This is a genomic window from Burkholderia lata, assembly GCF_902499025.1.
Lineage (GTDB): Bacteria > Pseudomonadota > Gammaproteobacteria > Burkholderiales > Burkholderiaceae > Burkholderia > Burkholderia lata_C.
Map to the genome: position 1 here is coordinate 54,118 of NZ_CABVPW010000023.1, position 89,479 is coordinate 143,596.

At 63.8% G+C, this 89,479-nt stretch carries 81 protein-coding genes and 10 pseudogenes (1 of these 91 cut by a window edge); 33 read left to right on the top strand and 58 right to left on the bottom strand.

Annotated features, from left to right (window positions below):
* From BDI24065_RS22815 to BDI24065_RS22830, 4 genes are all read right to left on the bottom strand, one after another.
* On the bottom strand, nt 1–142 hold the beginning of the coding sequence (locus BDI24065_RS22815; RefSeq protein WP_174949896.1) for an Hsp20/alpha crystallin family protein. It extends 293 nt beyond the left edge of the window; only the first 142 of its 435 coding nucleotides appear in the window; the start codon lies at nt 140–142; its stop codon lies off the left edge, out of view.
* A gap of 182 nt (nt 143–324) precedes the next feature.
* The gene (locus BDI24065_RS22820; RefSeq protein ID WP_098553584.1) at nt 325–600 is read right to left on the bottom strand and encodes a DUF1488 domain-containing protein; all 276 of its coding nucleotides are present in this window, start codon (nt 598–600) and stop codon (nt 325–327) included.
* 51 nt (nt 601–651) lie between these two features.
* On the bottom strand, nt 652–1,125 hold the full coding sequence (locus tag BDI24065_RS22825; RefSeq protein ID WP_174949897.1) for a universal stress protein: 474 nt from the start codon (nt 1,123–1,125) through the stop codon (nt 652–654).
* 200 nt (nt 1,126–1,325) lie between these two features.
* The gene (locus BDI24065_RS22830) at nt 1,326–1,979 is read right to left on the bottom strand and encodes a response regulator (protein WP_175033158.1); all 654 of its coding nucleotides are present in this window, start codon (nt 1,977–1,979) and stop codon (nt 1,326–1,328) included.
* 336 nt (nt 1,980–2,315) lie between these two features.
* Between BDI24065_RS22830 and BDI24065_RS22835 the strand changes: the two genes are divergently transcribed.
* Complete coding sequence (locus tag BDI24065_RS22835) at nt 2,316–2,495, top strand: hypothetical protein (RefSeq protein ID WP_098553581.1); 180 nt, start codon at nt 2,316–2,318, stop codon at nt 2,493–2,495.
* A gap of 120 nt (nt 2,496–2,615) precedes the next feature.
* Here the strand turns inward: BDI24065_RS22835 and BDI24065_RS22840 are convergent, their stop codons facing one another.
* Entirely contained in the window at nt 2,616–3,335 is a 720-nt protein-coding gene (locus tag BDI24065_RS22840; RefSeq protein WP_174980295.1) for a Bax inhibitor-1/YccA family protein, read from the bottom strand.
* Nucleotides 3,336–3,435: 100 nt separating this feature from the next.
* Nucleotides 3,436–3,582: a hypothetical protein gene (locus BDI24065_RS22845; RefSeq protein WP_174980296.1), complete on the bottom strand. Its 147-nt coding sequence runs from the start codon at nt 3,580–3,582 to the stop codon at nt 3,436–3,438.
* A gap of 120 nt (nt 3,583–3,702) precedes the next feature.
* On the opposite strand from BDI24065_RS22845, the gene BDI24065_RS22850 reads away from it, so the two are divergent.
* Nucleotides 3,703–5,334, top strand: coding sequence for an oleate hydratase (locus BDI24065_RS22850; protein WP_175033159.1), 1,632 nt, complete (start codon nt 3,703–3,705; stop codon nt 5,332–5,334).
* Nucleotides 5,335–5,438: 104 nt separating this feature from the next.
* Here BDI24065_RS22850 and BDI24065_RS22855 read toward each other — a convergent pair whose 3' ends face one another.
* Both BDI24065_RS22855 and BDI24065_RS22860 read right to left on the bottom strand, forming a co-directional pair.
* On the bottom strand, nt 5,439–5,789 hold the full coding sequence (locus tag BDI24065_RS22855; RefSeq protein WP_175033160.1) for a chaperone modulator CbpM: 351 nt from the start codon (nt 5,787–5,789) through the stop codon (nt 5,439–5,441).
* Nucleotides 5,790–5,795: 6 nt separating this feature from the next.
* On the bottom strand, nt 5,796–6,716 hold the full coding sequence (locus tag BDI24065_RS22860) for a DnaJ C-terminal domain-containing protein (RefSeq protein ID WP_174949903.1): 921 nt from the start codon (nt 6,714–6,716) through the stop codon (nt 5,796–5,798).
* Nucleotides 6,717–6,974: 258 nt separating this feature from the next.
* Between BDI24065_RS22860 and BDI24065_RS22865 the strand changes: the two genes are divergently transcribed.
* The 4 genes from BDI24065_RS22865 to BDI24065_RS22880 all read left to right on the top strand — a co-directional run bounded on the left by BDI24065_RS22865 (nt 6,975) and on the right by BDI24065_RS22880 (nt 12,678).
* Nucleotides 6,975–8,708 carry an ABC transporter permease gene (locus BDI24065_RS22865; protein WP_175033161.1) on the top strand — a complete coding sequence of 578 codons (1,734 nt, stop codon included), beginning with the start codon at nt 6,975–6,977 and terminating at the stop codon, nt 8,706–8,708.
* 8 nt (nt 8,709–8,716) lie between these two features.
* Entirely contained in the window at nt 8,717–10,057 is a 1,341-nt protein-coding gene (locus tag BDI24065_RS22870; protein ID WP_175033162.1) for an ABC transporter ATP-binding protein, read from the top strand.
* 58 nt (nt 10,058–10,115) lie between these two features.
* A complete protein-coding gene (locus BDI24065_RS22875; protein WP_368040789.1) occupies nt 10,116–10,751 on the top strand; it encodes a VIT1/CCC1 transporter family protein in 636 nt (211 codons plus the stop codon).
* A 136-nt stretch (nt 10,752–10,887) separates the two neighbouring features.
* The gene (locus BDI24065_RS22880; RefSeq protein ID WP_175033164.1) at nt 10,888–12,678 is read left to right on the top strand and encodes an adenosylcobalamin-dependent ribonucleoside-diphosphate reductase; all 1,791 of its coding nucleotides are present in this window, start codon (nt 10,888–10,890) and stop codon (nt 12,676–12,678) included.
* A 66-nt stretch (nt 12,679–12,744) separates the two neighbouring features.
* Here BDI24065_RS22880 and BDI24065_RS22885 read toward each other — a convergent pair whose 3' ends face one another.
* Nucleotides 12,745–13,254, bottom strand: coding sequence for a BCAM0308 family protein (locus BDI24065_RS22885; protein ID WP_174980302.1), 510 nt, complete (start codon nt 13,252–13,254; stop codon nt 12,745–12,747).
* 485 nt (nt 13,255–13,739) lie between these two features.
* Here BDI24065_RS22885 and BDI24065_RS22890 point away from each other — a divergent pair, with 485 nt between their 5' ends.
* Together BDI24065_RS22890 and BDI24065_RS22895 are read left to right on the top strand one after the other, a co-directional pair.
* Nucleotides 13,740–15,461, top strand: coding sequence for an AAA family ATPase (locus tag BDI24065_RS22890; RefSeq protein ID WP_175033165.1), 1,722 nt, complete (start codon nt 13,740–13,742; stop codon nt 15,459–15,461).
* Between the two features lie 171 nt (nt 15,462–15,632).
* Nucleotides 15,633–17,354 carry a SulP family inorganic anion transporter gene (locus BDI24065_RS22895; RefSeq protein ID WP_175033166.1) on the top strand — a complete coding sequence of 574 codons (1,722 nt, stop codon included), beginning with the start codon at nt 15,633–15,635 and terminating at the stop codon, nt 17,352–17,354.
* A 31-nt stretch (nt 17,355–17,385) separates the two neighbouring features.
* Here the strand turns inward: BDI24065_RS22895 and BDI24065_RS22900 are convergent, their stop codons facing one another.
* Together BDI24065_RS22900 and BDI24065_RS22905 are read right to left on the bottom strand one after the other, a co-directional pair.
* Nucleotides 17,386–18,171: an ABC transporter permease gene (locus BDI24065_RS22900; protein ID WP_175033167.1), complete on the bottom strand. Its 786-nt coding sequence runs from the start codon at nt 18,169–18,171 to the stop codon at nt 17,386–17,388.
* Nucleotides 18,128–18,928, bottom strand: coding sequence for an ATP-binding cassette domain-containing protein (locus BDI24065_RS22905; protein ID WP_175033168.1), 801 nt, complete (start codon nt 18,926–18,928; stop codon nt 18,128–18,130). Before BDI24065_RS22905 ends, BDI24065_RS22900 begins: the two co-directional genes overlap by 44 nt.
* A gap of 272 nt (nt 18,929–19,200) precedes the next feature.
* On the opposite strand from BDI24065_RS22905, the gene BDI24065_RS22910 reads away from it, so the two are divergent.
* Nucleotides 19,201–21,606, top strand: a complete 2,406-nt coding sequence (locus BDI24065_RS22910) for a phosphoketolase family protein (protein ID WP_175033169.1) — start codon at nt 19,201–19,203, stop codon at nt 21,604–21,606.
* Between the two features lie 64 nt (nt 21,607–21,670).
* Here BDI24065_RS22910 and BDI24065_RS22915 read toward each other — a convergent pair whose 3' ends face one another.
* Nucleotides 21,671–22,114 carry a hypothetical protein gene (locus BDI24065_RS22915; RefSeq protein WP_306668240.1) on the bottom strand — a complete coding sequence of 148 codons (444 nt, stop codon included), beginning with the start codon at nt 22,112–22,114 and terminating at the stop codon, nt 21,671–21,673.
* A gap of 427 nt (nt 22,115–22,541) precedes the next feature.
* Here BDI24065_RS22915 and BDI24065_RS22920 point away from each other — a divergent pair, with 427 nt between their 5' ends.
* Nucleotides 22,542–23,324, top strand: a complete 783-nt coding sequence (locus tag BDI24065_RS22920) for a helix-turn-helix domain-containing protein (RefSeq protein ID WP_174980305.1) — start codon at nt 22,542–22,544, stop codon at nt 23,322–23,324.
* A gap of 83 nt (nt 23,325–23,407) precedes the next feature.
* Here the strand turns inward: BDI24065_RS22920 and BDI24065_RS22925 are convergent, their stop codons facing one another.
* Nucleotides 23,408–23,632, bottom strand: coding sequence for a DUF3562 domain-containing protein (locus tag BDI24065_RS22925; RefSeq protein WP_098553576.1), 225 nt, complete (start codon nt 23,630–23,632; stop codon nt 23,408–23,410).
* Nucleotides 23,633–23,863: 231 nt separating this feature from the next.
* Between BDI24065_RS22925 and BDI24065_RS22930 the strand changes: the two genes are divergently transcribed.
* Entirely contained in the window at nt 23,864–24,208 is a 345-nt protein-coding gene (locus tag BDI24065_RS22930) for a c-type cytochrome (protein ID WP_438820028.1), read from the top strand.
* A 55-nt stretch (nt 24,209–24,263) separates the two neighbouring features.
* Nucleotides 24,264–24,638, top strand: coding sequence for a DUF3564 domain-containing protein (locus tag BDI24065_RS22935; RefSeq protein ID WP_174980306.1), 375 nt, complete (start codon nt 24,264–24,266; stop codon nt 24,636–24,638).
* Nucleotides 24,639–24,725: 87 nt separating this feature from the next.
* Here BDI24065_RS22935 and BDI24065_RS22940 read toward each other — a convergent pair whose 3' ends face one another.
* The 12 genes and pseudogenes from BDI24065_RS22940 to atpD form a co-directional block, all read right to left on the bottom strand.
* Nucleotides 24,726–25,037 carry a hypothetical protein gene (locus BDI24065_RS22940; RefSeq protein ID WP_174980565.1) on the bottom strand — a complete coding sequence of 104 codons (312 nt, stop codon included), beginning with the start codon at nt 25,035–25,037 and terminating at the stop codon, nt 24,726–24,728.
* Between the two features lie 404 nt (nt 25,038–25,441).
* Entirely contained in the window at nt 25,442–25,654 is a 213-nt protein-coding gene (locus BDI24065_RS22945) for a DUF2964 family protein (RefSeq protein WP_098553572.1), read from the bottom strand.
* A gap of 381 nt (nt 25,655–26,035) precedes the next feature.
* On the bottom strand, nt 26,036–27,076 hold the full coding sequence (locus BDI24065_RS22950; RefSeq protein ID WP_174980307.1) for a zinc-dependent alcohol dehydrogenase family protein: 1,041 nt from the start codon (nt 27,074–27,076) through the stop codon (nt 26,036–26,038).
* Between the two features lie 162 nt (nt 27,077–27,238).
* Nucleotides 27,239–28,078: a F0F1 ATP synthase subunit gamma gene (locus tag BDI24065_RS22955; protein WP_175033170.1), complete on the bottom strand. Its 840-nt coding sequence runs from the start codon at nt 28,076–28,078 to the stop codon at nt 27,239–27,241.
* Nucleotides 28,078–29,622: pseudogene (locus BDI24065_RS22960) on the bottom strand (F0F1 ATP synthase subunit alpha); the annotation flags it as partial. The pseudogene BDI24065_RS22960 and the gene BDI24065_RS22955, both read right to left, overlap by 1 nt.
* Complete coding sequence (locus tag BDI24065_RS22965) at nt 29,594–30,349, bottom strand: F0F1 ATP synthase subunit delta (RefSeq protein WP_174980309.1); 756 nt, start codon at nt 30,347–30,349, stop codon at nt 29,594–29,596. The pseudogene BDI24065_RS22960 and the gene BDI24065_RS22965, both read right to left, overlap by 29 nt.
* 12 nt (nt 30,350–30,361) lie before the next feature.
* A complete protein-coding gene (locus tag BDI24065_RS22970; protein WP_098553567.1) occupies nt 30,362–30,610 on the bottom strand; it encodes a F0F1 ATP synthase subunit C in 249 nt (82 codons plus the stop codon).
* Nucleotides 30,607–31,305, bottom strand: a complete 699-nt coding sequence (locus BDI24065_RS22975; protein WP_098553566.1) for a F0F1 ATP synthase subunit A — start codon at nt 31,303–31,305, stop codon at nt 30,607–30,609. Before BDI24065_RS22975 ends, BDI24065_RS22970 begins: the two co-directional genes overlap by 4 nt.
* On the bottom strand, nt 31,302–31,640 hold the full coding sequence (locus BDI24065_RS22980; protein ID WP_438820029.1) for an N-ATPase subunit AtpR: 339 nt from the start codon (nt 31,638–31,640) through the stop codon (nt 31,302–31,304). The genes BDI24065_RS22975 and BDI24065_RS22980 overlap by 4 nt, the downstream gene beginning before the upstream one ends.
* Nucleotides 31,609–31,929 carry an AtpZ/AtpI family protein gene (locus BDI24065_RS22985; RefSeq protein ID WP_098553564.1) on the bottom strand — a complete coding sequence of 107 codons (321 nt, stop codon included), beginning with the start codon at nt 31,927–31,929 and terminating at the stop codon, nt 31,609–31,611. Before BDI24065_RS22985 ends, BDI24065_RS22980 begins: the two co-directional genes overlap by 32 nt.
* A complete protein-coding gene (locus tag BDI24065_RS22990; protein ID WP_254608007.1) occupies nt 31,926–32,390 on the bottom strand; it encodes a F0F1 ATP synthase subunit epsilon in 465 nt (154 codons plus the stop codon). Before BDI24065_RS22990 ends, BDI24065_RS22985 begins: the two co-directional genes overlap by 4 nt.
* Nucleotides 32,371–33,837: a F0F1 ATP synthase subunit beta gene (gene atpD / locus BDI24065_RS22995; protein ID WP_254608034.1), complete on the bottom strand. Its 1,467-nt coding sequence runs from the start codon at nt 33,835–33,837 to the stop codon at nt 32,371–32,373. The genes BDI24065_RS22990 and atpD overlap by 20 nt, the downstream gene beginning before the upstream one ends.
* A 383-nt stretch (nt 33,838–34,220) precedes the next feature.
* Here atpD and BDI24065_RS23000 point away from each other — a divergent pair, with 383 nt between their 5' ends.
* Genes BDI24065_RS23000 through fabI form a run of 4 tightly spaced genes read left to right on the top strand, consistent with a single transcriptional unit; the run spans nt 34,221 to nt 39,390 of the window.
* Nucleotides 34,221–36,020, top strand: coding sequence for a PHA/PHB synthase family protein (locus BDI24065_RS23000; RefSeq protein ID WP_174980310.1), 1,800 nt, complete (start codon nt 34,221–34,223; stop codon nt 36,018–36,020).
* Nucleotides 36,021–36,029: 9 nt separating this feature from the next.
* Complete coding sequence (locus BDI24065_RS23005; protein ID WP_174980311.1) at nt 36,030–37,433, top strand: bifunctional enoyl-CoA hydratase/phosphate acetyltransferase; 1,404 nt, start codon at nt 36,030–36,032, stop codon at nt 37,431–37,433.
* Complete coding sequence (locus BDI24065_RS23010) at nt 37,430–38,620, top strand: acetate/propionate family kinase (RefSeq protein WP_174980312.1); 1,191 nt, start codon at nt 37,430–37,432, stop codon at nt 38,618–38,620. Before BDI24065_RS23005 ends, BDI24065_RS23010 begins: the two co-directional genes overlap by 4 nt.
* Nucleotides 38,621–38,628: 8 nt before the next feature.
* Complete coding sequence (gene fabI, locus BDI24065_RS23015; protein WP_217481832.1) at nt 38,629–39,390, top strand: enoyl-ACP reductase FabI; 762 nt, start codon at nt 38,629–38,631, stop codon at nt 39,388–39,390.
* A gap of 222 nt (nt 39,391–39,612) precedes the next feature.
* Here the strand turns inward: fabI and BDI24065_RS23020 are convergent.
* From BDI24065_RS23020 to BDI24065_RS23040, 5 genes and pseudogenes are all read right to left on the bottom strand, one after another.
* A pseudogene (locus BDI24065_RS23020) lies at nt 39,613–39,744 on the bottom strand (transposase); the annotation flags it as partial.
* Nucleotides 39,745–39,826: 82 nt separating this feature from the next.
* Complete coding sequence (locus BDI24065_RS23025; protein ID WP_175033130.1) at nt 39,827–40,288, bottom strand: hypothetical protein; 462 nt, start codon at nt 40,286–40,288, stop codon at nt 39,827–39,829.
* 668 nt (nt 40,289–40,956) lie between these two features.
* A complete protein-coding gene (locus BDI24065_RS23030) occupies nt 40,957–41,277 on the bottom strand; it encodes a DUF4148 domain-containing protein (protein ID WP_175033171.1) in 321 nt (106 codons plus the stop codon).
* A 255-nt stretch (nt 41,278–41,532) separates the two neighbouring features.
* Nucleotides 41,533–42,882, bottom strand: coding sequence for an ATP-binding protein (locus tag BDI24065_RS23035; protein ID WP_175033209.1), 1,350 nt, complete (start codon nt 42,880–42,882; stop codon nt 41,533–41,535).
* Nucleotides 42,882–43,544 carry a response regulator gene (locus tag BDI24065_RS23040; RefSeq protein ID WP_175033172.1) on the bottom strand — a complete coding sequence of 221 codons (663 nt, stop codon included), beginning with the start codon at nt 43,542–43,544 and terminating at the stop codon, nt 42,882–42,884. The genes BDI24065_RS23035 and BDI24065_RS23040 overlap by 1 nt, the downstream gene beginning before the upstream one ends.
* A gap of 165 nt (nt 43,545–43,709) precedes the next feature.
* Between BDI24065_RS23040 and BDI24065_RS23045 the strand changes: the two genes are divergently transcribed.
* The 5 genes from BDI24065_RS23045 (at nt 43,710) to petA (ending at nt 48,155) form a co-directional block, all read left to right on the top strand.
* On the top strand, nt 43,710–44,084 hold the full coding sequence (locus BDI24065_RS23045; protein WP_175033173.1) for a cytochrome b562: 375 nt from the start codon (nt 43,710–43,712) through the stop codon (nt 44,082–44,084).
* 44 nt (nt 44,085–44,128) lie between these two features.
* Entirely contained in the window at nt 44,129–44,695 is a 567-nt protein-coding gene (locus tag BDI24065_RS23050) for a cytochrome b (protein WP_175033174.1), read from the top strand.
* Between the two features lie 785 nt (nt 44,696–45,480).
* Entirely contained in the window at nt 45,481–46,947 is a 1,467-nt protein-coding gene (locus BDI24065_RS23055) for a PDZ domain-containing protein (protein WP_254609834.1), read from the top strand.
* Between the two features lie 51 nt (nt 46,948–46,998).
* Nucleotides 46,999–47,433, top strand: a complete 435-nt coding sequence (locus BDI24065_RS23060; protein WP_175033175.1) for a carboxypeptidase-like regulatory domain-containing protein — start codon at nt 46,999–47,001, stop codon at nt 47,431–47,433.
* Nucleotides 47,434–47,528: 95 nt separating this feature from the next.
* On the top strand, nt 47,529–48,155 hold the full coding sequence (gene petA / locus BDI24065_RS23065; RefSeq protein WP_175033176.1) for a ubiquinol-cytochrome c reductase iron-sulfur subunit: 627 nt from the start codon (nt 47,529–47,531) through the stop codon (nt 48,153–48,155).
* Between the two features lie 68 nt (nt 48,156–48,223).
* Here petA and BDI24065_RS23070 read toward each other — a convergent pair.
* Together BDI24065_RS23070 and BDI24065_RS23075 are read right to left on the bottom strand one after the other, a co-directional pair.
* A pseudogene (locus BDI24065_RS23070) lies at nt 48,224–49,543 on the bottom strand (chloride channel protein).
* 58 nt (nt 49,544–49,601) lie between these two features.
* Nucleotides 49,602–50,789: an MFS transporter gene (locus BDI24065_RS23075; RefSeq protein ID WP_368040790.1), complete on the bottom strand. Its 1,188-nt coding sequence runs from the start codon at nt 50,787–50,789 to the stop codon at nt 49,602–49,604.
* 405 nt (nt 50,790–51,194) lie between these two features.
* On the opposite strand from BDI24065_RS23075, the gene pal reads away from it, so the two are divergent.
* Nucleotides 51,195–51,698 (top strand): peptidoglycan-associated lipoprotein Pal, encoded by a 504-nt coding sequence (gene pal, locus BDI24065_RS23080; protein ID WP_175033177.1) that lies wholly within the window; start codon nt 51,195–51,197, stop codon nt 51,696–51,698.
* 71 nt (nt 51,699–51,769) lie between these two features.
* Here pal and BDI24065_RS23085 read toward each other — a convergent pair whose 3' ends face one another.
* From BDI24065_RS23085 to BDI24065_RS23100, 4 genes are all read right to left on the bottom strand, one after another.
* Nucleotides 51,770–52,024, bottom strand: a complete 255-nt coding sequence (locus tag BDI24065_RS23085) for a hypothetical protein (protein WP_175033178.1) — start codon at nt 52,022–52,024, stop codon at nt 51,770–51,772.
* 127 nt (nt 52,025–52,151) lie between these two features.
* Nucleotides 52,152–53,753, bottom strand: a complete 1,602-nt coding sequence (locus BDI24065_RS23090) for an APC family permease (protein ID WP_175033179.1) — start codon at nt 53,751–53,753, stop codon at nt 52,152–52,154.
* Between the two features lie 133 nt (nt 53,754–53,886).
* Nucleotides 53,887–54,312: a MarR family winged helix-turn-helix transcriptional regulator gene (locus BDI24065_RS23095; protein WP_175033180.1), complete on the bottom strand. Its 426-nt coding sequence runs from the start codon at nt 54,310–54,312 to the stop codon at nt 53,887–53,889.
* 895 nt (nt 54,313–55,207) lie between these two features.
* Nucleotides 55,208–56,686 carry a sensor domain-containing diguanylate cyclase gene (locus BDI24065_RS23100; protein WP_175033181.1) on the bottom strand — a complete coding sequence of 493 codons (1,479 nt, stop codon included), beginning with the start codon at nt 56,684–56,686 and terminating at the stop codon, nt 55,208–55,210.
* 467 nt (nt 56,687–57,153) lie between these two features.
* Here BDI24065_RS23100 and BDI24065_RS23110 point away from each other — a divergent pair, with 467 nt between their 5' ends.
* The 3 genes and pseudogenes from BDI24065_RS23110 to BDI24065_RS23120 form a co-directional block, all read left to right on the top strand.
* Nucleotides 57,154–57,774, top strand: a complete 621-nt coding sequence (locus BDI24065_RS23110; RefSeq protein ID WP_175033182.1) for a hemerythrin domain-containing protein — start codon at nt 57,154–57,156, stop codon at nt 57,772–57,774.
* An 81-nt stretch (nt 57,775–57,855) separates the two neighbouring features.
* The gene (locus BDI24065_RS23115) at nt 57,856–58,203 is read left to right on the top strand and encodes a hypothetical protein (protein ID WP_175033183.1); all 348 of its coding nucleotides are present in this window, start codon (nt 57,856–57,858) and stop codon (nt 58,201–58,203) included.
* A gap of 120 nt (nt 58,204–58,323) precedes the next feature.
* Nucleotides 58,324–59,219, top strand: a pseudogene (locus tag BDI24065_RS23120) (IS3 family transposase); the annotation flags it as partial.
* 7 nt (nt 59,220–59,226) lie between these two features.
* Here the strand turns inward: BDI24065_RS23120 and BDI24065_RS23125 are convergent.
* Nucleotides 59,227–60,044 (bottom strand): IS5 family transposase gene (locus BDI24065_RS23125; RefSeq protein ID WP_175033184.1). Its coding sequence is split into 2 segments (ribosomal slippage): nt 59,227–59,696 and nt 59,696–60,044, totalling 819 coding nucleotides; the frame shifts between segments, so codons are not numbered across the junction.
* 96 nt (nt 60,045–60,140) lie between these two features.
* Here BDI24065_RS23125 and BDI24065_RS23130 point away from each other — a divergent pair.
* Nucleotides 60,141–60,308, top strand: a pseudogene (locus BDI24065_RS23130) (IS3 family transposase); the annotation flags it as partial.
* A gap of 972 nt (nt 60,309–61,280) precedes the next feature.
* Here the strand turns inward: BDI24065_RS23130 and BDI24065_RS23135 are convergent.
* Nucleotides 61,281–61,754 (bottom strand): annotated as a pseudogene (locus BDI24065_RS23135) (type VI secretion system Vgr family protein); the annotation flags it as partial.
* A gap of 802 nt (nt 61,755–62,556) precedes the next feature.
* Here BDI24065_RS23135 and BDI24065_RS23140 point away from each other — a divergent pair.
* Nucleotides 62,557–62,808 (top strand): annotated as a pseudogene (locus tag BDI24065_RS23140) (IS3 family transposase); the annotation flags it as partial.
* 67 nt (nt 62,809–62,875) lie between these two features.
* Here BDI24065_RS23140 and BDI24065_RS23145 read toward each other — a convergent pair.
* The 10 genes and pseudogenes from BDI24065_RS23145 to BDI24065_RS23190 form a co-directional block, all read right to left on the bottom strand.
* A complete protein-coding gene (locus BDI24065_RS23145; protein WP_254609837.1) occupies nt 62,876–63,430 on the bottom strand; it encodes a c-type cytochrome in 555 nt (184 codons plus the stop codon).
* A 117-nt stretch (nt 63,431–63,547) separates the two neighbouring features.
* Nucleotides 63,548–64,621 (bottom strand): annotated as a pseudogene (locus BDI24065_RS23150) (cytochrome C); the annotation flags it as partial.
* A gap of 33 nt (nt 64,622–64,654) precedes the next feature.
* Nucleotides 64,655–66,187 carry an IS66 family transposase gene (gene tnpC / locus BDI24065_RS23155; protein WP_175033186.1) on the bottom strand — a complete coding sequence of 511 codons (1,533 nt, stop codon included), beginning with the start codon at nt 66,185–66,187 and terminating at the stop codon, nt 64,655–64,657.
* Nucleotides 66,188–66,253: 66 nt separating this feature from the next.
* Entirely contained in the window at nt 66,254–66,589 is a 336-nt protein-coding gene (tnpB, locus tag BDI24065_RS23160; RefSeq protein ID WP_175033187.1) for an IS66 family insertion sequence element accessory protein TnpB, read from the bottom strand.
* On the bottom strand, nt 66,586–66,972 hold the full coding sequence (gene tnpA / locus BDI24065_RS23165; RefSeq protein ID WP_175033188.1) for an IS66-like element accessory protein TnpA: 387 nt from the start codon (nt 66,970–66,972) through the stop codon (nt 66,586–66,588). The genes tnpB and tnpA overlap by 4 nt, the downstream gene beginning before the upstream one ends.
* Nucleotides 66,973–67,035: 63 nt before the next feature.
* Nucleotides 67,036–67,320: a hypothetical protein gene (locus BDI24065_RS23170; RefSeq protein ID WP_438820030.1), complete on the bottom strand. Its 285-nt coding sequence runs from the start codon at nt 67,318–67,320 to the stop codon at nt 67,036–67,038.
* Between the two features lie 254 nt (nt 67,321–67,574).
* Nucleotides 67,575–68,666 carry an IS630 family transposase gene (locus tag BDI24065_RS23175; protein ID WP_175033189.1) on the bottom strand — a complete coding sequence of 364 codons (1,092 nt, stop codon included), beginning with the start codon at nt 68,664–68,666 and terminating at the stop codon, nt 67,575–67,577.
* Between the two features lie 120 nt (nt 68,667–68,786).
* Nucleotides 68,787–69,371: a Spy/CpxP family protein refolding chaperone gene (locus tag BDI24065_RS23180; protein WP_175033190.1), complete on the bottom strand. Its 585-nt coding sequence runs from the start codon at nt 69,369–69,371 to the stop codon at nt 68,787–68,789.
* 82 nt (nt 69,372–69,453) lie between these two features.
* Entirely contained in the window at nt 69,454–70,323 is an 870-nt protein-coding gene (locus BDI24065_RS23185; protein ID WP_175033212.1) for an ADP-polyphosphate phosphotransferase, read from the bottom strand.
* Nucleotides 70,324–70,395: 72 nt separating this feature from the next.
* Nucleotides 70,396–72,768: an HAD-IC family P-type ATPase gene (locus tag BDI24065_RS23190; RefSeq protein WP_175033191.1), complete on the bottom strand. Its 2,373-nt coding sequence runs from the start codon at nt 72,766–72,768 to the stop codon at nt 70,396–70,398.
* Between the two features lie 298 nt (nt 72,769–73,066).
* Here BDI24065_RS23190 and BDI24065_RS23195 point away from each other — a divergent pair, with 298 nt between their 5' ends.
* From BDI24065_RS23195 to BDI24065_RS41525, 4 genes are all read left to right on the top strand, one after another.
* Complete coding sequence (locus BDI24065_RS23195) at nt 73,067–73,261, top strand: hypothetical protein (RefSeq protein WP_175033192.1); 195 nt, start codon at nt 73,067–73,069, stop codon at nt 73,259–73,261.
* Nucleotides 73,262–73,640: 379 nt separating this feature from the next.
* On the top strand, nt 73,641–74,363 hold the full coding sequence (locus BDI24065_RS23200; protein ID WP_217481830.1) for a carboxypeptidase-like regulatory domain-containing protein: 723 nt from the start codon (nt 73,641–73,643) through the stop codon (nt 74,361–74,363).
* Between the two features lie 428 nt (nt 74,364–74,791).
* Entirely contained in the window at nt 74,792–75,187 is a 396-nt protein-coding gene (locus BDI24065_RS23205) for a DUF302 domain-containing protein (RefSeq protein ID WP_175033194.1), read from the top strand.
* Between the two features lie 441 nt (nt 75,188–75,628).
* Nucleotides 75,629–75,781: a DUF2061 domain-containing protein gene (locus tag BDI24065_RS41525; RefSeq protein WP_368040791.1), complete on the top strand. Its 153-nt coding sequence runs from the start codon at nt 75,629–75,631 to the stop codon at nt 75,779–75,781.
* Between the two features lie 576 nt (nt 75,782–76,357).
* On the opposite strand, the gene pstS is transcribed toward BDI24065_RS41525, so the two are convergent.
* The 4 genes and pseudogenes from pstS to BDI24065_RS23230 form a co-directional block, all read right to left on the bottom strand.
* The gene (pstS, locus tag BDI24065_RS23215; protein WP_175033213.1) at nt 76,358–77,362 is read right to left on the bottom strand and encodes a phosphate ABC transporter substrate-binding protein PstS; all 1,005 of its coding nucleotides are present in this window, start codon (nt 77,360–77,362) and stop codon (nt 76,358–76,360) included.
* Nucleotides 77,245–78,424, bottom strand: a pseudogene (locus tag BDI24065_RS23220) (IS3 family transposase). The gene pstS and the pseudogene BDI24065_RS23220 overlap by 118 nt, the downstream one beginning before the upstream one ends.
* Before the next feature lie 68 nt (nt 78,425–78,492).
* Nucleotides 78,493–78,651: pseudogene (locus tag BDI24065_RS23225) on the bottom strand (phosphate ABC transporter substrate-binding protein PstS); the annotation flags it as partial.
* A gap of 300 nt (nt 78,652–78,951) precedes the next feature.
* Nucleotides 78,952–80,430, bottom strand: a complete 1,479-nt coding sequence (locus tag BDI24065_RS23230; protein ID WP_175033196.1) for a sensor domain-containing diguanylate cyclase — start codon at nt 80,428–80,430, stop codon at nt 78,952–78,954.
* 652 nt (nt 80,431–81,082) lie between these two features.
* On the opposite strand from BDI24065_RS23230, the gene BDI24065_RS23235 reads away from it, so the two are divergent.
* Together BDI24065_RS23235 and BDI24065_RS23240 are read left to right on the top strand one after the other, a co-directional pair.
* Complete coding sequence (locus BDI24065_RS23235) at nt 81,083–82,342, top strand: MFS transporter (RefSeq protein WP_175033197.1); 1,260 nt, start codon at nt 81,083–81,085, stop codon at nt 82,340–82,342.
* Between the two features lie 252 nt (nt 82,343–82,594).
* Nucleotides 82,595–84,487: an SAM-dependent methyltransferase gene (locus tag BDI24065_RS23240; protein WP_175033198.1), complete on the top strand. Its 1,893-nt coding sequence runs from the start codon at nt 82,595–82,597 to the stop codon at nt 84,485–84,487.
* Between the two features lie 1,793 nt (nt 84,488–86,280).
* On the opposite strand, the gene BDI24065_RS23245 is transcribed toward BDI24065_RS23240, so the two are convergent.
* From BDI24065_RS23245 to BDI24065_RS23270, 6 genes are all read right to left on the bottom strand, one after another.
* On the bottom strand, nt 86,281–86,484 hold the full coding sequence (locus BDI24065_RS23245) for a hypothetical protein (protein ID WP_175033199.1): 204 nt from the start codon (nt 86,482–86,484) through the stop codon (nt 86,281–86,283).
* A gap of 243 nt (nt 86,485–86,727) precedes the next feature.
* Nucleotides 86,728–87,024, bottom strand: coding sequence for an H-NS histone family protein (locus BDI24065_RS23250; protein ID WP_175033200.1), 297 nt, complete (start codon nt 87,022–87,024; stop codon nt 86,728–86,730).
* A gap of 346 nt (nt 87,025–87,370) precedes the next feature.
* Nucleotides 87,371–87,718 (bottom strand): hypothetical protein, encoded by a 348-nt coding sequence (locus BDI24065_RS23255; protein ID WP_175033201.1) that lies wholly within the window; start codon nt 87,716–87,718, stop codon nt 87,371–87,373.
* 122 nt (nt 87,719–87,840) lie between these two features.
* A complete protein-coding gene (locus BDI24065_RS23260; RefSeq protein WP_175033202.1) occupies nt 87,841–88,170 on the bottom strand; it encodes a hypothetical protein in 330 nt (109 codons plus the stop codon).
* 113 nt (nt 88,171–88,283) lie between these two features.
* Nucleotides 88,284–88,544 (bottom strand): hypothetical protein, encoded by a 261-nt coding sequence (locus tag BDI24065_RS23265; RefSeq protein WP_175033203.1) that lies wholly within the window; start codon nt 88,542–88,544, stop codon nt 88,284–88,286.
* 219 nt (nt 88,545–88,763) lie between these two features.
* Nucleotides 88,764–89,099 carry a hypothetical protein gene (locus BDI24065_RS23270; protein WP_175033204.1) on the bottom strand — a complete coding sequence of 112 codons (336 nt, stop codon included), beginning with the start codon at nt 89,097–89,099 and terminating at the stop codon, nt 88,764–88,766.
* Nucleotides 89,100–89,479: the final 380 nt, after the last annotated feature.

Genomic DNA, 89,479 nt, shown 5'->3' on the forward strand with positions numbered 1-89,479 from the left:
CGCTTTCCGTGACGTCGATCTTCATCGACGCGAGATTGGGTTCGTCCGTCATCGCCATGCCTCGCAGTGGCCTGAACAGCCCCTGGAACAGGTCGGAGACAGGGTCGACGGAAAACGGATCGTAGTGAATCAGATTGCTCATGATGTGCACTCCTCGAACGGTTGAATCGACCCGGCGCGTTCGTCCCGACGGTGCCGGACCGGAAGGCGGGACGCGCCGCCGCGGCACATGCGTGTCGCGCGAGGAACGAACCGTCCTGTCTGGCATCCAGCGTAGACGTGCCGGCCGGCTGCGGCTTGATACGTGTCAACGGCGCGCGGTGGTCAGGTGCAGAACCGGAAAAATCCGCTGTGGAGCAGGATCGGCCGGCCGCCGACTTCCTCGAGCATGCGGCGCGCCGCGCATTCGATGGCGGGGCGATTGCACGAGAACGCGGCCACGAGATCCGGCTCGCGAGGCGACGCGGCGCGGAAATGGTCTTCCAGTGCCTCGGCCGTGATCACGCATTGCACGCGCCGACCTTCGATGAGCGCTGAAAAGGCCAGCGCGGGCTCCATCCCGGAATACGCCGGTGGTTCGGCGGGAAACGAGATATCCATGACGGTCTCCTGACGGGATGGCGCCCCGATCGACGCTTGCACGGTGGGGTGTCAGGCGGCCGCAACGACTGCCCGCGCCGCGTCGTCGCCGCGCACGAGCAGTACCGGGCAGCTCGCCGCGCGCAGGAAGCGTTCCGCGACACTGCCGAGCACCATGCGCCGGATCCCGCGCCGCCCATGCGTGCCGAGTACGGCCAGATCGATCGCATGTTCGGCGACATAGCGCTGCAGGCGCTCCGCGACATCCTGACCGAGCTCCGTTTCGGCGATTTCCGTATCGCCGTTCACGCCCGCGCGCGCGATCGTCCGCTCGGCTTCTCGCAGCACGGCTACACCGTCACGTCTGACTTCCTCGATCAAGGCATTCGGATCGATTCGTCCGGCGTAACTGAGCAAAATGGATTTGTCGACGACGAAAACGGCAAACAGACGGGCTCCGTATAACCTGGCCATCTTCAGGCCTTCGTCAAGCGCTTGGCTGGACGAAGCACTACCGTCTACGGCGACCATGATATTCGTGTACATACGGACCTCGCGGGATGGACAGGCGTACAGGCGACGTTTGGACTTGCCTTCATCATCACCGCTCGTCGAGATCGGACGTTGACCGAAATCAACCGTGCGAAATGTCCGGCATCGCGCCGGATTTCGATGCGGAAACCGCACGACAGGATCTGCCGTGCGATTTCGCACACGGGTGGCGTTTCACCCATCGCAGCGATCGACTACCCGAGAATATTGTCGCCAAGGTCCAGCAACTGATGACGTAGCGCAAAGCGAATCATGTCCGATTCATTGGTCAGATCCAGTTTTTCCATAATGCGCGACTTGTACGTGCTGACCGTTTTGATGCTGATACTCAGGCACCCGGCCATCTGCGAGATCGATTGTCCGGAGGCCAAACCAACCAGGACCTCGAACTCCCGCTCAGTCAGACGATGATGCGCGAGCGTTCCGCTGTCGCCGTTAGCGACTTGCGCCAACAGATCACCCACCATCGTGCTCACGTATACCCCGCCATCGGCAAGCTTTCGAACCGCGTCGATCAGGTCCGACCGCGAGCAAGTCTTGGAAAGAAATCCCGAAGCCCCTGCCCGGAACGCACGCACCGCATGGGTCTGTTCGGAATGCGCGGTCAGAACGAGCACCCGGACGTCCTGGTGCTCCTTCTTGATTTGCCTGATAAGGTCGACTCCGTGAATGCCGGACATCATCCATCCGAGCGACAGCACGCGCGGCTTCAAAGCGCGCACGAGTTCGAGTGTGCCGGCCCCGTCCGTCGCTTCGCCGGCGACATCGAAGCCGTCGACCGCTTCGAGGACGTTGCGCACCCCTGCCCGCATGACGGCATGCGCGTCGGAAATCACCACTTTGATCATGACAAACACCCATCCATTCGGCAGGTGAACGAACCCGCAATGACCTGCGATTCACAGGCACCGGTTTGTTTGAAAGCATGGGGTCGTAAAGGCGTGTCGTCTGCACGCTGACGTACAAAGTGCGGCGGCCTGGGCGGATCGCCACGGCGCGCGCGCTTCCGGGCGAGACACGGTCCGTTCAAACCCGGTGCCGAATGTCGAGCGATACCTCGAAGTTGCGCCCCCTTGATCCAGATCAGCACGCAACGCAGGCCCGTGCCGATGCTGTTCATACGGCGTCAACGGTGTTCCAGTCTGCCGTACGACGTCATCCATACACACGCCAAAGGAGTCGCCATGCGCGCCGAACGGATAAAGGAGATGTGGGCCGAATTCGATGACCTTGCTTCGAAAAGCGAAAACGAGGATGTTCAATTTCTGATCCGGGCGATCAAGCTGCATGCTGAGCTGATGAATGCCCGACTCGGCGCGCTCGAGGCGTTGGGCAGCGTCAACGTTCAAACCAGACCGACATGATGTGCGGCCGGTAGCGGACGGCCGGGCCAGGTTCATCACGGCCCGGCCCCTGTTTGCTCCAGCGATGATCCTGCCGGGGTTTGCCGCACGGGGCTCCCCGCCCCGATCCCCGGCGCTCGCCTAGCTGCGGCGGTTGCCGAAGAGCCGCATCAGCATCAGGAACAGGTTGAGAAAGTCGAGATAGAGCGCAAGCGCGCCCATGATCGCCTTCTTGCCGGCGATCTCGTCCGCTTCGCCCGCGATGTAGATACGCTTGATGCGTTGCGTGTCGTACGCGGTGAGTCCCGTGAACACGAGCACGCCGATCACGGAAACGACGAACTGCAGCGCCGACGAAACCAGGAAGAGATTCACGAACCCCGCGATGATGATGCCGATCAGCCCCATGAACAGAAAGGAGCCGAAGCGCGAGAGATCGGCCCGTGTCGTGTAGCCATAGAGGCTCGTTGCGCCGAACGTGGCCGCGCTGATGAAGAACACGCGCGCAATGCTCTCGCCCGTATACACGAGGAAGATGCCGGAAAGCGAGAGCCCGACCAGCGCGGCGTAGGCCCAGAAACTGATCTGCGCCGCGCCGAAGCTGATGTGCTCGATGCGGAAGCTCAGCAACATGACCAGCGCCAGCGGTGCGAGCAGCACCACCCAGAAGAGGGGCGTTCCGGCGATCGACCGGTAAAACCCGGTTGACGCGCCGAGGTACGCAACAGCGCCCGTCAGCGCCAGGCCCCCGGCCATATAGTTGTAGATGCGCCGCACATACTGCCGAAGGCCGACGTCGTCGTCGCCCGATACGCGCTGCGACTCTTCTGGTCGCGCCCCCTGTCGAAAGTCGTTTCCCATGATCGATTCTCCTCGGATCGCATTCGTGGCGGCCGCGCTTCGTCGTGGCCGTTCCCGTGATCAATCTCGCCCCTCGGGTCACCGGGCACCTTGACGCACATCAAGCCCATCCGGCGCCGCACCCGCTCCGCAGGGCCTCGCGCGCATCCGAATTGCAGCGCACGAAGCCGCGGATCTGCTTGAGTTGCGTCAAGCCGCGCGCGATACGCACCGGCATGGCCTGCCGCATCCGGATCGGTTGACGCATCTCAATCGCCGCGCCCGGAACGCGGATATCGTGGCGCGAGCGCTCGCCAATGACGGCAGCGCGATCCGGCGTCCCCGGACGTCGACAGCGGTTTCACCCAATCTGAACAGGGGCATTTCCATGCAACGCAGCACACGGGATTCGGATCGAGCCGCCCGCCGACGCGCGGCCGGCATCGATCGGGACAACAGCCGGTTCTATCTGGTGGGCGGCGGCATCGCATCGCTGGCGGCGGCGGCCTTTCTGATCCGGGACGGCGACGTACGCGGCTGCAATATCACGATCATCGAAGCGCTCGATCGCCTCGGCGGCAGCCTGGACGGCGCGGGTTCGGCCGACGAGGGCTACGTGATCCGGGGCGGCCGCATGCTCGAAAGCAAGTACCTCTGCACCTACGATCTGTTTTCGTCGATCCCGACGCTCGACAAGCGCGGTTCCGTCACCCGCGAAATCCTCGACTGGAACGAGACCATGCGGACCGCGTCGAAGTCGCGCCTGGTGCGCGACGGCCGACGGGTGAACAAGCCGCCCTTCGGGCTCGACGAAGGGCACATCGTCGCGCTGGAGCGCCTGTCGATCGAGCCGGAAAGCATGCTCGGAAACAGCCGGATCTCCGATCACTTCAACGCCGGTTTCTTCACGACGAATTTCTGGCTGATGTGGTGCACGACCTTCGCGTTCCAGCCCTGGCACAGCGCGGTCGAATTCAGGCGTTACCTGCTCCGGTTCGCGCACATGGTGTCCGGATTCAACCAGCTCCAGGGCATCATGCGCACGGTCTACAACCAGTACGATTCGCTGGTCAGGCCGCTCGAGAAATGGCTCGACGAGCGCGGCGTGCGGTTCGAGTCGAATACCCGCGTGACCGATCTCGTGTTGAGCCGCACCGAGGGCGACACCCGCGTCGAGGAAATCGTCTGCGAGCGCGACGGCGCCACCACCCGAATCGCGGTGCGCGAAGGCGATTGCGCGATCGTCACGCTGGGCTCCATGACGGAAGGATCGAGCCTCGGCGGCATGGACCGCCCCGCGACGCTCAATGGCCGGGCCGACGCCGGCGCATGGGCGCTGTGGGAGAAGATCGCCGCAGGACGGCCGGCGTTCGGCCGCCCGGCCGCGTTCGCCGATCACATCGACGAATCCAAATGGCTGTCGTTCACGGCCACGCTGCGCGAGCCCGCCCTGCTCCAGCGGATTCGCGACCTGACCGGCAATGTGCCCGGCGAAGGCGGCCTGATCACCTTCGCGGAATCGAACTGGCTGATGTCGATCGTCGTGCCGCATCAGCCGCATTTCCTCGGCCAGCCCGAGGACGTCAGCGTGTTGTGGGGATACGGGCTGTTCGTCGACGCGCCCGGCAACTTCGTCGAGAAGCCGATGGCGGCCTGCACGGGGCGCGAGATCATGACCGAATTGCTCGGACATCTGCGACTCGCCGAGCAGGCTGACGACCTCCTCGCCGGGCTTACCTGCATCCCGTGCATGATGCCGTTCATCACGAGCCAGTTCCTGGCGCGCCAGGACGGCGACCGGCCGCAGGTGACGCCGGAAGGCACGGCCAATCTTGCTTTCGTCGGGCAGTTCTGCGAGTTGCCGGACGACGTCGTGTTTACCGTCGAATACTCGATCCGCAGCGCGCAGACGGCCGTTGCGGCACTGCTCGATCTCGACCGCCGGCCGCCCCCGGTCTACAAGGGACAGCACGACCCGCGGGTGCTGTATCGGGCATTCACGACGCTGCACGATGCCTGAGCGCGGCATGCAGGACGGCGAGCGCGGCGCTCACGATCTGCCCGCGCGACGCGCACCGGGCCGATCGGCAAGCGCCCGCGACCGGTTCGCGTCCTTGACTTGAATCAGGCGGGCCCCGCGGGCGGGCCCGATTCCCGATGCGCGGCCGGGGTGGCCCGGGTGACGGCGCGCAGCGCATCGATCTCGTCGAGCAGATCGAGCGCGAGCGCGATGCCGGGCGGGTTGATCATCAGATCCCGGGACAGGCGCTGCGCGATCGCGACACGGCGCAGCACCGCCCCGCTGAAACGCCACTCTCGCGGGCCGGCGCCCATCGGATCGAGGGCGCCCTCGGCAACCCACAGCGTCAGTTCCGCCTCGGACGCGCCGCTGATCCGGCACAGCTCGACGAACGTCAGCTCGACGCGCTCGTCGATGACCTGTCCTTGCAGACAGGCGGTTCTGGTTTCTTTCATGATGCGTCACCCGTAAAAATGCGCGCGCGGGTCGAAATCGAACGACTGGCGCATGGTGTCGTAGGCAGCCTTGCTCCGTTCGCTATCGGCGGGCGGCAGGACAATCTTGAGCTTCACGTACAGGTTGCCGGGCGGATCGCCGGGAATCCCCTTGCCTTTCAATCGCAGCCGTCTTCCGGATGGCGAATTCCCGGGCACGGTCACCGCGACCTCGCCGTCGGGCGTCGGCGTCGTGACCGTTGCGCCGAGTGCCGCTTCCCATGGCGCGACCGGGAGATCGACCGTCACATCCCGGTCGTTCACCTGAAAACGCGGATGGTCGCGAAACGCGATCTCGAGATACAGATCGCCGGGCGCACCGCCACCGTGCCCGACGCCGCCCTGTCCCGCCAACCGGATGTACTGTCCGGCCCGGATGCCTTTCGGGATGGAGACATTCAGCGTCCGCGGCTGCAGCCGCACGTGTCCCTGCGGGTCGATGCCCGGCAGGCTCAGCGAAATGACGCGCTGCGCGCCGCGATACGCGTCTTCCAGATCGACGACGAGCTTTGCATGGTGATCGCGCCCGGCGTTGAGCGGCCCGTCCGGCCTGGCTCGCCCGGCGGCGAAGATCGACGCCAGATAGTCGTCGAAGTCGGGCGGCGCGCCGGCTCCGCTGAATTCGAACCCTTCGTCCCAGTTCGGCTCCGGGCGGAATGCGTCGCCGCCGTGCCATCCGGCGCCGAGCCTGTCGTAGGCGGCCCGCTTCTCGGGGTCCTTCAACACCTCGTAGGCGTGCCCGACTTCCTTGAAATGCGCTTCGGCATCCTGATGCTTGCTGACGTCGGGGTGATATTTGCGCGCGAGCTTGCGATACGCCCGCTTGATGTCGTCCTGCGTCGCGTCGCGCGCCAGGCCCAGCACCTCGTAGTAGTCCTTGTATTCCATGAGAAAGACCTGACGGGAAAAGCGATGGAGCGATGGACTGGCCGGCGCATGCGTCGCCGCAGCCTGGCCGAAGCGGCGCCCCGTGCCGTGAATTCCGGCATGGCGCGGCGCGGGACGGCAGCGCGAAAGCGTCGTTCACGCGCGTTCGCGCCCCCTCCTTCGCAGCGTATTCAGCGATCCGGCAACGGGATTGACCCATGTCAACGGCCCACCGGCAAGCGTGGTCGACGATGTGACGACACGGAACAGGGGAGCCACGTGGAGCACCATGCCGACATCCTGAGCGGCGGACGCTGGTACCCGCGCGCGGCCGACTGGCGCGATCCGCTCGCCGTTCTGCTGGTGCTCGGCCTGGCGGTGCTCGTCGGCGCCGGCGCACGGCAGATGGTCGGGCCGCTCGTGATCGCTCAGCACGCGCCCATCACGCTCGCGCCCGGCGCGTTGCCTGAATACACGCTGCGCACGGTGATGCGCATGCTGGCCGCGCTGTGCGCGTCGCTGTGTTTCACCTTCACCTATGCGACGCTCGCCGCGAAAAGCCGCCGCGCGGAAATGGTGCTGATTCCGCTGCTCGACGTCCTGCAATCCGTGCCGATTCTCGGTTATCTGTCGTTTACGGTGGTGTTTTTCGTGTCGCTGTTTCCCGGCAATGTGCTCGGCGCGGAACTGGCGGCGATATTCGCGATTTTCACGAGCCAGGCATGGAACATGACCTTCAGTTTCTACCAGTCGCTGCGGATGGTGCCGCACGATCTGGACGAAGCGAGCCGCAGCCTGCGGCTGTCGGCATGGCAACGATTCTGGCGGCTCGAAGTGCCGTTCGCGATGCCCGGCCTGATCTGGAACACGATGATGTCGATGTCGGGCGGATGGTTCTTCGTGGTGGCCTCCGAAGCGATTTCGGTCGGCACCCTGCGAATCGCGCTGCCGGGCGTCGGTTCGTATGTCGCGCAGGCGATCGAGCAGCGCGATCTCCGCGCGGTCGGCTATGCGATTCTCGCCATGACCGTCGCAATCGTGCTCTACGACCAGTTGCTGTTTCGGCCGATGGTCGCCTGGGCCGACAAGTTCCGCTTCGAACAGACGGTCAGCCGAAGCGCGCCGCACAGCTGGGTGCTCGATCTGCTGCGGCGCTCCAGCCTGATCCGGCACGCAAGCGCGCCGCTCGGCTCGGTCCTGCAGCGGGCCGCGCACGCGCGCCTCGCGTTGCCGCGGCATGCGCCCGCGCTGCGTCTGTCCTTGTCCCGGCGCACGGGCGACGCGATCTGGCTGGCCTCGTGCGCCGCCGGCCTCGCTTACGTGGTCTCGGCGTTGCTGCGCGTCGCCGTACCGCGCCTGACCTGGGCCGATGTCACCGTCGTCGCGCACGACGGCCTGCTGACCTTGTCGCGGGTCGCCGTGCTGATCGCGATCGCGTCGATCGTCTGGGTGCCGCTCGGGGTGCTGATCGGACTGCGGCCCAGGATGACGGAGCGCGTGCAGCCGATTGCGCAGTTTCTCGCGGCATTCCCCGCCAACCTGTTGTTTCCGGTGGCGGTCTTCCTGATCGTGCGCTTCGGCCTCGCGCCGAGGATCTGGTTGAGCCCGCTCATGATCCTGGGCACGCAGTGGTACATCCTGTTCAACGTGATCGCGGGCGCGACCGCGCTGCCGGACGATCTGCGGGAAGCCGCCGCGAGCTTGCGCCTGCGGCCGCAGGCGTGGTGGCGCAAGGTGATGCTCCCCGGCATTTTTCCCTATTACGTCACGGGTGCGATCACGGCATCGGGCGGCGCGTGGAACGCCAGCATCGTGTCCGAAGTGGTCAGCTGGGGGCCGACCACGCTCGACGGCGGCGGGCTCGGCGCCTATATCGCGCGCATGACCGTTGCGGGCGACTACCTGCGCATCGCACTCGGCATCGCGATGATGTCGATACTGGTGATCGCCACGAACCGCCTGCTGTGGCGTCCGCTCTATGTGTATGCGGAACGCCGCGCCCGACTGGATTGACTCCCGCCATGTCCGAGCTTCCGCCTCCTGCCATTCAGCCCGACGCCGCGCCGGCCATTCGCGAGGCGCCGCCCGTGATCGAACTGAGCGATATCTGCATGTCGTTCGCCAAACCCTCGGGCGCGCCGCTGCCGGTACTGGCCGGCGTCGACCTGACGCTGCGCGAAGGCGAGATTCTCGGCTTGCTGGGGCGGTCGGGGTCCGGTAAATCCACGCTGCTGCGCATCGCGGGCGGTCTCGTCCAGCCCTCGTCCGGCCAGGTCCGTTATCGCGGCGCGCCGCTCGCGGGGCCCGCGGAAGGAATCGGGGTCGTGTTCCAGACGTTCGCGCTCTACCCGTGGCTGACCGTGCTGGACAACGTCGAGCTGGGACTCGATGCGAGCGGCTTGCCGCGCGAGGTCATTCGCCGGCGCGCGTCGTCGGTCATCGAACTGATCGGTCTCGACGGCTTCGAGTCCGCGTTTCCACGCGAACTGTCGGGCGGCATGCGGCAACGCGTCGGGTTTGCGCGTGCGCTCGTCGGCGAACCGGCGCTGCTGTTGATGGACGAGCCGTTCTCGGCGCTCGACGTGCTGACCGCCGACACGCTGCGCATGGATTTCCTGGATCTGTGGGCCGCGCGGCAGTTGCCGACCAAGGCGGTATTGCTCGTCACGCACAACATCGAGGAAGCGGTCCAGATGTGCGACCGCGTGCTCGTGCTGGGCGCGCATCCCGGCCATATCGTCGCCGAACTCCGGATTCCGCTGCCGCATCCGCGCCAGCGTCTCGACAGCCAGTTCCAGGCGCTCGCCAACGAAATCTACGCGATCCTGACCGCGCGGCTGGTCGAATCGCTCGATGCGCAGCGCAAGGGACTGGCCGATTTCACGCAACGGCTGCCGGTGGTGTCGAGCCACCGCATCGACGGCTTCATCGAGACCCTCGCCGCCGGCTCGAGCAACGGCTACGCCGAGCTGTCGAAGATCGCCGGGCCGCTGCTCAAGGTGGACGAACTGCTGCCCGCCGCCGCCGCGCTGCATATCCTGGCGTTCGCGGAACTGCGCGACGGCGCGATACGGCTCACTGCCGCCGGCCGGGTCTATGCGCAGGGACGTGCGGCCGACCGCAAGCGGCTGTTGCGCGAGCATCTCGAACATTTCGTTCCGCTTGCCAGTCACATCCGGGCCGTCCTCGACGAACGGGACGGGCATCGGGCGCCGCGCGAACGTTTCGAGCTCGAACTGGAAGATCGCCTCAACCGGCAGGACGCCGCGGATACGCTGCGAACCGTCATCGACTGGGGCCGCGCGTCGGGGCTCTACACCTACGACGACGCGACCCGCATGTTCGGTGCCGGCGATGAATAGCGCAGGCAGCCCTCGTCATGTCCATCGGACCCATCGGTCGGGCTGGTTACGCGCGGCCGTGCTGGGCGCCAACGACGGCGTGCTGTCGATGGCGAGCCTGATGGTCGGCATGGCGTCGGCGGGGATGGCGCCTCGCACGATGCTCACCGCCGGCATCGCGGGGCTTGCGGCCGGGATGCTGTCGATGAGCGCCGGGGAATACGTGTCGGTCAGCTCGCAGGCGGATGTCGAATCCGCCGATACGGAAATCGAGCGGCGGGCGCTGCAAGCCGATTATGCGCACGAGCAGGACGAGCTGGCCGATATCTACGTCCAGCGCGGTCTCGATGCGGTGCTGGCACGCCAGGTCGCCGAGCAACTGATGGCGCGCGATGCGCTCGCCGCGCACGCGCGCGACGATATCGGCATCTCGAGCGCCATGGCCGCCCGGCCGATCGCCGCGGCGGCCACCTCGCTCGTCAGCTTCGCCGCAGGCGGCGTCGGGCCGCTGCTCGCCGCCGTTCTCGCATCGCCCTCGCGGGCGGTCGCCGTCGTCGTCGCGGTTGCGCTCGCGGTCCTCGCCGCGCTCGGCGCCGCGGCCGCCCGGCTGGGCGGCGCGCAGGTCGCGCGGAGCGTGTTCCGGGTGCTTGCATGGGGCGCGTTGACGATGCTCGGCATGACGTTCGTCGGCCGGCTGCTCGGCGCGGTTCTCTAGCGGCGGCAACCGAAATCCGCACGATTGCGCCATCCGATGCGGCCCCGCGCAGAGAACGGCACGCGGCTTGAGGTCGATCAAGGAACCCGCGGCCACGGTCCGTACAGTGGTGCCGTCACCTCGAAGGACGGCTTCCATGGCTGAGCAACCCCTATGCGATGTGGTCTTCGCCGATCGCTACGCGATGCCTGCCGAAACGTCGCGCCAGCAACTGTTCGACCGCGTGGCGCAGGCCCTGGCGCTCGCCGAGCCGGCCGCCACCCGGGAGCCGGTCGCGCGGCAGTTCGTTCGCAATCTGCGGCATGGGGCGTTCGGCGCGGGCCGCATCATGGCCAATGCGGGCGGGCCGCCGAACCAGACGATGGTGAACTGCTTCGTGTATCCCGTTGCCGCGCCTGCCTCGGCGCCGCACGAGGCCCCCGACCTCGACCGGGCGCTGGACGAGGCTCGCCTGACGCTGTCGATGGGCGGCGGCGTCGGCTACGATTTTTCCGACATCCCGCCGGCGACTGCGCTGCGCGACAGCGGCGCGACGAGCGAGCGCGGCGTGTGCGCAGCCATCGACCGGTTCGATCGCATGTGCTCGGAAGTCGGTGCGACCGGAACGCGGCGTGGTGCGCAGATGGCCGTGCTGCGCTGCGACCACCCTGACCTGCTGGCGTTCGTCGGCGCGAAACGCGGACGCTCGCGCTGGCCTACGTTCAACCTGTCGGTCGCGGTGACCGACGCATTCATGAACGCGGTTGCGGACGATCAGCCGTGGACGCTGCGACACCGGGCGCCGCCACCCGGCGCGAGCGGCAGTCCGCCCGCTGCGCCCGATGGCCGCCAGGACTATGCGACGCTGCCCGCGCGCCGGATCTGGCATGAAATCGTCACCCAGGCGCGCGACAGCGCGGAGCCGGGCCTGCTGTTCATCGACACGATCAATGCGGCGAATCCGTTGCGCTTCCGGGAAACCCTCGCGGCCACCAATCCCTGCGGCGAGCAACCGCTGCCGCCGTATGGCAGCTGCGTGCTCGGCCCGATCGACCTGTCGCGGCTGGTTCGGCATCCGTTCGGTGTGGACGGCGAACCGCGCTTCGATTTCAGCGCGCTGGCAGCCGCCGTGGAGATCCAGGTCCGGCTGCTGGATAACGTGCTGGACCTGACGCACTGGCCGCTCGCCGCCCACGCGCGCGAAGCCCGTGCAACGCGCCGCATCGGCGTGGGCGTGACGGCGCTCGGCGACGCGCTGACCATGATGAAATTGCGCTATGACGCACCCGCCGCGCGCGAACTGGCAGGACGGATCGCCCGCCACATGCGGGATCACGCGTATGCCGCGTCGGCCCGGCTGGCGGGCGAGCGCGGCGCGTATCCCTGCTGCGATCCGGCCGTCCATCTCGACGGGCGCACCGGCGCGCCGCCCTTGCCTGGCGCGGTCCGCGCAGCCATCGAGCGCGCCGGATTGCGCAACAGCCATCTGCTGTCGTTCGCGCCGACCGGCAGCGTCAGCATTGCGTTCGGCGGAAATTGTTCGAACGGCGTCGAACCGGCCTACGACTGGATCTGCCAGCGCAAGGTCCGACTCGGTGACGGCGAAACCCACAGCCTGCGTGCGGAAAACCGCGCGCATCGCCGGTTTCGCGAACTATGCGGCGACCGGACGCCGCTGCCCGACTACTTCACCCGAGCCGTCGACGTTGCGCCGCCGGATCACGTGGCCATGCTCGCCGCGCTTCAACCCTACGTGGATGCGGCGATCTCGAAGACGGTGACGGTCGGCAGCGCCTGCACGCTGTCGCAGATCGATGCGCTGTTCTTCACCGCCTGGCGGTCGAAACTGAAAGGCGTGACCGTGTTCAGGCCCGACGCGTCACTCGACGCGGTGCTCGTGGCCGTCGAGGCGGGAGCCTGCGCGTCGTCGCCTTGCGTCAACTGCTAGCCGAAGGGCGATTGGCGGCCTTGCCGTCCGTCGGCGGCCGGGATGCGCGCGAGGCCGCTGCGGCACTCAGCCGCCAGCGCGCTGCCAGTCGGCGCGCAACAGGCCGTCGCCGTCCCGATAGTGGAGCGTCAAGTGGCCCTGGTGCGCGCGCAGCACGGCCTCGCCAAGCCGGCGCAGCAAATGCGGCCCCGTGGTCCGCACGGTCATCCGGGCCGGCTGTTCGTCGATTTCCATGATGCGTTCGAGCGGATGCTCGTTTTCTTCGCCGGCCGCCTGGCGGCGCAGCAGCGCGACCAGATCGTCGCGATGGCCCGCGAGATACTCGCCCGTCAGCACGAACTCGCCGGCCGGCGCATGGTCGTGGATCCGGCGGCAGGCCGGGCACGTGAGCTGCCGCAATGCATCCGACGACGCGCGCCAGATCCACCGCCCGTCTTCGTAGAGCGCGCCGCATTCGCCGCAGCGCGTCGAGCCCTTGATGCGCGCCGGCGACCGATAGCTGTCCCGCGTATGAGGCCCCGGCTGCTTGTCGCGGCGCATTCCGGGCTTCGCGTTCCGCTCGTTCGATCTGTTCATGGTGGTATCCGGCTGGTGTTCGGTGCACATCGCGCGGAGGGCGCGACGCGGCGAACGGAAGCGCGATCGATTCGCCTGCCTCCGTTCCGCCCGTGCCGGTTCTCCGGCGGCGTGCTCTTCGGGCGCGGCGCGAGCGCCGGCCCCCATCGTGGCGCACGAACATCGCGCCCTTCTGTCGTCGAGCATCGCCGCATCCGACGCGTACGCCTTGACGCGGATCAATGCCGCGGTGGTTTCCGGGACGCGCGACGTCGGAACACTGTCTCCCGGTCACGCGATGGGCGGCGATTGACGCAGGTCATGGCCGATCGGTCCGTGATTGCGTTGAATGAAGCCGAGTCCGGGCGCGGGCCCGGCGCATGCGTGCCTTGCTCACGGACACGCGCGGAACCGGCCGCGAGCCCAAACCGGGGCCGCAGCCGCAGCCGCGTCCGGCAGCCGGACGCCCGCCATGCGCGATTCATTGACGGATCCCAGGGGAAATCATGTCGCTTGCCGTGCTCCGCCGCCGTCCCGGCCCGCTGCGAAAACAGAACCAGTCGCGGGCCGCCCGCCGCCACGCGCGGCGGCTCGACGCGGCGCTGCGGCGCGCGTCCGCCTACCCGCACCCCGCCGGCCGGATCGAACGAATCGAGACACACCTCTCCGTGGTCTACCTGGCCGGACGTTTCGCCTACAAGCGGCTCAAGCCGCTCGACCTGGGCTTTGCCGACCTCAGACCCCTCGCCGCCCGGCGCCGCAGTTGCGACGCCGAGCTGATCCTGAACCGGCCGCTGGCGCGCGAACTCTATCTGGCCGTCATGCCGCTCGAACGCACGCGGCGCGGTTGCCGGCTTGCCGGCTGCGCTACGCGCGCGGCGGCGGCCATCGACTATCTCGTGAAGATGCGCCGTTTCGACCAGGCCGCGCTGTTTTCCCACCTGCTGGCGGCGGGCGCGCTCACGAACGCGGATATCGACCGCGTCGCGGCCCGGCTTGCGCGCTTTCATGCGCGCGCCGGCAAGGACGTGCCGTCCGCCGCGTTCGGCAGCGCCGCCTTGCTGCGCGCGCAACTCGACACCGTGCTCGCGTCGCTCGCGGTCGAGCCCATGGCCCTGCCGGCCGCGCTGCAGGACAGCTACCGGCACAGCTGCATGGCGCTGTCTCCTCATCTCGACACGCGCCGGGCGGACGGCTTCGTGCGCGCCTGCCACGGCGACCTGCACCTCGGCAATCTGGTCCGCCGGGGCACCGACGTGTTGATGTTCGACTGCATCGAATTCAGCGACGCCCTCCGCTGGATCGACGTCGTCAACGACCTTGCGTTCCTGGCGATGGATCTGTGCGCGCACGGCCGCGCCGATCTCGCCCATCGCCTGCTCAATCGCTGGCTGGAGGCGACGGGCGATTTCGCCGGCCTCGCGGCGCTGCCGCTGTACGTCGGCTATCGCGCGCTGGTGCGCGCGCAGGTGGCCGTGTTGCGCGCCGGCTCGGGCGGCCCGCGACGCACGCCGGCGCAAAACGACGATCTGCGCGCGGCCAGACGTTACATCGCGCTCGCCGCGCGCGTCGCACACCGGCCGCCGCCGTATCTGCTGCTGTGCCACGGCGCGTCCGGCACCGGCAAATCCGTCGCAAGCCGCGCGCTGGCCGATCTGATCGGCGCGGTCCGAGTGTCGAGCGACAGCGAGCGCAAACGCACGCAGCCGCTCGCCCCCGTCGAGCGCGGCGCACTGCCCGACAGCGCCTATACGGCGCGCGCGATCGACGCCCAATACGATCGGCTGCGCGCGATCGCGGAAACCACGCTGCGGGCCGGCTACCCGACGATCGTCGACGCCACCTTCCTGGCCCGCGCCCGCCGTGCGCGCTTCGTCGCGTTGGCCGAGGCGCTTGGCGTCCCCGTGTTCATCCTCGATTTCCGCGCCAGCCGGACCTGCATGGCCGAACGCGTCAACCGCCGCTGGCTGGCGGGAAACGACGCGTCCGATGCCGGGCCCGCGGTGCTGGACGCGCAGTGGCGCGACGCCGAGCCGTTGACGCCGGACGAAACAGCGATCTCGCTTCCCTTCGATACGGAGGTGCCGATCGATCGGTTCCGGTCGGCCGGGTACTGGCGGCCGCTGCTGGCCGCGTTGCGCGCGGAGCGGAGGCGCACCGCCGTGGATGCGGCGCGGCGTCCGCGCGTCGGTTCGTTTCCGGGGACGGCGCCGGCCTGCCCCGATTGATCTGAGTCAATGACGGCCGGTGTTCCGCTGACACGATGAAGCTACGCGTCACGCGGCATCGCGGCCGCAGTCAGGAGCGTGCACGATGCATCCGTCCAGCCCGGAATCCCCGTTCGATCCGGCCGCCGCACGCGACGGCCGGCCCTCGCTCGCGGGGCGCGCAGCCTAGCCATGTCAACCGCCCGCTTGCGGCTGCCGGCCGTCTGGCTGCGCTGGGTGCCGGGCGTCGCGATGTTGCGCACCTACCAGCGCGGCTGGCTCCCGCGAGACCTGCTTGCCGGCGTGGTGCTGACCGCGGTGCTCGTGCCGATCGGCATGAGCTATGCGCAAGCGTCCGGGCTCCCCGTGATCGCGGGGCTCTACGCAACGATCGCGGCCCTCGTCGGCTACGCGATATTCGGGCCGAGCCGCATTCTCGTCCTCGGTCCCGATTCCGCGCTGGCCGCGCTGATCGCAGGCGCAATCGTGCCGCTCGCTCACGGAGATGCCGGACGCGCGCTGGCGCTCGCCGCCCTGCTCGCGATCATGTCCGGCGCCTTGTGCACGCTCGCCGGCGTGTTGAAACTGGGCTTCGTGACCGATCTGTTGTCGCGGCCCATCCAGTACGGCTATCTGAACGGCATCGCGGTCACGCTCGCCGTCGGCCAGGTGCCGGGTCTGCTGGGATTTTCCGCGTCAGGCGCCACCTTTGCCGACGCGGCGTCGAATATCGTGCGCGGCGTGCTCGCGGGCCGGGTCGACAGCACATCGTTCACGCTCGGCGCCGGCTGCATCGCTTGCCTGATGCTGATGCGGCGGTACGCGCCGCGCTGGCCCGGCGTGCTCGTGGCCGTGATCGCCACGACCCTGGCGGGCAGGTGGCTGCAACATGCGCCCGGCGCGCGCGTCGCGGTCGTCGGCATGTTGCCCGGCGGCGCACCATGGCCGCGGATTCCGCGGGTACCGCTCGCCGATATCGGCCGCCTCGCGCCCGGCGCGATCGCGATCGCCCTGGTGTCGGTCGCCGACATCAGCGTGTTGTCGCGCGCCTTTTCCGCCAGCAACGGGGACGACACCGACCGCAACCAGGAACTGGTCGCGCTCGGCATCGCGAACCTGCTGGCGGGACTGCTGCGCGGCTGCGCGGTCAGCAGCAGTTCGTCGCGCACGCCGGTGGCGCTCGCCGCAGGCGCCCGCACGCAGCTGACCAATCTCGCGGCCGCGGCCTGCATTGCGCTGCTCCTCGTGCTGCCCGCGATGCTCAGCCATGTGCCCAGCGCCGCGCTGGCCGCCGTGGTGATCTTCTCCGCGGCGGGGATCATCGACGTACGCAGCATGGCTCGGCTGTTCCGGATGCGCCGCGGAGAGTTCGCGATCTCCCTGTTTTGCTTTGCCGGCGTCGTGCTGCTTGGCGTGGTGCCAGGCATCCTGCTGGCCGTCGTGCTGTCGCTGCTGTCGTTCGTGTGGCGCGCCTGGCATCCGTACGACGCGGTGCTCGGACGGATTGCCGGCATGCGCGGCTATCACGACATTTCGCGACATCCGGGCGCGCGGCAGTCTCCCGGCGTCTTGGTGTTCAGGTGGGATGCGCCGCTGTTCTACGCGAACGCCGGGATTTTCTGCGACCACGTGCGCACGGCGATCGCGCGGGCCGAAGCGCCGGTCGAGTGCGTCACGATCGCCGCGGAACCCATCACCGACATCGACGTGACGGCGGCCGACACGCTGGTCGCGCTGCGCCATGAATTGCGGGTGCGTCGCATCGCGCTCCAGATCGCCGAAATGAAAGGGCCGGTCAAGGATCGGCTGCGCGCCTACGGGCTGTACGAGATCTTTGGCGCCGCCTCGTTTTTCCCCACGGTGACCGATGCGGTCGACCATTACGCCCGGCAGCGGCGCCCGCCCGTCCCATGACGGCGGGCAGCCGGGCCTGCCGGCCGCGCGGCTATTGCGCGATGTGCGGGTACATCCTCGCGCTGATCGCGACCAGCGCGGCCAGCGTCGCGAGCAGGGTGCGCAGCGCGTCGACCTGGTAGGTCAGCGGATTCAGGTGGGAAATCACTTGCAACGCGCGGGGCATCATGGCGGTCGGATAGATCGCGTTGCTCGCGAAGAACAGCGGCATGGTCAGCAGCTGCCCGACCCCCATGAAGCGCTCGCGCGTCTTGACCAGGCACGCGATGATCAGCGAAAAACTGGAAAACACCGCGGCGCCGAGCACGACGAACAGCACGAGCCCCGCCCACGCTTGCGGGCCGGTATTGAGCCGGACACCCAGCAGCGCGGCGAGCGCGATCACCACGGCGGCCTGCACCAGCGCGCGCACGCCGCCGCCGAGGGCCTTGCCCAGCACGAGCGCCGCGCGCGGCGTCGGGCTGGCGAGGAATTTGTGGACGATGCCGAGATCCTTCTCCCAGATCACCGAGATGCCGTTGAAGATCGCGATGAACAACACGCTTTGCGCGAGGATGCCCGGCGTGATGAAGTCGAGGTAAGGCAAGCCGCCCGTCTCGATCAGTCGGGCGCGACTCATCACCTGGCCGAAGATCAGCAACCACAGCGCGGGCTGGACGGCGCGCGTCGCGAGTTCCGTCGGGTCGTGCCGGAGCTTGCGGACCTCCATGTCCGCAATCGCGAGCGTCTTGGCTGCGAAGCGGACGACGGCCGGGCGCGCGGCCGGCCTGGGCTCAACCGAGCCGGCGAGTGGTGACGCGGGTTTGGGAGGTTTCATCGTAGGCCCCTTGCGAGGACGTATCGCCATTCGTGTAGCGCTCGAATACATCCTCGAAAGTCGCGCCGGAACCCAGCGCGCGCGTCAGGTCGTCCGGCGCGCCGAGCGCGGCGATCCGGCCTCGATTCATGATCGCGACGCGATCGCACAGACGTTCCGCTTCCTCGAGATAGTGCGTCGTCAGGAGAATCGCGCTGCCCTGCGTCGACTGCAGCCGCTCGACCTGCTCCCACACCGACAGCCGCGCGACGGGATCGAGCCCGACCGTCGGCTCGTCGAGAAACAGCACGCGGGGGCGATGCAGCGTGGATTGCGCGATTTCAAGCCGGCGGATCATGCCGCCCGAATACGTCTTCACCAGCCGGTCGCGCGCATCGGTCAGCTCCATCAGCGCCAATGCGGCGCGGATGCGCTCGCCGCGCGCGGCGAGCGGAATGTCGTACAGCTTCGCGAACACCAGCAGGTTCTCGTAGCCGGTCAGGTCGCCGTCGGCCGACAGCGCCTGCGGCACGTAGCCGATGATCCCGCGGACCGCCGCGGCGGCGCGGACGATGTCGAATCCCCCGACCGTCGCCGTGCCCGCGCTGGGCGGCAGCAAGGTCGTGAGCATCTTGATGACGGTCGATTTGCCGGCGCCGTTGCGACCCAGGAGCCCGAAAACCTCGCCCGCCGCGATCGAGAGCGTCAATCCGTCCACGGCGACCACGTCGCCGAAGCGCCGCGAAAGCGCCTGGGTCTGGATAACGGGTTCGGACATGATGGCTCCGGATCGGGACGATGCGCGCGCAAGATTGTCGGTCGGGGTGCAAGGCGCGCGCGGGCCCGATGGCATCAAGGTAACGACGCGGCCGGCGCACGCCATTGACATGGCTCAATCGGCGATGTCGCCGGCGGATGCGCCGGCCGGGCGTTGCGCCGGCTTGATGACGATCAAGCGCCGCGGGGCCGCTCGCCGTACGGTGGATGCTGGGCGATTCGCCGCGAATCGCACTGTCTGCCATGCCGCACGGCCACTTTCAGGAGCGTTGCATGACCCAAGCCGACCAAACCTCCCCCGCCCCGCTTTCCGACGCGCTGCTGCATCGCATGAACGCGTGGTGGCGGGCCGCCAACTATCTGTCGGTCGGGCAGATCTACCTGCTCGACAATCCGCTCCTTCGCGAGCCGCTGCAGATCGCGCACGTCAAGCCTCGCCTGCTCGGCCATTGGGGCACGACGCCGGGGCTGAACTTCATCTACGTCCATCTGAACCGCGCGATCAACGCGCGCGATCTCGACGTGCTGTTCATCGCCGGCCCGGGCCACGGCGGCCCCGGCGTGCTCGCCAACGCCTGGCTCGAAGGGGTGTACAGCGACATCTATCCGAACGTGCCGCAAAACGCCGAGGGCATGGCCGCGCTGTTCCGCCAGTTCAGCTTCCCCGGCGGCGTGCCGAGCCACGTCGCGCCGCAGACGCCGGGCTCCATTCACGAAGGCGGTGAACTCGGCTACTCGCTGTCGCATGCATTCGGCGCGGCCTTCGATCACCCCAGGCTGATCGTCGCCTGCGTCGTGGGCGACGGCGAGGCGGAAACCGGGCCGCTCGCCACCGCCTGGCATTCGAACAAGTTCCTCGATCCGGCCTCGGACGGCGCAGTGCTGCCCATCCTGCATCTGAACGGCTACAAGATCGCCAGTCCGTCGATCCTCAGCCGCATCGGGCAGGACGAACTGGAGAGCCTGCTGACCGGCTATGGCTATCGGCCGCTGTTCGTCTCAGGCGACGAGCCGATGGCCACGCACCAGCGCATGGCGGTCGCGCTCGACGACGCGCTGGACGACATTCGCGGCATCCAGGCGCGGGCGCGCAGCGCAGGCAACCTCGCCCGCCCTCGCTGGCCGATGATCGTGCTGCACACACCCAAGGGCTGGACTGGCCCGAAGCGCGTCGACGGCCTGAAAACGGAGGGCCACTTCCGTTCGCATCAGGTGCCGATCGCCGACCTGAAGCAACCGGAGCACCTGCACTTGCTGGAAACCTGGCTGAACAGCTATCGCCCCGACGAACTGTTCGACGCGCACGGGCGTCCGTGCGAGGCGATCCGGTCGCTGGCGCCGGACGGATCGCGCAGGATGAGCGCGAATCCGGTGGCGAACGGCGGCGGCGAAGCGCGCGAGTTGCGGATGCCGGATTTCACCCGCCACGCGGTGGCGGTGCCCGCGCCCGGGCAGGTCGACGCACAGGCCACGTGCGTGATGGGCGGCTTCCTGCGCGACGTGATGTCCGCGAATCTAGCCGACCGGACGTTTCGAGTGTTCGGCCCGGACGAAACGGAATCCAACCGCTTGTCGGCGCTGTTCGACGTCACCGCGCGCACCTGGATGGCCGCGACCGATCCGGACGACGTCCAGCTCGCGCCCGACGGCCGGGTCATGGAGATGCTCAGCGAGCATACCTGCCAAGGCTGGCTCGAAGGCTATCTGCTGACCGGGCGGCACGGGCTGATGTCGTGCTACGAAGCGTTCATCCATATCGTGGATTCGATGTTCAACCAGCATGCGAAATGGTTGAAGGCGTGCCGGGAAATCCGCTGGCGGCGGCCGCTGCCGTCGCTCAACTACCTGCTGACCTCGCACGTCTGGCGGCAGGACCACAACGGCTTCAGCCACCAGGATCCGGGTTTCATCGATTTCGCGGTCAACAAGAAGGCCGACACGGTGCGCGTCTACCTGCCGCCGGACGCGAACACGCTGCTGGTCGTCACCGATCACGCACTACGCACCTGGAACCGGATCAACGTGATCGTCGCCGGCAAGCAGCCGGCACCGCAATGGCTCGACCTGGATGCCGCGATCCGGCATTGCAGCGCCGGCGCGGGCATCTGGGAGTGGGCGGGAAACGACGGCGACGATGAACCGGATGTCGTGATGGCTTGCGCGGGCGACGTGCCGACGCTCGAGACGCTCGCCGCCGTCGACCTGCTGCGCATCCATCTGCCGGCGTTGCGCGTCCGGGTCGTCAACGTCGTCGACCTGATGACGCTGGAGCCTACCGACGTCCATCCGCACGGGTTGAGCGACGCGGATTTCGACGCGATGTTCACGACGAACCGGCCGGTGATCTTCGCGCATCACAGCTACCCCGCCCTGATTCACCGGCTGACCTATCGCCGCGCGAATCACGCGAATTTCCATGTGCACGGTTTCATCGAGGAAGGGACGACCACGACGCCGTTCGACATGACGGTCCTCAACCGGGTCGACCGGTTCCATCTGTGCGAGGCCGTGCTCGATCACGTGGGCGAACACGTGCAGCCGGGCGCGCATTTCAGGCAATACCTGCGCGACAGGCTGGTCGAGCATCGACGCCATGTGGACCGGTACGGCGACGACCTGCCGGAAATCCGCGACTGGCGCTGGCACGCGACGCCGGGTAGCCGGAACCCGATGCCGTGAGCCGCTCGTATTCGCCGGGGGACGGACGGCCACGGCCTGGCGCCGCTCGCGCCCCCCGGCCGCGCTACCCGGGCGAGACGCCCGCCGGTTGCGGGCCGGACAACGGGTCGGCGAACGACCGGAAGCCGCCCTCGATCTCGAGGATCTGCGCCGCGCACACGTCGTATCGCCAGCCGGGGCCGCCGTCGCTGCTGTACATGCCCTTGCACATCCCCTTGATCCGGATCAGCCAGCCTCCTTCGCTCAACGCCACGCGCGACGCCCAGAGGTACACGTTGCCGGCCAGGTGCGACGGGGCCGTTTCGATCACCTCAGCGTCGGACCGCGTGATGCGGGTGGACGAACGGTTTTCGACGTAGCGCCGGGTGAGCTGCCACGCGCGGTCGCATGCCGCTTGCGTCGCACACGGCAACGACGCCGTCTGCCGCAACGTGAGCAGCTGCGTTTCGCTTTGCCTGAACCTGGCCATGCGCTCGTCGCTGGCGCATGCGCCCAGCATCAACAGCATGCCCATCGCCAACCATCCCTGTTTCATCGCCGACACCCCATCCGGTCGCGGGTTTCACGCGCCACCCGCAAGCGCCCCGGGTTCGACTGTATTGCCGTGCCGACCGGCGCGCTTGACACATGTCAACGCATCGCGGGGGGCTGCCCGAGCGCATCGCAGGCATCGCGCCGCGCCTCCACGCACCGCCAACGAAGGTTTTCGCCGGCCGCGGCCGGTGTCAGCATCCTCCTACAGCCGTTCTCCAAACCCTACGTGACTTTCCATCCCTGCCGATTTCGGTCCGGCCGCGCGCGAACCATACTGCTTTACATGGATGCCCGAGCGCCGCTCGTGCCGCCGCCAGTCTTGCCCGTCGATTGCGCCGCACGGTTCCGCATCCCGCGGCGGCGCCGTCGCGCTGACGAAATCGAGTCACCAGGAGCAGATCATGCTGACTGCCCAACCCCACGAAACTGCCTACCCCGCCGTCGCGCATGCGATGACGATCGCGCTTCATCCCGTCGATCGGGACGAGCGGGTGAAGCGCCCCGGCGCGCGCTGTTCGACGTGCCCGGTCCGTTCGGCGTGCATGCCGGCGGAACTCGACGCGGCCGACCTGGCCGTCCTCGACGAGGTGGTCTGCACGACCCGCTCGGTCAAGCGGGGCGAGTCGCTGTTCCGCGCGCACGATACGTTCCAGAGTCTCTATGCGGTCCACACCGGCTCGTTCAAGACGATCGTCATGCATCGCGACGGCCAGGAGCAAGTGACCGGATTCCAGATCGCCGGGGAAACGCTCGGTCTCGACGGCGTGTGCGGCGGGCGTCACAACTGCGACGCGATCGCGCTGGAGGACAGCACGGTCTGCATCATCCCGTTCGGCCAGCTGGAGAAGGTTTGCGCCAAGGTGAGGTCGATGCAGCACCACCTCCACAAGATGATGAGCGGCGAGATCGTGCGCGAATCGAGCCTGATGATGCTGCTGGGCACGATGTCCGCGGAACAGCGCGTCGCGGAGTTCCTGCTGAACCTGTCCGAACGCTTCAGGGCGCGCGGTTATTCGTCGGCCGATTTCAACCTGCGCATGACGCGCGAGGAAATCGGCTGCTATCTCGGGATCAAGCTCGAAACGGTCAGCCGGATGCTGTCGAAATTCCAGCGCGACGGCCTGATCGACCCGCACGGCAAGCAGATTCATATCATCGATCTGGCCAGGCTCGCCCGCGTCTGAGCGCGGGCCGCCCGCGCCGGGTCCGGCGGCCAGGTATCCCGCAGGCTCGAACCGGTTCCGTCGAATACCCTCGCGCGCATCGCCTATCCTCCCGGTTCCGGCCGCCCCGGATGCCCGCCTGCAGCATCCAGCGACCGCATGCGCCGGCTCAGGCGACGAATCGCGAATATCCGCAGGTAATCATGCACGCGGGCATCTTTCGTCAGCGCCGCGATTTCGTCGTCGAGCATCCGCCGCAACGCGTCGTCCGGAATCGACAGGTCGCGCGCCAAGGCCGCCAACGAGGCGAACAACCGATCCTGGTTCATCACCGCCCTCCTGCAAGGACACCGCCTTCATCCGAGGTCGTCCTGGCTGAATCCATTGAAACGCGCGGCAGCGCCACCGCGCTTGACATGCGTCAACGCGCCGCGGATCGATGCGCGGCCCGGGCCGCGGATCCAGCCGGCCGGCGAGCGCGTGGCGGCGTTTGACTTGCATCAATCGCCGGCGCGGAGCCGCGCATAGACTGGGTCGAACTACTTGCCGGACACCGCGCGATGACAACCGCTCCAATGACACGCCTGCCGGGATACCTGCTCGCCCTCGCATGGCTCGCGGGCGGGACGGCGTCCGCCCAGGTGCGGGAGCCCGCCGCGCTCATCGATCAGCAGCATTGCATGTTCTGCCACACCTCGGACATGCCGTTCCTCGCACCGTCGTTTCACGAGATCGCGGATCGGTATCGGGACACGCCGCATGCCGAAGACATCCTCGCGAACAAGCTGAGACTGGGCGGCCGCGCGCACTGGAGCGACACCGCGATGCCGCTGCCCGCCGAGCGCGGCGGCGCGCTGTCCTCCGAGGACGCGCATACGCTGATTCGCTGGGTCATGAGCCAGTAAAAGCGTCGGCCGCCGGTGACGGCGGCCGCCCTCCTTCGTCGATTCGGAGCCCATCGTGCGAATCACCCTGCATCTCGATACTTTCGCCTGCGACAACCCTTCGGCCTATGCCATTCTCTGGATCGACACGGCCATGCGTCGCTGGTCGCGCGAAGGTCATGCGGGGATGGACCTGCCGGTGTGGGGCACGCTCGTCCGCGAAGGCGGCGCCACCCTGATGACGGGCCCCGACGACGCCGGCGCCCTGTGCTGGCTCGACGATTTCGATCTCGACGCGCCGTCCGGGCCGTTCGAAGGCCAGGCCGGCATCGCACGCTGGCTGCGCGATGCCCGGCAGGCGCCCGTACCGGGCGCATGGCGGGTGCAGTGTGTCGACGAAACGGCGGAAACGCCGGAGCACGAGATATTCACGGGCGACGAAGAAGCGTAGCCGGACCGGCGGCGCCGGCTGCGCCGCCCCGGTCGCCGCGGCGGATCGACTCGCGCATGGCGAATCGCGTCCGATGCGCGGGACGTGTCAGCTCGGGTTCTCGTGAGTTTCAGCGGCCGCGGTCCCGGCGAGTTGCCGCTCGGCGATGTCGAATGCCCGCTTCAGCGCGTCCATGGGATCCGTGCCCGTCATATGCTGAACGGGACGAAATTCCCCCTTGCGGGTGATCAGATCGAGTCGTACGTCATACCTCGGCTCGCGGGTCGACGCGCCCATGGCCTCGATCGCGAGATGGCAGCCGGCCAGTTGCGTACAGAACGGCTCGAGGCGCATCAGCTGGATGCTCGCTTCCGCCTCCAGCCGAGCCGACCCGGCGAAGCCGAAGTAAGCGATCTGCATCCCGATTCCCATGTTCCGCTCCTGTTGATCGCGCCGATTGACGGCGAGAACCGGTTCATCCGTGTGGTGCGTTCGCCCTACCCGATTCCGTGCCTCCATCTTCCGTGGCGACGGCTCTGCGTCGTTGATGTGAGTCAAGCGACGGACATCGCCACACGCTGTCCGCCAACCGGCGCCGGACTCGTGAAATCGGCGGCGAGCATCCAGCCGGCCGGCGGCGCGGCGGCAACCCGCCGCCGGCTCGTTCAGTTGGAGACGGTGCCGGCATCGGCGATCTGCGCCGGCAACCGCCGCAGGCCCGATCGGTGCGCGGGTCGGACAACCGGATCGTCCGACACACGTTGGGCTCGACCCGCACGAACGTCGGGGCGGCTTCGGCCGGGGTGCCATCAGGCATCCTCCCGTTACAGGCGATCGCGCCGGACCCGCACGGTGCGCGCGATCGTCGGCTGCCGCATCGCGATCCATCCCGCGACGCCCGCACAACAGGACAGCGTGCCCACATAAAGCGCCCAGCCGTCGTGGACCAGCATGGCGTGCACCGTTGCGATGAGCCCGGCTTGCGACGCGAAGATCGCGACGTTGGCAAAACACTGGCGAAACACGTTGGGAAACATGCCGCTCTCCTGGAAAGGGATGACGACTGCGACGTTTCAGGCATCGGCATCGATAGCCCGGGTGACGAAAATCGTCGGCACCGGACAGTCGGCCACGCGCGGCAACCGCATGGCCACGCTGCCCGGCACCGCGCGCCGGATGCCGGATGCCGTGCCGGCCTGCGGGACGGCAGGTCGGACCCTGCACCTGCCCGCGCTGCCTGCCGCACGAAACCATCGAACGCGGCGAACGCAGCCATGCCTTCATCTTCGAAGCTTCGGAATCCGCAGCGTTGACTTTTATCAAGCGCGGGCACGGTTCCGACCGTCCCTCAAAAAACCACGGCGCCGCCCGGATTGCCCGGCGGCGCCGTCGACGACGCGCAGCGTCCCCCGTTCGCGCTAGGCGACTTCGATGATGACTTTCAATGCATGGGTATCGGCCGCGCGCGAGAACGTGTCATAGGCGCTCGTCACGTCGTCGAGCGTGAAGCGATGCGTGATCAGTTGCTTCGGGTCCAGGCGTCCGGCCCCCACCGTCCTCATCAGCATCGGCGTGCTCGACGTGTCGACCAGCCGGGTCGTGATCGCGATGTTGCGATCCCATAGCTTCTCGAGGTGCAGATCCGCCTTGACGCCATGCACGCCGACGTTCGCGACGACGCCGCCCGGCGCGACGATCGCCGTGCACAGCTCGAACGTCGCCGGGATGCCGACCGCCTCGATCGCGCAGTCGACGCCGATCCCGTCGGTCAGTTTCAGGATGTCGCCGGCCGGGTCGCCCGCGCGCCCGTCGATGCAGTCGGTTGCGCCGAACCGGCGCGCAACCTCCAGCCGGTTCCGGTCGGGATCGACCATGATGATCCGCGCGGGCGTGTAGAACTGCGCGGTCAGCAACGCCGCGAGCCCGATCGGCCCCGCGCCGACGATCGCGACCGTGCTGCCCGGCTGCACCTTGCCGTTCAGCACGCCGCATTCGAATCCGGTCGGCAGGATGTCGGACAGCATCACGAGCGCCTCCTCGTCCGCCCCCGGGGGAATCCGGTAGAGACTGGTCTGCGCGTGCGGAATGCGCACGTATTGCGCCTGCGTGCCGTCGATCCGATTTCCGAGAATCCAGCCGCCTGTCGCGCAATGCGAGTAGAGCCCGCGCCGGCAATATTCGCACTGGCCGCATGACGAGATGCACGAGATCAGCACCCGGTCGCCGACCGTCAGCGACGTCACCGCGCTGCCGACCTGCTCGACGATGCCGACGCCCTCGTGACCGAGCACGCGACCCGGTTCGCACGACGGCACGTCGCCTTTCAGGATATGCAGGTCGGTGCCGCAGATGGTCGTGCGCGTCACCTTGACGATCGCATCCGTGGCCGCGGCCAGTTCCGGCATCGGCCGCTCGTCGAGCGATTTGCGGCCGGGGCCGTGATACACCAGGGCTTTCATGGTCTTGCCTCCGTTGACGGGACGAGGTCCCTTGCAGTGCCACTCTAGGGAGTCGCCCGCCATCGGCGCTTGACCTGCGTCAAGCACGCTCGGGCACACCCCGGCGGCGTTCCGCCACGCAGCCGGTGGCGTGCTGGCGCGGGGCGCGATCGGCCATCCCGGTCACGGATCGATACCCGCCGCCAGTTCGAGGATGTCGGCCGTGATTTCATCCTGGCGCGCGAGCCGGCAGATTTGCAGCAATTCGGCGAGCTTGTGTTCGATATTGGCGCGCGCGGCGATCATGGCCCGCGTGCGCGCTTCGTTTTCCGCCGCGAACGCCAGCATCGTCGCCTCGCACAGTTCGACGAAGACATACGCCTGCGCCAGCTCCGCCAGCACCCGGCCGGGCGGCAAGCTCAGCAACGGCGGCTGCGAGCGCGGCGCGGCGTCGAAGCGGCTGTAGTCGAACGGCAGCAGCCGATGCTCGACCACGTCGAGCCGTGCGGACCCGGGCATCGCGTGCACGATCGACACGGTTTCGGCGCCGCTGGCGGCGAGATGGGCGAACAGCGCGTCGGTCAAGCGGCCCGCGAGGGCGACCACATCGTCCGCGCGCGACGTCATCGGCGCGGTCCAGGCGACCGGCAGCCCGCGCGCCTCGGCAAGCGCGGCGCCGCGCGACCCGATCAGCAGATAGTGGGCCGCCTCCCCGCGGCGGCGGGCCCGATCGAGAATCTGCGCGTTGTACGCCCCGACGAAGCCCTGCTCGCTGCACAGCACGATGACCACCTGCGGTTTCGCGGGCGCTGCGGCCGTGCCGCTCCCCGGACGCGTCGCATCCGCCGACAGAACGGCGCCGATCGCCGCGCCGATGATCGCGGCGCAGGCGCGCACGCCCGGCAAACGGGCCTGCGCGTCATGCGCACGCGCGGCCGCGACGCCGCGCATCGCGCCGATCACGGACTGCAGCTGGCGGGCGGTGTCGGCGCGCGCTTCCGCGGCGCTCAGCTTGTCGCTCATGACGGCACGGCCCCGGATTCCGCCGCGCCGGCCTGGGCCGCCAGCCGCTCGACCTGCTCCCGAACTGTCCGCACCAGCCCGGCGAGCGCGGCCGGATCGTCGAGCAGGGCACCCGGCGGCGCCTGTTGCGCATCGAGCCAGGCCGGCAGTTGTTCGCGAATCGTCGTCAGCAGGCGTGGCGGCGCGGAGTCGAACACGCCGTCGGCCAGCGCTTTCAGCAGCACGACTTCATCGATCGTTCGCAACGGATGAAAACGCGGCTGCGTGATCAGCGCGCGAATCCGCTCGCCGCGCGTGATCTGCCCTTTCAGGCGCGCATCGGTCAACCCGCCGAAGCGCGTGAACGCCTCGAGTTCGAGGAACTGCGCATAGTCGAGCCGCAAGCGCCCGGACGCCTCGCGCAGCGCCGGGTGCTGCGCCTTGCCGCCCACCCGGCTGACGCTGAGGCCGACGTCCACGGCGGGCCGCTGGTTGGACGCGAACAGCGCGGCGTCCAGCACGATCTGGCCGTCCGTGATCGAGATCAGGTTGGTGGGGATATACGCGGCCAGGTTGCCGGCATCCGTTTCCGCGATCGGCAGCGCGCTGAGCGAACCGCCGCCGAGCGTCGCGGACAGCTTCGCGGCGCGTTCGAGCAGCCTGGCGTGCAGATAGAAGATGTCGCCCGGATACGCTTCGCGGCCGGGCGGCTCGCGCGTCAGCAGCGCCAGCTCGCGGTGCGTGGCCGCGTGCTTGGTCAGGTCGTCGATCACGATGAGCGCGTGCTGGCCGCGGTCGCGAAAATATTCGGCCATCGTGAACCCGGCGAACGGCGCGATCCACTGCAGGCCGGCTGCCGCGGCGGCCGGCGCCACGACGAAAATGCAACGCTCCGGCGCGCCGTACCGGGCCACCGCGTCGATCACGCGCTGCACGGCGCTCGCCCGCTGGCCGATCGCCACGTAGACGCAGATCACGTCCGAATGCCGCTGGTTGACGATCGCATCGATCGCCAGCGCGGTCTTGCCGACCGCCCGGTCGCCGATGATGAGTTCGCGCTGCCCGCGGCCGATCGTGAACAGCGCGTCGACGATCAGCAAGCCCGTCTCGAGCGGTTCGACCACCAGGTCCCGATCGATGATCGCGGGGGCCGGCCGTTCGATCGGCGAGCGCATCGTCGCGCCGACGGGGCCCGGATGATCGAGCGGCCGGCCGAGCGGATCGACCACCCGGCCGAGCAGGGCCGGGCCGACCGGCACCTCCAGCACGGCGCCCGAGCAGCGCACCGCCGCGCCCGCCTCCAGCCCCGCATCGGCGTCGAGCAGCACCACGCTGATCAGGTCGGCGTCGAGCGTATGCACGAAACCGGTCGAGCCGTTGTCGAAGAGCAGCCGCTCGTTGAGCATCGCGTCGGGCAGTCCGGACACGAATGCGATCCCGTCGGCAAGCCGTTCGACTCGCCCGATGGCCTCCGCCGACGGCGCGAGTGCGGCGCCGTCGAGCGCGGCGCGCTGGCGCGCGAGCCAGTCGGCGTGTTCAGGAAGGTCGGCTGGCTTCATCGTCATTCAGCAGTACCGCCTCGATATGTTCCAGATCCTGCTTCAGGCTGTTGCGCACTCGCGCGTGCGCCGCGTCGAGCTCGAGTCCCGCGATCAGCGACGCGTCGATCCGCACCGCCAGTTCGACCGGCCGGCCCAGGCTGGCGGACAGCGCGGCGCGACATGACGCGATTTCCTGCGCGTCGAGCGCACGCGGCGTGCTGAGTTGCAGCGGCGTGTTGCCCGCGCCCAGTTCCGAGCGGACCGATTCGGGCAGCAGCGCGACTTGCCCGGCGAGACCATCGATGAAGCCGGTCACGCGCGCCGGCTCCGGCAGGCGCGTGAACAGCCGCGCCGCGATGTCGAGCGCGAGGCGGGTCGAGCGGCGGGCGTCGTCGCGCGTGCGCTCGAGCCGCTCCGACTCCAGCCGCGCCGCCGCCGCGTCGCGCAACTGTCCGGCTTCCGCCTGCGCCTGCGCGAGCAGCGATGCCTTCTCGGCGGCGGCCTGCCCCGCCACCGCCTTCAACGCATCGGCGCGCGCGGCCACCACCGTGGCGAGCTCGGCTTGCGCCGCCTGGCGCGCAGCGCTCGCCGCGCGGGCATCGTCGCGCGCGGCGTCGATCAGCTTGCGCGCCGCTTCCTGGCGCGCCGCGATGATCGCGCTGACCGGCTTGAACAGAAAGCGCGACAGCAGCCACACCAGCACCAGCACGTTGATGGTCTGCAGGATCAGCGTGGACCAGTCGATTCGCATCGTCGCCTCGCGCTACTTGATGAACGGGTTGGCGAACAACAGCAGCAACGCGATCACCAGGCAGTAGATCGCCATCGTCTCGATCATCGCCAGCCCGACGAACAGCGTGCGCGAAACCGTGCCCGCCGCATCGGGCTGGCGGGCAATCGCGTCCATGGCCGCGCCGACCGCGCGGCCTTCGGCCAGCGCGGGCCCGATCGCACCGAACGACACGGCGAGCGCCGCTGCCGCGATGCTGACGATTTCGATGAGATTGCTCATGACTGCTCCTGCTTGCGGCGGTGAACGGAAGGTTCGTCATCGGCCGCCGCCGCGCCAATGAACACCATCGACAACACCATGAAGATGTAGGCCTGGACCGTGCCGGTCAGCAGGTCGAGGGCCATCAGCGGAATCGGCACGATCAATCCCGCGAGCGACAGCACGATGCCGATCACGAACACGCCGCTCATCACGTTGCCGAACAGCCGCACGATCAGCGAGAACGTGCGCGTCAATTGCTCGACGAGATTGAGCGGGATCATCACCCAGGTCGGTTCGGCGAAAGTGGCGAGATAGTTCTTCCAGCCGCGCGTGCGCACGCCGTAGTAGCACGTCGCGCCCAGTACGACCAGCGCGAGCGCCGCGTCGGTTTCCAGGTGCGCGGTGGGCGGCTCGACGCCCGGGATCAGCGACGACGCGTTCGCGGTGAACACGAACAGGAAGATCGTGCCGATCAATGCGCGATAGCGGGCGGCCCCGGCTCGCATCGTGCCGACGATCTGTGCGTCGACGGCGACGACCAGCAACTCCAGCACGCTTTGCAGGCGCGACGGCTCGAGCGACAAGCGGCGGCGCGCGAACGCCGAGAGTGCCGCCAGCGCCAGCATGATTCCCCAGGTGACCAGCACGGGCGACGATATCGACAGTGGACCCAGCGTCCACAGCGGGACGGTCGCGAGCGGCGAGGCGCTCATCGCGGCCCCCGGGGCGCCGTCAATGCGCCGGCGTATCGGAGCGCGACGGCGCGCGCGAACAGCAGCCCGAGCGCGCCCGCCACGACGGCGGCGGCGCCGAGCCGGGCCAGCGCCACCAGCACGGCGACCGCGATGGCGATGCGCGCGCCTTGCAGGCCGAGCGCGCACGCCACGCGGCCGGCCGCGAACAGGCGGCCGTTCCATGCGAGCGAACCGAAGTGCCATGCGCCGAGCGCAAGGCCGACGACCACGCCGAGCGTCGCGGCGGCCAGGTTGGCGACAGCTGGCGGCGCCAGCCACGCATCAATCGTCATGGTTGTGTCCTTGTTGGCCATGCATCCATTTCCACGCGAACCAGAATCCGGCGGCCGCGCCGATCATGACGAGCGGCGCGGAGAAGAACACGCGCGTCGCAGCCAGCCGGTCCAGCCAGCGCCCCAGCGCCAGCCCGGCGAGCGTCGGCGCGAGGATCGCCCAGCCGAGCACGCCGATCTGCGCCAGCCGCGTGCCCAGCGACGGTTCGGGATCGCGCGCGCCGCGCGCCGCGCGTTCGGCGGCATGCCGCGCGGCCTGCTCGACCCGATCGGGCCGGTCGCGCGGATCCGGCGGCGGCCGCCCGCTCATCGCCGTGGCTCCGCGACGAAGGGATCGCGGGCGTCGCCCGCGCTTCCCCCGGGTCGCAGATAGGTCAGCAAACGCCTGACCGTTTCGGCATGCAGCCGTGTCTCGTCGACGCGCGCGCGCCGTTCGGCGTCCAGCCGGGCGGCGCGGTTCGCGCGCACGAGCGCGTCGAGTTGTTCGAGCGAATCGCCGGGCACCGCGTCGCGGCACGCGATCGCGACGCGAACGCCGCCTGACACGCTCAACACGCCTTCGTCCAGCGCGCAGTAATGCCATTGGTCGTCGGGTGTTCGCCAGCGCACCACCGACGCGCGCAGCAGCGTCACGAAATCGACGTGGCCGGGTCGCACGCCGAAGCTGCCGGTCGCATCCTCGGCGCGCAGCGAGGCGATCTCCAGCGCATCGACCAGCAGCTGCGCGGGCGTCGCGATCGTCAGGTCGAGCCTAGCCATGCGCGCCTCCATCCCCGCCCGCGGCGGCGGCTTCCTTGCGGCGCGCGTCGTCCAGCGTGCCGACCATGTACAGCGAGCTTTCCCGCCATGTATCGCACTCGCCGCGCAGAATCGCGGCGCAGCCGGCGATCGTCTCGGCGGTCGTCACCGAGCGGCCCGGCTGGCCGGTAAACGCCTCGGTCACCGCGAACGGCTGCGTGAGGAAGCGCTGCAGGCGGCGCGCGCGCTCGACGGTGCGGCGATCGTCCGCGCCCAGTTCCTCGATGCCGAGCAGCGCGATCACGTCCTGCAGTTCGCGGTAATGCTCGATCGCGCGGCGCACCTCGGTCGCGACCGCGACGTGCTCGTCCCCGACCACGAGCGGATCGAGCAGGATCGACGACGACGCGACCGGATCGATCGCCGGATACATGCCTTCCGCCGCCATCGAACGCGACAGCACCACCATGCTGTCGATGTGCGCGGCGATGGCGGTGACCGCCGGATCCGTGAAATCGTCCGCCGGCACATAGACGGCCTCGATCGCCGTGACGGCAGCGCCCTCCACCGACGCGATCCGCTCCTGCAGCGCGGCGACCTCGCTCGCCAGCGTCGGCTGGTAGCCGACCCGGGACGGCAGGCGGCCCAGCAGACCCGACACCTCCGCGCCCGCCTGAACGAAACGGAACACGTTGTCCATCAGCAGCAGCACGTTTTGCGCGCGTTCGTCGCGGAAATATTCGGCGATGGTCAGCGCCGTCAGCGGCACGCGCCAGCGGGCGCCCGGCGGCTCGTTCATCTGGCCGTACACCAGCACCGTGCGGCCCAGCACGCCGGAACCGCGCATGTCGAGCAGCATCTCGTGCCCCTCGCGCGACCGCTCGCCCACGCCCGCGAACACCGAAATGCCCTGATAACGCTCGACCATCGCATGGATCAGCTCCATCACGAGCACCGTCTTGCCGACTCCGGCGCCGCCGAACATCGCGGCCTTGCCGCCTTGCGCGAGCGGCGCGAGCAGGTCGATCACCTTGATGCCCGTCGCGAACAGCGTGCTCGTGCCCTTCTGCTCGGCCAGCGGCGGGGCATCGCGGTGAATCGGCCGCCGCGGCACGTCGGCCGGCAGCGCCGGGCCATCGTCGCCGGGCGCGCCCGTCATCGTCAGCAGCCGGCCCAGCACGCGCTCGCCCACGGGCACCCGCAGCGGCCCGCCGTGCGGCCGGACCGTCATGCCGCGCCGCAAGCCGCCCGTCGGCGCGAGCGCGAGTGCGCGCACGGCGGTTTCACTCAGGTGCGCGTGCACCTCGGCCGTCACCGGCGCCGCGCCGTCGACGACGATGTCGAGCGCGTCGTTCAGCGCGGGCAGCGCGTGCGCGTCGAACCCGACGTCCAGCACGGCGCCACGCACGGCCAGCACGCGGCCGTCGCGGTGCGCTTGCGCGGCGTGTTCCGCCGGTTCGGAGGTCAGCCCTTGATCGATCGTCACCGTGTGCCTGCCCGCTATCGTTGGGTCCTTTTCCACGGTAACGGCTGCTCGCGTTCCGGGGCTGATCCTCGTCAAGAAATGGCCAGACGATTCACGCAACCCGCGAGTACGACGCTCGCCGGCCGGTTGCCGGACAACCTGACCGGCGCGCGCTTCGCATTTCCCGGGACGACGACCGGCGCGGCGGCTCCCCATGGCACCTTGATGACGCGCCCGGAAATTAAGGAGCGACTTCATTTGATGCAAATCAGCGTCGGCGGCCCGGCCGACGCTAGAGTGGTTCGCAGCGCAGTCCTCCATGGAACCGCGAGCCGGCTCCATGCCCGCCACCCGCTTCTCGTGGCGGCCCACAAGCAAGCCCTTTCGACGGAAAACCGATGGATACGCCGCGGCAACCTCCGCAAGACGCGCCCGCGCACCGGGCATGGCCGCCAACCGATCGTCCGGCGGACAACCCGTTCCGCGCGCTGGATTTCGCCAAGGAAGCCGCGTTGGCGCGGCTGACCGCCGGCCTGTCCCCCGCCGCGCTTCAGCTCGCGTTCTCGGACTGGCTGATTCATCTGGCCGCCGCGCCCGGCAAACGCCTCGAACTGGCGTCGCTCGCGGCGCGCGAAGCGGCCCGGGCCCTCGCCCTCGCCTATGCCGGTCAGGCGGCAACCGGGACCGCCGCCGAACCGTTCGCCCAGCCCTGCGCAGGCGATACGCGGTTCAGCGATGCCCTGTGGCACATCGAACCCTATCGTTTCTGGCAGCAATCGTTCCTGATGACCGAGCACTGGTGGCGCGCCGCGACCCGCGACGTACCCGGCACCTCGCGCCACCATGAAGAGGTCGTCGCGTTCTGCATGCGGCAATGGCTCGACGCGTTCGCTCCCGCGAATTACCTCTGGTCGAACCCGGCGGTCATGCAACGTACCGTCACGTCGTTCGGCGCCAATCTCACACAAGGCGCGTTCAACCTGCTCGACGACCTGACCCGTATCGCGACCCGGCAGCCGCCGGCCGGCGTCGACGCGTTCAAGGTCGGCATCGACATCGCGGCAACCCCCGGGCGCGTCGTGTTCCGCAATCACCTGATCGAACTGATTCAGTATCGGCCGGCGACCGCCGAGGTGGACGCCGAACCCGTGTTGATCGTGCCGGCCTGGATCATGAAGTACTACATCCTCGACCTGTCGCCGCACAATTCGCTGATCCGCTACCTGGTCAGCCAGGGACGTACGGTGTTCTGCATCTCGTGGCGCAACGTCGACGCGGACGACCGGGATCTGGGCATGGACGACTATCGCCGGCTCGGCGTGATGGCCGCGCTGGACGCGGTATCGGCGATCGTTCCGGGCCGCCGGGTTCATGCGGCCGGCTACTGCCTCGGCGGCACGCTGCTGTCGATCGCGGCGGCCGCGATGGCGAACGCACACGACGACCGGCTGGCAACGATGACGATGCTTGCCGCGCAGACGGATTTCACCGAGCCCGGCGAGCTGCAGCTCTTCATCGACGACAGCGAGATCCATTTTCTCGAAAGCATGATGTGGGAACGTGGCTGCCTGGAAGCCGGCCAGATGAGCGGGGCATTCCAGATGCTGCAATCGAACGACCTGATCTGGTCGCGCGGCGTGCACGACTACCTGCTCGGCGAGCGCACGCCGGTATTCGACCTGATGGCATGGAATGCCGACGCGACCCGGATGCCGTACCGGATGCATGCCGAATATCTGCGCAAGCTGTTTCTCGACAACGATCTGGCGTGCAACCGCCTGGTCGTCGACGGGCATACGGTGTCGCTGCTCAACCTCCGGATGCCGGTGTTCGCGGTGGGCACCGAGCAGGATCACGTCGCGCCCTGGCATTCCGTCTACAAGATCCATTACCTGACGGACACCGATGTCACCTTCGTGCTGACGACGGGGGGGCACAACGCCGGTATCGTCAGCGAATCCGGGCATCGGGGCCGACACTACCGGATCAAGTCCACGCGCGCGATGGACCCGAACCTGTCGCCCGACGAATGGGCGGACCGTGCGACGGAGCAGGAGGGATCATGGTGGTCCGCCTGGCACCTGTGGCTCGCCGAACACTCGGACGGCCAGCGCGTGCAGCCGCCGGCCCTCGGAGCGGGCGATCCGGACGCCGAGGCGCTCGGCGACGCGCCGGGCACCTACGTCTTCCAGAAATAGGCGACCGACATGAACCAGGAACTCCTGACGAACCGCCCGTTCGGCACGCTCGCGATCGGCGATAGCGCGTCGCTCACGCGCACCGCGTCCCGGGACGACATCGATCTGTTCGCCGCGCTGTCCGGCGACGTGAATCCGGCGCATGTCGATGCGGCCTTCGCCGCGCACGACCTGTTCGGCCACATCGTGGTGCATGGCATGTGGACCGGCGCGCTGGTATCCGCCGTACTCGGCACGCAGTTGCCCGGACCGGGCACGATCTATCTGGACCAGACACTCGAATTTCGCCACCCGGTCGCGCCGGGCGACACGATCACCGCGACCGTGACCGTGAAGGAAAAGCGTCCCGACAAGCGCATCGTGCTGCTCGACACACGCTGCGCCAACCAGGCCGGGCAGATCGTGTTGATGGGCACGGCGACGGTGATCGCACCGGACCAACCGCTCACGGTCGAACGCACGCCCCGGCCTGACGTGTCGGTGCGCCATCACGATCGTTATGAAGCCTTTATCCGCGACGCGCGCGCCCAGCCGCCGCTGCGCACCGCGATCGCCCATCCGTGCTCGCCCGACGCGTTGCGCGCCGCGCTCGACGCGCGCGACGCCAACCTGCTCGATCCGCTGCTGATCGGCCCCGAGGCCAGGATCCGCGCGGCGGCCGACACGGCCCAGATCAGTCTCGCGGGCATCGATATCGAGCCGGTCGAGCATAGCCACGCCGCGGCGGCGCGCGCGGTCGAACTGGGTGCGGCGGGCAAGGTCGCCGCGCTCATGAAAGGCAGCCTTCATACGGACGAACTGCTGGCCGCCGTCGTGGCCCCGACCTCGGGACTGCGCACCGACCGGCGCATCAGCCATGTCTATGCGATGGACATCCCCGCCTATCCGAAACCGCTCATCATCACCGACGCCGCGATCAACATCGCACCGTCGCTCGACCAGAAGCGCGATATCTGCCAGAACGCGATCGATCTGCTGCGTCTGCTGGGCGTCGAGCAGCCGCACGTCGCCGTGCTCGCGGCGGTCGAAACCGTCAATGCCAGAATGCCCGCCACGCTCGACGCCGCCGCGCTCACCATGATGGCCGCGCGCGGCCAGATCAGCGGCGCGATCGTCGACGGCCCGCTGGCATTCGACAATGCGATCAGCGCCGCCGCCGCGCAATCGAAAGGCATCCGTTCGCCGGTCGCCGGCCGCGCCGACATCCTGCTCGTGCCCGATCTGGAAGCAGGCAACATGCTGGCCAAGCAACTGATGTACTTCGCCGGCGCGGACGGCGCCGGACTGGTGTTGGGCGCCCGCCTGCCGATCATCCTGACGAGCCGTTCGGACAGCCTGCGAGTGCGGATCGCGTCGGCCGCGCTCGCCAAGCTGGTGGCCGAACGTACTGCCGAACGCGGGAGCATTCAATGAGCCTGCCCTTGCTGATGACCTTCAATGCCGGCTCATCGACGCTCAAGATCGGCCTGTTCGGTATCGACGGTAATGTGCCGGTTCATCTCGGGCGCAGCCGGATCGACTTCGGGCACGCGCAGCTGCAGCTCGAATTCACCGGCCCCGACGGCCAGCTCGCGATTCCGCTCGGCGTGGCGGCAACGGACGATCTGCACGGCGTGCTCGACGAGGCGCTCGACTGGATCTCCGGTCACCTGTCGATGCATCGGTTGGCGTCGGTCGGGCATCGCGTCGTGCATGGCGGCGATGCGTTTTCCGGCCCGGCCGAGATCGATGCGCGCACGCTGCAGGCGATCGAGGCGCTGGTTCCGCTCGCCCCGTTGCATCAGCCGCAGGCTTTGCGGCTGATCCGGGCGATTCGCCATCTGCGCCCGCAGTTGCGCCAGTGCGCGTCGTTCGACACGGCCTTCCATCGCAGCCAGGCCGCCCTGGTGCGGCGCTTCGCGATTCCGCGTGCGCTGTATGACGCGGGCGTCAAGCGTTACGGCTTCCACGGCCTGTCGTACCGGTTCATCGCAACGCGGCTGGCCGCGTCCTATCCACGGCTGGCGCAAGGCAAGGTGATCGCCGCGCACCTGGGCAGCGGCGCGAGCCTGTGCGCGCTCGATGCCGGCGTGAGCCGGGACACCAGCATGGGATTTTCGACCCTCGACGGCATTCCGATGGCGACGCGCTGCGGCGCGCTCGATGCCGGTGTCGTGCTGCATCTGCAGAAGCAGGAGAAATACACGGTCGATGAGGTCGAGACGATCCTATATCACCAGTCCGGTCTGCTGGGCGTATCGGGCATCAGTGCGGACAGCCGGGTGCTGGTGGACAATCCCGCGCCTGCCGCGCGGGAGGCGCTGGATCTGTTCGCATTCCGCATCGCTGGCGAGATCGCGCGGTTGGCCACCACGCTCGGCGGACTGGATGCGATCGTGTTCACCGCAGGAATCGGCGAGCACCAGCCCGGCGTGCGCGCCGCCATCTGCCAATGGCTGGGCTGGCTCGGCGTCGCGGTCGACATCGACGCGAATCGCGCCAATGCCGCCGAGATTCACGGCCGCGCCAGCCGCGCGGCGCTGCTGGTCCTGCCAACCGACGAAGAACAGGTCATCGCCGAAGAGACGCTCGCCATCCTGCATGCCGGAGCCGCGACATGAGCCCGATCATCGATCTATCCGGCAAACGCGGGCTGGTGATCGGCATCGCGAATGAAAACAGCATCGCGACAGGATGCGCGAAAAACTACGTCGCCGCCGGCGCGCGGATTGCCGTGACCTATCTGAACGAACGCGCCGAGCCGTTCGTCCGACCGATCGCCGAATCCCTGGCCGCGCCGTTGATCCTGCCGTGCGATGTCACGCGCCCCGGACAGCTCGAACAGGTATTCCGCGCAATCGAAACGCAGTGGGGACAACTCGATTTCGTCCTTCACTCGATTGCGTTCGCGTCGAGCGGCGCATTGCACGTGCCGCTCGTCGATTGTTCCGCGGAAGGATTCGCTCTGGCGATGGATGTGTCGTGCCATTCCTTCTTGCGCGCGAGCAAGCTGGCGCTGGCGCTCATGAAAGACGGCGGCAGCCTGACAACCGTCAGTTTCTACGGTGCCGAGCGCGCAGTCGCCCACTATAACGTCATGGGGCCCGTGAAGGCTGCACTGGAATCCAGCGTTCGTTACCTCGCGGCCGATCTCGCCGAACAGCGGATTCATGTACACGCGATCTCCGCGGGCGCGCTGAAAACGCGAGCCGCGTCCGGCATCGACGATTTCGATCGGTTGCTCGACGATGTGCGCGCCCGCACGCCGGCGCATCAACTCGTATCGACCCATGACGTCGGACGTGTCGCAGCGTTGCTGGCAAGCGATGCCGGGATGGCGTTAACGGGGTCGACGGTATATGTCGACGGAGGATTTCATGTTGTGGCATGAACGGACATGGAAGTCGGTCGGCGCAATTCTGACGGAATGATCCACGACCGAAACGCGGATATCTGAATGATCCGCGGAGCAAGGGACCGATCCACTCGGGCCGTACGATGCACGAGCTCGGCAAATCTCGAAAAAAAGCCGATCAGTCCACCCATCGCGTCGCAATCGGCCCTGTAGATGTTAAGGTTCTCTAATTCAGCTAATGGTGTCCATTAATCCGGTTCATCGCGGGATACCGTGGAACGCGGCGCGGATTTTGAGGAAGAAGTAATCCTCGTCGCGATACCCGTAAGCCCGACGCTTGATGACCTCGATGGGATCGTTGAACCCTTCGACGACGCTGGTGTTGAGTGGTGCCAGGTGCCATCGCGTCCCCCTCCGACACGCACCATCCGCGAAGAACAGGATGCTCTGTGTACGCCCCTCTACGAATGGATTAGTCGAGGCGGGATGAGCATTCCAGAGGCCATGTGTCAACGCCGACAGAAATCTGACCCACAATGGGTACGGCAAAAATCTTGGACTGGTTTATGCCGCCCCCTCCGGGGAAATTACATCCGACAGTGACACCTAGGAACCGGGCATCAAGCCGGGGCCAGTGAGTTCGGCCGGCCGGTTTGTCGGCTGGATGCGTCATCATCGCCGTCAGCTGGTAGAGAATTTGCGGCGGCACAAAACACCAGCCGATGCGCTCCCGCATCTCGCTGCGGTAGAGGTCCAGCTTGTCTTCAACGAAATGCCCGCCAAGATAGACCAGCCCGGGCGTGTCCCGAGAGGCCGGCTGGCGATTGCCGCCCAGCCGCAATGGCTGAACGGGTTGTAGCGCTGCTTTGCGCGCGCCAGGCACAAGAGCGCAACCCACTTGGCACCCAGACAGCAACCATTTGATCTTAAACAAATATTTATTGGGGTCATGCCGCAACCCCGCGGGCAGCCTAGATCGCTCTAACCGGGGAATTGCACTGAAATCAAGGTCACCCCTACCAGCGGCAGTTCGTAAGGCTCTGCTCGACGCGGCCAACGAGATCGAGGGCGGCGAAAGTGCATTCGCCGTTGTAGTTGATGAAAAGGTGGAGTTGCTGCGCAAGCTCACTAAAACGGAATCAAACCGGCGTGGGGCGTACGATATGGTCACACGCCAAATTGTGTACCACGGAAAAGGTTCGCCGATGGCGATCATGTCTATTATGTTAAATAATTTCGAAGTCCGAAGTTAATCGCTATTCTGCGCTTAATGATTCCTTAAGCGTCGCGTGTCAAAGTACCGTTTCGAGGCTACAGCGTGATCACGCAAGTCATGTGTCGGTCGTCCACGCCGAGTGACGGCAAACGCGGCAAATCAACCGCAGTACGGTCCCTGATGTTCGGAGCTTGTCCGCCTGCCGCTCTCGTTTGACCCGGTTCGATACCGGGTCTTTTTTTGGATTGATCGCAATCCTTTATGTGTCGTACCAGGGCGATATGACCCATGAACAAACACCCCCCTAAATAAACGACAGACCGGTGACTTCTGAGTCCGATTCTGAATACTCTACCGCGCGACTCGACGGTCGCATGTGCTTGGCGTCAATGATGCGCGTACAACGAACGCGACGAAGTGTGGCGCTGGATCATGGACCCCGAGCCGAACCCGGCCGGCTGGGCGGGCCCATAGCCTGATGCATCGGCTTGCCTAGCGGTTTCCGAAGACCGGATGCGAGCCTCGGCCTGCTGTATAGATTGCGGATAGTGAATGTCCTTTCGCGCGGGGTTGTAACCGGCTTTCTCGACCTGCACGATCTGGGCGCGAACTTCCGCCCTGGTCAGGCCACCGCTTGACTGAGAAGCGAATGCGAGTGCAGGCGCAATAGCCACGGCGAGAATAATGGTACGGATAGCGAACTTCATGATTTCGACCTCCAATGAACGGAACCGGCATCCGAGAACACCTCTTCTGCCGTAAGGACAGAATGCTCCGTTCAACATGAAGGCAATGTTAACTGCGCGCCCTCGAACGCATGAGCCGCGAAAGACACGGGCAGACTCCGAATCTCCGGCCCGGTGCCGTACGGCTGAATCATGGCAGCGCGCGCCATCGGATGCCGCCGGACCTCGACCGTCTCGTCCGGACATGCAATCGACCGTCATACCGTCGATGCCAGGTCAGGTCGGCACAGGCAATGTCACCCGCACGCCGAACCCCTTCCCGTTCAGCCCTTCGATGTACGCGAAGCTTCCCCCGAGTTTGGCCACGATGCGCGCGACGATGGACAGCCCCAGCCCGCTGCCGCTTTCGTCGTGATCCTCTCCGCGAAAGAAACGATCCTGCAATCGGGACAAATTCTCGTCCGAGACTCCCGGACCGTCGTCCCGCACCTGAAGGACAATCGTGCCCGCATCTTGCCACGTTGCGATCTCGACGTTCCCCTGCTCGCGACCGTACTTGATCGCATTATCGACGAGGTTGTCGAGCAAGACGCGCAACAGGGTCGGCGGCGCATGCACGATGGCGTGACCGTCGGCGCGCGATGTCAGCGAGATCCGCTTGCGATCCGCACGCGCCTGGTGGTCGTTCACGCATGTCTGCAACAGGCGCGCGAGCTCAATGTCCTCGCCGGGCACCGGTACCGTCTCGTCAAGTCGCGCCAGTGCAAGCAATTGGTCCGCGAGATGCGTGCTCCGGTCGACGCCCTCGACGACCCGTTGCATCGCGCGCCGCTGACGATCCGGATCGCGCGCCGTGAGCGCGACCTGCGCCTGAACCTTGAGCGCGGCGAGCGGGGTCTTGAGCTCGTGTGCCGCATCGCTGGTGAACGCGCGCTCGCGATCGAGCGAGGCGCGCAGACGTTGCAGCAACGTGTTGAGCGCGGCGACCAGCGGCCGCACTTCGTCGGGAATGCCCTTCGTGGCAATCGCATCGAGACTGTCAGGGGATCGTTCCTCGATCGCCTCGGACAGTGTCCGCAATGGCGTCAGGCTGCGACCGATCGCCAGCCAGATCATTATGGCCAGTACGGGCAACGCGAATGCAAGCGGCCGCGCGACGCGGCGGGCAACCTCGGCGGACAAGTCCGAACGATGCGTGCGTTGCTCGAAAATACGCACGGTGCGGCCGCGCGCGTCATCGGTCAGCACGTAGGCGTGCCACTTCGGATTACCGAACCGGATCGGGCTCGATGCCGCGGCGGGAAATACCGGCAGATCGAGCGATTCCAGCCCCGGACTGGCCGCTAGGATTCGTCCGCCGGCGTCACTGACCTGATACAGCATGCGCGGCGATGCATCGTTGTCGCCATCGTTGTCTTCGCCCGAGCCGAGGACAATGTCCGCAAAGGCCGGGAGATCGGATGCATCGAGCGCGACGAACGCCCTTGCGATCTGCTCGATGCGGGTTTCGTCCCATTCCTCGGCTTCGTGAATCGCCTGCCGGTAACTCGACACCAGCGAGTATGTCCAGACCACCACGACGCCCGACAGCACGAGCAAGGTGAGCCGTTGCCGGATCGAGCGCATCACGACGCCTTCTCCACCACGTACCCGACGCCACGAATCGTGCGAATCAATTCGGCCCCCAGTTTCTTGCGCAGATTCGAAACATGCACTTCGATCGCATTGCTTTCGATCTCTTCGTTCCAGCCGTAGAGGCTGTCCTGGAGCCGGGCGCGCGACAGAGGGCGACCCTGGTTCGCCAGCAGTTCGACCAACAACGCGCATTCGCGCGACGTCAGTGCGATCCGTTCGGCGCCGCGCGTCACCGTCATCAGTGCGGGATCGACCGACAGGTCGCCGTAGTCGATCGTATCGGTACCGCGCCCCTGCGAGCGCCGCACGAGCGCACGACAGCGCGCGATCAGCTCGGTCAGGTCGAACGGCTTGCCGAGGTAGTCGTCGGCGCCCGCGCTCAAGCCGTTCACACGGTCGGCCACCGTGTCGCGCGCGGTCATCACCAGCACCGGCGTATGGTTGCCGCGCTTGCGAATCCACTCGAGCAATTCGATTCCCGACATGCGGGGCAGGCCCAGATCGAGCACGACGAGGTCGTACGGCGTGGTTTCGAGCGCCAGCTGTGCATGCCTGCCGTCGTGCGCCCAGTCGACTGTCATGCCGGCTTCGATCAGACCGTCCTCTACCCCGCTGCCGATCAGCTTGTCGTCTTCCACGAGTAGCACCCGCATGTGTCGTGCTCCTGTTACGCCGGACACGGCGTCGTCATTGCCGCACGATAACCGCAGGCACGGGCAGGCATCAAGCGAGCCGCGGAAAAATCCGGTCCTTAAGAATCCGTTAACGTCGACGCCCTATGGTCGCGGTCACCGACACCCGCAATCGAATCGACGACCATGAACCGGCTACCGTTCCGACTCCGTTTCTGCGCCACGCTGGGCGTGCTGCTTTCCGTGGCGGCCGCGCCGGCCTGTGCAGGCGAGATCAAGACACTGATGACAGACATGAAGCATGCGATGCAGGGGGCCATGGGCAGTCGCACGACTGCGGAAATGAATGGCTATGTGGCCAGGCTCGAAAGCGATGCGCAGCAGGCGAGCCGCCAGCGGTATCGCGACGACCAGGCGACCTACGATGAAGGCATGCGCGCATTGCGGGATGAACTGACCGAAGTCGACCAAGCCATCCAGGCCAACGATCTGACCGCTGCAAAGCAGGCATTGCGGCGGATCAATAGTACGAAAAAGCGCTATCACGACCTGCTCGGCTAATCCGACCCCGACACATTTCTGGTCACTGAACAGGCACGCCCGTCATGAAAACCGTTACCCGCTACCCGCTGTCGATCAGTCTGCTGCACTGGCTGCTGGCCGTCGCCCTGATCGGCAACCTGATCGTCGGCTTGCTGCTGGACGACAACGAAGATCTCGTCAGCCTGCACAAGTCGATCGGCATCTTCATTCTCGGACTCGTGGCCGTTCGCATCGTGAATCGGCTTCGCACGCGACACCGGCTGCCGCCGTCGGTCAACCCGTCCGGAACGCTGAACCATCGCGCCGAGCGCACCGTCCACGGCCTGCTCTATCTGCTGATGCTCGTCATTCCCGTGCTCGGCTGGATGAAGACGAATGCGGCCGGGCACACGGCGAGCTGCTTCGGGCTCTTCTCGTTGCCCACTCTGGTGCCTCGAAGCCGCGATCTGTCGCACTGGCTCGGAGAACTGCATGCGCTGACCGCTTACGGGCTGGCTGCGCTGGTCGGCTTCCATGTGCTGGGCGCACTGGCGCATCGAATGATCCGGATGGAAAACCTTCTGCCGCGTATCCTGCCGTGGTCGACGCGTGCCGACCCGCATCCGGCCCGGACGGAGGATATTGGCTGAAGCCGGAATATGCTGAGTGGTGCGAGCCGCGTTCCACCTCGCGGCCCCGGCGATAGAAGCGACGACCTTCACAAACAGCGAGTCGGACGCCAGCAAGCCTGTCGACGGGCGAATTGACCGCTGGCCGGCGACGCAACGTCGGACACCGATGTGCACCGCGGCCTTTCTACGCGTCTGAATGCGATGCGCCAGTGTGATCTTCAACACCCTTGACACGTGCGCACTGGCTTGTTGACATGAATCAACGAGGTACCCGCAACGCATAATGCCGAATGTTCCGGAATTCTCACGCGGATACTCACATACCGCCTGCCCTGCCTGTCGATCGGCCCTTTGATCACGACAAAAGCGGTACCGATCCGACGAATCACGCTCGCTTTCTTCCTGCGGTCCGTAATGATCGTCTTGCGAACTTCTCATCTGTTCATTGCCTTGCCCGAGGCGAATAATCTCGCTCGTCTCACCTGGAGGCGGCTTGCATTTCGACGAAGTGCCAAGCACGGCCCTGCCGGCATCCGTCGACAGATCCTGAGCGGACATCTGGATCTTCGCAGAGCACCCGACCGTCGTCCTCGTCCTACTTGCCAGATGCCGCAATCAAGCACGGCGCGCCCCGCTGCATGCCTGTGCCACGGTCATCGTTCCCCAGACAACTGATCACGCTGATCCCGGTTTCTTAAGCGCAATTTAATTCTTTCGACCTAGGGTGGAATCGTCGCGTCTTGAAACAGCCTTACCGACGGTTTCGCACAACACGTTCGGCGCTGCGCGACGGGAGCGTAGTCATGGCAAGCATCGAATTCAAGCGCATCGCGCTCGCCAGTCTGGCAATTGCGGCCTTGTCGGCAAGTTGCATGTCGAAGGAATCGCTTTCCCCTGCACTGGCGACGCGAGTTCCGCGAGGCGTTCTCTCCGCGACACCGGATATGGCGGCCTACCCGGGTATCGTGTCCGACTTCGAGAACATCGCGCGGATAGAAGGGCCCGCCGTCGTTGCCGTTAACATGTCTCCAATCAACGAGACATCGAGTGTGAAGCAACTCTGGCCTCCACCAGGCATAACCAACGATCCTTTCCTTCGCTTCTTCAGGGAATTCTCCCCCCCGCCCGGAAGTGATCGCGGCGCCCCTGCACAACAGCACGCCAGCGGTTTCATCATCTCGTCGGACGGTGACATCCTCACCGACGCCAGCGACATTGCAGGCACTTCGAGGATTACCGTCACCCTCGCTGACGGGCGAATGTACCGCGCCCGGGTCATTGGCAGCGATCCGGCGAGCGGCGTCGCGCTGGTCGGGATTCATGCGAAAGGGCTGTCGGTTGCCAGGATCGGATCGCCGTCGACGCTCAAAGCCGGCGAATGGGTTGCATCTATTGGTTCCCCATACGGACTTGGGAACTCGATCGTGCGAGGTATCGTAAGCAACACCTCCCGTCTGCTTCCTGATCAATCGTACGTCCCGTTGATCCAGACGGATCTGACGGAGAACGCGGGAGAAGGCGGTAGTCCGCTCATGAACCTCAAAGGCGAAGTCGTCGGCATCGAAACGCCGCTTCCGGACGACGGCAACGTGTACCAGGACCTCGCCTTCGCGATACCGATCGACGAAGTCATGAGGGTCGAACGCCAGTTGAAGTTGCACGGCAAGGCTACGCATGGGCGGATAGGTGTTGCGGTGCAAGAGGTGACAGGCCCCCTTGCCAGATCGTTCGGGTTGAAGCGGCCGAACGGTGCGCTCGTCACGTCGGTCGACTCGGGCGGTCCCGCAGCGAAGGCAGGAATGCGGGCAGGCGACGTCATCGTTGGCATCAACGGCACTGTGGTTTCGGATTCGACACATTTGCCGGCGACAGTGGCCGATCTGAGTCCTGGCACCAAGATCGATCTTGACTATTGGCGAGATCACGCCGTACGCCACGCGACGCTGGTTCTGTCGTCGATAGGCACCCACGACCTGTCCGTCAACACGATGAACCGGGCGTCTGCTGGCGCATACGGACTGGGGCTACGCGATCTGACTCGCGACGAAGAACAGGCAGCAGGAGTCTGGGGAGGCGTACGCGTCGAGCGAAGCCGCGGGCCGGCTGCGTTCGCCGGGATCGAACCGGGCGACATCATTTTGAGGATCAACAGGACACCGGTGACAAGTACTGCTCAATTCCTCAAGAAAATTGCGCGTTCCGATCACAACGTCGCGCTCCTTGTCGACCGGAACGGCATGCGAATGTTCCTCACCATGAACGTGGGCTAAGGACGTTTCGATACTAGTACGTTGACATGGAGCACACCGCAGGAGTCTGTCATGAAGTATTCGTCCAGATTGGCGCTTGGCGTCGCGGCAGCGACGATTGCCGTTTTCTCACAAAGCGGGTTGTCCGCCGAGCAGGCGTCGCTGCCGCCGCCGGATCATTCGGGCAAGGTTACCTATCTGTCAGGCGGGATCGGTAGCGATCAATCGGCTGCGATCAAACAGGAGATGGGCAAGTATTCGCTCGTGCTCGAGTTTGCCGGACACACGAGCAGCGGGAACGACTATCTTGCCGATATCCCGGTACAGATCATCGATGCGCATGGCAAGACTGTGCTCTCGACGGTAACCGCAGGCCCATTCCTGCTCATATCGATGCCAGACGGGCGCTATACCGTGACGGCCACGTATCACGGGCAAGTCATGCGGCGGAGCGTCGACGTACATGCGTCTTCGCATTCCCGCGCGGTGTTCGTCTGGACGATGTGACTCGACATCGGAAGAGCCACCCTGCTCCGTTCGATCGCGGTTTCAAGGGCGGAAACTGCCCGACAAACACGATAGCTTGTCTGGAAGGAGTTGAAATGGACGAGAAACCGATTGAGTCTGCGGGACCGGACGTCAATCGCCGTCGTTGGCTCATCGCGACTTCCGTCGCGAGCGGTATCGGCGGAATTGCAGCGGCAATTCCCTTCGTGGACTCGCTGACACCGCCCGCCAGCGCGCTCGCCGCAGGCGCGCCGGTCAAGGTCGACATCAGTCAATTGTCGGAGGGCGCGATGTTGACGGCGGCGTGGCGCGGGAAGCCGGTGTTCATCGTTGACCGCTCACCGGCCATGCTCGAAAGCGTCGTGAAGGCGACTCCGCTAGTCGCGGATCCCGACTCGCGCCACGCATTCTCGATGCCGCTGCCGAGCTATTGCACGAGCCCCTTCCGCTCGCGTGCCGACCATCGGAACATTCTCGTCGTGGTTGGCGTGTGTACGCACCTCGGTTGTACGCCGACGCCGCGGTTTCAATCAGGGCCTCAGCCAAACCTGCCCGACAACTGGCCGGGCGGCTTCCTGTGTCCGTGTCATGGATCAACCTATGATCTCGCCGGGCGTGTCTTCCGCGACAAGCCCGCACCGCAGAACCTCGACGTTCCTCGCTATATGTTTTTGTCGTCGACCGAACTGTTTATCGGTCAGGATGAGCACGGAGCGGCATAGCCTGGATAGGCGCCCGATCCGCTGCCGCGCGCGGGCAGCCAATTGCATTCCGCGTAACACGAATCGATTTACCTGTCGTGTTGGGGGTGATATCGGGTCGACAGTGCCTCGTACAGCGGTGGCGCAAAGAATCGGGAAACCCGGCTGGCTATCAATGCCGTCGCCATCAGCGAGATCACGAGCGCATGGCCGTTGATCATCTCGATGACGATCACGAACGCCGTGATCGGGCTCTGCGTGACCGCGGCCAGATAGCCGACCATCCCGAGCGCGATCAGCATCTGCAGCTGCAACCCCGAGAACAGGATGTGCAGCGTGTTGCCGATCTCCGCGCCGATAGCCAGCGAAGGCGCGAACAAGCCGCCCGGCGCACCGGGCAAGTACGATCCGATCATCGACATCATCTTGAACACCGGATACAGGATCCTGACGTTCGTGTGGCTTTCGAGCATGCCCCGCGCTTCCGCGTATCCGCTGCCGAACGTATGGCCATGCGTCGTCACGCCGACGACCGCGACGAGCAGACCGCATGCCGCGCCGAACAGAACCGGACGACCGGCACGGAAATCCTGGAGCGTGCGCGGAATCCAGCGTCGCGTGTTGAGCAACAACCAGCAGAAGATTCCGCCCATGACCCCCGCCGTCACGCCGATGAGGACGACCGCAAACGCCAGCGACTCGGGCAGGTGCTCCCCGATGTCGATCGTGCCGAATTAGACGTAGTTGCCCTGAATGCCGAGCGACACGATGCCGGCGAAGATGATCGCCGTGATCAGGACGCCACTCGTCCGTTGTTCGAAACTGCGCGTGAGTTCCTCGATCGCGAATACGACACCAGCAAGCGGTGCATTGAACGCGGCGGAAAGGCCTGCCGCCGCGCCCGCGAGGGCCAGCCGGTGCTCGAGCACGCCCGGGCGAATCGCCCGAAACCGCTGAGGATAAAACTGCCGCAGGTTGAACATGAGTGCGGCCCCGACGTGAATCGTCGGGCCTTCGCGGCCGATCGTGAACCCGCCGAGAATGGCCAGGAACGAGACGAGTATCTTCCCGATCAGGATCCGGAACTTGAGCAGCCGCGCACCCGTGTTGCCCGGCGCATGCAGCATCGCAATCACCTGTGGAATGCCGCTCCCCTCCGCACCATCGAAGAATCTCTGCGTCAGCCAGACCGTGAGCGCGCCAATGATCGGTGTGACGATCAGCGGCAGCCACGCGTGCTCGGCAGCGTAGCCCAGAAACACCCCGTAGCCGAAATCGATCAGCTTCGCATAAAGCACCGCCACGAGGCCCACTGCAACCGCACCCAGCCAGAACACGCCATAGTAAAGCCACAGACGCCGCGCGTGCAGCAGCGCGCGTCGATCTGCGAGCGCGGAAATGCGAATCATCGGTCTCCCCCTTGCGACCTGTCTGCCTTGTTTCAATATCGAACGATCTCCGGATCGCTCACACGCGCCTCGCCGGCTGCTTCATGCCGGCGGCGATCACGAGCCATGCCGCGACCAATCCGGCGCACGTCAGAAACACCGTGTTCGCGCCGCCGTGCTTCAGCAGCCAGCCGCCCGCGATGCCGCCGAGCGCGAGCCCGATCGACTGCGTGGTGTTGTAGACGCCCGTGGCCGCGCCCTTGCGCGAACCCGGCGCGAGCTTCGACACGAGCGACGGCTGCGACGCTTCCAGGATGTTGAACCCGAGGAAGTACACGAACAGGATCGCCGCCACAATCAGGATGGTATGCGGCGCGCTGCCCAGCAGCAATTGACCGATCAGGATAGCCAGAATGCCGCCCAGCAGCACCGGCTTCATCTTGCCCCGCTTCTCCGCGACGATGATCGCCGGGACCATCATCACGAACGCGAGCCCCATCACCGGCAGGTACACCTTCCAGTGCGCGGCGACCGGCAGCCCGCCGTCGACGAGCAGGCGCGGCACCACGAGGAACAGCGCCGTCTGCGTCGCGTGCAGCACCAGCACGCCGAAGTTCAGGCGCAGCAGCTCGACGTTGTGGAGCACCTCGGCGAACGGCGCGGGCACGTGCACGGGCTTTGCCGCGTCGGGCACGATCCACAGCACGACGCCGATCGCGAGGATCGACAGCACGCCGACGATCGCGAACAACCCGCTCATCCCGACCCAGTGGAACACGATCGGCGCGCCGACGATCGCGACCGCGAACGACACGCCGATCGACCCGCCGACCATCGCCATCGCCTTCGTGCGGTTCTGCTCGGAGGTCAGGTCGGCGATGAACGCGAGCACCGCGGACGACACCGCGCCCATCCCCTGGATCACGCGACCGACGATGATCCACGTGATGTCGTGCGCGGACGCGGCGACGAAGCTGCCGAGCGCGAAGATCACGAGGCCCGTGGCGATCACCGGCTTGCGGCCGAACTTGTCGGACGCCCAGCCATAGAAAATGTAGAACAGCGACTGCGTGACGCCGTAGGCCCCGAGCGCGATGCCGACGAGCAGCACGTTGTCGCCGCCCGGAATGGTTTTCGCGTAGACCGAGAACACCGGCATGATCATGAACAGGCCGAGCATGCGCAGCGCGAAGATCGCCGCGAGCGACGTGGTCGCGCGCAATTCGGGCGCGGTCATGCGGGAAGACACGGTGGACGACTGGGACATCGTTGACGCGAATTATCGAACAGCCCAAACAACGGACAAAAAAAACCCAGCTGGGTAGCCGGGTTCAAGAAGCTCGCGCCGGCCTTTCGTATCGGGACGACCGGACGTCGAGTTAAGCTAGCTGAGAAAGCACATCTGAATTCACAATTCAGCAGAATTTCCGAATCGTAACATGTCAACTAGTCATGTTGTGACATTTCTCCTACTCTACTTGATGTGATCCATTCCACCGGCCATATGGTCACGCGAAGCTTTCGAAATATCCTTCAGTCCATTTACAAAATCCCGTCGCACATCAAAAGGTACAGCGGCGCTCACTGCGCTTTCCGGCAGTTGCGCGGTCGCCTGCTTCGAGGATCTGCGACCCGTTCCGTTCGATAGAACGCATCCTTCGGGAGACCAATGATGAAAGGTTTGATGCGATATGCGGTGGTGTTGGTGCTCGTGCTGTTCGGCGGATGCCACACCGCGACAAAGACGTCCGGCACGGCCGGCATGATGAATCAGAATGCGGCAAATGGTCAGGCGATCGGCACGCCATCGACCATGGCTGACGAACTGAACAACCCCAACAGCCCGCTCGCGAAACGCAGCATCTATTTCGATTTCGACAGCTATGAAGTCAAACCCGAATACCAGTCTCTTCTGCAGGCACACGCGGATTATCTGCGCCTTCATCCAGCCCGCCATGTCCTGATTCAAGGGAATACGGACGAGCGCGGCACCAGCGAGTACAACCTCGCGTTGGGCGAACGCCGGTCGCAGGCCGTGCTTCGCACGCTGGAAACGCTCGGCGTACCTGACTCACAGATCGAGGCGGTCAGCTTCGGCAAGGAGAAGCCGGTTGCACTGGGCCACGATGAGGCGTCATGGGCGCAGAATCGTCGCGCGGATATCGTTTATCGATGAAGCGCCAGCGTGGCGGGGGCGAGCCACCGCCACGCATTTCGGACCGGAACAGTCCATGATCGGCATCGCGATCACAAGCCCATGAAGTATGTCCGAACATCCATCTCGGCGGACCAGGACTGCACGTCGGAGAGCTCGTCGAACTCGATCGGCTTCCCCCGGTAAAGGCAGCAATATCCATTCGCCGTCCGGTAGACGATGGCCCACTCGCGATCGTCATTCGACTCATCCTCTAGATTACCGGCCAACACCTCCTTCCATTGATCGAGATGCAAGGCGACCGCAAGCCGCCGACGCAGCACGGCCAGTTCAACGCTCAGTTTCATGCGGAACGTCCTTGCCGGCATATGTGTCGGCCCGAGTCGGCACGTTGCCGTCTCCTCCTGTCGATTCCGATGTCATGGCTCCGGTTCCTGTCGAGTGTGCGGATTCCGGCCCAAACCAACGAGTCCTTCAGCTGGTTTCGTTCATGCGCCCCATCATCTCCGCCGTCTCGCCGGCATCGAGAGCGCTGCGCATGGCCAGCGCGAGGACCACCATGCTCCAGGCGGCGACCAGCAGAATGTCCCAACCGAATCCGATGACACCCAGGCCGCCGCCGATGCCGCCCAGCCAGGACAACAGCCAAAGCCCGCCAAACCACGGCAGCAACCATGCGATATGCTTCCAGCCGAAGTCTCGCGGGCTGCGGCGCGCGACGACGTGATGGTGAAGCGCGTAGAGAACAAAGCCGATTGCGACAAGGGAGAACAGGAAGTTGTTGGTCTTGAAACCGGTCCAGTAGATGACGAGGTTGCTGCAGACGAATGCAACCGGCGCGATCAATCCGGCCCCGCTCATCCGGAACGGTCGCCGGAGCTCAGGCATGTTGCGTCGCAAAACCAGCAGCGCGATCGGGCCCAGCCCGTACGTGAGAACGGTGATCGACGTGATGTAGCTCACCATCTGCTGCCACGCCGGAAACGGCAGCAGAAACAGCACGCCGACTCCCCACATGATCAGCACCGCGACCCAGGGGATCCTGTTGGCATTCAGCCGCGTCAGCATGCGCGGGCCGGCTTGCAGTTCGCCCGCCGCGAACAGGATGCGCGAGCCGCCGGTGACATACATGAGTCCGGTTCCCCCGGGCGACACGTACGCGTCGATGTAGAGGAGCGTTGCCATCCAGCCCATGCCAAGGGATGCGGCAAGCCCTGCAAACGGCCCCATCTCGCCCTTGAAGCTGAGGTGGTTCCATCCGCCGGCAAGGTCGGCCGGCGCGAGCGCATAGATGAATGCGACCTGAAGCAGGATGTAGATGACAGCGGCGAGAAGCACCGCGCCGATCACGGCGAGCGGGATGTTCCTATGCGGATTCGCGCTTTCGCCGCCCAGGTCGATCGCGGTTCGAAAGCCGAGGTAGCTGAAGACGATGCCCGCGGCCGGCAGTGCGGTGAACATGCCCGATAGATGGTAACTGGCGGGCGCCGCTTGCATCACGCCCCAGTGCGTACTCGCGCCCAGCAAGCCGACAATTGTCAGAAGCGGCACGAGTATCTTCCACCACGTAATGGTCGAGTTCACACCGAGCAGCCAGCGGATCACCATCAGATTCAGCAAGGCCATGATACCGAGCAGCCCGGCGCAGGCCATGAAGCCGATCGCCGTCAACAGGCCTGCGCTTCCAGGCTGGATGAACCACGGCAGGTAGTTGTTCGCGTAGGTGACGATTGCCTCTGCCTCGACCGCCGGCACCGGCACATAGGCAAGAAACAGCAGTCCGCACCAGATGCGTCCGAGTCCCGCGCCATGGCTTGCATGACTCATGTGGACGAGCGCGCCGCTGCGGGGAAACAGTGCGGCCAGCTCGGCAAAACAAAGCGCGATCAGCATGATGATGACCGCGCCCAGAACCCAGCTGCCGATGCTCAGCGGCCCGGCAATGCGCGATGCGTGATAGGCGCCGAACAGCCAGCCGGAGCCGACCATGCTGGTCGTGCTGGCGAACAACAGCCCGATGATTCCGGCGTCACGCCGGAGCTTGCCTTCCAGATTGAGGCTTGAGGTCGTGCTCATGTTCCACTCCTTGCAAACGACCTCCCCCTGCTGCGTGTGTGTTCGTTCTCCCGCCCTTCCGGTTCTCGTGACGGCCGATGTGTGTCGACCATTCGGTGAGTCCGTGTGCGCGCATCGCTGCCGCGCGTTCCGTTCAGTTGGTATCGGTGACGTCGTGGAATGCCCAGCCAAACGACTGAATTTCCGATTTGTGCAAAGCCGCGACCTTGCGCAGACAATCCGCCCCTTTTTGCGTCAGATGAATCTCCACTTGCCTTCGATCATGCTCGCTCGTTTGGCGCCTGACGAGCCCGGCTGCTTCGCAGCGTGTTACCAGCGCCACCGTGCCGTGCGACGACGCCTGCAGCCGCTCGGCAATCTCGCCCACCGTCGCCCACGACCGGTCCGGAAACGCACAGGTGTGCAACATCAACATGTACTGCAGCGGCGTCAGCCCTTCGGCGCGCAGAATCTCCTCTGAAAAACGCAGGAAGCGCCTCAGCCGATAGCGAAATTCCGACAGTTGTTCGAGGTCGTGCTTGGTGGCGGTTCCACCGGTCCTTCTATTGCTCGCTGCCATCAAGATCTCCAGAAACGCCGGTGGTTTTCTGGAATCATGTCATCACGTGACCTAAAATATAGGCGCGTGTGACGGGTAGTGCAAAGTGCTTTCATTAATCGCTGCTCCGATCGCGGCGTGGATTGACCCCATCAACCAGTATGAGTGAGGAGAAGTGGACGGCATTTCGATACCGATGCTGATCGCGTTGGCCGTCTTACAGCCCGGTCATTCGATAAGCGCACATGCGGGAACGGCCAGCCACGTCGTTGCCCCGGCGTGGAATATTCCGCATGTGGGCAGCCCTCAGCCGTCGCCAGATTCGACACCGCAAGCGCGCCACGGGTGGGCAAGCGATTCGGCTTCCGGCCCGGTATACATTCCCAGCGTGACCTATCACCCCGATGGCTGGGGCACACGCTCCCGCCTCGCAGGCGACCGCTTCCGGTGGTAATCGATCCGCCCTGCATTCTGTCAATCCACCGCGGCGAATGTGTCCTCCATGCATCTCTCCGGGCAGACTCCCCGGCGATCCCCGTTCGCATAGGATGACCGTGGGTTCGCTTGCGGCACACGCACGGAGCAGGTCAGGCTCGTTCCCATATTTGCCAGCACGCGAGTTTAACCGAGGTGTCACCCGATAGAGACTGCTCATGTGACGGACGTATCGGAGCACGACGAAAGACGTACGGCTGTATCGCCGTCGTCGATTGACCTGCGTGCCGGTTCACCATGCGGTTCGCAATGCCTGGGGTATCGAGACATGTTGTCCCGTCAACGGGTGGATACTCCGGACGGACGAGAAAACGAAAATGCAAAGCGGCGATTCGACTCGCACATCGGCTCCGATACCGATTTTTATTCGCGTCGTCGCCCGCGGTCGAAAGAAATTTCGAAGTATCAGACCAGGGTGCCGTCACACTTGAGACTGAAAAGCCGCAACTCTGTTTCGGCCGGTTGTCTTCGCACAGTACAACGCCTCGTCAGCCGCCTTGATCAACGCGCCGGGCTCCTCGTCCCGGTCAGGCATCCAACTCGCCAGGCCAATACTGGCGGTCAAACGACCGTATTCGCTTCCGGCGTGCTCGAGTGCCAATGCGTCGATCGCCACCCGAATTCGCTCGGCGATCAGCGTGGCCCCGGGCTGCGCCGTATCCGGGAGCAGCACGACAAATTCCTCTCCCCCGTAGCGTGCTGCAGTATCGACCGGCCGACGGATATTCTCGCCGATGCAGCGAGCAACCGCGGCGAGCGCGTCGTCGCCAGCCGGGTGGCCATAGGTATCGTTGTACGCCTTGAAGCGGTCGACATCGACGAACAGCAGCGAGAAAACGGAATGCTCCCTCCGCGCACGACGCCATTCCCGGTTCAGTACTTCCCCAAAGCTGCGGCGGTTGTTCAGCCCGGTGAGACCGTCGGTGCGTGCCAGCAGCACGAGTTCGGACTCCGCTCGCATTCTGCGCCGGAGTTGCCCGCCGAGCACGATAGACAGCGCGATGAAGGAAGCACCGAAAGTCACCACCAGCGCGCCGATCATCAACGCGCGGTGCCGCCACGTCCCATAGATATCCTGCTCCGCTTCCGCGACCATGATGATCAGCGGCAGCTTTGGGAGATGCTTGAAGTAATAGAGGCGGCGAACACCGTCAATCGACGCAGTTTCCGAAAACGCGCCCTCGGGCGCCGCCTGGAACCGCCGAAACGTCACGGCTTTGCTGATATCGCGCCCGACGATGCTGACGTTGTACGGCTGGCGCATCACCATGATGCCGTCCCTGCCGATCAGCGAGACCGAACCATGCTGCCCTAGTGACAGGCCGGCGAACAACTGATGGAAATACTCGAGATTGACCGCAAGAAGCGCGATGCCAGCAAACGAGCCGTCCGGGTTCGAGATTCGCCGCGTCAGGGCAATGCTTAGCGTGCCGCCGCGCAGGCGCGACGCGAACGGATCGCTGATGTAGAGTCCGACATTCGGGTTATCGCGATGGACCGTGAAGTACTTTCGATCCGCGAAATTACCGTGGCGCGGCACGCCATTGGCCGAATCCAGGATGATGTTGCCATCGGCGTCGAGCACCAGCATCGAGCCGAGAAATTGCGCGGTCATCGCGTGGTCGAACAGTACGTCGCGCCGCACCGCCGGCGTCGCCGCCATCACATCGGGCCGCTGGAGACCATGAATCAACGCTTGCAACGACAAGTCATAGAGCTCTATGTTTCGCTCGATATCGCGTTCTGCTATCAGGCCGAGATTGCGTGACGTTTCGCTGGCGCGCTCGCGCGCGTCTTGACGGCTCTGAATCAGTTGCAGCACGCACAAGCCCATCAGCGCGCAGGCGACCACGATTCCGATCGCCACAATGGTATAGGGAGCTGCCGTCCGGGGCTGCATGAGTCTCCTCGCCGCATAACGTCGTGCGCGGGCGTCGCGTGTGGTTTCCCCATACTAGAAATGGAGGGGCACATGTGCAAGCTTGAGGTGCCCAAGCCCCACGCCAAGACGGCGCCGCGAAACCTGGCCATCGCGTTCGGCCATCACAACGGATCGCCCCCGCATAGTGCTCTGAAATACCCCTCACTACGCGAGTTTCGCCAGCAAGCACATGCTCAAACCTAAGCGTGACCGCCTGTCCGGTCACGCAGGGGCAAGTCCACTGGCCAACGGGCATTAACCTGATGGATCAAGATGTCCGAACAGATCGTTGATCTTCATCAACGCCGCGGTGTTGACGCACTTTGATCCCGAGTGGCCGATGACCAATATGGAAGTATCGATACAGGCTTCTGCGCTTGCTGTCGGAGCGAGGCTGTAAGCCGCTGGTTCGCCAGTGTATTTCCGTTATCGCTGCGGAGTTCGATATGCCGTTGCTCAGGCCGCGTAGCGCCATAACCGTCATCCTCCAGGAGCACGACCAGTTGCTTACTGTGATCGGGGGCATGCAGCGCTTTGTCCATCTGCTTGTTGCTGGCGCCCCCGTTCCGGGCCTCATGGTGTTTCGGGCAATGCTTTACTACATCCGAGAATACCCGCAACAGGTACACCATCCTAAAGAGGACCGCTACCTGTTCAGACCATTGCGGGATCGAACCAACGAGTTCGACAGCGTCCTTGATGAACTGGAGTCTCAGCACGATCGAGGCGACTTGAAGCTGAGAAATCTGGAGCACGCGCTGACCCGGTACGAGTTGAAGGGCGCCTCTGCGCTTCGTACGCTGGGCGCGCTGACGGACGATTATGCGGAGTTCTATGCGGACCACCGATGCCTGGAAGAAACGCTGATTTTGCCGGCAGCCAAACGTCTGCTGACAATGGATGACTGGGTAGAGATCGACGCCGCCTTTGGCGCCAATCGCGATCCATTCGACGGAGAAAAGCTTGAAGAAGATCTGGGGAAATTGTTCTCGATGATCGTCCACACCATCCCGGATCAGGAAACTGGCCGTTCGGTTGCATCGTTCGATGGACGGCAGGTCAAGTGATGCACATGCAGTTCAGCAGGATCTGCCATCGTGAAGTTCAAGCAGGCTTTTTGAGTACCGGAAGCCGACGCAGGAGGAGATATGCAAGCCATTCACCACTTTCATCTGGAACTGCGGCACGCAAGTGTGCCCACCTACCTTGCCAGTTACGTCTTTCCGATCCTGTTGTTGGCATATGAAGTTCTCAGGGTGGGCAGGTCGGTCGCCGAATACGGCGTGAACTTCTCGAACTTCCGGTTCATGGGCTACGAGTTTCTGTTGATGCTCGTGTTCGTTGCGCTTCAGGTCGTCTTCGAAGGCATTTTCCTGATTGGAGCTTGGATCAGCCACCATCACGATTTCGAACATCGTGTCGCAAATCTCCTGGCCGGCCTCGGCTGCTCGCTAGTCGTAATCGGTTTCGACCTGGCATTGCAGTACGCGCTCTAGCGAATGTGCCGCGAGGCTAGTTTTCGGTCAGCCGAGGTCGTGAGCATAGTGACGGAGTGGACCGGCCAGCCTTTCGTAGACATCTTCGAGCCATAATTTATGGCAACCGAGGAGGTCAGTATGAGCGGCAAGCGGTACACGGATGAGTTCAAGATCGAAGCAGTCAAGCAAGTCACCGAGCGTGGTCATTCGGTGGCGGATGTAGCCCAGCGTTTGGGCATTACAACGCACAGCCTGTATGCCTGGCGGGCGAAGTTCGATAAGCCAGATGTGGTACGGCAGGTGGAACTGGATCAAAGCGCCGAGGTGCGGCGACTGAAGGCCGAACTCAAGCGGGTAACCGAGGAGCGCGACATTCTAAAAAAGGCCGCCGCGTACTTTGCAAAGGGATGACAGCAAGGTACGCGTTCATGCGGGCCCATATCAACGAGCACTGTCTGCGGACGATGTGCCGAGTGCTCGGCGTTCATCGCAGCGGCTATTACGTCTGGCAGCGTCAGTCGGGCAGTGCGCGCAAGCACGAGGACGACCGACTGCTGGGTCTGATCAAGCATCATTGGCTGGCCAGCGGCGGCGTCTACGGTTACCGCAAAATCACGGTGGATTTGCGTGAATCGGGCGAGATGTGCAGTCGTCACCGCGTGCTCCGGTTAATGCGGAGAGAAGGTTTGCGCGCCGAGGTTGGCTACGGCAGCAAGCCTCGCTATCGTGGCGGTCCGGTTGGCGTGGTGGCCAATATCCTGAATCGGGAGTTCGCCCCCGACGCGCCGAACAGGGTCTGGGTCACCGACATCACGTACATCCGAACCTACGAAGGCTGGCTGTATCTGGCGGCGGTCATGGATCTGTACTCGCGTCAGATCGTCGGCTGGGCCACGCGATCAACGATGACCAGCGATCTGGTATTGCAGGCTTTGCTGGCCGCAGTCTGGAAGCGCAAACCGGGACCCGGCGTTATGGTGCATTCGGATCAGGGCAGTCAGTTCACCGGCGATGACTGGCAGTCATTCCTAAGAGGCCAGTTCAAAAAGGCTGCTCGATACGCCTGAAGATGTTCCAACAGACAAGCGAGCAACCGAGTTTCAGGAATGCTTCGTGAATGTCAGCCCGTCGCTCGAAGCGAGTGCGTAGGCGACGAAAACTGTGGAGCCAGGAGTGTGTGCGTTCGACCACCCAACGATACTTGCCGAGTCCGCTGCCGTGTCCGGTCCGGCGCTTCGCGATCACTGGCTGGATACCGCGATTGCGCAGGGCTCGCCGATGCCGCTCGGAGTCGTATCCGCGATCGGCGTAGACCACGCGAGGCCGTTGAATCGGGTGGCCGCGCAGGCCGCGAATCGATGGAATCGCGTCGATCAGCGGCAGCAACTGCGTAACATCGTTGACGTTCGCGCCAGTCAGGATCGCGGCGAGAGGTGTGCCGTTGGCGTCGGTGACGATGTGGTGCTTGGAGCCGGGGCGCGCGCGATCAGTGGGGTTCGGGCCAGTTTTTGGCCCGCCCCAACAGCCCGTACCGTTGATGAATCGACGGCGGCACGTGAAAAATCGATCTGGTCGGCCGCTCGCAGTTTGGCGAGCAATAGTTCGTGGAGGCGATCCCACACGCCGGCTTCGTGCCAGTCGCGAAGTCGGCGCCAACAGGTTGCCCCCGAACCGAAGCCGAGCTGGGTTGGCAGATGGTTCCATCGAATGCCGGTCTTGAGCACGAACAGGATGCCGTTCAATGCTGCCCGATTCGGAACCGGAAACCGTCCTGGATTCTTCGTTCGCCGCGGTTTCGGCGACGGGAGCAATGGCTCGATGAGTATCCACAATTCGTCATCAACGATCGGCGCTTGCATTCCTCATGATCCCGTTGTTCAGATGCTTGAGGTTAACAGGTCGCCGGTGAAGTTAACAGCCACTCGCGGGTCGTTTTGAACTGGCCTCTTAGACTGCTGAAAACGGAACTGTTTTACGCTCGCGACCGGCAGACCATCAGCACCGACCAATTCATCAAGGTCGTCGACTCGTACATTCGCTGGTACAACGAGAAACGGATCAAGATCTCGCTTGGCGCGCTCAGTCCGATTGAGTACCGGGAGAGTCTCGGGCTGACGACATAACCCAGTCCAAGAATTCCGCCGCCCCCCCGACGCTGGGCTCCGGATTCCGGGCCGGCAACGGCCGACCTCAGGCGGCGTGTGTCCGGATGGCGGCACAGGCCAAGCGACTACCCACTTCAGTTGCCTTCATTCGTCCGCTTGCCGAACAAGTTGACCTTACCAGCCCAATCACTGAGAGGCGCATAGCGGAATGGCGCCGACGCCGTTCGTGGCCGGCATCTGCCCCACCACGACCTCACCCGGCCCCGGACCGCCACAAGGATGAGGGGGTCCGTGATTAATCTGACTGGACATTCCCTGGGGGCGAGGACCAAACCTGGCAATCTCTCCCGACTTCTCGATAACGTCCTGCCGCGCGTTATCGTATGTCTTATGCGTCGCTGTATCGACTTCATCCAGTTTCTTCAGCATTCGCGCCGCTTGTTCGGGCGTAGCTTTGGCCTCGGGCGGCCGCTGACCATCTTTCCAAGGGTACATCCATGCCCAGTCGATCAGCTGGTTGTCGAGCAAGCGCCCCATGTTCACGAATCCATTTTCCAGCGTCAACGCTCCGGCTGGACCGCAGGAGAACTTGGCAAACTGCGGCACCAACGGATGATTCCCGCGCTCGGCAATTCTTGAAGTCCGTCCATCGCGGTAGATCGTGACATTCGCAAGCTCGGAATACTGATCGGTGGCGCAGTTGACAAGAAGCTGCCTCACTACCGAATAGGGTTCTTTGGGCGCTTCATAAACGATCATCAGATCGACGTGCCTGACCGGATTGGAGGAGAGCGCATCAATGACTCTTTGCGCGAAATAAAGGGTGCGGGTTGGCTTGTCGCCTTGAGCCCAGATCAGATACCGGGCTGTCGGGTCTGGGCGCCGGTCAAGCGCTTGCGAATCGACCGCACTACAACCAGTCATCACCGTGCAGGCCACAACCGAAAGAAGCAACGACAAACGACTGGCCCATGAAAAGCGACGCACCGGCGTCGACGGGCGCAGCTGCTGGTCGAACCGGATCTTGACCTGCTGGCCGATCGGGTCCTCGGGGCGACGGTTGTGGCGATGGGGCAGCAGGTCGAGGTGAATCTCGGGCAACCGGTTCACGTGCTCGTCGACGACGGCGGCGCCGACCGGCAGCACGTCCGGGCCGAGCGGCTTATCGAGCGTCACGTAGCGATTGAGCTGGGTCGGGCGCGCGGGGTTGGCGCCGCCGTTGATCGCCTCGGCAAGCACGCCGGGCGTCTTCTCCGCCAGCGGGAAGCCGGTTTGCGCGAGCGGCATTGCACGCTGAGCGGTGTCGACGTGCCCAGCCAAACCAGCCAACGAATCAAGCTGTCCGGCAACCCCGGAGACGAGCGAGCCGCCGAGGCCGCCCAATGCACTGCCAATCGGCGTCAAGGCGCCCAGCGGGCTGCCGCCGAGCCCGGTCGGAAAACCGCTATTCGGAGCGAAACTCATTTTTTGCTCATTCCTTCTCAGGTTCTGCCCGGCAGGCCAGCCGGCCCGAGGCCCCGTTACTGTAGGAGAAAGGCCGACAAAACAAAAGACGCTATCTGGCCCCTAATTTCGTCGACGAACCGACCGGCTATGATCTGCGGCGGAAAGACTGGTTGACGTCTGGTCTTTCCGCCCGCCCTCGCGGTGAGCCGCAACAATCGGCCCGCATCATCACCACCCGCCGCGCCAACTGGCCCGCCAGGTCTTTCGTTTCCGCGGCACTCACCCTCGGCGATCGGCATGACGCCGGGCAGCTGTTACGCGTGGTGGATTCAAGCGGCCGTTCGCCATCGTTGCGCAGATCGCTGACAATTACAGTCCTGATGCCGAGCGCATCGACTGATGACCGCGGCTCGTTCGCGCTACGATCCGCGATGCCTGACTGACGTAGCGAAAGCAAGCTCCAACCGCCCCTGTACCGAGTCCACTCGCACCATGTACGCAGCTGCCTCGCCTCCCTCGAAAACGCACTGAAAGCCTGCGTCGATGCAGTGATTGCATTGCATCCGCATTGGCATTCGTCCCGGACTGTTGCCGACAACAGTCCGGTGAAGTCGCTCGAATCGACTCATCCCCCGGATTCGTGCGACTGCATTTTCGCGAGACCACAAGGGGAGCGAACAAGGTAAGCGCTTACGCTCTGCAGCGCATAAACGCTTACCTTGTTCATACCCCTTCCTCATGATCCCGTTGCTCAGATGCTTGAGGTTAACAGGTCGCCGGTGAAGTTAACTGCCCCTCGCGGGTCTTTTTGAACTGGCCTCTAAGGGCTCACCATATGGTGCCGAGCATGAGTCGTCGCGGTAATTGCCACGATAACGCCGTTGCCGAAAGCTTCTTCAGCGCGTTGAAGAAGGAGCGAATCAAGCGGCGCATCTACCCGAACAGGGCTACCGCTGCCACGGACGTATTCGATTACATTGAGATGTTCTACAACCCGATTCGCCGGCATGGTTCCGCCGGCGACTTGTCACCTGTCGAGTTTGAGCGGCGCTACGCGCTAAACGGCTCGTGAGTGTCTATGAAACTCTGGCCGGTCCAGATGTCATGAGTGGCCACCCGGCAACGAGGCGTAGCGACGGCTACCGTGACTCTAGCCACTCTGCGACGGCTTTCGCTTGATCGGCGTCCAGCGTGTGCGCGACAGCCGTCATGACCGGCGCATTTGCGCGTGTTCCGTTCTTGAAGACATCAATCTGGCGAAGCAGATACTCCTTGTGCTGGCCGGCAAGGCGCGGAAACTGGCCGATTCCCTGGCCCTGTGCGCCGTGGCATGACGAGCACGCGGGGGTTCCGCGATCGGGCACGCCACGTTCGAAGATTTCCTGTCCCTTCGACATCGTTTCCGGGTCGCCCGGTGCACCGCGCACCGGCTCCTGGCGCGAGTAATAGTCGGCCAGCGATGCGATCGTCGCGTCGTCGAGTTGCGACGCGATTGCCCACATGTACGAACGGGCATCCGTCTCGCCGCGCGCATGTTCACGGAATCCTTTGAGCTGCGCAGTCAGATACTCCGGCGTCTGGGCACTCAGACGGGGAAATATCGGCGATTCACTGTGTCCGTGCACGCCGTGGCAAGCAGCGCAAAGCTGGGCAGCGAGTCGCGCGCCATCTTCGGCGTGCGTGGTTGATGGCATCCCGACAAGGATCGTGAGGGCCCCAATGACCGGCGCCAGCAACTTTGGCAAGTGAAGCAAGTTCGTAGGGACGGCTCCGGACCGGCAGAAAATAGCGCGCATGAGTTACCTCGCGGGTCAGAAGACAAGCCAGGCGAGCAGATACAGCGTGTTGTTATCGCTGGCGTTCCGTCCGCTTCCGTCATAGTTGAAGCGTGCACCATTGAACTTGAGGAACCACGTGTACTGAACGGACAGCTTCACTTGCGGCATCGGCAGGTAGTCGAGTTCGAGAATGATGGCCCGCGTATCGGGCAAGCCATTTGCACTGCCTGTCACTGGAACGGCGCCGTACAGCCCCGCATCCGCATTTCCTGTCGTCGAGAAGTACCCCAGCGTCGCACCGTACTTGCGCTGGTAGTAATACGACGCCTTGAGCTTGAGGGTATTCAGGTGGTCCGTCGGATTGGTGGGTGTCGGTCCGGCACCGATCCCTCCGCTTGGGAAACTTGCGCTCCAGTCTTGCTTTTCGTGAATGAACGCGATCTGGGTCGTGAACGCATTTGATATCGTAATGTACTGGTACTGGGCGTCCAGACCGAAATCGGTGAAACGGTCGGTTGGGGTCGCCGCGATGGTGTTGTCCGGGTAGACATCGGCGATCATGCCGAAGGTGCCCACCTCGAGAGAATGCGGCCCGAACTCGCGGTTGTAAGCAAGCCTCCAGTACGGATTGGCGCCTTTGAGGCGCTTGACGCCGCCGGGCGTCGCGGAGTCCTGACCGGTCCGAAACACCGAAAACATCTGATCAGCCGTGCGATAGAAGCCGAACTCTGCATATATGGTCCGGTTCCAGAAAGCGTAGCCGGACACACCGGCAACCTGTTGAGCAAGACCGCCATCGATCAGCGTACTTGCGGTCGGCGTAAGAGAAATGCTGCTTGACGCATACGGAAAACCAAATGCCGGCGTGGTATTCCAGACATCGGAAACGGTCGGATTGTTGTTGACCGTGACGCCGTAGATGAAATCGACATCGTCCCGTGTGAAATGCCCAGCAGCACGGATATCCGTATTGTCGATCCCGCTGTGGTGTGCGATTCCGTCGTACGTCCACTGCGCAAACGCACCGACCGGACCGGCAATGCGCCCACCGTAGAAAAGGCTCGCCTGCTGTAGCACGACGTCTTGATTCCGGGCGAAGTCGTAGTTGGTGGGTAAGCGTCCGGCGAACCCGTTCCGTGGTTACGCCGGCGCTGGCTTCCAGTGCTGAGGCAAGAGTTCGTTGAGACGCGCGGCCGGCTGTACCGGCAGCCGCTCGAGGACGTCCTTGAGATAGACGTAGGGATCGTGGCCGTTCATTTTGGCTGACTGAACCAAGCTCATGACGGCGGCAGCGCGGCGGCCAGCTCGCAACGAGCCGGCGAACAGCCAGTTGTTGCGGCCGACGGCGATCGGACGGATCTGGTTTTCACACCAGTTGTTATCGATCGGAACGTCAGGATCGTCGAGGTAACGCGTCAACGCGGCCCATCGCCGTAGGCTGTAATCGAGTGCCTTGGCGATCGCCGAACCTTCGCTCACGCGACTCCGTTGTTCGGTCATCCACGCATGCAGTGCATCGGTAATCGGTCGAGCGCGCTGGCGCCGCACGTCGAGGCGCGATGGCGCGGCCAGTGGCTGCACTTCGCGCTCGATCTCGTAGAGTTGGCCGATATAGTGCAAGGCGTCCGGAGCGATCTCGCTTTTGTTCGCGACATGCAAATCGTAGAACTTGCGCCTTGCGTGCGCCATGCAGCCAAGTTCAGTGACGCCCTGCGCAAACAGCGCCTTGTAGCCGGTGAAGTCATCACATACGAGGCCGCCCCGCCAATCACCGAGGAATGCCTTCGCGTGCTCGCCGGCTCGACTGTCGGCGAAGTCGTAGACCACCGCCTTCAGAGCCTCGAAGGCACCCGGGCAATACGTCCAGAGATACGCGCGCTGCGTCTTGCCTTTGCCGGGGCTGAGCATCGCCACCGGTGTCTCATCGGCATGCAGCACAGCGTGTTGCAGAACCTGCTGCTTGAGCGCATCCACCAGCGGTTGCAATTGCACACCGCACGCGCCAACCCATTGGGCGAGCGTCGAGCGAGGAATCGCCAAGCCGGCGCGTTCAAAGATGCGTTCCTGTCGGTACAACGGAACATGATCGCCGTATTTGCTCACGAGGACTTGCGCGAGCAGTCCGGCGGTCGGGATGCCCTTGTCGATCACCTGTGCCGGGACCGGCGCCTGGATCAGCGTCTCGCATTGCCGGCACACCCACTTGCCGCGGATGTGACGCTCGACGGTAAAGACGCCGGGCGTGTAGTCGAGCTTCTCGCTGACGTCTTCGCCAATGCGCTTGAGATTGCACCCGCACGCACATGTGGTGGACGCCGGTTCATGACGCATTTCCACCCGCGGCAGGTTCGCCGGCAGTGGGGCACGGCGCGGCTTGTTCGGCTCGGCGTCCTTCTTGGGTTGACCGGCGAGTTGCTCGAGTTCGTGCTCGATGGCGATCAGGTCCGCCTCGATCGCCTCGTCCAGCAGGCTTTGCTGCTCGCCTGCGAGCTTCTCGCTGCGCGCAGCAAACTTCCACCGTTTGAGCACCGCCATCTCATGCGTGAGCTGGCCGATGCGCGCCTCCTTGAAACGCAGCTCGCTGTCCTTGGTGCGTATTTCCGACATCAACTCCATGGCAAGCGCCCGCAACTGCTCTGCGCTCATGTCCTGGAGTTGTGCGTGATCGACCATCCGGCAATTGTGCCGGATCGCTCATCGGCAGGACATGGGCACGCTCACCGATTGTCGGTACTCACGTCATACGACACGGATCACGCCACCTTCGCCAATGCGTTGCCACGGCAGGCCGATGACCAGGCCCGCCAGTTGTTCGTGCGTGAGTGCGTACTGTTTGGGCTCACCGCGGCTCGGCCACGCAAACTGCCCTTGATTCAATCGACGTGCAGCGAGCCAGACGCCGATGCCGTCGTGAACCAACACCTTCATGCGGTTGGCGCGGCGATTGGCGAACAGGTACGCGTGGTGCGGATGGGCTGCGCCGAACACCTTGACCACCCGGGCCAGCGCGGTATCGAAACCGGCTCGCATGTCCAGCGGATCGACAGCCAGCCATACTTCGTCGATGCGGATCACCGCAGCCACTCGCGCAGCCATGCGGCGCATTGCGCTGCTTCCGTGGTCGGCCAACTGACCGTGATCGACTGGTCTGCGCGACGCACTTCAATGCGGATCTCCGTCGGACGCGCAGTCCTCGTTTCGAGCGGCACCGAGACAAACGCCGGCGGCGCCGCAGGCCGCACGACCACTGCATCACTCGAGTCTTGCTCCAGCGTCTCGCCTTCGGTTTGCTCCACCCAGCGTCGGAGCAAATTCGCGTTGAGCTGATGATGCAACGCGATCGCTGCGATCGACACGCCCGGCCCCTGGCACGCTGCCACCACCTGAGCCTTGAATTCGCGGCTATAACGGCGGCGACGACGCCGTCCAGCCGGTGCTTGTTCTTCGATAGTATTCACGTGTCCGCCTATTTTTAAGTGGACACGATACTCCCAAGCCCTTCAAGGCAACTCAAGATGGGTTCACCGGACGCTTACGTTGGTGTTGTTGATGCTGCGAGTGTTGGTCTGGGATATCTGAACCATCCCTGCGAGCGGAATAGTCCATTTGTTGGAAAGAGTGTAGGCGGTCAACTTGAAGAAGCGGCCAAATGGCGTCAACTCAGGGAAGCTGACATGACACGCGACACAGGCAAGCCCGGTTTGCCGCGCGAATGCGGGTATTGCCATGGCCTTGGAAGAAAATGACAGTACAGCCGCAGCCAGTACAAACAAGGCAAGGGAATACTTTCTTGTCCGGTTGACCATGTCGTCCCCTTCGTCGTTCTTCTCGATGGTCTTGCGCCCGCTTTCGCTGGCACCGATACGGCCTGTCGCTGTCGGCGTTTCTTAACAGTATTTAACAGAGTACGACGGAATTCCGATTCGTCAACTCCAAAGTTCATGAGATGTGTAGGTCTGCCGCAGGCTCGCGTCGAACCCGGCATATGTCTGCGGTTGAAACCCCATGTTCATGATGCGGCTCACATGCCGCTGTCATGCGAAGGTTTTACAAACCTTCCCTAGTGTCCCGTTCCGCTGATTCGCGAGCAAAGTCGATGCAGCTTTTCGAGGATGGAATCGGCTGACGCGGTCCAGACGAACGGTTTGCAGTTTTCGTTGTAGTGGGAGACGAATTGATCGATTCGCTTGATCAGTTGTTTGACCGAGCCGAACGAGCCTCGACGGATCGCCTTGTCGGTGATCAGCGCAAAGAAGCGTTCGACCTGGTTGAGCCACGAACTGTAGGTGGGAATGAAATGCATGTGCCAGCGGGGGCGTGCCGCCAGCCACGCCTTGACCTTCGGATGCTTGTGACTGCCGTAGTTGTCGACGATGCAGTGCACGTCGAGTTCGGCTGGCACGGCCTTGTCGATTTCGCGCAGGAACGACAGGAATTCCTGATGTCGATGGCGTGGCTTGCAGGTAGCAAGCACGGCGCCATTGAGCACATTCAGGGCGGCAAACAACGTCGTGGTGCCATGACGGACGTAGTCGTGAGTGACGCCCTCGACGTAGCCGAAACCCATCGGCAGCATGGGTTGCGTGCGCTCGAGCGCCTGACATTGACTCTTCTCGTCCACGCACAGCACCAAAGCGTTCTCCGGTGGACTCAGGTACAGGCCAACCACATCGCGCAGTTTCTCGATGAAGAACTGATCGGTCGAGAGCTTGAAGCTTTCGCTTCGGTGCGGCTGCAGACCCAGCAGCTTGAAATAACGGTGCACGCTCGTCGGCGAGATGGCGGTTTCGGCGGCAATCGTGCGCACACTCCAGTGAGTGGATCCATCTGCCGGCTTCGTATGCAGGGTCTTGTGAATCAGTTGGGCCAACCGCTCGTCGTCAATGGTACGCGGCTTGCCGGGACGTACTTCGTCGTAGAGTCCGTTGATTCGCTGCTCCAGAAACCGCAGACGCCATTTGCCCACCGTGGCACGCGTGAGTTGCAGGCGCTGCGCGATCGCGCTGTTGGGCTCGCCGTCAGCCGCCGCCAGCACGATGCGCGCCCGCGAGACCAGCGCAGCCGAAATCGAGCGAGAACGCGCTATCGATATCAGTTGCGAACGCTCGTCTTCGCTCAGCACCAGTTCCGCCTTCGGTCGTCCCATCGCCATGTTGACGTCTCCCGTTCCGTTGACGTCAACATGCTACGTGAACATAGACCAGTTAACAACAGAACAGGACACTAGCTGTCGGCGCACGCGCCGGGATGTGGAGCCGGGAATGGTCGAGCGTCACCAACCAGCCTCCGCCCCCTTGCGCCAGTAGTCACGAAACCGGGCCTGCTGCTCCTTCGTCAGAAGCGCTTCGATGCGCTTATGCGCGTCCGCCGATGCGTCGTACATCTGCTGCCGGAGTTTGGCGATGGCCTTCTGGGTCTCGTCGATCGCTGCGGTGTCGCGTTTCGGTGCGGAATACAGATCGCGAAGCCTCGACTGTTGATCCATCATTTGGCCCATGAGTGCCCAGTGTGATCGACGCGTCTGGTCAAGAAGCTTGTTTATCTTGGCTTGCTGATCCGACGACAAGTCGAGACCGGTCCACCAGCCATCATTCCCCATCATGCCAGGTCCCATACCCCAGCCATAGCCACCCATCATACCGGGCGCCATGCCACCGCCGTAGCCGCCAACCATGCCCGGTCCGAACTTGCCGCCACCGCCGTGCATCATGCCCGGCCCCATACCGTAGCCCCATTGAGCATTGTCCGTCACCGGTGCGCTTGCCGACTGTCCACTCACAATCGCCGGCGTGGTAGACATGACGATTACAGAACATGCGTACCCCGCAAGTTTTCCTCGACGCCAAGTCTGGTTCATGATCGACTTCTCCGCGATGTGCCCCAATCGGTTGACTGGTTTCTATACCACTTTTTGTGTCGATCCTCGAAGCCCGTGAACATCAACCTTCGAGCTGCCTGCGAATTGCCTGCAGTTCTCGTCGCCGGCTTGCTGTCGATTTGGGGTAAGTCATCTTAAGAGACTCGAGTGCGTCTAGGATGATGAGAGAAACGATCAAACGCGTGTTCTTTTTGTCGTCGGCGGGTACGACGTACCATGGGGCAAAACGGGTACTCGTTGCGGCGAGGCATTGCTCGTACGCCTTTCTGTACTGTTTCCAGAATTTTCGCTCCTCGATATCCGCTGCACTGAATTTCCAGTTCTTGTCCGGATCGTCGATGCGGTCCAGAAAGCGGTGGCGTTGCTCTTCCTTGGAGAGGTGAAGGAAGAACTTGATGATACGCGTTCCATTTTTTTCGAGGTGGCGTTCAAGATCCACGATCGACCGATACCGGTCCTGCCAGATCGCTTGCTTGTCGAGCGACGCATCCGGCAACCCTTCGCCTAGCAGAATCTCCGGATGGACGCGGACGATCAGAATCTCCTCGTAGTACGACCGGTTGAAGATGCCAATTTGCCCACGTGCTGGCAAATCGCGGGTGGTGCGCCAGAGAAAATCGTGTTCCAGTTCAGTGGGCGTGGGATGCTTGAAACTAAAAACCTGGCATCCCTGCGGATTCACGCCCGACATCACATATTTGATCGCACCGTCTTTGCCGGCCGCGTCCATTGCCTGAAAGATCAGCAAAAGAGCATGCCGGTTCGATGCATAGAGCAATTGCTGCAGCGAACTCAATCGTGCAACATGCGCGGCGAGTAGTTCCTGGTAGTGCTTTTTCGAAGTGTACAGAGGATCCACCTTCGTTGGCCATTTTCCGAGAATGACTTCATTGCCCTCTTGCACACGAAAATCTTCAGACCTAGTTTTCATCTTGATCCCGCTTACGGTCATAACCGCATCAGTCACCGCCAATCCCGACATCAACAAAAACAATGCTCCGCACTATGTGATCCTCAGGTGAGCGAAGACAGGAATCTTCAGAACGGTCAGCACGAGCGAAAAAAACACTGCTGCAGCAAACACCCCCGCTACTATTGCGACGGGCAACGGCGTCATCGCAATTCCCCCAACGGCAAGGATTACCGCAATCACGATATCGGCACCCGACGACGCAACCAGCCAGAGGCTGGGACGGGAACCCCACATACGCCGGCGGTGACGAATCGCGTAGAGCGTCGCCTGACTGCCGAAGACGAGAACCAGGAAGGTCAGGGTCTGGAGTGCACCAGCGCTCAGATCCAGCGCGAACCTGCCAATTGCCAGCGCACCGGTACAGAAAGCCAGCAGGGCGAGACCTATGACCACGCCCGCAATTGTCAGATTGCCGATTCGCCACGTATTAGGCGACGGCGAGGGATCCACATTGTCCGTCGTCAACGACATGGCAAGAAAATCCCCTGCGATCATCAGGATCACCATCAGCAACGGGGTCAGGATCGCGTGCCCCGTCATGACCAGACCGAACACCAATAAAAGCGCAGTCACGATCTTCTTGGTAATCGAATTCAGCGTGTAGGTCAGCATGCGCTGAAACGTCACGCGGCCCTCCTTCACCGCTGCCACGATGCCGCCGAGCCCGGGTTCGGTCAGCACCATCCCGGCGGCGGATTTGGCGACGTCGGTTGCCGTCGACACCGCGATGCCCATTTGCGCCTGGCGCAGCGCGGGCGCGTCGTTGGCGCCGTCACCGCACATGCCGACAACATGGCCGCTCTGCTGGAACGACTTGACGAGCTTGTATTTGTCCTCGGGCAGCACGCCGGCGAACACCGCGAATGCTTCCGGCTTCACGGCGTCTGGAATGGGGCCCGGCGGACAGATTGCGCCGTCGAGACCGACCGCATGGGCGACAACCCCCGCGGTCGCCGGCGCGTCCCCTGTTACCATTACGGCGCGCACCCCAAGACCGTGTAACTCCGTGATGAGCGCGGCCGAATCGTCGCGCGGCGGGTCACTCAGCGCAACCATCCCGACCAGCTTTAGTGCCGCTGGTGTGCCTGCCGCCACGGCAAGCACCCGAAAGCCCTTCCCCTCGAGTTCACTGGCCAACGCCGCCGCTGTCGGCGACGGCTCCGCAAGCCCCGTTATGACCGCGAAGGCGCCCTTCACAATCCGCTGCGCACCGCCAGTGGAATCAGTTACGCTTGCTTCCGACATTTTCTTCGCCGGATCGAAGGCGGTGAATTTGACCAGCGTCGGTGCATCGGATGCGACATGGCTCGCGGCGGCCGCGCGAATCGCGGTGTCGACCGGGTCTTGCCCCCCTTCAGCGCTCGCCAGTGCCGCGAGCGTCAGCACATGTTGGTTATCGAAGCCGGGCATCGGCTGCACAGTCGTGACTGTCAACGCGTTGCGCGTCAATGTGCCCGTCTTGTCGGCGCACAGTATGTCCATAGTGCCTGCCTCGTCCACGGCGGTCAGGCGTGTGGACAGTACACCGCGCCCTGCCAGGGCGCGCGCGCCGAGCGCGGCCGATAGCGTGAAGGTAGCTGGCAATGCCACCGGAATCGACGCAAGCACGGCCGTCAGCACGAGCGGCACGATATCGGCCAGCGGCATGCGAAGATACAGCGCGCAGGCAAGCAGCATCGCAATGACAACGCCGCTGAATATCGCCAGATTACGCACGACAAGTAATACCGCCTTCTGCTGCGAGCTCACCACATGCGCAGTACGGACCAACTCCGCCGTGCGGCCAAAGCGGGTATGTGCCCCGGTCGCGGTTACGGTAGCCACCGCTTCACCTCGTCGTACCTGCGCGCCTGCAAATGTCTGCGCGCCGGCCGTGGCTTCGATCGGCACTGATTCGCCGGTAAGCATCGAATGGTCGAGCAGTGCGTTGCCCGAGACGAGCTTCATATCGGCAGCTACCACGTCGCCCAGAGACAGCTTGACTACATCGCCCGGCACCAGGTCCGCGGCTGGAACGATCGACCATGCGCCGTCGCGCCGTACCGACGCGTTAAGCGCAAGTCGCGATTTCAGCGCATTCAGCGTCGCCTGTGCGCGGCTCTCTTGAAAGAGCCCGAGCGCGGCGTTGAACACGATGAGCCCCGCAATGATTCCTGCCTCGACGAATTTTCCAAGGGCACACTCCAGCACGATAGCGGCTTCAAGCATCCACGGCACCGGCGCCCAGAACTTTCCGAGCGCCATGCGCACCGGGTGGGCCGAGGTATCCGGCATCGAGTTCGGACCGAACTCTGCGAGCCTACGGCGCGCCTCGACGCTGCTCAATCCGCCCGCCTGTGGTGCTTTTTGCGCACTTGCAGCATTGGTTGCCGAAGCGGTCTCGTTCACCGCGCCTGGGGCCATGGGGTTCTCCAGAGATCTCCTGAGTCGGCGCTACGACATCCGGTGCTTATCCGCCGACACTTCTACCAGCAACGGAATCAACTCACCGCCTCAGTCCGAAAGTTGGCTGCGGGAAAAACGCTAAAGTAGCGGGCATTCCCGACAACGGTCCTGATGAATACCACCGGGTTGAGGGCCACGCCGCTATCGTCGGCAGTTGCGTACCTAGTGTAAGTTTGATCTCCCTTGAGCGGCATGACGGAATGGGGGCAGTTCGTAGGGCTGAATGCGGTGTTGATTGCTCCAACCGGAAAGCTGCATGGAATTCAAGGTCGCACAACCATACAGCCAAGCTCAGGAATACCCCCTGCCGGAGATCCTTCGCGCTTGCGCTATCGCCGACCCGATGAGTTATATCCCTGGACTTCCGATCGATATCGGCGCCACGCCATCCGAGCGCACCCATTGGGCGAAGTTGGTCATCTTGGGCTCCTGCAACGTAAGCGACGTCTGATTCCCGGGCCAGCCTCGCTCAAGATCACGTACTGTATCGTCTGACTCATGGGTGGCACAGTCAATAGATAGCTGACGTGCTGTCACGCTGTCAGGTTTCGCGATCGCCCTGATTGACGCCCGTCAATGGCCTTAACGCGGCTCGACGAACACTCGCCGCGAAACGAAGGCAAGGTATGGCATCAAACATGGATGCCCGTGGAAAACACCGATCATGAAGTCGCCAAGCTTTGGCAACACGTTGCTGGCTCGCAAGAGCAGCTGTGTTGCAAGCACCTCGCATGACGCCGCGCGCATCCGATTGACTTATATCAAGCGACTGAGCGTTCTGCTGTCCGACTATCGTTCGCATACACCTCGCTCGCATCTGGAGATCCAACATGCTCCCTCCTCTATCCAGGTTCTCGACGGCCCTGCTGATCGCAACAGCGTGTGTAGCGTCCGTGACGACCTTCAACGCAAGTGCACAGCGGGCGGCGGGCGCGCGTGGAATGCAGCCCTATCAGTTGTTCAGTCCGGGCGAGCGGGCCACATTTTGCGAGCAGATGCACAGCGCCAAGACGCCCGAAGCCCGTCGAGCCATCGCGCAACGAATGCACGATATGATGCTTGATCGAGCGAATGAGCAAGGCGTCGCGCTCCCATCACCTATGCGAAACCGCGTCCCGATGATGGGCGGTGGTATGGGCATGGGCTATCGGGAAATGGGCTGCGCGCCCGACAGCAACGGCGCTGCAACCGCCGACAATCTGTCAGAGCGATACGACCACGGCATCGCGTATATCACGGGTGGTGTTGGTTTGGACGAGGTGGCTACGCTGCGCGGCATCGCCTCGCGTTACAGCATGCGGACTCAGTTCGCGTCTGTTTCCGGCGAATCTCTGTCGGGCGTGCTCCTGATATTCCGCAAGATGGACGGGACGCTCGTGTTCTCCGCGACATCTGACGGGCCATACTTATACGCAAAAATGCCGCCAGGATCCTATCGAGTGACAGCGACGTCCGAAGGGGTAGAACGCAAGCGAACCATCACCGTGCCAGGGCGTGGTGGCATCAGCATCATGCTGACATGGCCGACGGCGCTTTCCGGCGTGGCGCACTGACATCGAGTGGTGCATGACGGGCTCGGGAGCAGTTTCATCAAGACTGCCGACTCGGCGGCAAGGTGGTCCAAGGAGTCATGAAGCAGCCGATTTTTAGGGCCACCTCATGAATCTCGGTACGTCGCTCGAATCGGATACGGAAACACCGGAGGTGCTACAGCGACACATCCGGGCGCTCGGTGACCCGGCGCCCGTTCCCACGACCGCACCGGTGAGGTTGCTCGCGTCCGACAATGCATCGACGGATGCTGTGCTCGTGCAAAATCCAGCGGAGTCGATCGTGATCGTAACCATGAGTCATGTAGCCGCGCGTGGGACGGTTTAGTGGTAGTCCGCGACTGCGCGGTCGCGTCTTGATGCCCCCCCCGGATCAAGCACTTGAGTAGCCCAGCTGGATGCCTGGTTTCGCTCATCACTGGAGAAGAACCATGAGCAGCGTTTCGTACGGATTTGGTAGAACGGTTACATGTTCGTTCGATGAAGCAATCGAGCGGGTCAAACACGCACTCTCCGAAGAAGGATTCGGTATCCTTAGCGACATAGATGTCGCCGGGGCGCTCAAGAAGAAGCTTGGCGAGACAATGCCCCCCTATCGCATACTCGGGGCCTGCAACCCATTGCTAGCCCATCGCGCGCTACAAGCGGAGCCGGAAATCGGCCTCTTGCTGCCCTGCAATGTCGTTGCTCGGCAAGATGCAGCAGGCGTGGTACACATCGATGTCATCGAGCCGACCGTGATGTTCGAACTGGTCGAGAAACGGAATCTGGCCGCGCTCGCGGAGGAGGTCAGCAAACGTCTCAAGTGTGCGCTGAACGCAGTCTGACGGACACGCAAGTTTGGTGGCGCTATTGACGTGACGCATCGAGCGCCCGACTTCATCTTTCCGGACCCAGCTTCGGTGATACCGCACCGCACGTTCAATCGTGATGAAACGTGACGCAGGAAGCGCTTGCGCGGGCGGGTCCATGGCGAAGGTATGCCGGGCTCACTATGCTGAAACCCACGGCAATGAAACTGACCATTTCCTGCGATGCGATCCCCGCCGGGGCTAGCTTGTGAAATTCCAGCGCGACGCCGAAAGCAGGTAAAGAGTTTCATTCGTGACTTCTTGCGCGACGTTCGGGCCAAGCGAGCCACGGTCTTTCGAGGTCGCACAATCAATAAGTCGGATGACAGAAAGAACGTGTGCAAGGAAATCGACATGGGAAGAATCGTCAGCAGGCGTCGATCGGTGGTCAAGGCTATTACGTACCGAATTGTGATCATGTTCCTTGATTTCGGGACGCTCTATCTGCTCACCGGCACCGTTCATGTAGCGATCGGTTTCATGGTTGTAAGCAACATTTACACTTCGATCGGCTATCTCGTTCACGAGCGCATATGGGCACGCATCAGATGGGGCATTACCGAATCGTAAAGGTACCGTTACAAGACAAGGGACCGTTGTGGGGGATGAACAAGGTACGCGCGAATAATGATCATCTGTCCACGACGGCGTTCCGGGTCCGCTGGGTACGCGTGACTTCGTCGCTGTGCAGGTAGATCGAAGGCGTCGCGATCGAGGCATGGCGGAGGTTATCCCGTCAAGTGGTCAGCTCGCCGCCGCGCGCCAGCACAGGAGTGGGATGAGTGTGGCGAGTTCAATGTGGATTCGCTCGACGCAGCTTTTTCGCGAGTACCGAGTTGTCCGCCGCGATGACTCCGGTCACTTTCGAAAAAACCGCCGGTGCCCTCCCATAGCCGGACACCGCGGATGCCTACCGCAGAGTCGTTATCGAGGCAGCCGATGAGAGGCGTCTCGGGGATGCAGCAGGATCTCGATCGCGTCCGCAACCGAATTTGCCTCCCGTAAGCTCTCACCGGCAGAGTGCTGCTGAAAAACGGATGCGAGATCCCGTCGGCCGCCCCGTTTCGAGACCTTCGTCAGTCGTCGGGGAATGGGGAGGACGCCCCGTGCCGACCGCCCGGCCCCGAGGCGCTGCAATGCCAGCGATTACTGGGAAACAGGCTTGCCGCCCGCGTCCTTGATCTTTGCCATCCACTGAGCCTCGATCTCACTGATCACGGATTGCGGCAGCGAGATATAGTCGAGGCTGTCCGCTGCCGAGGTGCCGTTCTTGAATGACCAGTCGAAGAATTTGAGCGTTTCCTTCCCTTGCTCCGGCTTGTCCTGCGTGGTGTGCAACAGCACGAATGTCGCGCCAACCACCGGCCACGCATCCTTGCCCGGCTCGTTCGTAAGAATCTGATAGAAGGACTTTTTCCAATCTGCACCAGCTGCGGCGGCCTTGAACGTTTCGGTCGTCGGCTCCACAACGGCCCCCGATTCATTCTTCATCGCCGTATAGGTCATGCGATTTTGCTTCGCGTACGCCCACTCGACGTACCCGATCGCGCCCGGCAAACGTTGCACAAACGCGGCAACGCCATCATTGCCCTTGCCACCCGAACCAGTTGGCCACGCCACGGTCGTGCCTTCGCCGACCTTGCTCTTCCACTCCGGGTTGACCTTCGACAGGTAGTTGGTCCAAATGAAGCTCGTACCCGAACCGTCTGCACGGCGGACTACGGCGATGTCGAGGTCAGGCATCTTGAGCTTGGGGTTCAGTGCAACGATGGCCGGATCATTCCACTTCTTGATCTTGCCGAGATAGATGTCGCCGAGTACCGGTCCCGACAGCGTGATCTCTCCGGCCTTGATGCCCGGCACATTGATCGCCGGCACGACCCCACCAACCACCGTGGGGAACTGGAACAGGCCATCCTTCGCCAACTCGTCGTCCTTCAGTGGAGCGTCCGAGCCTGCGAAATCAACAGTCTTCGCCTGAATCTGCTTAATGCTGAGCTTCCCTCGGTTTTTCGCCTTCCAACGGTCCCGAGTTATGCGGCGGCGTCCTTGGTCTGCTGAGCTTTGATCCAGTCCCGAAGGAACCGCTCCGGAGAAACAAAGCCGAGCGATGAATGACGACGACTGCGGTTGTAAAACACTTCGATGTATTCGAACAGATCGGCCTTCGCGTCCTGATGCGTTCGGTAGCGCGCGGCGTGAACCCGTTCGTTCTTCAAGCTGTTGAAGAAGCTTTCCGTCGGAGCGTGTCCCAACAATTTCCCTTGCGGCTCATCGAGCAGCGCATGCCGTAGGCGGCCAGTTTGCGCTGGAACTCGTGACTCGCGTACTGGCTGCCCTGATCCGAATGGCACAGTGCGCCCGGAGCAGGACGGCGGCGAAACCAAGCCATCGTCAGCGCGTCCGTCACAAGATCCGCCGTCATGCGCGGCTTGATAGACCAGCCAACCACCTCCCGGTTGAACAGGTCGAGCACCACGGCCAGGTACAGCCAGCCCTCGTCGGTCCAGATATATGTGATGTCCGAGCTGAACACCTGATTGGGTTCGGCGGGCCTGAACTCGCGGTTCAACAGATTCGGCGCAACCGGCAGCTTGTGCTTCGAATCGGTCGTCACCCGGTAACGGCGTTTGTGTCGGGCCCGGATGCCGTTTTCCCGCATCAGTCGTTCCACGCGCTCCTTGCTGGCTGGGTAGCCTCGATCACGGATTTCCTTGGTCATGCGTGGCGAGCCGTATGCTCCCTTGGCCTCGACATGCACCGTCCGGATCAGCGTCAGCAATTGCGTGTCCGTCAGTCGCGTTCGCCCCGGTGTACCGCCGCGCTTCCACGCGCGATAGCCGCTCAAGCTGACCGACAGCACGCAGCACAGCGACGACAGCGGATATTGCCCGACCTGCCGGTCGATCCAGGCATACCTCACAGCAGGTCCTTCGCGAAGTATGCTGCCGCTTTTTTTGCGATCTCAAGCTCCATCTGCAGGCGCTTGTTTTCCGCTCGCAGACGAGACAGTTCCATCTGCTCCGGCGTGACCGGCTTCGCTCCGCCGCCGCTGAGCTTGCCCGACGCCTCGGCCTTCGCCCAGTTGCGAAGCGTCTGCTCAGAAATGCCCAGCTCTCGGGCCACCACGGCCACTCCCTGACCATCCTTGACCCGCTGGACGGCAGCCAGCTTGAACTCCGCCGTGTATGCCTGTTTCGGTACCTTGAACATGCCTGATTTCCTTCCTTTCCGTCGAGTTTATACACGACCTCTTGGAAGGCGAAATTTCAGGGGAAGCTCATGCCGCCCGACGAACCGATACCCTGGTAGTTAATTTTGCCCCCACCAGACTTGTGGTAAGCGTCTGCCCATTTTGTATAGATCGGTGCCGCAAAGGTGCTGCCTGCGCCGGTGATGTCGGTCGCATGGACGGCCGACGAGCCGACCAGCGCCAGCATCAGAATCGGGATCGGGATCGCTTTCAATTTCATTTCCATTCCTTCCGGGTGTGGTAGCGCCGGACAATATCGATGAAATGTGACAGTTTTGAGACGCGTGACTCATAACCCACACCTGAAAATGCCAGCTTCCCGCAGATTCACAAAGATGGGTTTGATCCTTCGAAGACATGTCCGTGGCGCCGTGGCGCCCGTGCTTCGACGGCAATGTAGGGTTCTCTGTGGGGCCGCATGATTCGTACGCTGACCGAGTGAATTCGCAATGTCGTCGGCCCGTCCCGCGATCACACCCTCGCCCAGTCAAGCAGAGGGCTGAAAGCCAACGACTTTGTTTCGACCGGTCGCCTTAGCCGCGTAAGGCGCCTCGTCGGCCGCCTTGATAACCGCGCCGGCCCCATCGTCCTGATCTGGCGTCCAACTCGCGAAACCAATACTGGCGGTCACGCGCCCATGTTCGCTGCCGGCGTGCTCGAGTCCCAGCCCATCGATTGCCGCACGAATCCGCTCGGCAATCTGGATGGCCCCCATCGGCGGTGTATCGGGAACCAGCACGACGAATTCCTCCCCGCCGTGTCGAGCCGCGGTATCGACGGGTTGGCGGATACTCTCGCCGATGCAACGTGCAATGGCAGCCAAAGCTTCGTCCCCGGCCTGGTGTCCGTAGGTATCGTTGTAGGCCTTGAAGCGGTCGACGTCGACGAACAGGAGCGAAAAGGCGGAACGCGTCCTCCTTGCGCGACGCCATTCGCGGTCCAGCACTTCTCCGAAGCTGCGGCGATTGCTCAGGCCGGTGAGACCGTCGGTGCGTGCCAGTAACACGAGCTCAGACTCAGCACGCATCCGACGACGTAGTTGGGCGCCGAGCATGATGGACAGCCCTATGAAAGCGGCGCCGAAGGCCGCCACCAGCGCGCCGATCGTAACGGCACGGCGCCGCCACTTCGCGTAGATGTCCTGCTCTGCTTCCGCAACCATGATAATCATCGGCAGGTTCGGAAGATGCTTGAAGTAGTAAAGACGGCGAACACCGTCAATAAACGCCGTCTCCGAGAATGCCCCCTCCGATGCGGTCTGGAACTGCCGAAAGGTCGCAGCTTTGCTGATGTCACGGCCGATGGTGCGCACGTTGTACGGCTGGCGCATCACCATGATGGCGTCTGTGCCGATTAGCGAAATCGATCCATGCTGTCCCAGCGACAGACCGGCGAACAACCTGTGGAAGTACTCGAGGTTGACCTCAATGAGCGCGATTCCGGCAAACGAGCCGTCCGGATTCGAGACCCGCCGCGTGAGGGCAATGCTGAGCGCTCCCCCGCGCAGGGGCGACGCGAACGGGTCGCTGACAAAAAGTCCCGCATTTGGATTGTCGCGGTGGACGGTGAAATACTTGCGATTGGCGAAATTGCCTTGGCGCGGCACGTCACGCGCCGAATCCAGGATGATCTTGCCATCGGCATCAAGCACCAGCATCGAACCGAGGAATTGCGCCGTCATCGCATGATCAAACAATACGGCGCGCCGCAAGGCCGGCGCTGACGCCATCACGTCCGGACGTTGCAGACCATGAATCAGAGCTTGCAACGACAGGTCGTAAAGCTCGAAGCTGCGCTCGATGTCGCGCTCAGCCATCAGGCCAAGGTTACGCGAGGTCTCACTGGCGCGGTCCAGTGCATCGTCGCGGCTCTGCATCAACTGCATCACGCACAGGCCCATCAATGCGCAGGCGATCAGAATACCGACCACCACGATGGTGGAGGGGGCTGCCGTCCGTGGTGGCATAGCTCTCCTCACTGCGTCAACGTGCGCTCCGGTGGCGAGCGTAGTCTCCGCATACTAAAAAAAGAGTAATGCATTGACAAGCGCGGACAACAGGGCGCTACGGCTGTGATGGAAACTCGATAAAGCACCCGTTCGACTCGCGCAGCATACAACTTATTTGGGGGCAGTACGTAGGCCAAGACCAGCCGATCGACGCCCACCGTAAGTTCGCCAACAATCGAGGTTCCGTAAGCACATATGGCCCTGGAGTTTCGGGGCAGCTACACCGCCCCGGCGCGCGAGCGCGTCGATTTCGCTTGCACCTGACGTTACGTTAGCTTTTATGGTTGACCCCGACGACTGCGAAAGCAATGCGAGCAGAGATCGGTGAACTGACGAAGAAGGCAGGATTGGGTGTTCCCCCCTGCACCACTGCGCCGCAATCGCGCTACGGTCACCGTTGCAGCGTACCGACGGAGGCGCGCGCATGTACGCTCAGCGAGGCGTAGCAACGATGCCGGCGTTGTGTGTCGCATGCGCCCGCGCGTCTACGTCCATTCGCGCGATGCGCTTGCCCCCGACGGGTTCAACCCGTCGACTGCGCGCTGAAGTAGCGCGCCCTGCGCGTGCGAGTGCGTCCACTTTCCGGATTCATCATCAGGGAGACGACTTCATGGCGTCAGCCGCCGAACTCAAACAGAACGCATCGCTGTATTTCCTGGCGCTGGGCGCCTTCGCGATTGGCACCGAAGGATTCATGCTCGCAGGGCTGCTGCCGATCATCGCGAAGGATCTGTCCATCAGCCTCGCGGCGGCGGGGCAGCTCGTCACCGTCTTTTCGCTTTCGTATGCGATCAGCTCGCCGATCCTGACGACGGTCGGTGCGGGCGTCAACCGGCGGCGCTTCCTGATCGTTGCGCTGCTTTGCTTCACCGCCGCCAATTTCGCGGCTTGCGCATCCCCCGGCTATCTATCGCTGCTGGCCGCGCGCGTGTTGCTGGCCGTGTCGGCCGGCCTGTATATGCCGAGCGCGAATGCGCTCGCCGGCTCGCTCGTCGCGCCGGACCGCAGGGGGCGCGCGCTCGCGACCGTCCATGGCGGGATCACGATTGCCCTCGCGCTCGGCGTGCCGTTCGGCGCGTGGATCGGCGATCATTTCGGCTGGCGTGCGACGTTCGCCGGCATCGGCGTGTTGTCCGCGATCGTGACGCTCGGGGTGGTGGGCGGCTTGCCGCGGGGGATCGGTGCGAACCTGTCGGTGCCGTCGCTCGCGCAGCGTGTGGCAGTCGGGCGGCAGCCCGCCGTGCTGGTCACCCTGCTCATCACGACCCTGTGGGCGGCGGGCATTTGGACTATCTACCCGTATCTCGCGGCGTTCCTGACGGGCCGCCCCGGCTTCAGCGGCGCGCAAGTCGACGCCGTGCTGCTGCTGTACGGCGTGTTCGCCGGCATTGGCGTGTTCATCAGCGGCCGTGCGATCGATCGCCTCGGCAGCGGGAAGGTACTGCTCGTCTGCCTGGTCGTGATGATGCTGTCGTACGAGAGCCTGACCGTCAGCGCGCTGCACCTGGAACCCGCGCATGCGCGCGTCGCGATCCTAATCGCGATCGCCGCGTGGGGCGCGGCTGGCTGGGCTTTCAACCCGGCCCAACAGACCAATCTGATCGGCATCGCCGGCCTTGACGTCGCGCCAGTCTCACTGTCGCTCAATTCATCGTTCACGTATCTCGGCTTCGCGATCGGCGCGGCGCTTGGATCGTTCATTGTCGCGTACAGATCTGTGATGGACATCGGCGCGATCGGCGGACTGTGCGAGCTCGCGGCACTGGTCATCACGCTGGCGGCCCACCACCATGCCCGGCGCGCGGCAACGCGCGTTCATATCGCGACCCAGACCGCCGCCCCGCGCGCCAAACGCTCGACGCAGCCATGACACGGCGCCTACGCCAGACAATGAAGGAGACACCAAGAGCCGGGAAGCAAGCAATGTGTTGTACGACACCGGCCGAACTGGAGCGACGCCAAGCGCGACTGCCCGCCAATTCTGGTGGCAACTCGTCGCTGGGTTCAGTCGGGCCAGCGAACGCTCTCCTATGCTGCCCACGCGCGTTCAGACGTCGGTTCTTTCCATTTGCACCTGACTCTACGTTAGCTTTTATGGTTGACACCGACGACTAAGAAAACAATGCGACTAAAAATCGGCGAACTGGCGAAGAAGGCGGGATTGAGTGTCCGTACCCTGCACCACTACGACGCAATCGGACTACTGTCACCGTTGCAGCGTACAGACGGAGGCGCGCGCCTATATGGGCAGGACGACCTGATCCGTCTGCATCGCATTGAGGCCCTGAAACGGTTCGGGTATTCGCTGCCGGACATCAAGGCCAGCCTCGATGGGCAACCAACACTCATTCCGCTGCAGCTTCTGCAACGTCAGATCGCTGAGCTGAATGCGCAGGCATTACGCGCGCAGCGTCTTGGCCGTCACTTGCAATACATCGTTGACATGGTCTCCGCGGGCAGTGAGATCGCGGCGGCCGATTGGATGAACGCTCTGGAGCTGATGAACATGTACCAAAAGCATCTTGATGACGATGAACTCGATGCGCTGTTGGCATCCGGGCATGAGACGGTACCGCCGTTGGATCCGGCATGGACCGTTCTGATAGACGAGGTGCGCGTTGCCATGCAGAAGGCGCTGCCGACCGAAAGCGAGGCGGCCCAGGCTTTGGCCTGGCGCTGGATCAGGCTCGTGATCCGAATGACCCATAACGACCCAGACCTCGCGACCAAGCTGATGCTGATGCAGCTCCACGAGCCTCGCGCCAGGCAGATCGTCGGCATTACGGTAGAGATGCTGGAATGGATCGACGTGGCCTTCATGCACGCGCGTTGCACGCTGTTCGCCAAGTACCTCAGCCCAGAACAGGCCGACGAGGTGCGGCGTCGCCAATTCGCCACCGCGAAAAATCATGCGTGGCCGGCGCTGGTGGTAGAACTGAGGGCAAATATGGAAGCGGGCGTCGATGCCAGTGCCGCGCCGGTACAGGCGATCGTCAAACGCTGGCAGCAACTGTTTCGCGACAGCTTTTGCGGAGATGACGCAGTCCTGGAGGCGCGCGTGCGCGATGCCCTGATGCGTGAACCGGATCTGCAACTGGGCGTGGGCCTCGACGATTCGCTGTTGGCCTATCTGCACAAGGCGCATATCGTCGGCCGCGACATGTCGCCAGTCGACGCCGGACCCAAGCCGAGCGCGTTGATGGTGGCGACGCAGCGGGCCGCGCATCAACTGCTTGATCGGCCGTTGGTGCTTGATGATCCTGTTGCGCTGACCATTCTCGGTGCCACCGAAGCAAAGGTGCTGCGTGACAACATCGACCGGTTCCGCGATCCGACGTCGGTGGGAATGCGTAGCTCCGTGATCGTGCGCAGCCGTCTTGCCGATGACGTGTGGGGCGAGGCTGTCGAACGCGGTATTCGCCAGTACGTGGTTCTCGGGGCGGGGCTCGATACCAGCGCGTTCCGGTATCCCGGTACACTGGCTCGTATCTTCGAGGTTGATTTGCCGGCAACACAGGAGTGGAAGCAGGCCCGTCTGCGCGAGGCCGGCATAGCAGTGCCGCAGTCGCTGCATTTCGTGCCGGTCGACTTCGAGAGCGTCAGGCTGGCAGAGGGATTGGCGCGTGCGGGTTTCGATGCTGATTCGCCGGCCATTTTCAGTTGGCTCGGCGTGACGATGTATCTCGACGAGGTCGCAGTCATCGAGACGTTGCGCTTCATCGCCGGTTGCGCCAAAGGCAGTGCGGTCCTGTTCGAGTATGTAACGCCACTTTCGAGCTTGCCGCCGATCATGCGTATCGCGATGGAGCAGTTGACGGCGCAATTCGCCGAGCGCGGTGAGCCGTGGAAAACTTTCTTTGAACCGGCCGCCATTACCGAGACGCTGGGTGCATTGGGATTCAGCCGTACCAATGCGTGGACTCTCGAGGAGTTGAACCAGCGCTATCTTGCGAATCGCGATGACGGATTGCTCATCGGTGTGACACCCGCGCGTCTGATTCTCGCAACGGTCTGAGCTACTTCCCGGGCTGAGGCGTTCCATACCCCTGTCCAGATATGCTCGACTTGCACTTCGACCACGTACTGATTTCAACGTCTCCTTCGGGGAACATTGAAGGACTGCTCCGGGTCGATCACGGCGCGTGACGAAGTGAGGGCCGAGCGATCTCAGACCTGATCTGACGCTGACTGTGAGATCAGGTGTCGACTTACGCAGCTTAGAGGCATCGAGCGCTCACCTTGGCGGAGCGCGTCATATCGGCTAGTCACGCGATGCATGCGCCGACATAAGCCGCTTGTTATTTATCGGGACGCTTGTCGCGCTTCTTCCTGTTAGCCTCCCCCGCCCGGAGTGCCGTCAGCCCGAGACTCAACGCCATCACACCAAGTAACGCCAGGAAGTACCACCCCCAAGAGAACCGCAAATCCACGGCAACCTCCGCTGTCGCCCTCCACTGCATCGCTATGCAGACCCGTTCTCCAATTCTAGAAGTCGCGCGCCGAAACGGTTAGCCCAGAAACTGGTGCGCCGCAGCAGGTCCGGCCGCGGGGTGCTGGGCCGCACGAGGTGCTGACCGGTATGTGAGGGATTCCAGCAACTATTCGAGCTACCCATGCTTTAGTATTCTACGCGTCGTCCGCATGACCTCCCGCTCCTTGTGCGTCTGCTTGACGAGTGTCCTCCGTGTACGCGCGAGCACAGACAGTACAGCGTAGCCACGCTAGGCGGTCCACGTGCACAACAACATCGATGAATGGCCCTGGTTCCATTAACCCCGCAGTGCGACCAGCGTCACTGGAGAAGCGAAACAATGCGTTCAACTGTGTTTCCCCTGAGAGCCCTTGCATGTCTTGCCAGCCTGGGCATCCTGACGTATGGCACCCGTGGACTTGCGTCGCATCAGCATTTGCACATCGCCTATGTGGCGCTCACGACTATCGGAGTAGTTTCCGGAGCGCTGTTCACCGGGACGTGGTCACTTAAGGCATAGCTGATAATTAATAAATTTATGACTTAGTGCAAGACCGAGAATTTAAGTCGCAGTTTAAAGTTTAACCCAACCCCCTACTCCATTGAAGCTCAAGGGGATTCGTCTTCGACAAACTATATATTCAGTATTAACCTACGGTTTTCCGTTAATCTCGCTCAAATAACGAACGATCTGCTCAATCTGATCGACGGCGAGCGGCGCGTCGTACACCGCGCGCATCTTGCTCACCTCTGCCTTCCAATCTTGAAACGACAACGGTGGTTGCCGGGTTATCATTCCAGTGGAGCGACAGATCACGCATTGTGAATTCGCGAGATCCGTCCCATTCCAGGAGGCAACGTCGCACCACCATTGGGTAGCCGGACTTCGACGGTGCTGGTTGCCATGTCGCCGACTGTGTTCGGCGCCGCCGAACTGGACTGACCACATCCGCTCCGAACACCGGTCTTACACCCTCTGAATTATTAAAGCCGCGAGCAATCGGCAGCCACATGTTGCCCCGTAGCACCAGTTGGTCGCCCAGACAGCAACCATTTGATTTCTCAGTAGTATTTATTAGGGCCGGTCCGCAAGGGCTTATGTAGGTTGGATTGCGCGAACCGGAAATTCTTATAGAAATCAAGGTCACCCCACGTTAAGGCGCGCCGGCCATCCGCGTCCGCGCACAGCGCGGCGGCCGCCGGCCCCACTTCCAGGGCAGCGGGACTTTTTTTGGGGAATTCGACGGGGTCGAGCAGCTGGCTGAACAATGACCGTGCGCCGCTTGGTCTTCTCTATGCGAGGCCGAAGGGTATAGGTTTTGCTGACCGGCCGTCGTCTACAACAACGACATCTGGCTCGAAGTGCTTTCGTGGATCGCTTGATCGGCTTCCTTCGCGGGCGGGCCCCGTCGAGTTGCGGATTGTGCATGTCCGTTTGGCACTTCGATTTCGCTGATCTGCTGATACTTGCGTGCCCAGTCGGCCCCGAGTACATCGGCGGAGAACACGACACCCGGCGCAATCTGAACAAGCTGGCTCATCGGCAGATCCTCCTAAGTGGACTGAACGTCGAAGTGCGCAGTGGCGTAGCGCGCGCTGCAGTTCCACACTTCGGCGCCGTCACGTGCGAAGGTAGCCCATCCATTTTTCGCGATCATCTCTGCGCGCGGAAATACGTCTCCGTGACCGTTTGCCGAGGCGGCAAAGACAGTCCGCTCACGACACGTCGCCCAGTATGTCCCGCCGGGTAAGGATGACGACATCGTACCCAACTGCCTATCGGTTTACTGTTCGATCAAGAACCGATCGCGGTTCTTCGCGCCCGCAATCCATTGGGGAGCCTTGCCACGCCCGCTCCAGGTCGCGCCGGTCTTCGGGTCGCGATACTTCGGCGCGATCGGCGCCCGCGTGTTTGTCGCAACGGCACGGCGCCGCCCGAAAAGCTGCTCTGGTGTGATGTCGTATTCGGCGATCTGTTCACGCATCGTCGTGATGATGCTGTCCAGTTCGGCGAGCCGGGCTTCTTCCGCTTGCTGTGCCAGAGCTTCTGCCTGCGCTTTGAGTTCGAGATAGGTAGCCATGAGTGTGAAGGGATCTCCATGTGGAAAATTGATCAGTCGGTGAGTAGCCTCTCGGTAAAGCGAAAGGCAGTCGACCAAGACGGGGCAATTATATTCCTGAAGGTGGCGCAATCGACAGCGTCATCGGCAGCTTACCCATTTGCGGGAGCAACCACGATCAGGGCGAAAGTGCAGTCGCCCGCTTGACATCCGGTCTGCGGGCGTGGAAAGTAATTCGTATTCCTACTGAATTTTACATAAATGTTATTATCGCGCGAGCTGGTTGTAGTATGTTTACAGCTGTTGCGTTTTTCGGGCATCCGGCGACGGTAGCTCAAGGCTTCCAGGCGGATTCTGTGCAACAAATTCAGCCATCCGTCGACCCAACACCTTTGACTGAGTTCGCAAGCTCGTTTATTCGTCGCGCAAGGTCGGCAATCTCTTGGATCGCAGCGACCGGCAACGCTTGCTTCAGGTCGTTTACTTGCTCATCAACATACTCGGCAAGCCGATCAATGTCTTTCGCATAGCGTCGAATGACAGCCCAATCCCGGCTGACAGAGACGTTTGTGCCGCAACTGTCGCATGGAACCGTATCTCCATTGCGACTGCGGCCCGAAAAAAACACTTGGCTGCCATAGCCACATTTGGCGCAGCGATAGACGTACCGAACTACGAACGGATCGGTCGTGGTTTCGTCATTGACCGCTGGCATATCAGCTTCCTTTTATTTGAGCGAACGCAACAGCCGGCCGCAAGTACCAAGAATCAACGGGAAATTTGAGAATGGCTTTGACACAGCATGCGCCGCTTTTCCGATGGTTATCCTGCGTGACGCTACGCTTTAGCAGCGTTATCAGCAAGATAGCTGGAGGCGTCAAAATCGTACTTCCGCACGCTACCGTCCGACTCGAAGCATCCTATCGTTCTCAACGAGCCTGATTCAAAATCGAGCAGGTACACGCGACGGTCAACGTTGCCAATCGCCATGGTGCCGTCGTAGTGAAGATCGCCGTCTTCATCGCAGATCAGTCGCCCGTCCGCAGTCACCACGCAAGACCGCATCTTGAACTCCGACGGCAAGATATCTTTGGTGTCGTAGGAATCGACCGCCTCGAAGCCGTCGGGCATCCGGTAGGGAAATTTCACAAAACTTAGTAGAGACATGGTTTTCCTGTTCGACGCGCTGTCGGCGTTTCCTATGCGCCGCATGTACTGAGAGACGAACTTAGGGACGGACAAAATGGCGCTTCTCCAACTTGCTTGCTGAGGCGTGCCGATCACACGGAGAAAAATTCGGCGATGCCTGCCAACGCCGTACCGACAGCGATACCGAAAGCACATACTGCAAGCAATTCCGAAAGTTTCCGTTGTGTGATTGCGCGGCGAATTGTCACCTTGTCTGCAACTCCTGGCGCAATAAAATACGCGGTCGCTCCTTCGGCGTCGGTGGAAGTACGTACGGTGCCGTCCTCAAGCGCCGTCGCCAGTGCCGCTGGCATTGGCAAATAGGTCGCGAGAATCCATCGAATCGTCTTCAAGGACGTCGTCCGATCCGTCTTATCTTGCGCTCTGGCTGTCGTCGGCCGGGGCGAGTGAGCTACTTCCGCCCGGATGTCCAGCAGCCCACAGCCTCGCCAGTTCAGCAGGCACTGTCTTGCCGCTGCCAATCGTGTCAATCACACAGGTGTGGCCCACGTCGCTTGTGTGAGGCGTGAACACAAGCGGTTCGATCTTCTCATCCATCGTATCCCCAGAGATTACATGACCCAGAAGTAGGAGGCGGTCACGAGGCCAAGTGCCACGCTGATGGTAGCGGCAGCCATCAAGACGAGCCTATCGCCGTCTGTCAGTGAATTGTCCTCGTTCGAGACGGTTGCAACGAGGAGCGCCGCGACGAGGTCCGCGGCAAACAGCGTCAGAATGACGGCCGTACCGTTCTTAGGCATCGGTCGCCCCAATGTGGCGGCGATCGAGAACAGCAGAATCATCGTGGTGATCGGAAGTCCAAGCGCCATCAAGCGCGCAGTGCCCCCGGCCGTGGCACCTTTCATGGACTCACGAATTCGACCGATCATCGTGGAACTGGCTGACATTTGCGATCTCTCTGCGTATGGAATCGGCTTAAGTCGACGCTATGGTAGTCCATTCAAATGCGTCATTTCCCCCAAAAGCTGTGCGAAATTGACCGTCTTTTGGGGATTGCGAGAAGCTGGCACTCGTAGTAGCAATGGAGCGTATTTGGCGAGCTCAAGGAACTGGTTTGCCCATCAGGTCCTATATCGGCATTTTCGGCTCCAGCTTGAGACGCCCGGGAGATGTGCCGGTATCGATCTTTGGACCGGCCAGAGTTTCATAGACACTCACGAGCCGTTTAGCGCGTAGCGCCGCTCAAACTCTGGACCGGCCAGCCTTTCGTAGACATCTTCGAGCCATAATTTATGGCAACCGAGGAGGTCAGTATGAGCGGCAAGCG

What these genes read in the sequence shown, in the direction of transcription:
- BDI24065_RS23090 (WP_175033179.1), bottom strand. Translation starts at nt 53,753, where the DNA reads ATGAGCACGACCTCAAGCCTCAATCTGGAAGGCAAGCTCCGGCGTGAC.
- BDI24065_RS22880 (WP_175033164.1), top strand. Translation starts at nt 10,888, where the DNA reads ATGGCTGAGCAACCCCTATGCGATGTGGTCTTCGCCGATCGCTACGCG.
- BDI24065_RS22965 (WP_174980309.1), bottom strand. Translation starts at nt 30,349, where the DNA reads ATGCGAATCGACTGGTCCACGCTGATCCTGCAGACCATCAACGTGCTG.
- BDI24065_RS22945 (WP_098553572.1), bottom strand. Translation starts at nt 25,654, where the DNA reads ATGTTTCCCAACGTGTTTCGCCAGTGTTTTGCCAACGTCGCGATCTTC.
- BDI24065_RS23195 (WP_175033192.1), top strand. Translation starts at nt 73,067, where the DNA reads ATGGAATTCAAGGTCGCACAACCATACAGCCAAGCTCAGGAATACCCC.
- BDI24065_RS22890 (WP_175033165.1), top strand. Translation starts at nt 13,740, where the DNA reads ATGTCGCTTGCCGTGCTCCGCCGCCGTCCCGGCCCGCTGCGAAAACAG.
- BDI24065_RS23235 (WP_175033197.1), top strand. Translation starts at nt 81,083, where the DNA reads ATGGCGTCAGCCGCCGAACTCAAACAGAACGCATCGCTGTATTTCCTG.
- BDI24065_RS23005 (WP_174980311.1), top strand. Translation starts at nt 36,030, where the DNA reads ATGAACCAGGAACTCCTGACGAACCGCCCGTTCGGCACGCTCGCGATC.
- BDI24065_RS23115 (WP_175033183.1), top strand. Translation starts at nt 57,856, where the DNA reads ATGCAAGCCATTCACCACTTTCATCTGGAACTGCGGCACGCAAGTGTG.
- BDI24065_RS22855 (WP_175033160.1), bottom strand. Translation starts at nt 5,789, where the DNA reads ATGAAAGAAACCAGAACCGCCTGTCTGCAAGGACAGGTCATCGACGAG.
- BDI24065_RS22970 (WP_098553567.1), bottom strand. Translation starts at nt 30,610, where the DNA reads ATGAGCAATCTCATCGAAATCGTCAGCATCGCGGCAGCGGCGCTCGCC.
- BDI24065_RS23245 (WP_175033199.1), bottom strand. Translation starts at nt 86,484, where the DNA reads ATGAGCCAGCTTGTTCAGATTGCGCCGGGTGTCGTGTTCTCCGCCGAT.
- BDI24065_RS22990 (WP_254608007.1), bottom strand. Translation starts at nt 32,390, where the DNA reads ATGGAGGCGCGCATGGCTAGGCTCGACCTGACGATCGCGACGCCCGCG.
- BDI24065_RS22905 (WP_175033168.1), bottom strand. Translation starts at nt 18,928, where the DNA reads ATGTCCGAACCCGTTATCCAGACCCAGGCGCTTTCGCGGCGCTTCGGC.
- BDI24065_RS22830 (WP_175033158.1), bottom strand. Translation starts at nt 1,979, where the DNA reads ATGATCAAAGTGGTGATTTCCGACGCGCATGCCGTCATGCGGGCAGGG.
- BDI24065_RS23000 (WP_174980310.1), top strand. Translation starts at nt 34,221, where the DNA reads ATGGATACGCCGCGGCAACCTCCGCAAGACGCGCCCGCGCACCGGGCA.
- BDI24065_RS22955 (WP_175033170.1), bottom strand. Translation starts at nt 28,078, where the DNA reads ATGAGCGACAAGCTGAGCGCCGCGGAAGCGCGCGCCGACACCGCCCGC.
- BDI24065_RS23095 (WP_175033180.1), bottom strand. Translation starts at nt 54,312, where the DNA reads ATGGCAGCGAGCAATAGAAGGACCGGTGGAACCGCCACCAAGCACGAC.
- BDI24065_RS23230 (WP_175033196.1), bottom strand. Translation starts at nt 80,430, where the DNA reads ATGCCACCACGGACGGCAGCCCCCTCCACCATCGTGGTGGTCGGTATT.
- petA (WP_175033176.1), top strand. Translation starts at nt 47,529, where the DNA reads ATGGACGAGAAACCGATTGAGTCTGCGGGACCGGACGTCAATCGCCGT.
- BDI24065_RS23260 (WP_175033202.1), bottom strand. Translation starts at nt 88,170, where the DNA reads ATGTCTCTACTAAGTTTTGTGAAATTTCCCTACCGGATGCCCGACGGC.
- BDI24065_RS22920 (WP_174980305.1), top strand. Translation starts at nt 22,542, where the DNA reads ATGCTGACTGCCCAACCCCACGAAACTGCCTACCCCGCCGTCGCGCAT.
- BDI24065_RS23180 (WP_175033190.1), bottom strand. Translation starts at nt 69,371, where the DNA reads ATGAACCAGACTTGGCGTCGAGGAAAACTTGCGGGGTACGCATGTTCT.
- BDI24065_RS22860 (WP_174949903.1), bottom strand. Translation starts at nt 6,716, where the DNA reads ATGGAATACAAGGACTACTACGAGGTGCTGGGCCTGGCGCGCGACGCG.
- BDI24065_RS23075 (WP_368040790.1), bottom strand. Translation starts at nt 50,789, where the DNA reads ATGTCCCAGTCGTCCACCGTGTCTTCCCGCATGACCGCGCCCGAATTG.
- BDI24065_RS23040 (WP_175033172.1), bottom strand. Translation starts at nt 43,544, where the DNA reads ATGCGGGTGCTACTCGTGGAAGACGACAAGCTGATCGGCAGCGGGGTA.
- BDI24065_RS22950 (WP_174980307.1), bottom strand. Translation starts at nt 27,076, where the DNA reads ATGAAAGCCCTGGTGTATCACGGCCCCGGCCGCAAATCGCTCGACGAG.
- BDI24065_RS23200 (WP_217481830.1), top strand. Translation starts at nt 73,641, where the DNA reads ATGCTCCCTCCTCTATCCAGGTTCTCGACGGCCCTGCTGATCGCAACA.
- BDI24065_RS23035 (WP_175033209.1), bottom strand. Translation starts at nt 42,882, where the DNA reads ATGCGCTCGATCCGGCAACGGCTCACCTTGCTCGTGCTGTCGGGCGTC.
- BDI24065_RS23175 (WP_175033189.1), bottom strand. Translation starts at nt 68,666, where the DNA reads ATGGCGATGGGACGACCGAAGGCGGAACTGGTGCTGAGCGAAGACGAG.
- BDI24065_RS22840 (WP_174980295.1), bottom strand. Translation starts at nt 3,335, where the DNA reads ATGGGAAACGACTTTCGACAGGGGGCGCGACCAGAAGAGTCGCAGCGC.
- BDI24065_RS23050 (WP_175033174.1), top strand. Translation starts at nt 44,129, where the DNA reads ATGAAAACCGTTACCCGCTACCCGCTGTCGATCAGTCTGCTGCACTGG.
- BDI24065_RS22980 (WP_438820029.1), bottom strand. Translation starts at nt 31,640, where the DNA reads ATGGCCAACAAGGACACAACCATGACGATTGATGCGTGGCTGGCGCCG.
- BDI24065_RS23190 (WP_175033191.1), bottom strand. Translation starts at nt 72,768, where the DNA reads ATGGCCCCAGGCGCGGTGAACGAGACCGCTTCGGCAACCAATGCTGCA.
- BDI24065_RS23100 (WP_175033181.1), bottom strand. Translation starts at nt 56,686, where the DNA reads ATGCAGCCCCGGACGGCAGCTCCCTATACCATTGTGGCGATCGGAATC.
- BDI24065_RS23110 (WP_175033182.1), top strand. Translation starts at nt 57,154, where the DNA reads ATGCCGTTGCTCAGGCCGCGTAGCGCCATAACCGTCATCCTCCAGGAG.
- BDI24065_RS22985 (WP_098553564.1), bottom strand. Translation starts at nt 31,929, where the DNA reads ATGAGCGGGCGGCCGCCGCCGGATCCGCGCGACCGGCCCGATCGGGTC.
- tnpC (WP_175033186.1), bottom strand. Translation starts at nt 66,187, where the DNA reads ATGGTCGATCACGCACAACTCCAGGACATGAGCGCAGAGCAGTTGCGG.
- BDI24065_RS22940 (WP_174980565.1), bottom strand. Translation starts at nt 25,037, where the DNA reads ATGCAGATCGCTTACTTCGGCTTCGCCGGGTCGGCTCGGCTGGAGGCG.
- BDI24065_RS23255 (WP_175033201.1), bottom strand. Translation starts at nt 87,718, where the DNA reads ATGCCAGCGGTCAATGACGAAACCACGACCGATCCGTTCGTAGTTCGG.
- BDI24065_RS23030 (WP_175033171.1), bottom strand. Translation starts at nt 41,277, where the DNA reads ATGAAGTTCGCTATCCGTACCATTATTCTCGCCGTGGCTATTGCGCCT.
- BDI24065_RS23045 (WP_175033173.1), top strand. Translation starts at nt 43,710, where the DNA reads ATGAACCGGCTACCGTTCCGACTCCGTTTCTGCGCCACGCTGGGCGTG.
- BDI24065_RS22895 (WP_175033166.1), top strand. Translation starts at nt 15,633, where the DNA reads ATGTCAACCGCCCGCTTGCGGCTGCCGGCCGTCTGGCTGCGCTGGGTG.
- BDI24065_RS22925 (WP_098553576.1), bottom strand. Translation starts at nt 23,632, where the DNA reads ATGAACCAGGATCGGTTGTTCGCCTCGTTGGCGGCCTTGGCGCGCGAC.
- BDI24065_RS23145 (WP_254609837.1), bottom strand. Translation starts at nt 63,430, where the DNA reads ATGCCATCAACCACGCACGCCGAAGATGGCGCGCGACTCGCTGCCCAG.
- BDI24065_RS23060 (WP_175033175.1), top strand. Translation starts at nt 46,999, where the DNA reads ATGAAGTATTCGTCCAGATTGGCGCTTGGCGTCGCGGCAGCGACGATT.
- BDI24065_RS22930 (WP_438820028.1), top strand. Translation starts at nt 23,864, where the DNA reads ATGACAACCGCTCCAATGACACGCCTGCCGGGATACCTGCTCGCCCTC.
- BDI24065_RS23055 (WP_254609834.1), top strand. Translation starts at nt 45,481, where the DNA reads ATGGCAAGCATCGAATTCAAGCGCATCGCGCTCGCCAGTCTGGCAATT.
- BDI24065_RS22825 (WP_174949897.1), bottom strand. Translation starts at nt 1,125, where the DNA reads ATGTACACGAATATCATGGTCGCCGTAGACGGTAGTGCTTCGTCCAGC.
- BDI24065_RS22915 (WP_306668240.1), bottom strand. Translation starts at nt 22,114, where the DNA reads ATGCTGTTGATGCTGGGCGCATGCGCCAGCGACGAGCGCATGGCCAGG.
- BDI24065_RS23240 (WP_175033198.1), top strand. Translation starts at nt 82,595, where the DNA reads ATGCGACTAAAAATCGGCGAACTGGCGAAGAAGGCGGGATTGAGTGTC.
- BDI24065_RS23010 (WP_174980312.1), top strand. Translation starts at nt 37,430, where the DNA reads ATGAGCCTGCCCTTGCTGATGACCTTCAATGCCGGCTCATCGACGCTC.
- BDI24065_RS22850 (WP_175033159.1), top strand. Translation starts at nt 3,703, where the DNA reads ATGCAACGCAGCACACGGGATTCGGATCGAGCCGCCCGCCGACGCGCG.
- BDI24065_RS23185 (WP_175033212.1), bottom strand. Translation starts at nt 70,323, where the DNA reads ATGAAAACTAGGTCTGAAGATTTTCGTGTGCAAGAGGGCAATGAAGTC.
- BDI24065_RS22975 (WP_098553566.1), bottom strand. Translation starts at nt 31,305, where the DNA reads ATGAGCGCCTCGCCGCTCGCGACCGTCCCGCTGTGGACGCTGGGTCCA.
- BDI24065_RS23205 (WP_175033194.1), top strand. Translation starts at nt 74,792, where the DNA reads ATGAGCAGCGTTTCGTACGGATTTGGTAGAACGGTTACATGTTCGTTC.
- BDI24065_RS22900 (WP_175033167.1), bottom strand. Translation starts at nt 18,171, where the DNA reads ATGAAACCTCCCAAACCCGCGTCACCACTCGCCGGCTCGGTTGAGCCC.
- BDI24065_RS22870 (WP_175033162.1), top strand. Translation starts at nt 8,717, where the DNA reads ATGTCCGAGCTTCCGCCTCCTGCCATTCAGCCCGACGCCGCGCCGGCC.
- BDI24065_RS22845 (WP_174980296.1), bottom strand. Translation starts at nt 3,582, where the DNA reads ATGCGTCAACCGATCCGGATGCGGCAGGCCATGCCGGTGCGTATCGCG.
- BDI24065_RS23085 (WP_175033178.1), bottom strand. Translation starts at nt 52,024, where the DNA reads ATGAAACTGAGCGTTGAACTGGCCGTGCTGCGTCGGCGGCTTGCGGTC.
- BDI24065_RS23270 (WP_175033204.1), bottom strand. Translation starts at nt 89,099, where the DNA reads ATGTCAGCCAGTTCCACGATGATCGGTCGAATTCGTGAGTCCATGAAA.
- BDI24065_RS22835 (WP_098553581.1), top strand. Translation starts at nt 2,316, where the DNA reads ATGCGCGCCGAACGGATAAAGGAGATGTGGGCCGAATTCGATGACCTT.
- BDI24065_RS22885 (WP_174980302.1), bottom strand. Translation starts at nt 13,254, where the DNA reads ATGAACAGATCGAACGAGCGGAACGCGAAGCCCGGAATGCGCCGCGAC.
- BDI24065_RS23250 (WP_175033200.1), bottom strand. Translation starts at nt 87,024, where the DNA reads ATGGCTACCTATCTCGAACTCAAAGCGCAGGCAGAAGCTCTGGCACAG.
- pal (WP_175033177.1), top strand. Translation starts at nt 51,195, where the DNA reads ATGAAAGGTTTGATGCGATATGCGGTGGTGTTGGTGCTCGTGCTGTTC.
- BDI24065_RS41525 (WP_368040791.1), top strand. Translation starts at nt 75,629, where the DNA reads ATGTTCCTTGATTTCGGGACGCTCTATCTGCTCACCGGCACCGTTCAT.
- BDI24065_RS22910 (WP_175033169.1), top strand. Translation starts at nt 19,201, where the DNA reads ATGACCCAAGCCGACCAAACCTCCCCCGCCCCGCTTTCCGACGCGCTG.
- BDI24065_RS22820 (WP_098553584.1), bottom strand. Translation starts at nt 600, where the DNA reads ATGGATATCTCGTTTCCCGCCGAACCACCGGCGTATTCCGGGATGGAG.
- BDI24065_RS23170 (WP_438820030.1), bottom strand. Translation starts at nt 67,320, where the DNA reads ATGGTCAACCGGACAAGAAAGTATTCCCTTGCCTTGTTTGTACTGGCT.